Here is a 113,529-nt window from a genome sequence, read left to right as displayed (position 1 = left end):
CCATCGATGAGAAGTGTCCGGGCTCCTTGGTTTGAAAGGAGTTGTGCGAAATTGATGGCGAGCGTTGATTTCCCTTCGGACGGCAAGCAGGAGACCACACCGATGATCTTTGTCTGCCGCATGGGATTCTCGATATCCGCCGCCACCTTTGCATTGCGAAGCGTTTCAGCAAAAGCGGACAAAGGATGTTCAACGACATATTCATGGAGCCCGCTGATCTTTCGAACGTGTTGAGCGGACTGCTCCGAAGAAACCTTGAATTCTTCGGCAACCACCTTCGGAACATGCCCCAGATACTCAAGCCCCAGAATCTCTCGCACTTGGTCGCCTGTGCGGAAGAAGCGATCACGGAATTCGCGAAGGGCCCCAATTGTGCTTCCCGCAGCAAGCCCAAGGAAAATTGCCACTGCTAAAACCAGTGGTTTTTTTGGTGCGCTTGGTTTGTCTGGGGTTTGCGCTCGGGTAATTACCCTGGCATCGGTTATGGGAAATGACTGTTGTTGTACCGCCTCTTGGAAACGGGTCAGGAAACTTTGGTATAGGTTTCGATACGAGTCCGCCTTGCGCTCGAGTTCGCGCAATTCGACCTGTGTTTCTCCAGCGGCAGCGCTAACCTGAGTTGCTTTTGTGACACTGTTCTCTAGTGATTTCTGCCTCGTCTGCGCGACGTCTAAATCGCTTTTATAGCTCTCAGCGATACGATTAAGTTCGTCGAACATCTGACGCTTATATTCTTCCATTTCGGCTTTAAGCCGAACCACCTGTTCATGGTTCGGCCCAAGACGGGCTGAAATCTCTGCCGCGAGCTTCGAATCTTCGAGATACTTCTTGCGAATGTCGTTCGACGGGGAATTGTCGAGTACATCGGTCACGATTGCGTCCATCTGACCGGAATCGATGATTTTACGGATGCGGTCAAACTTCGCCTGAGCGCGCGCAGTGTCTGCCTGCGCTTTAATGAGATTGCTGCTGAGCTCAGAAAGTTGCTGATCCGTCAGCAAATTTCCGTCCGTTGCAACAAGACCGTTGTCGGCCCTGAATTTTTGTACGGCCAAATCGGATTCAAGAGCTTTTTGCTTGAGCTCATCAATACGCTCCTGCAGCCAACCGCTTGCACGGCTCGTCGCTTCAAATTTTGAATTTAGCTTATCTACCAAATATGCATCAGCAATAGCATTCGCTATATCCGCTGCCTGGTCTGGCGAGCGCGACGTATACCCGATCGACAGCGCATATGATTTTCCAACGCGCTCGACGTCCATATTGTCGTTCAGCCGGCTGGCCGCAGCTTGTCGCCGATCTTCCGCAGCCGTCACCAGGTCCGCGCTGGCAAACCAAGAGTTGAAATTCAAAAGTGATTTTAAGAGATGCGTGAACGAAAAATCCGAAGCCATGAAGTCCGGATCATCGGCAAGCTTAAGGTTGTCAACGACCGCAAGCGCGATTGTGTCAGATTGAAAAAGCTGAATTTCGCTCAGCAACGCGGTTTCGTCGTCTATCGGCGCACCCAGCGACGATAGTTGATTTATCAGCTCCGAATTGCCCCGATCGATCAAAACGCTGGTCGACGCAGTAAAATATGGAGCAGTAGTCAAAAGATAGACGACCGCTAATATGGCAAAAAATGCAACACAAATCCCAACGACACGCCATTGGCGGCGCGCTATCGCGAAAAGCTTCTCAAAATCGATCCTTTCGGATTGATCATCCATTTGAGATACCGCCAACACGGTAGGTGAATTCGGCGAAAGCATCCAGCCTCCTGTACAGCAATGTCGGTGACAAACTTAGCGTGGGCTCATTTCAAGGCAGCGGCATGTACGGCGTACGACAAATCTCGCGAACAACCAATGACTTTTCGTATTCCTTCCGCCGTTATTGAACGATCTCGCTCGCCGGACCACTACCCAATAACGGATCGAAGATAGTCTACAAGTTTCGCCGCTGGCGCGGTGGTCAGGCCTAATTCCATCGTTTCAGTTGGAGGGCCAGTAATGAGCTCACCCAATTCTGTTTCCGTATAGGCGACACGTATTCCCGGTCTCCCGTCAAGTTGACCAGCGGTCGCCAATTGGTGGTCATTCCTGTGTTCACCAAATGCGGCGCGCCGGGGAAACAAAATGATCGGCTTCTTGAACCTCTTGGCTGCAAGAACTGTCCCGGTTCCCGCATGAGACACAATCAATGATGTCCTCGCAAATACGCCGTCCATTTCCAGTGGTGCGATCGTCTCCACCCACTCGAAATTGCGGGGCTTGTATTCACCTTTCCCAATCTGAGCGAACATGGGAGTAGAAATGTTCGGAGCCATTTCATCCAACGCCCTAACAAGGCGATCGAACGGCAATTGCGTGCCGACCGTAACCAAGATCAAAGTACCGCTCCCGCAAAATGAGGTCCGGATGGGCGAGCCAGATGTTGCCATTGGGTAAGCCACGTTGTTGCTACAAAACCGGCCAACTTTCCGGACATCGACAGCTCTTCGGCGTTGGCGATGCTATCTATCCAGATTGTTTTCTTGCCCATGATCCGCGCGGCCAGCAAGCAGAACAAGCCGGGAGCCGCGCCCGTCGAAATGACGACATCTGCCCTAGATCGAAAAACTAGGCTAAACGCTGAAAAAAAACAGCGGACAGACATCCAGACATCATTCCTGTTGCAATCAGGAAGGCAATAGCCGTCCGTGATGGAATATTTTTGCAAGAGCTCGGGAATGGTCGTCGCGAATACGACGTCCGCCTCATCGAATGCCCCGCGTAGAGCAATAAGCTCATCCCAATGGCCGCCGCCTGATGACACGGCAAGAATTTTGCGATTTTGGTTCGACTCGTATGTGCTTGCGCTCATCGTTATCGCCTTTTCGTTTTCAGGATGATTGGAGAGCAAGTTAGTGGCAGAGAGGCAACCATAATCGGCCATACCAGCGAAGGAGAAAGCATCATTGCGGCCTCAGTGAGACCGCCAATAGCAATAAGAAACAGGATCACAGCCTCCTTCGATTGCGCCGCTCTCATCTGAATGGTGCTTTGCGTCATAACTGTCTTTAGGTACACGCGCGACAACACATAAACTGTCCACAACACTGTCGCCGGAACCCCAATACTCAGAGCAAGTTCCAGGTATGAATTGTGAGTAGACTTCGCTTCAAAGGTAACGTGGACATACTCTTTCACAATATCCGGCTGGCGAAACGTGGAAAATCCATACCCCAGAAAAGGACGCTCGTAGACGAGCGGTAACAGCTGATCCCAGATATTCGAGCGGCCCGAAAACGTCAGATCCTTGCCAAAAGCACTTGCGATAGCTTCGGCAACGCCGAGATAGGCCAGAGACCCCAACAAGCCAAGCAAGATGCAAAAAAGAAGGACGAAAAGAGATTTTACCGTGATGTTTCCGACCGCGCTAATTGCTCTCAAGCCAACGAGCATCGATGTGCCAACGCCAATCATCACAATGGCCGTCGACGATCGCGCTAAAACAACGAGGAGGACCGTCAGCAGAAGAGCTGCGTTACGAATTAGCATCTCGTAACTCAACCTCCTAAGCGGCGATTTCATATCCAGTATGATTATAAATGCGATAGCGCAGAACTGCCCCAACTCGTTCTTGTGATAAAAAAGCCCCTTGACCATACCGTCGTAGTCATTTCCCGACATTATCGCGAACTGAGGAAACGCGAAGGTGTAAAGGACGTTGGCGAAGATCGCGACAATGCAAAAATTTCTGGCCAATCTGAGTGTTTCAACGCTGCCGTATCTTAGACGAAACAGCAGAGGTGGCAGAGTAAGGACGGTTACGGCTACCATCCCTTTCAAAGAGGCGGATAGTTGAACAGACTGAGCTGCTGATGCAAGGCACAGCACAATGATTATCGTTAACAACGGCGGAATGCGCCGGAGGTAGGCAATAAACCGGTGCGGTTCAATGAGAGAATAAACAGCTATCAGTGGGATCAAGCTATAAAGAATGATCTGGTGGGGCAGAATATTTCCCGTACTGCCGTCGTTAAAGTTCGCAGGCAGGCCATACCACATGCCTGTACCTCGCCATAAAGCGATGTAGAACATTGCCGACAGAAGGATATAAACAAAAAGCTCCTTTCTGATCGCAAACCGCGAGATGGCGGCACCTCGTCGGGCGATCATCTGCGAGCTGTTATGGTATGGCGTATCTATACTCATTACATTGTCGCCTAGCTAGCGGCCGAAGATTGAGCCTCTTTTGGTGGCTGATATTCCTGATAGAAATGACCAAACAGACCGGTCACAACGCCAGCCCCCCGCAGCAAATGCGTGAGCGCTCGCATACCGAGATAGGGCGATACCGCCAGTGTCGGCAACATGGCCACACCTAACCCGGTCCGAGTGATGCCGTATATCAGCCGGTAGAGCCGCTGTTTGCGATTTCCGTGCAACACCTCGCTCACCGCAAAGGTATTGCCAAGCCGGTACTGTCGCTGAAGCACCCACTTCCACGTCATCCGTTTCAGCGGAATAATATCATAGACCATCGCGCGCTCGGTCCAAACGATTTTCATCCCGAGTTTTACTGCCTGATTGAAGAAAAGGTAGTCTGTGCCCCCGGTATTCAGCATCTTTTCTTCAAAGCGAAGGTTCCACGATTGCACCAACTTGTAGTCGAACATGACATTGTTGGAAGCGGCATAATCAATGCGTCCGCCTTCCTGGTTCCGAGCGCTTTCAAATACGCGCGCCTTGACCCAGTATTCCGGTGCATTTTCCGGATAGACCGGCACGACGTAACCGTAAACGCAATCAGCTTTCTGCCTGAGGCAGGTATCCAGCATCGCATCCATCCAGCCCTCGGTTGCCCATTCGTCATCATCCAGAAAACAAAAATAGTCAGGATCCAGCAACTCGCCGGTTTCCGGCGAGGGTTGCGGCGCCTTATCCATGGCGTGATTGCGCGCGACGGGAATACCTTGGCGGGGTTCGACTGCATAAACGATATCGAAGACCCCTTTCGTGTCGAAACCTTCCACGATGTCGCGGCTGCTTTCGGTCGCATCGTTATCAACGACCAAAACCGTCATATGGTAAGGTCGGGCGGGGTGCCGCTCCTGGCGTGTCAACGAATCCAGAAGCTTTACGATGCCTTCCGGCCGCCGATATGTCAGCACAGCAACGGTTATACGCCAGACCTTGTTGTCAGCTGACTGCTTTGCGTCCATCTCATGTCCGGTTATCATTGCGGTAGCCTTTCAGTTTTCTGATCAGACGTTTGCGGGCGGCAGCCATCGCGATCTGCGATACTGCAGATTGCCCAAACGGACTATCGGCCAGAGCGCGCTGGGCCTCTGTTCGGAGCTGCGTGAATGGCGTGCCGGCCTCGGCAATACCTCCGGCTATCAGGCCTTTACCAAGGGCATGAAGCCCGGTGTAACGACGGGCCAATTCCAGGCCCGTGGCAATCATGATCTTGGGACGCAGGCTGCTCGCCCTGGATGTGCCAGTATACCGATTTGCCTGATGAATTCTCTGAAAGGTGAGCGGCGTCGAGACAATGGCACCCCGGCCGAGATAGACCGCCGCAAATTTCAGATAATTATCGCTTAACACGACATCCTTGGCCGTCTTCATCGGCAGGATCTGTTCAATAAGACCTCGTCGAAAGCTCAAACCGGACGTCGGTACCGGGATTGATGGATAATGTCCTCGACGGATCGCGTCACGCTGATCGTACATCTGGATCTCCAGGTCTTCTGACGGCCCCTCCCCCTCTATTGTCGTCACCCGATCGAAACACCAGTCCAGAGAGTCACGATCATACAGCCGGGCAATCTGACGAAGCTTTCCAGAGAGAAATGCATCATCGGAATCGAGCAAAAAGATAATCTCTCCACTCGCAGTGGCAAAGCCTGCATTGAAGCTCGAGGCTTGGCCGCCATTCTCTTTCAATACCGGCACAATTTGCGAGCCGTACGACGAAATGATGTCACGCGAATCGTCTGTCGAACCATCATCAACCACGACGACTTCAAATTCGGGATAGTCCTGTGCGAGGACGCTATCAATGCACGCCCGCAAGAACTGGGCGTAATTGTAGTTGTTGATAAGCACCGACACCCTGGGACGCGTCCCTTCCATAGATCCACCGCTCATGACTGAGAAACCGGCGCTGGCGCAAACCTTCGAATACCGGCTCTATATCCGCGCATGTAGTAATATTTCCAGATCGCCCAAAACCGCCACTTGGAGCGCGGCAGGTAGTAAAGCAATGCTGCCCTTAGGGACCAGTGGATGCTCTCAAGCCAAGTCGACAAAGGAATGCCCTTTATCTTGGGTCCTGCTGGGATCTCTTCGGGAAAAAGTGCAGGAACTCCATATCCCAATCGTTCGCCACGTCGCTGCACCCACTCCTCTTTGACATTGGATGCGGGAATCCAATGGTGCACAATTGCTTCGGCGCAATAGTATGATTTCAAACTATATTTCGCTAAGCGCATAATGAATTCCTGGTCCTGTCCCATAGGATAGAGACCACCGGCCAATGGCCCGATATCTTCCCGAAAGCGGGTATCGGATGGGATCGATTGGCGTCGGATCATTGTGTTTGGCCCCCAAACCATATTTGCCTCGCATGGTTTGCTTTGGAGCTCATCGATAATCGCGAAGGTGGACCCCATCGGGATCCAATCCATCAAAGGGTCGCCCTGAGGATACGTTTCCCATTCAGGAATGATCCGCCCGCCAAAGATTGAGTAATCCGGATTAAGCTCAGCGCACTGGCGGAAGGTACTCAGCCAATTGCTCTCAGCACGCACATCGTCGTCGGTCAGCACTAGAAATTTTCCGCGAACTCGCGCGAGACCAGCATTTAAGGCGCGAGACTTGCCTGGAGCGGAATGCTGCATTGGAACAATCGGCAATCGATCGCGGTATTCCTCAAAAATCGCAAAAGTCTTGTCGTTGCTATTATTATCGACAGCAATAAGCTCCCACTGATCGACCGGAAGATCCTGAGCCGCAAAGGAATCAAGGGTGCGCCGCAACCTCTTCTCGCCATTATGGCATGCGAAAAGCACGGAAATAACAATTTCACTCGTCATGCATCGCCTCGTTCCGTTAAAGCGGTCAAGCAAATTTCCCGCGACGACTTTGAATAACCTGAAGCATTCGCTTCAAAATTTTCACGACTTCGGTTTCAATTCCTATTGGCGATTTTCCGGTTATTACCCACAGGCCAGCGTGCACTGCACAATAAACGGCAGCCCCGAGAACAGACAAGAGCACCAGCGCAATCGATGCATGTGCCGTACTGTTTATTGGGCTTGTGAAATTGCCAGACAATAAGACGATCACGACCATTGCCGCCCCGCTCGCCCATGAACGCCACGTCACAGTCAATTGCTGCCACGTGCTCAACCCGGTCAGTGAGCGAATGAGATAAAAATTAGTTATGGACAGAAATAGGCCACCAGAAATTGTCCGGGCGACAAGAAGGCCTGTGAGGCCGTAGAAGTAAAGTCCCAATATCACCACCGGCACGCGCAGCAACAGAAGGATCATCCCACGATTGAATAGTTGTCGCGTAGCACCGACCGCATATGCAAGCGCATTCGCTGGGCCAAAAACGATCTGAATACCGAGAACGGGCGCGATAAACCTGATCACCTCAACCGCAACGGTCCAGTTGGGACCGAGCATCAGATAAACGAATGGATCCGCAACAAGCGCGAGACCAACACCGAGAGGCATTCCAATGGCAAAGAGAGACGCCTGACTCTTTTGATAGGCTTCGGCAAGACGCGCTTTGTCATTGGTCATCTTAGCAAAGCTAGGAAACAAAACCCGCTCCAGCGGCTGGGTCGCAGATTGAGTGATCATCTGAGAAATATTGTTTCCAACGGAATAAGCACCAAAGGTTGCTACTCCAAGAACCCCGCCTGCAAGGAAATTGTCGAACCGGTTGCCAACGATGGAGACAAATTGGTTAAAGGTCAGCCAGATCGAAAAGCCGATTATTTTGCGCCAGGACGCAAGAGAAAAACCAGGCTTGTACGGAGAATAATAATAAGACGTTATGATGCCTGATACCGACGCCGCAACAGCTCCGGCGACAATGGCCCAATAACTTTCAGTAATAAACGCAACTGCAACTGATACGATGAGTTGGGCCGTGTATTCCAGTGCTTCCGATATCGAAATGGTCTTGAAGTCCAGGTCGATAGCGTAGCGAACGAAGTTCGGGCTGCGCAGGCCATTCAGTAAAGGCCTTATAGACAGGCCCACGCATACACCGATCAGCCGTGGATCGTGGTATATGTCGGCCATTACAAAGCCGCTGACAACCATGATCAGGGCGAGGATTGCTCCGCGAATACCACTTAACGTGAAAGCCGTGTCAAAATCCGCCGTTACCGGTTCCTTATGGTGAATTAGAGCGTTTGATAGTGCCAGATCAGTCACGGCCAGAAGGATCGTCAGCAGCGTAGTACCCAGCGCAACGAGCCCAAAATCGGCCGGCACCAGTATGCGCGCAAGGATGATGATCATCGCCAGATTGGCGAGGCGGCTGTAAAAAACCCCCGTCAAGAGCCAGATCGATGCCTTGACGGTCTTTTTTCCGACAGCGCCAGAATTTGCTTCTAAAGGCTCGCTCATCACATTGCGGACCTTGCTTGTTCGGCGACTTTTTGTGATGCGCTGATGCTGGCAGCAATCAGAGGGCCGGCCGACCGGGCAGAACGGGATTGTTCGATTATGTAAGGTGCAACCTTTGCATAGAAATCCGCCAGACTGCCACTGAAGCGACGTGCAAGCGCCACGAAAGATTCCCGGTCGATATGAGATATGTCTGTCACCCACTCCCCCTGCGAGAGCGAATTATAGAGCTCGGTGGTCTTGAATTCGTAAGCGATCGGCAGAACGGGAACCCCGGCGCAAAGCGACAGGATCGCCATGTGCATCCGGGTCGAGATAACGAAATCGAAGCCTTTCAGTTGGGCGAGCAAATCTTCAGGCTCATGGAAAGCGCGGTCAACACTGACGGATTTGCGCGTTTCCTCATCCAATCGTTCAAAAATGCGCTGGCCGACGGCGGAATCATCGTATCGATATTCGGGAATGCCTTGGCACGTCGAAAGAAATACGACTTCGGCATTGTCATCACGCACCAGCGCAGTCACTGCTCCGGCTACCGCGTCAAGATAACGCTCCATACCGTCCGCGGGGCTTCGTCCTTCAAAATGCGCCCAATCGCGAACAGAAACCGCCACTCGCAACCTTTCACCAACCCGCGCGCGCAATGGCGCGGACAGGCGCTCGATATCCGCGAGCGCGAAAACGCTGTCGGCCACGACCTGCAGCCGGTCGTGCGTGATATCGCTGTCGCGCAGATACTGCTGTGACCGGGCGTCGCGAAGAAGGACAAGGTGCGCCTGGTCCAGGACCTTTTTGACAGCAGCCTTGTTCTTTGGCTGCTTAAACGGACCAAGTGATTGTGTAAACAGCACAAGCGGCTTTTTGAGAGCCAGGTCCTTTTCAAACTCTTCGATACGCTCATCGAGACCGTAGCGCTCGACAAGATAAGTGCCGCCCGTCGAGATCACCATATCGGCTTTAGAATAGATCTCGATATTGCGAGCGATTTGAGGATCCAGCAAAAGACCTCCGCCCGCCCTACGTCCGCTGGACATGGCGGCAAGCATACGTCGAAACTCGCGACGCTTGATCCGGTCGATATTGCGGCGAAGCCTTATGCTCCACTGCTGGCCGAGGAACGTCAGCACCGGCTTCGTTGCCAGGAGAGATGTCGTCAGAGGATAGAAATCGATTCCGGAATAGTATCGCCGCGCGATCTCGGGATCGCTATCAAACACCGAAAACTGAACGTCATCCCCAAAAGTCTCGCGTATTATCCGCATAATCGCGATCAGGATCGCAGCGTCGCCTGCGTTCAGACATACGGTATTTTCTATAACCACATGCATCAATCGACCTATTCTTTTGATGAGATCTTGGAAAGCGCGCTCATTAGAACGCGAGCTTGTGTACGCTCATTATATTCGCGCTCAATGACGGCACGGCCTGCCTTGCCCATTGCCAACTGAAGCTCAGGCTCAGATCCGAGCCTTTCCATTGCTGCCGACAGGGCGTCAACATCGCGTTCGTCAACGAGGATGCCTGACAAGTCGTCCTCTACGAGCTCTGGGATGCCGCTATGACGCGTGCTGATCACAGGTAATCCCATCGCCATTGCCTCCATGATAGAAACAGGAATACCCTCCATGTCCCCATTGGCAGCAACCACACTGGGCAGCACAAAGATATGCGATTGATCTAACATTGCCCTGACATCTTGATGCGCAAGCGCACCATGCAAAGTGATCTTGGCATTGGATTGCCATCCGGTCGTGATCGCTCGAATCTCCTGAAGATCCGGCCCGTCTCCGATGACGTCGAGACAAATATTGAGGTCAGGCCGACGCTCGGCCAAAGCCTTGAAAGCCTCAATCGTGTAACGATGGCCTTTCTTCTCCGTCATTCGACCGATCGTGATGAATCGCGTTGTTTCGCCGGGGACCGCAACGCGGCGCTTATATTCGAAAGCATTGCAATCGACGCCAAGACGGATAGTGCGAATCTTGTCGGAGGGAGCGCCAAGCTCTGTAAGGCGGCGACGCCAGAAATCGCTGATCGGAATTAGCAGGTCCGCCTCAGAGAACAAAGTCTTATACGCATCTGTCGCTTCAACGATATATTGCGTAATGTCATAACCATGAAACACGGTCGTCATGGGCGACTTGACTAGACCGTGTTTTTTCAAGTCAGCGATGACTTTGCCGGCAGGCCCGAAATGACAATGAATTATGCTGTCGGGGTGCGACTGCAGTCTGACCGCAATGGCAAGCTTCATGGAGAAAGGCACCACGGTATCGCCACTCCATGCCGCCAACAGAACATTCGGAAGCAATGCAGGGTTCCTGATCAGCAGCTTTGACGCAGCTTTCGCTGCCGCCAACAATCGTCGCGCCCGACTGGACCTTGTAGTCCCATCGAAAATGGTATCGATCCGGTCCTCGTAGCCATAAGCGTTCGGTAGATTCGAGCGATTCTCTGAGGGTGATTTGCAGGAAAGAACCCGAATATCACCGCCAAGTTCGGCAATGCTGCGGATCTCGTTAAATACGAATGTCTGGCTGAGTTCAGGAAAAGACAGGGAGAAATAGACAACAGGAAAAGGCTCGAACTCCCATGTCGCTTCTTTCACATTAATTCTCTGTGGATAGTTCATATTTTTTCGCTCACCCTGCTTCGTCTCCGACGTCAATTGCCAGAAGTTTTGGACGAAATCATTCCGCAGGTTCGTCGACAGCCATGCGTCCGTAACGTGAAATAATCTTGATATCGCTTCTAATAATTTTGGCGGGATTGCCGACCACGAGCGACCGCGGAGGAACGCTCTTCGTTACAACAGCGCCGGAGCCGATAACACACTCGTCACCGATCTCAACTCCCGGCAAAATGATGCTTCTCGCACCGATGAAGCACCTCTTGCCGATCCGTGTGTCAAGAAAAAGACCACGTGTAAGATCGTGGGTCAGTATTGCGGCTTCAAACGCAACGTAAGTCTCTTCTCCAATATGCATGCCCTTCGGATTCGTCTTGTCGAAACGCACACTTAAGGAAAAGCTGGCGGTTGGATGGATATCCATGCCCCAGAATTTTGTGTAGTAGAGCCACTTCAATTTGACGATCGCATTGCGCCATCGACGAAATGAATAGAGGCCCCACTTAGGCTGTTTTCCATTCTTACCCATTTACACGCGCCTCGCTGTCGCAAACTCATCAAGAACCGCGTCATAATGGTCTTCGAGCAGCCGGGTCTGATGGAGAATGTCGAATTTTTCCGAGACCATAACCGAAGCTCGGGCGCTAAAAGCGCCCCACATATCCGCATCGCTCAAGAGGCGCCCTATCGCATTCGACATGCCGGTAGTGTCTCGTTCTGCAACAAGAAAACCTGTTGCGCCATCTTCGACAGCCTCGCCGACCCCCCCTGAACGAAAGGCGACGACCGGCGTCCCGACAGCTTGAGCTTCCAAATTTGCGAGACCGAAAGCCTCTGCATGACCATTTTCCAAAGTCACACTCCCATGTAGATAGAGTTCGGCTTCGGCAAGCAGATTTCTTATGTGCAACTGCGAAAGGTTTTCATAAATCGTCACCTTTGGCAAGCTTTTGCGCGCCAAAGCCTCGATTTCCCCCCTTAATGGGCCGTCTCCAACCATGACGAATTCGATCGGATTACCTTGCGCTGCAGCATGAGACAGCGCCTCAATCATGTAGCGGTGCCCCTTGTACTCAATGAAGCGCGCAACCGAGACAACCAAGCCCTTGCGCCGTTTCGTGGGCGAGCCTTTGAACATCGTCAGGTCCAAGCCGATGTAGTGGCGCAATATTCGTTGTTCCGGAAAGCCGATCTCCAGCAGCCGCTCGCGAATGAAGTCAGACACTGCGATATTCCAGCCGTTCCAACCCGCCATCTGTTTGCGGCCATGCGAGAAGAAACGCACCTGGTTGAAGCCACCCGGTCCTTTAGGATCACCGGTGTATGTCGCATCAAAGCCATGAAAAGTCGTGATGAGTGGTAGTCTGGCAGCTTGTGCCAACGGCCCGATCACGTAACCATTCTTACCGAAATGGGCGTGGATGAGGTCCGCTTTTTTCGTGACCGGAAAAAGTGCTGGGATACCAATCCGAGGAATTTTCAAGAACAGTTCCCCGGCACGCATGCGGGGCGAACTTCTGATATCTTGGACCTCTACTTTCGCCTGCTGGGTATGGGCAGAGCTAACCCTTTCTCCTGCGAGAATTGTCGCATTATAGTTCCTGAAGGATTGCGCTTGATTGATAATGAACGACTGACTTGGAGGCAAAAAAGTTTCGATGTAGATGGCGACATTTTTCACGATAAACTTCCGGATGTTGCTGCTGGACGGGTTTATAGACTGTTCAGGGCAGCCGTGAGACCCTCTACTGTACTTCTAGGTTCGTTATTGTCGTCATAGAGGTTAATGTACTTGCGGCATGCACCGACTGGCTTCGGCTCCAGCTCTCCGTACCTCTCGGCCAGGCCCCAGACGGTTACACCCTTCAAGTTGCCGCTTTCCGCTACAGTCGTGACGAAAGACTCGAAGATTTTGCCGTAATCGGCTTCGTTGAACTTCTTGTCTGCATAGGTGAAGCGGCAAGAAGCATCGAGTTCCGTGATGAATACGGAAAGGCCCATATCCTTCAGTTCTCCACAGAACCGTGCAACAGCTGCCTCATCGAGCTTATCGATGCCCGGGCGAAAGTGCCCCTGGAGTCCAACTGCGTGAATCGGCGCACCCTTTGCGAGTTGCGCCTCTATCAGTTTCAGCAGCAAAATACGTCGTTGTTCAAAATTCGAGCCTACCTTTTCCAGATGAGCTTCATTGAGAACAAGGACCGCGTCTGGATCGGCCTCATGGGCGGCCAAGAAACTCTCTGTTACGTAGTCGTCTCCCAGCAGATTTTGAATTGTCCAAGAGCGCATCTCCGCCGTATCATATTCCATCGGCTCATTGACGACGTCCCAGGCATCGACTCGACCCTTGAAATGACCGACGACGGCGCGGACATGGCGCAACATAACTTTGCGGGCTTCCGCTGCATCTTTAATCTTCGATACCCAAGAGGGAACGTTCTTCCACACGAGCGTGTGACCATAGCTCTTCATGCCTTCAGCTTCCGCAAAGGCGACAATGGCATCCGCTTGACCGAAGGTAAATTTGCCGGGGGAGCGTTCAGTCCCTACCCATTTCATTGAATTTCGGGCGGTCAGTGAATTGCAATGTGTCCTATAGAGATCTTTGAGCCATTCGTCCTGTAGGTTCTGGTAGTCGATGGCACTGCCGAATCGAAAGCCTTTCCTGTCCGCCAGGTTTCTCAGAGAATCTTCAACTTGCGCGGATGCCTCATTGAGATATCCGTAGCTCATCAGGCCGACAGTTGCGCCAGCAGCAGCTTTCAGAAGCTCGCGTCTATACATTTGCAAAATCTCCGATGACTGCAATTCTGCTTCAAATTGCCATTGAATGAAGGAGTTCACGTCTCCGACAAGCGATAGTTCGAACGATGGCGACTACTGTTTGCACACTGAGTCCGAAATGCGATCGACGAGCTCGGGAATGATGATCCGCGCTGCAGCCTCCGGCTTTGGATGCGCACCGTCCGGTATTGCCTGCCCGCGCTCCGCAGGCGAAAGCTGCATCCAGAGACCACGAAAATCTACAAACTCCAGGTGTCTATTTTGCGCCTCCTGCTTGTGTGCCTCGATATAATCATCAACGAAAGGTCGGACGACTCCGCGAATCCCGGAAAAGGGGTTCATGGCCATGGCAATGATCCGGGCGTCGGGAAGCCTCTTGTGCAGTTCATCGAGAATATACGCCATGTTCTTTCGGCTGGCGGCCACGGAGACGAAACGATGGAGCGTCGCATCATTCGCATAAAACTCGATCAAAACGATGTCTGGCTTCTCCCTCACGACGCTGTCCAGATGCGCTTTCGCCCAATATGACGTGGCGCCGCTCATTGCGACTTTCGTCACCTTGACCTCTCGGTTCAGACAGGACGATAGCTGTTTCTGCAGGGCGGGTTGCCAACCGCCGATGTCCGTCAAAGACGTTCCGAAGCTTACGATCTTTAGTTCCGAAGCGGACGCCATCACGTCATGAGCACCGAACATAATTGCGACACCTAACAATATGCTGCGCATCTGATCCGCCGCTCCTGTTGCTCAATCATCGGTTTTTATCTGCGACCAAGCTGGGCGAGCTATGCGTTTTCTCCTCGGCCTAGCGGCTACGGCTACCCATTTCACTGTTCATCAGGTTAACGTGTCAGAAACGCGAAACAATGGCAGCGCTGGATTTTTTTGCACTGCACACAGGCAAATCGCCGTCGGCGGCGAAATATTCCGCCGCCTCGTAGGTGGCGGCTTACTCAAGCAACCGTTTGATTTTTTGGAAAATTTGACGAAGGGGCACCAGATTTGCTGCGACCAGAAGAGCCCGAATTTAATAAATCGCCCGGAAAAGGCCGTTTCCGGTGGTATATTGAAAATCTAAAGTGTGTCGTGTAGCTGTTGCGCTGCACGACGAATTTTTTCCTCAAACGGGCGATACGGTTTGAAATAGTGCCATGGTTGCTCAGATGGAGGTAAGATTGCTCTCGCCCGAAAAAGCGATTCCGAACAGCGATTACGAACCGACCGGCGACACTCAGGAAGAGTTTATCGATTTCGAAAAACTGTTCTCGATCGCACGGCGGCAATGGCTGGTTGTGGCGGTTTCGGTATTCGTCTTCCTGCTATTTGGCATCGCCTATCTTCTCACCGCCGTCCCGCAATTTACTGCGACGACAAGCGTGCTGATCGATCGCGGTAACAGCGAGATTTTGAATCAACTGGCGAATATGGGCGTTCAAGTTGATGATGATGGCGCTATTCTGAGCGAAGTCGAGCTTTTTAAATCTGACACGGTTGGACTAGCCGTCGTTGATAAACTCAACTTGCTCGATAACCCGGTTTTCATGTCGGCCCCACCGTCGCTTTCACGCATGATAAGATCAGCGGTCGATTTTCGACGATGGTTTTCGGACGACGGCGGCGGCGCCGTTGATCAAGACCTGCGACGCATAAAAGCTGCCACCAACGTCGCAAACAACATGGATGTTGAAAGGACGGGCAAATCCTACGCCCTGTCGATCAGTTATACATCAACTTCACCAGAACTCGCAGCCAATATCGCTGATTCGATTGCGAATGCGTATCTTCTGGATAAGCTGAATTCAAAGTACGATGCGACCAGAAGAGCCAGTGATTGGTTGCAGAAACGAATTGATGAACTCAGACAAAAAGCGCTGGATTCAGATCTGGCCGTTCAGAAATTCCGGTCCGAGCATGGGCTTGTCGCTGTTTCGACAAATGGCAGTTCATTGCTGCTCAGCGATCAACAGTTAACCGAACTCAACAGTGCCCTCATAACGGCGCAGTCGGATACTGCGAAGGCGCAGGCAAGATATGACCGCGTGAAGGCAATCATTGACTCTGGCAAAACGGACGCAATCGTCACTGATGTGCTGGATAGTTCCATCTCGAACGACCTTCGCAAAAAGTATCTCGAAGCTTCCAAGTTCGAATCGGAACTGGAGGCGCGCCTTGGCCCAGACCATATACAGGCGGTAAGATTGCGCGGTGAGATGGCGGAATACAAACGGCTGATGTTCGAAGAGCTGAATCGCATCGCCGAGAGTTACCAGAGCGAACTGGAAGTAGCCCAAACACGCGAGAAATCGTTAGCAGACAGCGTGGCGCATGCGACAGGCATTTCCAGTGCAGCGAACGAAACACAGGTGCAGCTACGCGAACTGGAGCGCAACGCGGATACATATAAGAACCTCTACCAGACGTTCTTGACACGTTTCCAGGAAGCAACTCAGCAGCAGTCATTCCCAATCACTGAATCTCGCATCATCACGAAGGCCCAAATTCCCACGCGTCCAAGCTCTCCGAAGAAGCCTTTGATAATCGCACTGGCGATCTTCGCTGGGGCAGCGTTTGGAGGCGGCATCGGGGCCTATCGAGAATTCCGTGACAGGTTCTTCCGCACGGGTGAGCAGGTCAGAGATGAGCTGGGTATGGAGTATATAGGCCATGTTCCGCTCATGTCTGAGACAGAGCTCGCCCCCCCGCCTGCCACTTCCGGCTCTCCACGCGACTTGAGCGATGTGAGTTTAGCGACGCGGTATGTAGTCAATCATCCACTTTCGGCCTTCGCCGAAACGCTCAGAAGCGCCAAGCTTGCTGTCGATATGGCCAACCCCGGGAAGAGGTGCAAAATCATCGGCATCATTTCGAGCTTGCCCGGCGAGGGAAAATCGACCGTTTCGATCAATTTCGCGCAACTGTTGGCGATGCAGGGATCTCGGACGCTTCTAGTAGATGGCGACCTGCGCAACCCCGGCGCAACCCGCGCAATAGGCAGGCATGCCGAAAACGGGATTATCGAAACGCTTCTCGATAAAAAACCAATCAGAGATTCAGTCCTTGTCGACAGCAAGACGAAGCTCGCCTTTGTTGCAGCGGTTGTCAAACGCCGCATTCCTCACTCATCTGACTTGCTGTCGTCGCCACTGATGGCAGACCTCCTAGAGGAGATGAGCGGCTTTTTCGATTATATCGTGATCGACCTGCCACCGCTTGGCCCTGTGGTGGATGCCAAGGCTGTTGGGCCGATGCTTGACGCGTCGCTCGCCGTCATCGAATGGGGCCATACGTCCCGACGGGTCGTTCGATCGACGTTCGGCAGCCACCCGGAATTGATACAGAAATGCCTTGGCGTAATACTGAACAAAGTTGATACGGCCAAACTGAAACTCTACCATTCATATGGCTCAGGCGAGTACTACTACAGCCGTTACTCGGCCTACTACCACGAAGCGTAAGACCGCTTTCCAACTGGACTCTGAAATGCATTATGCGGCGAAATTCGCCGCATAATTTTTGATCAGGCGTATTCCGCAAAGAAATTACCGATCGCCTCTATTTCATTCGGCCGGATATCGTGACCGCCCGAATGCCATTCCAACAGCACTTCCGCCTGCTGGGCCTCGAAATAGTCAGAAAGCGCTTCGGTCAACGCGACCGGGGAGATCGGATCGCGCTGGCCTGCCGTGATCAAGACCCTTCGACCGCCGAGATCGGGATTGGTGCGCGGCCGAAAAGGGATGAGCGGATGGAGCAGTGCTGCTGCGTCGAACAGGCCCTTTTCGATCAATATGTTCGCCAGAATGTTGGCGCCGTTCGAGAAGCCGAGCCCGAGAATTTCGGAGGCGCCGTGTGTCGCCGCCAGATCCTGGACATAGTCAGTCATCTTCGCAGTCGCCCGCGCGAGGTCGGCCATGTCATAGACCCCTTCCCCCGTGCGCTTGAAAAAACGGGCTGCCCCATATTCGGAAACATCGCCGCGCGGCGAAACGATTGTTGCTTCCGGCAGCAGTCGCCTGCCGAAGTCGAAGAACTGGTTCTCGTCGCCGCCGGTTCCGTGAAGCACGAAAAGGATGGGTTTGCCGGGCGCACCAGCATGCAGCCGGTGCACATAACCATTGTCAGTCATTGTCCTGCCTCCGCTTAGGCTTCAAGTGGCTGCAGATGCTGCTCGATAAGGGCGCGCAGATGAGCATGCTGTTGCGGCAGCTTCAACGCCTCGCCGAGATGAGCCGTATCCTCGTCGCGGTCGAAACCTGGTTCGTTGGTTGCGATCTCGAACAACACGCCGCCGGGCGTGCGGAAATAGATCGCCCAGAAGTAATCGCGATCAATGACCGGGGTGACCTGATAGCCCGTATCCATCAGCGCCTTGCGCACCTCGAGCTGCTTTTCGCGATTTTCGACGGCGAAGGCGACATGGTGGACAGAACCGGCGCCCGGGAGCGCACGAGCGATATTGGGCATGGTTTCGAGATCGACGAGATGCGCACCGTTGCCGCCGGGAATGACGAACCGCTTGACCCCGTCTTGTTCCTCCTGAACCACATAACCCATGAACTTCAGGAGTTCGGCGGTGGCGCCATCATCCCTCAGCCGCATGGCGACCGAGTGGAAGCCTCTGATAGCCTGATCCTCGCTGATGCCGCCATGTGTCCAGGGAGCGCGGGTATCGTCCTTGACCTCGACGAGCGCGAAACCATCCCCGTCAGGGCCAGCAAAATTCAGGCGCTTTTCACCGAAGGTTTCCTCGGCTTTCAAACCGCCGACATTGAGTTTCGTCAGCCGATCGCTCCAGAACCCGAGCGAGCCCTGCGGAACCGAGTAGACCGTAGTGCCGACTTCACCGGTACCCGGGCGCCCCTGCGGCATCTTCGGGAACGGGAAGTAGGTCATGATCGTGCCCGGAGAACCGGTCTCGTCGCCGTAATAGAGGTGATAGACGTCGGGAGCGTCGAAATTGACGGTCTTCTTGACGCGGCGCAGGCCCAGCGCATTGGTGAAGAACTGGTTGTTGGTGCGGGCGTCCTCCGCCATCGATGTGACGTGGTGCAGACCCTTGATTTGATCGAGCATTTGAGACCTCTTTCTGCCCGCATCGGGCGGGCTTTCGATGGGTCATAAATGAGCTCTTCCACCCGTTTCTCATAGACCGGCAAGCCGACACGCATTGTCTTCATTTTGTGAACGACAATGCGGAAGCGTTCATGGATTGGTGGGAAGCTGCCAGTCGATCGGCTCCCGACCGTGCGATTGCAGAAATGCATTCGCCTTGGAGAAATGCCGAGATCCGAAAAAACCGTTATGGGCCGAAAGCGGCGACGGATGCGGCGCCTTCAGCACCAAATGCCGCCTTGCATCGACAAAAGCCGCCTTCTTTTGAGCGTAAGAACCCCAGAGCATGAAAACGGCAGCGTCGCACTCATCGTTCACCTTGCGAATAACGGCGTCGGTAAACCGCTCCCAGCCCTTGCCCTGATGCGAGGCAGCCTGCGCCTCCTCCACAGTCAGCACGCTGTTGAGCAGCAGCACTCCCTGCTGAGCCCAATGTTCCAGGAAGCCGTGCCGCGCCGGCAGAATGCCGAGATCCGTCTCCATTTCCTTATAGATGTTGACGAGCGACGGTGGAATGCGCACGCCAGGCCGCACACTGAAACACAGCCCATGTGCCTGCCCCACACCATGATACGGATCCTGTCCAAGGATCACGACCTTGACCTTCGCAAGCGGGGTCAGGTCGAGCGCGCGGAAATATTCACTGCCCTTGGGGAAAATCCGCCGTCCGAGTTCCTTCTGCTCCAGCAGGAAGGTCTTAAGCTGCTGCATATAAGGACTTGCGAACTCACCGGCGAGAGCCGCCTTCCAGCTCTCTTCTAGAGTAACCGACGTCTCGTTCACGACGCAAACCTCCGGGATCAACGCTCTTGATGTAGGACAGCGGTTCTAGCAAAAGTGTCTATACCCGCAATACGCAACGCTTGCAGCGGAATATTTTCAGTCTCGCAAAGGCGAGCAATCGTCATAAATCTGAAATTCAATAACATTAGCAAAAGCTCTGGTAACGACGCGTAAATGATGGCAATACTTCGCTTATGCCGCCCGCCGGTTTAACTATGTCCTAATTTTGCTGTTTACCCAAGCAAATCAGCACAGTAGAAACGGTTGTTCACAACGCGAGGGTGTTTCGCATGAAGTTTGGGACAAGCGGCCTTCGCGGTCTGTCAGCGGATCTCAAAGGACGCTCATCGGCGCTCTATGCCACGGCTTTCGGCAAATATTTGCTACAGAGCAAGAAAGCAGAACAGGGCGATGTCATCCTGATCGGGCGTGACTACCGCGACTCCAGCCCGGAGATCGCCGGCAATTGCGCCGGTGCACTGTCAAGCCTCGGATTCAAGATTCTCGACTGCGGTACCGTTCCGACGCCGGCACTTGCACTTTATGGCATCGAGAGAAAGGCCGCATGCCTGATGATAACGGGTTCGCACATTCCAGCGGACCGCAACGGCATCAAGTTCTACCGTCCTGACGGCGAGATAGACAAAGCAGACGAAGCTGCCATTACCCGGTTTGCTGCCGAAATCGAAGCCTCCGGCGAAGCTGTCGTCAGCGCGCCCGCCACCTGCGAGGATCACTCTGCGCCGTGCCTGCAGTTCTTCTTCGAGCGCAATACGGCCCTCTTGCCTGAAGCCGCACTAGCCGGCATGAAGATCGGCGTCTATCAGCACAGCACCGTCGCCCGAGACCTGATGGTCGATATCCTCGCCTATTACGGTGCCGAGGTCGTCGCCCTTGGTCGGTCCGAAACCTTCATTCCCGTCGACACCGAAGCCGTTTCCGAAGAGACGATCGCCCTCCTGAAGGGCTGGGCTTTAACGCATGGCCTTGATGCGATAGTTTCCACCGATGGCGATGGCGATCGTCCACTGGTTGCCGACGAGACCGGAATGCCGTTGCGCGGCGATCTTCTCGGGTTGATCGCGGCGAACTTCCTGGGCGCCGGGATCGTCGTCACGCCAGTCACCTCCAATTCCGGCATTGAGGCGGCCGGGCCTTTCACCGTCATCCGCACCCGCGTTGGCTCCCCTTTCGTGATTGCCGGCATGGAAGAAGCGGTTGCCGCTGGCAAGGATCTCGTCATGGGCTTCGAGGCGAATGGTGGGATGCTGACGGCAACGCCTTTCGATATTAACGGCCGTAACGTGCGGGCATTGCCGACACGTGATTGTTTCCTGCCGATGCTGGCGACGCTTTCGCTTGCTGCGATCCGCAGGGAGCCGCTTTCGGCCGTTGCAGCCTCCTATAAGCTGCCCTTCGCCGCGGCCGACCGCCTTGAGAATTTCCCGGTCGAAACCAGCGCAGCCTTGATGAACTACCTGCGCGCATCCGATGCCAATCTTGCGGAGTTCCTGCAGCCTATCGGGGAAGTTGGCTCGAAAAGCGATATTGACGGTTTGCGCGTGACGCTGCGTGATGGCCGCATCATACATTTCCGTCCGTCCGGCAACGCGCCGGAAATGCGGTGTTACGTAGAAGCCGAGGGCGAGACAGCCGCCTCAGACCTATTAAACGCCGGACTAACCCGAATTAAGCGCTGGGCAGAAGCCGGTTAAGCATGCGACAAACTTGGCCATACATTTCGAGGAAGAACATCCTATGACACAGAAAATCGTCCCCGTGATCATGGCTGGTGGCAAGGGCACGCGCCTTTGGCCGCTCTCGCGTGCAACCGCGCCGAAGCAATTCATCCAATTCGTCGGGGACAGGACGCTGTTTCAGGAGACTTTGGTCCGCGTTGCCGATCCGGCCCTTTACGAGGCGCCCATCGTCGTGACGAATGAGGATTTTCGCTTCCTCGTTGCAGAACAGGCCCGCGAACTCGATATTAAGCTTGCCGCCGTCTTGTTGGAACCTGTTGCCCGCAACACTGCTGCGGCAGTCGCAGCAGCAGCAACTCTTGCCTCCGAGCATTTCGGCAAAGACGCCATTATCCAGATGCTGGCATCCGATCACGAGATTCTTGCTGATGAAACCTATTTCGACGCCATCGGCGCGGCACGGGATGCAGCAGCCAAGGGCAAGCTTGTTACCTTCGGCATCACGCCGACCGAACCGGCGACCGGTTATGGCTATATAGAGGCCGGCAAACAACTTTCGGCCGGCACGCACGAGGTCAAGCGCTTTGTTGAAAAGCCAGTTCGCGAAAAAGCCGAGGAAATGTTGGCCGCCGGTGGTTTCTACTGGAATTCCGGCATCTTCATGTTCCCGGTCACTGAGCTGCTTTCCGAAATGCAGGACTATGCACCGGATGTTCTGAAGGCAGCCAGCAAGGCTGTTTCCGGAGCGACACGTGACCTGGACTTTACACGTCTCGACGCAGAGGAATTCGCGAAAAGTCCTGACATCTCCATCGATTACGCAATCATGGAAAAGACGTCCAAGGCTGTGGTCGTGCCGTCCGCCTTCAAATGGTCGGATCTGGGCAGTTGGGATGCGATATGGAAGACCGGCGTTCAGGACGAAAACGGGAACATTGCGGCTGCCAACACGACTGTTGTCAACACCCGCAACTCGCTCGTCATGACCCATGGCGTGCATCTCGCCGTTCAGGGCATGGACGATGTCGCAGTCATTGCCAGCGAGGATGCGGTCTATGTCGGTCCGCTGAAGGAAAGCCAGCAAGTCGGCAACCTCGTCAAGCTGCTTGCCGGCCAGAAGAAGACGTCGAAGCTGACGGAGACGCACCCCACCTCCTATCGTCCCTGGGGTGGCTACACGTCAATCTTCAACGGCGACCGCTTCCAAGTGAAGCGCATCTTCGTGACACCCGGCAAAAAACTGTCGCTACAAAGGCACCACCACCGCTCCGAGCACTGGGTTGTCGTGAAGGGAACGGCAGAAGTTACGATCGGAGAGAACGTGCAGATGCTGCGCGAAAACGAATCAGTCTATATCCCGCTCGGCGAGGTCCATCGTCTCGCGAATCCCGGCAAAATTGTCCTGGAACTCATCGAAGTCCAGACCGGCTCCTACCTCGGCGAAGACGACATTATTCGCATTGTCGACGAATTTGGTCGCTCTTAACATTTCCTTAAAACGCCATTTAGGCTTGATTTGTTGCGTTGCAGCATATAGCCCAAGTGGCGTTATTAACTTGGAGATAGCTTCATGCGTATCGTTATGATTGGTTCCGGCTATGTCGGCCTCGTTTCTGGCGCCTGCTTTGCCGACTTTGGTCACCACGTGACTTGCGTCGACAAGTCCGAAGCAAAAATTGCAGCGTTGGAAGCCGGTGACGTGCCGATTTTTGAGCCTGGTCTCGAAGCCATTATTCAGCAGAACCGCGAAGCTGGACGCCTTGATTTCTCACAAAATCTTGCCCCCTCGGTCGGCGAAGCCGACGTCGTATTCATCGCTGTTGGCACCCCGTCGCGGCGCGGCGATGGCCATGCCGACTTGAGCTATGTCTATGCTGCGGCGCGCGAAATCGCTGCCGCCGTCAAGGGATTTACGGTCGTTGTAACAAAATCCACCGTCCCGGTCGGTACCGGTGACGAAATCGAACGCATCTTCCGTGAAGAGTTTCCGGAAAAGGATATTGCTGTCGTTTCCAATCCGGAGTTCCTGCGCGAAGGCGCGGCTATCACCGACTTCAAGCGTCCCGATCGGATCGTCATCGGTACCGAGGATGCGCGCGCCATCGAGGTCATGCGCGAGGTATACCGCCCGCTCTATCTCAATGAAGCGCCTCTCTACTTCTGCGAACGCCGGACGTCGGAGCTCATCAAATACGCCGCCAACGCCTTCCTTGCGATGAAGATCACCTTCATCAACGAGATCGCTGACCTCTCCGAAAAGATCGGTGCGGACGTCCAGAAGGTTGCCAAGGGCATCGGCATGGATAAGCGCATCGGCGATAAGTTCCTGCATGCAGGCCCTGGTTACGGTGGCTCCTGCTTCCCGAAGGATACGCTCGCGCTCGTCAAGACCGCACAGGACTTCGACAGCCCGATACGCCTCATCGAAACGACGGTTGCGATTAATGACAACCGTAAGCGCGCTATGGGCCGCAAGGTCATCGCCGCCTGCAACGGCGATGTGCGCGGCAAGAAGATCGCCATCCTTGGCCTGACCTTCAAGCCAAACACCGACGACATGCGCGATGCGCCATCGATCACCATCGTTCAGGCTTTGCTCGATGGCGGCGCAGCAGTTCATGCTTTCGATCCGGAGGGCATGGAGGCCGCAAAGAGCGTGCTCGGCCCGATCACTTACGGGAAGGATCCCTATGAGATCGCCGTTGATGCCGATGCAATCGTCATCGTCACCGAGTGGGAAGAGTTCCGTGCGCTTGATCTGAAGCGCCTTAAAACTATCATGAAGACTCCTGTGATCGTTGATCTGAGGAACATCTATTCGCTGAGCGACGTGACCAAACACGGCTTCGAATATTTTGCCATCGGCAAGAAGCCGGAGAAGAAGTAGGAATACGTTCCTCCAATAGCGGAGACGGCGGGGCTCATTGTCCCCACAGGCCCGCCGCCCGTTACACGACCGATATCGGCCGACCGGCTTTGCGTCTGAACCGTTGCAATGTCAGGCGGAAGAAGGCGCACGGTCCGGCGCTGGCCAAGTTTTCGCGTCTCCTTGCTGAAAGACAAGGCGTATCGGAAGCTGCTATTTTCTTCGCGGGCCAGATGTCTCATGCATTCGGCCTGCGAAAAAAGGACCGGCATCGAAATCCGCGCCCCGTATACGTTCGATCCACGGTGCCGATATGCCGGTCTCCACTGCGACTTCATTGCTCTGACCACTATCTGACACTATTACCTTCCAGATATTCCCCGCATTCGAATTGCCGATCGAGAAGTCGGGACGGTTCGAACAGTTGGTAGTGAGTTAATGTAAGATTTACATCTACCTGTGGTAGAATATTACCTCCGCAGCAGTAACCGCACGAGATAAATCCAGCGTTACTTCTTTCTTACTGCCCCGGCCCTTTACTTTCATTAATTTCCATATATCTAATACATAATGTAGTCGAGATATGCGGGGTAGTCTCCTTGCGTAGCGCAGATGATAATGCTGACGATTACATCCACGAAAACCCGAATTTGGCGCAGGATTATATCTATCCCGCCGTCGTTCAAGAGTTAGAACGCAACACATCCATTCGCACGATTTTCGAGATCGGAGTTGGCACCGGCGATGTACTACAGCGTCTATCCGATAGTGGCTTCAAGGTCTTTGGTATCGATCCGTCGATAAACGGCATCAGCCAGGCAAGAGCGAAGTACCCGATGCTTCCGGTGGAAAACGCATCTGCTTATGATCGGCTTGCCGACAAGTATGGTACATGGGATGCGGTTTTGTCGCTCGAAGTAATTGAACATCTCTATCGTCCTCATACCTTTGCCAGGACCGCGTTCGACCTCCTCCGTCCCGGAGGTCTATTTGCCTTATCGACCCCGTTTCACGGCTATTGGAAGAACCTTGCTCTCGCAGCAACCGGAATGATGGACCAGCATTTCATGGCTCTTCGGGAGCATGGACACATAAAGTTCTGGTCCGCAAAGACGATCAACGAACTCCTTGCAGATACAGGCTTCAAGCAGATAAAGATCGTTCGGACGGGCCGCGTGCCGGCATTTGCAAAGTCAATGGTGGTATTCGCGACCAAGCCTGACGAATGACAAACTTTCTGATCACAGGGCCGGAAACGGCCACCTTCACAATCCTCCTGGCTCATGGCGCCGGCGGGGCGATGGATTCCACGTCGATGACGGATCTATCGAAAGCACTCACAGACGGCGGCTTCCGGGTAGCGCGCTTCGAGTTCGCCTATATGGCGCAGCGTCGCCTGACCAGAGCGGTCAAGCCTCCCCCGCGTGCCGACCACCTGCTCGATGAATATCGCACGGCGATCAGCGAACTAAACGCCGGCAAACTCATCATCGGTGGCAAGTCGATGGGAGGCCGCGTTGCAAGCATGATCGCTGATGAGAGTTTTGCGGCGAAGAAAGCCCGGGGCCTGCTTTGCCTCGGATATCCGTTTCACCCACCGGGAAAGCCGGACCAGCTTCGCACCGCGCATCTGGAAGGCCTGCACATGCCCACACTGATCTGCCAGGGAACGCGTGATCCCTTCGGATCGAGGGAAGAGGTCGCATCCTATACGCTCTCAGGTGAGATTGATCTGCTCTGGCTGGAAGATGGCGACCACGATCTCAAGCCGCGAAAGAAGATTTCCGGATATTCCGCTGGCGACCATTTGCGGCGACTGTCCGACTATACGGTAGCTTGGGCAAGACGACTGTAGCGAACGGACCAACGCTCGCCGCACGCGACATTTCTCCCCATATCGGCCGCTTCTCAAAATTTGATCTTATTCAGTAAACACTTTTAAAAGTTTGCTTGGTCGAATGCCGCCGCGCGCATCAGCGCAGAAATCAGTTCTGAACAAAGCGGTTTCAATTGAACACACGCTTTGTCATCCGGCGGGAAATCAGTCATGAGCGCGATCGAAGGCAGGAAGATTGATGGCAATCTTTCCATCTATCTTGACCTGCTGCGACTAAGCGCAGCCGTCGTCGTATTTCTCTCCCATGCGCATGTTTTCCTGCTCCCCACGATCAAGATCGGACCTCTGGGTTGGGGACGGGAGGCTGTGGCGGTCTTCTTCGTTCTCTCGGGATTCGTCATCAGCTATGTCGGACAGGTGAGCGAAAAGGAATGGCGCGCATACCTCGTCGCCCGCCTTGCTCGAATAATGCCTGTTGCTCTGCTGGCAATAGTGGTGATCTTCGCGGCCGACAACATCGGAATGCACGTCAATGCCTCCTATTATGATGTCATCAACACCGGATTTTTCACTCCGGTATCAGTCGAAGCGGCACTGGCTTATGTGACCTTCACCAACCAATTGTGGTTCTCACATGCCGTTTTTGGCAGCGGCGAGCCATACTGGTCGTTGGGTTTCGAAGTTCAATACTACCTGTTTTTCGGGCTGTTTGCCTTTTCGCCGCGGCACGCGAAAATACCATTGCTGTGCCTCTGGGCCGCGGTCGCCGGGCCGAAAATTCTGATGTATATGCCGCTGTGGCTCATGGGCTGGTTGGCGATGAAATGCGTCATCGAACGTCCGCCATTTCGACGCCCCATCTCCATCGCGATGATCGTCGCATCGCTTTTGCTGTTCTTCAGCCTGAAATTTTTCGCCGATCGCACTGCGACCAACATGTACGAGACCTGGTCACTGTCTCAGGAAGTGATCAATTTCGTGTACTTCAACCTCATCGGCGTTGCCGTGGTCCTGCACCTCGTCGGCGCAGCATCGCTGCTCCACCAGGCTCCGGTATTGTTCGAGAAGACAGGCCCGGCGATCAGATGGCTGGCTGGCGGCAGTTTCACGCTCTATCTTGTCCACCAGCCGCTCATCCTCATGTTTGCGTCCTTCCTGCATCCAGTGGAGGAGCGCGTTCCGCTGGCCGCTACGCTGCTCGTCGCCTGCTTCATTCTTTGCTTCCTGCTGGCGGAAGTCGCCGAACGCCGAAAGAAGTTCTTCGCCTCACTCATCGTGAGCCTGCTACCGGTGCCATCGCGCACAGGCCAGAAAACACGCGTCAATATTGCTTCCGACGCCGCCTCCTCGGACGATACAGCGCCGGCGACCTCACAGCTCATTCGAGTTCTCGAGGAAATGCAAAACGCTCTCGATGGAGAGGAAAAAGTAGGCGGCGTTCATGATGCACAACCTAGCGAACGCGCATCGCGGGCTTGAGCGATCGAACCTTCAGCGCCTCTCGGATCTGGCTGATCTGATGCACTTGCAACCATCTTCCCCCTCAGTGAACGCTCGGAAGCTTCACCGCGGAGGCGAAGTCCTCCGCCACCAGTTCGCTGATCGCGATCAATGTTTCCTCGATCGTAAAACCGGAGGCGACAGTCGCCTCGATCAGATCCTGCAGATCCGGTCCGATAGCCTCGCGGCAATCGTCAACCCGATCATCGGAAACTGTCAGACTACGCAACTCTTCCATGATGTCCCTTTCCAAAATAGTGGGCCGGAATAGCCGCCGACATCTTGCGGCGGCGCTGTTATTTATCAGTGTGCGGACACGCGCGGCGTCTTTCGGCTGGCAGAAGCTCTTCGCTTCGGCTGGCATCTTTCGACATTCGTTCTGCGCGAATGACGTAATCGAAGGCACCTTGGGTGAAACGATCAGAGGATCGCTTGCGACCGCACTGCGCCAGCGCGGCGACATGCCGAACCAGTCAGTGGCAGAGGTTTGTGAAAGTCCTGGCCGACCGCGCACCCTCAAGAGGAGATCCTGTCGTCCTGTGGGTCCCTGCCCAGCCGATACGGACGATCTTAGGTAAGTAAGAGCGATATGGTGGTCATGCAAGGCAGCGCGGTCCGCTTCAACCGCAGGCCAAAGGGAACTTTCTGAAGCTACGCACATTCCAGTCGCCGAGTGCGGTCCGTGTCAACCGGACGCGACTGGGATGGTGAACATGGCGATTTTTCCGGTTTCCCGCCATGGCTAACGAAATGGCAGACGAGCACCCAACCTGTCCGGTCCGCCTCGCCGTCTGGAGGTCTATTGAAAATAGCCACCTATAATATCAACGGAATCATCGGCCGCCTTCCGATACTCCTGCGATGGCTGGAAGAAGATGCTCCAGACGTCGTCTGTCTTCAGGAACTGAAGACTTCCGATGATAAATTTCCGCAACGGGAGATCGAACGTTCAGGCTATCGCGCCGTGTGGCATGGCCAAAAAAGCTGGAATGGTGTGGCGATCCTTGCGAGAGACGTTTTGCCGGTGCTCACGCGGCAAGGTCTGCCTGGAGATCCGGACGACAGCCACAGCCGTTACATCGAGGCTGCCATAAATGGCCTGTTGATCTGCTGCCTCTACCTTCCAAACGGCAACCCTGCACCCGGCCCCAAGTTCGACTACAAGCTGCGCTGGTTTGATCGACTGCATCAGTATGCCGGAGAGCTCCTAGACCTCAAAGTTCCGACCCTGCTCATCGGCGACTTCAATGTCATGCCGACAGACATGGATGTCTATTCCCCGGAACGATGGCGCGATGATGCCTTGTTCAGACCCGAGGTCAGAAAAGCCTATGCCAGGCTGGTTCAACAGGGATGGACGGATGCGCTTCGCCACCTTCACCCGAACAAGCGGATCTACACCTTCTGGAAGTACTGGAGAAACTCATTCGAACGGGACGCGGGACTGCGGATCGACCATATTCTTCTCAGTCCCGACGTCGCTGGACATCTTCGCTCTGCCAGCGTCCGGCGCAATCCGCGGAGCTGGGACCATACGAGCGATCATGCGCCCGTCATGATTGAGCTCGACCTGCCTTACGCGACTGGCGGGAATCGGTAAATCCACAAGTATAGAGCGCCGGCGAAACCTCTTCGTCCGCACGATCGGGAAAGAGTTGGCGGCGCATGCGATCGAGGGCCTCTGCTTCCTTGCGCGTTCTTGCAAGCAGATCAGTGGTGACATCACCGTAACGTAAGCCATCCGCCGGAGCGACGCCGACCGTACCGCCGCTCGACAGGAAGTCGCAGAAGGATCGCACCGATCGAAGACGCGTGGTGATCTCGATATAGTAGCTATCGTGTCCGGCCATGCTCCTCTCCCTTCGCTCTCAAAGGTTAACGCGCACTGCGTCAATATGATGGCACTATTCGCGCCTTTCAGCGGCACCATTCAGAAAGCACCGCGTCATGATCGCGGCCATTGGTTATCGCGCCCGCACAGGACGTTATTCTCTTTCGGCAGGAACATTCACCCGCCGACCGTCTTTGTCCCCTCAAGGAGAATTGCCATGGCCAACGCTCGCACCACCTTCCATGAAGTCATCTCGGAAATCGAGGCGCTCGCGACTTCGAATGCAACAGACCATTCCGGTCACTGGACGGTCGAATATCTCACTCGACGCGAGATCTTCTATCAGTTCTCGGGTAATCGCAGTCTCGAAGGCGGGGATGCGACCGGGCACCGGTTTGACGGTACACGCGATACACTAACGGCCCTACCAGCGAACCTGCTTGTTCCTGCCATCGCCGACTTCGCCAACAATACGATCATGGCCTTCTACATCGGAGCAAGCACGTCGGTGGCGGCAATCGCGCGGGAAGCAGTCGATTGCTCCGTGCGGGCGCCAGAGGTGCTCCTAGTGGACATCACCATCGATGACGAAGATCTGCTTGCCGACACCAGATCCCTGACAAGATTGGCATTCGTCGGGCTCGATGCCAATGAAGGATGGTCGCCGCTTGTTCCATGTGCAGACGTCCTGAGCACCAGCGACATGCTCCATCCGTTCTGGTGCCACGGCAGACAGGTGGCGCGAAGGGGTCTACTGCAGATCAGAATCTGACGAGCGATCTCGCGCCAACGGTTCAAGATCCTGCCGCTGGTCCTGTTTTCAGCGCCCGCCGGATCGTCGCTCAGTCAAATAATTCACCCCGTCCAATCTGTCCTTGCTTCGCATCTATATCGCTGATTGCCGGATCGTCAGCGGGATCCGGGTCACTGGTGTTTGCATCTTTGAGAGACCGCGCCGCTTCAATGAGCGCCACGGCCATTTCATCCGTGCCCCAACCCGCGGCATTGGCATCGGCGATAAGCGCCTCCAGGGCAATGCGGGCAGCATCGGTCGCTTCCTGAAAACGACGGGTGGGATCATTGCTTGTCGGGACTGGAAAATTCATATCCGTTCCTTTCGGTGTTCGAACAAGATGTGGTGCTTGAAGTGAACGCAGCGGAGCGCAAATAGATGCGTCGATCGTCTCCATGCGGGGACGCCAGGCCACAGCTGTGTCGACCACTGCTCTTCAGGTAGGCATATGTTCTTCGGCAGATGCCGGCAGAGCGAAGTCCGGAGTAAACCATCTGGTAAGGCGACAGTACAGAACCGAAGGAGGCGAGGTTCCGGAACCAATCGCCAGCATATCGGTTGATACACTGATTTCCATGCCACGAGAGAAGCGAAACCAGCAGATGGCCGGAGGAAGGTTTCGATGCATCTAAACGGAGCGAAGGTGACGCATCGGCAGAAGGCCTGGCATGTCGATTTCTTCGGCAACGGCGGTGAGCAGCTGACGGTGCGCCTTCCCGAGGCGGCGGCGCTGAGTGAAGAAGACGCAATCGATCGCGCCAGGGAAATGATGTTGCAACTCACGCCCTTCGGCACCCGAGGCGGCGAACCAAGCCTCAATCGCTACGACCGTTTGAGCAACGGCAATTTCGACGACGATCAACCGCCTTTCGGGGTGACACATTGAGGGAGGACTTGGATGACCATACGTCATGGGAGCTGCAATTGCGGCAAGGTGCGCTATCAGGTGGAGGGCGAACCGAAGCGCGTCGGGCTTTGCCATTGCACTGACTGCCGGCAGGAGAGCGGCGCAGCCTTTACCTATTACGCGATCTGGCCGACGACCGCCTTCAAGACAACGGGAGAAACCGCTGATCATCAAGGCCGCCGCTTCTGCCCGACGTGCGGGTCGCGGGTTTTTGCCGACGACGAAGGCGAGGCCGAGATCAAACTCGGAACCCTGCAGGATGCGCCGACCAGCCTCAAGCCCACCTATGAGCTCTGGATCAAGCGGCGCGAACCTTGGCTGCGGCCGGTCGAGGGTGCGGAACAGTTCGTGGAGGATCGAATTTGATAGGTGTCCGATGTCGAAGTTCGGCAATCCAGGACACCAGCTGTGTCAGCGGAAGACCAAGGGATCTCGATGTCGGATAATGAGCTGCAGCATCCTCTTTGGCACAAAGATGCAATCATTTATCAATTGCACGTCAAATCTTTTTTCGATGCCAATGGCGACGGGGTCGGCGATTTCAAGGGATTGACGCAGAAGCTGGATTATCTGGCGCAACTCGGCATCAACACCATCTGGCTACAGCCATTTTACCCCTCACCGGACAAGGACGACGGGTATGATATTTCCGACTATACGGGCATCCGGCCGGAATTTGGGACAGTCGATGACTTCAGCCGTTTTGTCGGGGAAGCCCACGCGCGGTCGATCCGGGTCATCGCCGAGCTTGTCATCAACCACACGTCCGATCAGCACCCTTGGTTTCAGCGGGCAAGACAGGCGCCTCCCGATTCGCCCGAGCGCGCGTTCTACGTCTGGTCGGATACTGATCAGAAATTCAAAGACACCCGCATCATTTTCGTCGATGCCGAGAGGTCGAACTGGACTTGGGATCCAGTGGCGAAATCCTATTTCTGGCATCGCTTTTACAGCCATCAGCCGGATCTCAACTATCGAAACCCGGCGGTTGTCGAAGCCCTCTTGAACACCATGCGCTTCTGGCTGGATCTCGGCGTCGATGGTTTCCGGCTCGATGCCATTCCGCATCTTGTTGAGCGGGACGAGACGCGCAACGAAAACCTGCCCGAAACCCATGCTCTTCTGAAGCATATTCGAAAGACGTTGGATGCCAGCTATCCCGGCAAAGTGCTGCTTGCCGAGGCAAATCAATGGCCGGAAGAAGCGCGCCAATATTTCGGCAAGGGCGACGAATGCCATATGGCTTTTCATTTTCCGCTGATGCCGCGGATATTCACGGCAATTGCCAAAGCTGACAAGCAACCGATCATCACCATCATCGGTCAGACATATGACATTCCGAAGAGCTGCCAATGGGCGATCTTCCTGAGAAATCACGATGAACTGTCGCTGGAGATGGTCAGCGAAGAGGAACGCAATTTCCTCTGGGACACCTATGCCGCAGACAAACGGGCGAGGCTCAATCTCGGCATTCGCCGCAGGCTAGCGCCGTTGATGAGCCAGGACCGCAGGCGCATAGAGCTCCTGCACATCCTGCTCTTGTCGTTGCCGGGCAGCCCGGTGCTCTATTACGGCGACGAACTGGGGATGGGTGACAATATCGACCTCGGAGACAGGAACGGGGTGCGCACGCCGATGCAATGGGCGCCAGACAGGAACGCCGGCTTTTCGACCGCGCCTGAAGAGAAGCTCGCGCTGCCGCCGATCGACGATCCGCAATATGGCTTCAGGGCGATCAATGTCAGGGGACAGGACAGCGACCCGCATTCGCTGCTCAACTGGCTTCGCCGCATTCTGCGGCTGCGCACCGTGCACCAGGCCTTTGGGCGGGGAGCGATCCGCTTCCTCGAAAGCGATAACCCGGCGGTCATCGCCTATTTGAGAGAACATGGTGAGGAGAAATTGCTTTGCGCCGCCAACCTGTCGGATGCGTCCGTCGCCGCCGATGTGCAGCTCGTCGGGTTAAGCGGCTGCACTCCCGTCGAACTCATCAATGGCGAGGCGTTTCCCGAGATTTCCGAGACCGACTACGGGCTGAGCTTTCAGCCCTACGGTTACTATTGGCTACGCCTCGATTGAACTTTTGGCTCAAAATGCCTGATCACGCTTAGTCGAAACGAAAAAGGCCGAGAGGCATCCTCGTCATTCTCGAAGGACGCAGCGACCGCAATCGTCTAGCGATCAGGAGCGTTACGGCAATGACGCCGGCGAGCTTGAGCCAGGGATAGTTTCCAGGCTGCTCACGAGCGCTCGTATCCGCCCGTTGGGCGCGTGCCAAAATGGAGGCCTGCTCGCGGAGGAGAGCGAGGTGCCTGCGCAGCAATGTTAGATCGTCCTGTAATCTTGCGAGCTCGCCGGTCTCCTTCTCCGCCGCAAAATCGACCGGAAGCAAGTTGGCCTCTTCCGTTTCAGTGGCCGCTTCAATGTCGGCAAGATGTTCGTCAAGTTCGGTCTTCGTCTTGAATCCGCGCGTCCTTATATCCGTCATAGGCACCTCCCATCCGGCGGGTCGATTATCGCAAGATGAGAACGCGCTCAGCCGTCATAAGTTCGAAGCTTGCCTCCTTATCCCATGCTGCGCCTGGTCTCACGGCAATAGCCGGTCGAGTGGGGCTATTTCAGCCACCATTTGGGAGTGAAATAAGCCTCACGGACATGGCTGTGTGGTGGCACGGCTTTCGAGCCAGTGGCTGACAGCGGATAACGAAACTCGGCTCCAACAGGCACCCGCATCCAGGTCTTTATCGTGCACCCGTCACATGATTGAGCTCCGCCATCAAGGCGCGACCGCTGGACCAGGCAATGACGGCATAGGCAAGCCCCCCCACCGCAACTCCCATAAACAAATCCACAAACGGAAGATGCAGGCTGTCGCTTACCATATGGAGTGCCAAACCGACGACCCCGACCATGACACAGGCGCCCAGACCAGCGGGAAAGATCCTCCGCAACAGCGATGGCCAGCGAAATCCCGTGCCGCGCTGCAGAAAATACAGGGATACTGCAGTCGTCAATGCCGCAGCCACCAATTGCGCGACGGCGATATTGAGCAGTTGCGGCCCGATCCAGCCCGCGACCGCGAGGCAGGCGAGGCTGGTCGCCGTAAACAGCATGTTCAGGCGCGGCAGCAGCGCAACGCGGCCGATGATGCTGAGCACAGGCTCGTTGAGCATCTGGATGACGGCAATGCCGCGCGCGGCGGCCAGCAGGATGAGGACGGGCGCTGCTGCGAGCCATTGCGCGCCGAGCAGCACGCTGACGAGCTGTTTCGATATCACGGCAAGACCCATGAAGACCGGAAGCGCTGCGAAAGCCGTCGCAGCCATGATCAATCCCGTCAGACGGCTGAGACCTTCCTCACCGCCCCCTGCCTCACCCTGCTGGCGGGAGAAGTAGCTCCATGCCAGCATCCGCACGGGTTCGGAAATCAGCTCTGTGACGGCGCCGACGATGCGGCTTGCCATTCTGTAGAGACCGACTTCCGTCGCGCCGATGAAGAAGACGATCAGGAACTCCGCACCGTAGCTTTGCGCAAATTGCATCAGGCGCGATGCCAGCAACCGTGTGGAGTAGGCCAGCGCCGCGCGGGCAGTCGTGAGCTGGAATTCGAAGCGCGGAAGCCAGCGCGCAAAGCCCGTGGACATCAGGAGTGCGACAAGCACGACGCAACAGCGCCCTGCCGCGAGCGCGACGATGCCCCAGCCGAGCAACAGTCCTCCTGTCGTTACCAGAAGGCCCGAAAATTCCGACGCTGCCTGATAACATGCAAGTTCGCGCAGGCGTCGTCCCCTGACCAATACGCCGCTCTGGCAGATGATGAAGGTGCCGGGCACGATAGTCGCCATCAGCAGCAGGAGAGTGACGAAGATCGATCCGGTAGGCGCCAGCCAGACGAGGGAAACGCCAAGCCCAATCAGGCCCAGGATGGTGAAGGCGAGACCGCTTGCAAGCGCGCAATAAAGGACCGTACCGGGCAGTTCTCTGTCGTGCGGCGCAGCAATCAGGTATTCGCTCCATCCGGCCTCGGCAATCTTCGATTGCAGCAGTACGGTCGAGGAGACCATGGCAAAGACGCCAACGTCGGCCGGTGAGAGGACGCGAGCTGCCACCAGCAATGTACCGATACCGCAGAGTTGGCTCACCAGCCGAGCGCCCGAAACCCATAGCGCATCCCGTGATGTAGAGACACTACGTGGCTCCTGGTCTTGATCTGCGCCGCGTAGTGATGCCGTACTAGATGTGCCCATGGTCACATGTTCGTTCGAGTTTAGCTCAAGTTTATATTTGTATCATTAGGCGTACTGCACGTGTTACCAAAGTAACAACTTTGATGTATATTTGATATTGACGATCAATACTCACTTCTGCATAGTCAATATGAAATTACAATCCCGCATGTGAAGATTGGTCGGCACATGCATGGATTTAATCCGCCCTTTGTGACGACACAAAATCGTTTGCTGGCCGATTGGGCCGGAGGGACATGATCATGATGATACTCGCACATCGTGGCTGGTGGCTTGCACCCCATGAGCGGAACACTCTAGGGGCATTCGAGAAGGCATTTGCAGCCGGACACGGCGTTGAACTGGATGTTCGCGATCTGAATGGCGAACTGGTTATTTCACACGATCCTCCCACATCCGGCGCGCTGCCTTTCGAGCGCGTTCTTGAGTGCTATGCGGCAAATGGCGCCCCCGGACGGCTGGCCATCAACATCAAGGCAGACGGTCTCTGCCCGGTTCTCGTGCCAATGCTGGAACAATATCGGGTGACGAAACGCTCCTTCGTTTTCGATGCGTCGGTTCCCGATCTCAGGCCTTATCTCGACAGCGATATCCCTGTCTTCACCCGCTTTAGCGAGGTCGAGCTATACCCGTCCTTCTACGAACGCTGCCAGGGTGTCTGGGTGGATTCCTTCACCGAGAAGCCGGCCTCGATCGAACGGGCGGTCGACGATCTCAGACACGGCAAATATGTCGCGATGGTCTCGCCGGAACTGCACAAACGTGCACATCAAGCAGCCTGGGCCGTCTGGTCTGCCGAATTGCGGCAGGCTGCAAAGAGTGGTCTTCCGCTCGAGCGGCTGATGATCTGCACCGATCTACCCGACGCAGCCGAGCAAAGCTTTGCCTGGATGGTTGAGGAGGAAGTCACATGATCCGTGCTGTTTTGTTCGACATGGATGGCGTGCTGATCGACGCCAAGGAATGGCACTACGAGGCGCTGAACCGGGCGCTCGATCTTTTCGGCATGCCAATTGACCGCCAGGCACATCTGACCACGTTCGATGGCCTGCCGACACGCCGCAAACTGGAGATCCTCTCCCGTTCCAATGGCCTGCCGAAGGGGCTGAACGAGCTGATCCACGAGCTGAAGCAGGACTATACGATGGAGCTGATCTATACCCGCTGCAAGCCGGTGTTTGCTCATCAGTACGCGTTGAGCCGCCTCAAGCATGACGGCTACAAGATCGCCGTCTGCTCGAATTCGATCCGTGTCACCATCGAATCCATGATGCGGCGCGCCGGACTGATGGAATATATCGACCTGATCGTCTCCAACGAGGACGTCACTCGTGCCAAGCCGGATCCGGAGATGTATGTGACGACGATGGAGCGCTTCGGCCTGAGGCCGGATGAGTGCCTGATTCTCGAGGACAATGAATACGGCCTGAGAGCCGCACGCGACAGCGGGGCTTACGTCATGCAGATCGGCACACCGGCCGACGTCATCCACGGCCGGATCGTATCGGAGATCAAGCGTGTATCGGAGGTGATGGCATGATCGTCCTGTTCCCCACCACGGGCGCATCCCCCCATTTCAGCCCGGAAGACTATGCTTATCCACGCCCGCTCATCGAAGTCGCCGGAAAGCCGATGATCCTGTGGGCCATCGAGAACTTGAAGTCGCTTGGCGGCGACACGCATTTCCTTTTTGTCGTCGATCAGCAGGATGCCGTCAAATATTCCTACGAGCGGATCTTCGATCTCAGCACAAACGGTCGCTCCGAGGTGGTGATGTTGAAAGGCCCGACGGCCGGCGCGCTCTGCACTTGCCTGATGGCGGTCGACAAGATCGATCCCACCGAGCCGCTGGTCATCGCCAACAGCGACCAGATTATCGACACCCGCCTTGCATCGGTGATTGCGGAATTCGAGGCAGCCGATGCAGATGCCGGTGTCATCACCTTCGAGACGATCCACCCGCGTTGGTCCTACGCGACGCTCGGCGACGATGGTCTCGTAAACCGCACCTCCGAGAAGGAGGTGATCAGCAACAAGGCGATCGCCGGTTTCTACTATTTCCGCGAGGCCCAGATCTTCTTCAAGGCCGCGACTGCCGCGCTGCGACATGGCGTCACCGTTGAAGGCCGTTATTTTGTGAGTTCCGCGCTGAACGAGGTGATCCTCGATGGCGGTCGCGTTGTCTCCGAAAGCATCGCTGCCGACCGCTATCATAGCTTCTACAATCCGAAAATGATTGAGAATTTCGAGGTTAACGGCGTACGCCGCCTGTCTTCTGCACAGGCCGCACGGCCCGTGCAACTGGTGGTGCCGGCCGCCGGCCGGGGCAGCCGCTTTGCCAAGGTCGGCTTCGTCCGCCCAAAGCCCTTCATCGATGTGCTTGGCCGGCCGATGATCCAGCATGTGCTGGAAAATACCCTGCCGCCTGGCGGACAGCCGACAGTGTTGCTGCTGCGCGAACATCTGGAGAGCCAGGCGGACGCGGTGGCGAACCTGCGCTCGCAGGGTGTCGGCATCGTCTCGGTCGACCAGTTGACCGAGGGCACGGCCTGCACCGTTCTTCTGGCGCGCCAGCAACTCGACGAGGAAGCACCCCTTCTCATCGCCAATTCCGACCAGGTCGTGGATATGCGGATCGTCGATTTCATCGACGACTGCATGTCGCGCGACCTCGACGGATCGATCCTCGTTTTCCGCGATCCGAAGCGCGATCCGAAATGGTCCTTCGCGGAAACCGATGCGGCAGGCTTTGTGCTCAGGGTTGCCGAAAAGCAGCCGATCTCCGAACTGGCGACGGTCGGCATCTACTTCTTCCGCCGCGCCGGCGATTTCATGAAGGGCGCTCTCGACATGATGGTGCACAACGACCGCACCAACAACGAGTTCTATGTCTGCCCCGCCTATAACTACGCCATCCGCAACGGCGCACGCATCGGTGTTTACGAAATCGACGTCAGAAACATGCACGGGCTTGGTACGCCCGAGGATCTGACCGAATATCTGCGAGGCCGCGAGCCTGCCTATGCGTGAGGTCAGCATCAGACCGGGCGCGACAGCGCCGCTGAACATCATCATTCCCATGGCCGGGAATGATTTTGAACGGCCTGACGGCTCGGTGAAGGCGGAAATACCGGTTGGAGAGAGGACACTGCTTGGCGCCACGCTGGAAGCGCGCTCGTGGTGGACCACAGCAGCAGTTCCTGTTTTCGTGCTGCGGGATCACCCCGGATCGCGGCGCTTTGCGCGGGAAACATTACTGACGCGCTATCCGACCGCGCGGATCGTATGGCTATCCGAAGCGAGTGGGGGTGCTGCCTGGAGCGCTGCGGCCGGTACAGCACTCGCCGCTTTTCCGGATGCACCCGTCGTCGTCGATCTCTGCGATATCATCTTCGACAGCGATGCGGACATTGCTGCAATCTTTGCCGCCGATCCCAATCTCGGCGGCTTGGCGCTCACATTTGGCTCCCGACATCCGCAATACAGCTATATCAGGCTTGGAGATGATGGCCGTATGCTGGAAGCGAGGGAGAAGATCGTTATTTCCGCCAATGCATCGGCAGGCGTCTATGCCTTCCGCAACGTCGCCGTTTTTCATCTGGCTCTGGCACATAGCCTGCAGAACTGCGCGAGCCTCGCGCATAACGGCCTACTTTTTGTGTGCCCGATGCTGAACGGCATTGTCGCACACGGTTTCGATGTCCGGACGCTACCGGCGCGTGACGTGTTCGATGTCAAGATCGCAGACGCGGCCCTTGCCGGCTAGCGTCAAAGATGAGGGAAATACTGGCGCCGGTCCGCTTCGAAGGGTCACGGAGCCTTGCCAACGATCCGCTCGACACGCCTTCGCGGGGATCAGGGGACCTAGCAAACCGGATGGGAGTTCATCATGACAGCCGGGACATCGAGCAAATTACCCTCTCTCGCCGTTATCATACCCTGCTTCAACAATGCTGAGACACTTGCCGAAGCACTCGACAGCGCTCTGGCGCAGGATTATCCGGATTTCGAGGTGCATGTCTGTGACAACGGCTCCACGGACGGCAGTCGGGAAATGATCGCATCCTACTCATCTCCACGGCTGAAGCCGGCCCTGCACCGGAACACCGTGCCGCGCACGGACAATTGGAATCGCGCCTATACTGCCGGCGCGAAGGCGGATTACCTCGTCACCTTGCATGCCGACGACCGTCTCGCGCCGGGGGCGTTGCGCGCAATCGGGCGCGCGGCAATGCGCCACCCTGCCCTGATCCACGGCCGTTTCCGGCAGATTACCTATGGGGGCGATCCCATTCCCGGCCGTCGCTTCGGGTGGAGTTACAGCAACAGCGGCGAGGCGTTTCGGGAACTGCTTCTGCTCAACAATATGGTCGCGATGCCGGGTGCGACCATCCGCACGGACGTGTTCTTCAGAGCCGGCCGCTGGGACCCGGCCTGGCAGTATCTGCAGGATATGGAGCTCTGGTGGCGCTGCGGCGAACTCGGAGAAGTGGCATTCGTCGCCGACATGCTTGGCGACCACAGAGCCTACAAGCATCCGCAGGCGCTGCACAGGCATGCCGAAGAACATCTTCGCTGGACGACGCGCAAGCTTCGAACCGCCCCAACACGCCGGCTGCGGCAGGCCGCTGCGGATGGACTGAATGCCTATCTCGAACGCCTCGAAGCGGAAGTGGATGCCTTGCCGGAGATTGCTGCCAGCCTAGTGGACCCTGTCAGGGCTGCCCGTGCGGCTCTGACGAAAGCGCCGGGCACACGTGTCGATGCCCTCCGGCGGCAAAGACTGCTGCGCATACGCGCTGCCTCGCTATCTGCTATCGCTAATGTCTTTGGAAAACTTTCGCCCTGGCAAGCCTCGTCACGGTGATAACCATGCGGTGCTATAGGCGCGCCTGGATGTTGCCAGGTCGCGCACCAATTGATGCTGGCATTTGGTAGCCGTTGTCGGAGACATTCACGTCGCCTTGCGGAGGACCCCATATTCGAGCGGTATGATGGTCGTCCCGATTGTCCAGGACCACGAGCGCCGTAATAAGTCCTGCCATCGCAAACAAGATCGCGATGACACGCATTGCAAAGCCGCTGGATCTTTCCTGGGGTAGATCATTGATAACTTCCCTCAACCCGGCGACGATGTCGCCGCCGGGATGGCCAACGGTCAGGCCGAGATGATGTAGACGATCGTGTAGCTATTCGGATCGACGATGACGATCCGGCCATCCGCCAGAACGAAGAAGCGGTAGGCCTCATATTGCGGCACAATCTCCACGATCCGCGGCGGAAGCGGCTCAAGCCTGATCTTCTTCGGAATGGTTGTTCCCACCGAGACGGTAAAGTCGGTCTCGCGGACCGGCTCGATATGGACTTCCTTGACCACCTGGTGGATCTCGGTCTGCTGCTCGACCGAGATGTTCACATTGGCGGTGTTGTTTGTTTCGGCCTTGGTGGTGCTATCGGCATTGCTGTTGACCGTCGTTTTGTCGTTCGACTTGGTATCTGCCGAACCATCGGTCGGTGTTGTGCCGCTGCCGGACTTTTGCGAAGCATTTGTGTTCGAAGAACCGGAAGGCTGATTGCCACTTGAGTTTCGCGTATCCGTCGGAGACTGGCCCGTTTTTGGGGCCTTCGCGCCGTTCGAGCTTTGTCCGCCTGAGGCATCCGCGCCGCTCGAATTCTTCGCATTGCCAGTCTGCGAAGCGCCCTCAGACGTACCCGATTGTGGCTTAACCTGCGGCTCAGCGGTCGATTGACCCGGGGTTCCGCCGGTTGACGGTCCAGCACCGCTGGAAGGCTGCTGACCGGTCGTTGCACCACCACCCGTATCCGAACCGGAAGAACTGCCGCCGGTTGTCGCATCCGAATCTGGCTGTTGCTGTGTTTCGCCACCGGATGGGGCGCCATTCTGCGCCGCACCCTTCTTGGGCAGGATCGGTGCATCCTGAGCCGAAGCGGAAATGATGCCGACGGGCGAAACGCCAATCGACAATGCCGTCATCAGGACGGCAATCGTCTTGGTTTTCATGACAATCTCTCTGTGGTTGCAAGTCGCACAAGACCATCGCCGCCATTTGGGCGGCGACTTTAACGCCTGTGCCTGGATTGAATGGGACGCGGCATTTGCCGCGCCCGGTGCCTGGTCAGTTGAGAACCTGGATCACCTTACGGGAAGACGGCTCGACGATGACACGTTCATCGTTGACGACCGCATAGGCATATTTCGGATTATCGGGAACGGGTGTTACGACAACGGTTTGCGGAAGGGGCTGACCGACAACGATCTTTTCCTTGACAACCACGCGGGCCTCCGGAGTCGGAGCCTCGCGAACATAGGTCACAACTTTCTGCGGCGGCGGATCGATGGCCGTGCCGATAATAGCACCGGTTACACCACCAACTGCGGCGCCGACCGGGCCGCCAACGATCGCGCCGGTAACGGCGCCACCAGCGGCTCCATTGACGGTCGAAGATTGGGCAAGTGCCGCGCCCGACATGAGAGACGCGGCCATTGCCGTGCCTATGAAAAGCTTCGAGAGCATTTTTTCCTCCTTTGGTGTCAAAGCGGCCTGCTTGACCGCTGCCAGACGAACGACCTGCATTCCTCACTGTTCCGGATCTCGGACTTCAGTCGGAACCGCTTCGGACCTTTGTCCGATGACACTCGGACTGAAGTCCGAGATCCGGAACGCACCGTCTCCCCACCCGTTCGGCATCGAAACAGGAGTTCAATCATGGACGACAGGAATGAGATTCCAGAAATTTCCAGTGCCTGGAACGCATCCTTGCTAGCGCTCGTCATCTTCCTTGCCGCCATGCTCTATGTCTTCGGCATGGCTATGTCGGGCGAGCCGAGCCAGTTGACCACCACAGTCCAGGGCACCGACCTCATCGAGGTCAGGTGAACTGGAAAAGTCCGGCCAATGCGGTAGTTTGAATGGACCATCGCAATTCAGGTTGGAAATGAACTGGCCCATACGCTGGAATGCCCGCTCCCTCGCCTCCCAATTCCTCATCATGGGAGGGCTTGTTGCCCTTGGCGCAATGTTCGTCATCGGGCTCATCGTCACCCATCTCATCGAGGACGCCGTCATTCACAATTCGGGCGCGGCGACAGCGCTCTACGTCGATAGCGTCGTCGCGCCCTTACTTCCGGACATGCAGAAGGAATCGCTGCTTGATGAGGCAAGCGCCCGAGCACTCGACGAAACGCTCGGACAGGGCGCGCTTGGCCGCCGTCTCGTATCGTTCAAGCTGTGGCGCAGTGACGGCACGATCCTTTACTCCAATCAAAAGGAACTCGTGGGGAAGACGTTTCCGGTCAATGCCAAGCTCGCTCAGGCGTTTGCGGGCTCGCTGGTCGCACGTTACGAAGTCCCAAGCGACCCCGAAAGCGCCGAGGAGCGCAATCTCGGCAAAGCGCTCATGGAAATTTACAATCCTGTTTTGCAGCCTTGGTCGGGGGAGGCTGTCGCCGTCCTTGAATTCTACGAGACGGCCGAAGGGCTAGAAGACAGCCTCGCACGGGCGCGGCTCCGGAGCTGGCTGGCCGTGGCCGGCTTGACTACGATCTTCTTCCTCGCTCTTTCCATTGTCGTCTTTCGCGGCAGCCATACGATCGAGGTTCAGCGCGAAGCGCTAAAGGCCCGAGTGGATCAACTTTCCGCACTCCTCGCCGAAAATCGCGGCCTGCAACGCCGGCTTCAACTGTCCTCGCAGCGCGCTGCGGCCTTGAACGAAACATATTTGCGCAGCATAGGCGCCGATCTGCATGACGGGCCTGCCCAGCACATCGCTTATGCTTCGTTGCGTCTCGACAGTGACCTGCTGGTCGATGCCGGCACCGCGCCGGAGGTACGCGAGGAGGAACTTGCCTGGATCCGCTCGAGCCTTGCCGAGGCGATGAAGGAAATCCGGGATATCTGCAAGGGACTGGTGCTGCCGCAAATCGAAAAGGCTTCGATTACGGAAATCGTAAAACGGGTTGTCGAGGCCCATCAGCAGAAGACCAACACGACCGTCGATACAACAATCGATGAGGACGATCCGGAACTTGCTCCCGCTCTCAAGATTTGTATTTACCGTTTCATTCAAGAGGCGCTCAACAATGCCTATCGACATGGCGGGGGTGTCGAGCAGGCCGTCAGGGCAACATCGAAAGGCGGCGCCGTCCGCGTCGAAGTCAGCGATCGCGGCGAGGGTTTTGATCCAACGCAGGTGAGGCCGGCGAGCCTCGGCCTTGCGGGGCTCAAGGAACGGATCGATAGCCTTGGCGGGGAATTCGACATAAAGACCGGCGAAGGCGGAACGACTGTCATCATGACTTTCGCGCCTATGGAAGTGGAGGAATAGGATGACATCCATCAAGGTCGCCGTCGTAGACGATCATCCCCTGTTTCGCGAGGGGGTGACCCGCAGTCTCTCCGAGGTCAGTGATTTTGCCGTTGTCGGAGAAGGCGCCAATACATCCGACGCCGCAATGATCGCTGCCGATGCCCATCCGGACGTGCTGCTCCTCGATGTGTCGATGCCCGGAGACGGGCTTTCGGTGATCGAGGAGATCCTTTCCATAAGCCCGGATACCAAAATCCTCATGCTGACGGCCTCCGAGGAAGTCGATACGCTCGTCGAAGCGCTCCAACGCGGAGCGAAGGGTTACATTCTCAAGGGTGTTGGTTCCCGCGGTCTGGCGGAAGCGATCCGCACCGTCTTCAAGGGAGCCCGCTACGTCTCTCCGGCGATGTCGGCGAAGGTCATGGAATATTCATTGAGCGGGCAGGCATCCGACAGAGACACGCTCACCCCTCGGGAGCGCGAGGTGATGGACCTTGTTGCCCAAGGTCTCTCAAACAAACACATCGGCCTGCGTCTCGATCTACAGGAGAAAACGGTCAAGCATCATATGACCCAGATCCTGACGAAGCTCGGCGTCACCAACAGGACGGAAGCCGCCTTGCGGTGGCGTGAAAAACGCTAACGCAGCAGGCGCGCAAGCCGCGTGCTGTCAGCCGATGTCGCCCGCCTATTGATGATCGTGCGGCCTTTCGAGTCCTTCATGATGTAGCGTCCTGCACGAAGAGTTTCGGTTATTCCATTCGAATGCCGGACATCGATCGAGCCATCCGTATCTTCGGTCGCGCGTGCGCCGGATGTTGAGGGCGCACGGTCCGTACTACCGGCTCCATTTGAGCTAGATCGGCTGTTCCCGCTGCCGTTGCCGCCCGAATTTCCGTTACCATTACCCCCGCCGCTGCCGCCATTACCATTTCCATTCCCCCCGCCATTGCCGTTCCCATTTCCCCCACCATTCCCGCCATTGCCGTTTCCATTTCCCCCGCCATTCCCGCCGTTGCCGTTTCCATTTCCCCCGCCGTTGCCGTTTTCGTTCTTAGCGAATGCCGTCAGACTGGCCAACGACGGAAACGAACCCGCCACATCGACCTTCAGCGGCACAACGGCAAGAACGCTCGCGCCGCAGCCTTTCAGGAAATTGCGCTTGGAGATCACCATAGTCCCTAGCCTTGTCGTTCTTCCTTGAGTGTCAGCTTGAAAACAGGAATGAGATTGACCGCTTGCTTCGAAATTGCAAGACGGTCGGACATAGGTACCAAGGCGGCTAGGACTTTGGTCCCGGCTCTCTGATCAAGACGGGAGACGGTCGCTGCAAAAGAAGGCGGCCTTATCATATATGTCCGTCAAACAACGTGAGAAAAGTACTGGCGTCTCGGCCCGCTGAACGGCCGATAGGTATTGTCCGAAGCGCGATAGGAATCATAGCGGGCGGCGCACGATGAAATATGTGAGTCGGAGCTCGTATCGGCTTCCGGCAGCCCTGGAAAGCTTCCTTTCGTCCGTCACGCAGGGTTTTCGGGGGCCACCGTCAAAAGGCTGGTACGTATTGTCGGCGACGTTGTAGGACCGATAGCGCTGCCGGCATAGACTGAGATGGTGGCTATCGGCTGTCCATTCCTGCTTCGGCGGCTCAATCGCCCCTGTCACTGTTGCGTCAGGTGGCGCAATGGCCAATACGCCAACCAAATTCGCAGGTTTTAAGGATTGGTTATTGTCGACAACGGCCTGCTGCGGCGGAAGGCGCTCGTAATTTTGAGCCTTGGGGTCAACGCGCATCGGTGTCGTCGTCCAGAGCGGCGCGTCGAGATTGGCGAAGTGATGTGGTTCCGAATCACGCAAGGCATAGGAAGCAAAGCCGCCAATCAGAATGGCACCAAGCACCGCCAGACCAATGGATGATGCAACAAGCGACTTCATCACGCGATCTCACATTCCTGCCCCACATAAAAATCGGCAATGCCGGCTCGGGTTCCGTGACGGGCTCAAAAAAATGCGCTTTTTTGCGCTTGTTTTGCGACGGTGGGACGTTCCTGCCCGTGCGACGCGATCCCCTCGGCCGCAATTTCCGGAAGGCACCCGCAACGGATAGGAATTTATTGCCATCGCCCCGATTTTGACGGATAGCTGTTTTATCGGGTGATCGGATCCGTCGTACAAGATCGCCTGCAGAAAGAGGAAGCATGTCGCAAAGAGCGGGCAGCGCCGACCTCCCCCTTCACGGAGGCCGCGTGCCACCATGGCTGGGCAACCGCATGACCACGCTTGGTGCGCTGATTACCGAGGCGATCGTTCACCATTATGGGCGTGACGAGTTTCTGCAACGGCTCGCCCATCCCTTCTGGTTCCAGTCCTTCGGCGCCGTCATGGGCATGGACTGGCATTCCTCCGGCATCACGACCAGCGTGCTCGGCGCGCTGAAGCGCGGGCTGAAGCCGCTATCGAAAGAACTCGGCCTGCACGTCTGCGGCGGGCGCGGTGCGCAATCGCGCAAGACGCCGGACGAACTGATGGCGATCGGCGATCGCACCGGCCTTGACGGTGCCGGCCTTGCAAAGACAAGTCGCCTGGTCGCCAAGGTGGACAGCGCGGCGGTGCAGGATGGTTTCGATCTCTATCTGCACGGCTTCATCGTTGCCGATGACGGGCATTGGGTGATCGTCCAGCAGGGCATGAACGGCGACAAGCGTCAGGCGCGGCGCTATCACTGGTTTTCCGAAGGACTGGAGAGCTTCGTCAATTCCCCGCATGCGGCCATCGAAGGCCGCTCGCAAGGCAAGATCATTAATCTGGCCGACCGACGCGCGGAAAAATCCCGCCACGATCAGCTCGATCTTCTCGTAGCGCTTGGGCCAGACCGCATTGTCCGCGAGGCGGCAGCCCTTGCCCTGGCCGCCGATCCTGCGCCCGCGCCGGAGCCAGTCGAACAGCCGATGCTGCCCCATCTCATCATGCCCGCCCATCACGACGTGCGCGAAAGCGACGTCAATATGCGGCGTCTGCACGGCAACCTTGCCGCAGCTGCCGATCGCGGACCGGTCGATTTCGAGGACCTGCTTCTCGTACCAGGCGTTGGTGCCCGTACGGTCAAGGCGCTGGCCCTCGTGGCCGAAGTTGTGCATGGCGCGCCCTGCCGCTTTTCCGATCCCGCCCGTTTTTCCATCGCCCACGGCGGCAAGGACAGGCATCCCTTCCCCGTACCGCTCAAGGTCTATGACGAGACGATCAACGTCATGAAATCAGCCGTGATGAAGGGAAAGCTCGGCCGCGAAGAGGAATTACAGGCGCTACGCCGGCTCGACGATCAGTCACGCAACATAGAGCGTTACGCCACCGGTCCCGATCTCAAGGAAATTGTCGCCGGCGAATTCCAGCAATCCTCCACCTTCGGCGGACGTAGCGTCTTCGGTTGGGAACTGCCGCCGGAGAACGCAAGAGCGGACGCAGGAATACGGCCCCGTACAAACAAGCGCTGAGCGCGTAGGCTCGCAATCTCAATGCGGCCAACAGCCATCCGTTCAGGCATGAGGTGGCGCCACCGGCTCATCGGCAAAACCGGCAGCATCCAGCGCGCTGCGCACGAGACCGGATGCCTTCGCCCGTTCCATGAATTCGCTCAGCAAGGCCAACCCCGCCGGTTTGTCCTTGCCTGTCGCGATGGCGATGCCTGTCTGTTGAAAGCCGCCATCGAGGACCCGTGCCCCCGGCAGTTGCGGCAGCAGCGAGCGGAAGGCGTCGCGTGAAAGCGCCAGAGCATCCGCTTTGCCCTCCAGCAAACGATTGACGCCTTCGGCGACCGTTTCCACTGGTTCCGGCCTGATCACCGTCAGCGAACGGGCAGCACTTCGGATCGTCGTAGTGTTGGCGATGCCGACGACGCGCATACCGACGCGGTCGATCTCGGCCAGGCTCGCGATGCCGGATGCAGCGGTGACGAGATAGGTGCTCTCGATGATGTAATAGGCCGGACCGAAGGCAACACGTTTGCGCCTCTCGTCGTCGACCGGCATGAAGCTGACATCGATTGCACCGGCTTCGAGCGCCTCGGTGCAGGCGCCGGAGTTCGGGAAAGCGACAATCTCCGCGTCAAGGCCGAGCGTTGCGGCAAGCGCCCAACCGATATCGACGGTCACGCCGCGATGACTGCCATTCTCCATCACGGCAAAGAAGGCCGACGCAGCAGGGGCAACGACGATGCCGAGACGCAACCGACCCGTTGGGACAAGCTCCTGGATGATGTCTGCTGCTGCGATCTCCGTCAGAGGCGTATTCAGATTCTCTTGAACGAAACTCATGCCGGCGTGCCGACACCAAGCAAGGCTTCCTTCTCGTTTACTGACAGGCTCGTCAGCCGATAAAGGATGAAGCCCGTCTTCTCGGAGTGGATGCTCGCCAGCGCCTCGCCGAAAACACTCTTGATCTCGCCCAGCAATTCGCCAACTGCCACAGGCTCACCGAGATCCTTTTTTGGATACCAGAGCCCGGTTACCGGCGCAGTGGGAACCCACATGGTGACGACATCAAGCGATGTTACCGGCGCTTTACCCGGCAGCATGCCGATATGCTGCATGACACGTCGAATGCCGTCTGTCATCTGTGCCACGCTCGCCTCGCCCCACAGGCCGTTACCGCTGACCTCGGGCAGGATGCTTGGAATGCCGAGCTTGTGGGATGCATCGACCGTATAGCCGGAGCCGCCGGCTGCAACAGCAACCTTGATGCCGAAGGCAGCCGCAAGCGCTTTCGACTTCTCGCAAGCGGCGGGGAAAATGGTGAATGGTGCAAGGCTCTCGTCCAGGTCGCCGCCATGGCAATCGATATAGGCATCGGCCTTTGGAAACACTTCCGTCACCAGCCAATGCGCCAGCTGTTCGCTGGTCGTTCCATCAGGCTTGCCAGGAAACATGCGGTTCAGGTTTTTGCCGTCCTGCGGCATGATATAGATGTTGCGCCGGTGGAAGGCTTCAACGTTCAGGATCGGCAGGACGACAAGTGTGCCCTTGATCTCTTCCGGCCGCGTCTTCATCAGCCGGACAGCCGCCTCGATGGAGCAGAATTCCGAACCATGCACGCCGGCGGTGACGAGCAGGCACGGTCCCTCCTCTGCTCCCTCGATGATCGCGAAGGGAATTTCGAGCTCTTTCGTCGCGCGGACATGGCCGAATTCCGAGCGGGGCTTTCCGGTGCGCAGGGCGGGCAAGGCGGTCATCGAGCATTCCTCCATGAAAAGCGCCGTTTGCGCCGGCGTCGTTGTGCTTCTTCTCAGGACGAGGCGGCTAGCCGCCTCAGCAACATTGTCCAGGCCCGCATGCCGAGCTTGAAATTCCCGAGCCGCAAGAATTCGTTGGGCGCGTGATAATCCTCGTCTGCCGTGGAAAAGGAGAAGAAGATCGAAGCGCAGCCGAGATGCCGGCGAAAGGCACTACCGATCGGGATCGTCGCGCCCATGGCGACCCGCAGCGGCTTTTCACCGAGCAAGTCGCCGAGGACCTCTTCGGAAATTCTCAAGGCCGGCAGATCGGGATCGACGAAATCCGACTCGCTGCCCGGCCCGTGACGATGAACCTCAAGCTGAAAGCCCTTTGGCAAACGCTGCTGCAAATGGCGAACAATCGCCGCAATCACGGTATCCGGTTTTTGCCCGGCGACGAGGCGACAGGTGATCTTGGCGCTCGCCATATTCGGAATCACCGTCTTGGTGCCCCTGCCCTGGTAGCCACCCCAGATACCGTTGAATTCAAGCGTAGGCTCCAGCCATTGCCGGATCAGCAATTCACGGCCGCTATCGATCGGATCGCCGCCGGACACACCAATCTCCCGGTAATAGGCAGCGCTGTCGAATTGCGATACCTCGATTGCCGTGATGATCTTCGGATCGGGAGGTGTCGTGCCATCCAGAAAACCCTCGACGCTGACGCGACCATCCGGGCCGTGCATGGAAGCGAGCAGGCCTGCAAGCGCTGCGATCGGGTTGGGCGCACTGCCGCCGTGGCGACCGGAATGCAGGTCCTTGGCGGCACCGGTTATGGTGACATCGAGGGCCACGAGGCCACGGCTCGCCACCGTGATCGACGGTTTGTCCGGACGCCACATGGCACCATCGGCCGAAAGCACGAGGTCGCAGCGGAGCTTGTCACGGTATTTTTCGAGCGTCGGCGCAAAATGCGGACTGCCGGATTCCTCTTCGCCCTCAATCAGCACCTTCAGATTGACGGGCAGCCGGCCTTCGACGCGCATGAAGGCTTCGGCGACAAGAATCGGGATCAGCAGCGGCCCCTTGTCGTCGGACACGCCGCGGGCATAGAGCCTGCCATCGCGTTCATCGGGCTCGAAAGGCGGCGTCTTCCACTTCTCTAGCGGATCGGGCGGCTGGACGTCGTAATGGCCATAAACGAGATAGGTCGGCAGTGTAGGATCGGAGAGAATTTCGCCATAGATGGCAGGGTGCCCGCCGGTATCAAGCGTTTCAACGGGAGCAAAACCAGCCCTGCGCAGACGATCCGCCACGAAGGCCGCGGCCTGGCGGATGCCCTCGGCAAAGGCCGGGTCGGTGCTGACGCTCGGTATCCGGCAAAAAGCCTTGAGATCATCAAGCGCCGCCGGATAATTCTCCTCCAGATAGGTCTCGACGCTCATTTACCGCCGTCCACGCTGATCACCTGGCCGGAGATCCAGCCGGCATAATCGGAAGCGAAGAACATGACCATGGCGGCGATATCGTCAGGCAAGCCGAGACGTTTCAATGCGATGTTCTGCAGAAGCCGCGCCTGTCCTTCCTCTCCCATCGCATCCCACTGGCGCTCGGTGGTCGGGTTGGAGCGAACGAAACCGGGAGCGACATTGTTGACCGTGATGCCCCAGGGCCCGAGCTCATGGGCGAGCTGGCGCGTCAGCCCGATCTGGCCGGCCTTGGCGCTGGCATAGGCCTGGATGCCGGTCAGCGAGATGCCGAGGCCGGCGCCGCTCGAGATATTGACGATGCGCCCGGTCTTGCGTTTCTTCATGACGGGGGCAACCGCCTGTGCCATGAAGAAGGCGCCGGACAGATTGACATCGAAGATCGTCTGCCAGTCGCTTTCTGAAATCTCCTCGATCGGCCGCCCAACCTGACCGCGCACGCCGCCGGCATTGTTGACGAGGATATCGACCTCGCCGAAGGTCGGCACCAGCGCCAGCACATCGGTGCGGTTGCCGACATCGAGTACGTGGGCCGTGGTCTTTGCTCCACAGAGCTTCACCGTTTCCTCGAGCCCAGCCACATTGACATCGCAGGCATGAACCCGCGCGCCGCGGCTTGCAAAAGCCTCTGATATCGCCCGACCAAAGCCGTGGGCAGCGCCAGTGACGACGACGACCTTTCCGTCAAAGGAGATGTTCATGCGACCCTCGCAAGCTCTTCGATATTGGCCATGGCGAGAGGGCGCTTACCGTCTTCGATCTCGTGGATCATGGTGATGACGCGGGCGGCAAGTGGCGTCGGAACGCGCGATTCCTTGCCGATCTCCACGACTGGCAGCACCTGCGCGTCGACCTCTGTCTTGCGTTTGCGGACCGCGAGATCGCGCCAGATGCCGGAATGCGACTTGACCGATTTGCGATTGTGGACGGACATGTCGTCGAAGGACTTGGTCGTCTGCTCCGGCGTCGCCAGCGGTCCAAAGGCTGCCGGATCGAAGCCGTCGAAAGCCTCCGGCTTGATATTGTTGATGGCAGCGACAGTCGCGACTTCCAATGCCAGCTTGCGCAAAACCGGCCGCGCGGTTGGATTGTCGAGAACGTCGGCAATGCTGTCATTGGTAAGTGCAGTTCCGAAGAGCAGTGCGCCATAGATGAGCTTGCCCCAGAGGAAGCCCCAGATGTTGTTGGTGATCAGAGCTTTCGGCTCGAACTGCTTCATCAGGTCGTAAATTCCCTCGGCGCGATCTGTAAACCGCCCGTCCAGTTCGCCGATAACGACGGCGCCGTGGCCGCTATATTGCACGACGCCCGGTTCGAGATAGTCGGCTCCAAAATTCACGAAGCAGCCAATCACGCGGTTCTCGCCGACAATGCGGGAGATGACGCGCTCATTGAGACCGTTCTGCGCCGAGACGACATATCCGTCCGAGGCGAGATGCTCGACGAGCATATGTGTTGCGGCTTCCGTATGATGCGCCTTCACGCAGAGGAAGGTGCGCGCATAGGTGCCTTCGAGGTCTTCCGGCAGATAGGCCCTGGCCTTGACGACATCCTCGAAGATCGGACCGACGATCTGCAGGCCCTTCTCGTTGATGGCATCGACATGTTCCTTAACGTTATCGACGAAGATCACCTCGTTGCCGGCCCGGATGAAGGCAGCACCCAGCGTACCGCCGATCGCACCAGTACCCCAGATCAGGATCGGTTCGCTCATGCCCAGCCTCCCTCGAGCAGCGCACGGGTTTCGTCGACCGCCACATCCCAGATTGCCTGCATTTCCTCATCGGGTCGCTCGTAGTAGCCGCCGAAATTGCCGTCTCCGAGATAGGCTTTGACGGCATCCGGCGACATGACGCGCATGCGAGCAAGATCGATCATCGGCTTCTGCTGGGTCGGCTGTTTGACACCCTCAAGACGTGTCCAGGGGAAGTTCTCCATCCAAGAGGCGTGCGAGGCAATGGTGTCGATCTCCTGGACCTTGGCGAGGGTCTTCGGCGCATTCCACCAATTGTGGAACTTCACTGCCGTGTCGGGGTTATCCGCCATCCATTCGATCGCCATGCTGCCGGCTGGCTGGTTGCCGCCATGGCCGTTGACGATGAGGATGCGGCGGAAGCCCTGCCGCCTCAAGCCGTCGAGGATATCGCGAATCAAGCTGATATAGGTCTCCTGGCGGATGCTGATCGTGCCGGGGTAGGAGAGGAAATAGGGCGTGATGCCATAGGCAACGACCGGAAAGACCGGAATGCCGAGCGGCGCGGCGGCGTCGGCGGCGACCTTCTCCGACAGGATGGAGTCGACCGAAAGCGACAGGCCGGCATGCTGCTCGGTGCTGCCGAGGGGCAGGATCGCCCGGTCATCGGTTTTCAGATAGGTTTCGATCTGCTGCCAGTTTGAGCCAGATACTCTCATCTCGTCTGCCTTTCCTAGACCTTTGCGTCGATAGCGTCTCGTTTGGATGTGTCGTCTGCCTGCGAAACAACGCCGGCAGCACGAATGATCGGTACGATCACTCTTTCGATGTCGGCTGTATCTGGCGCATGGCGGTATTCGATTGCCTGCATGCCCTCGGGAAGAAGATCGGTCACGCTTTCCGCGCCCGATGCGTAGATCACCACGGAGACATTGGCGAGGAGTGTCTCCAGCCCCGGCGCCTCGAGCGTGGTTGCGGTAATTTCGCTGACATGCGGCGCAAAGCGCTGCACGCCGCTCTTCATGATCGGCAGGAAATCCGGAAAGCGCGAGACGACGGCGATCGAGGCCAGCGAGTCGAGCGAGGCAAGTGCCCTGCGCGTCTCCTCCGATGGCGTGAAGCTGATTGTCACCACCTTGGTATTCGGCACAAGGGTTGCGACCTCGCGGTGGCGATTGGCGAAGGTGATGGCAAGATCGGCGGAATTGGCGCGCGCCATGGCGGCAGGGTTGCGCTCGATCGAGGAGACCGTCATCGGTTCGACCGTCACATCGCGACCGAGGCGGGCCGCGATGAACTTGGCATAGCTGGCAGTCGCATCCTGAAAGATGCCGATCATAACGATGCGCAGCCGTGGACCGACACTGTCACGATAAAAGGCCCGAGCATTGACGAGGGAGACAAGGTCTGACGAACGAATACCCAAGCGGCGGCTCTCATCGATCAGGTGGTCGATCTGCCGATGCAACTCGCTCACATCTGCCCGCCCTGCGAGCCGCGCCTGATGGCTGTCGCTGACGAACGTGCCGGAGCCCGGACGCGTGTCGATCAGGCCAGCCGCCTTCAAGTCGGAATAGACCTGGCTGACCGTCATCGGGGCCACACCCACCTTCTCCGCCAGTTCCCGTACCGACGGAAGGGCTTCCCCAGGCGCCAACTCGCCGCAGGCGATGCCATATTCGATAAGGCCCTGAAGCTGCGTGCGCAAAGGCACCGGCAACTCCCGGTCGACGAAGAAATCCATGAAACCCGTTCAGCGCTATCTGTTATAGATGGATATAACGGTTATCGCGAAAATGGCGCATAGACAAGTCAAGCGTCTCGGTTGGCTTGGACAAAAATCAGTTGACAGGCTTTTTCCTGCGTGAAATCGTTATAGTCAATAATAACACTTAATATGCATAAAAAGGGGAATGATATGAGAACGATCGCTCGTGCGGCCGTGGCCGCTGCAGTTTTACTCGGCACCAGTGTTTCAGCATTCGCCCTGGAGCGGGGGGGCACGCTGGTCTACGGCCGCTATGCCGACAGCCTTTTCCTGGATCCCGTGCTGAACGACGCCAACGTCGATATCTGGATCCTGTCCAATCTCTACGACACTCTGCTCCTGCCGACCGATGATGGCAAGGGCGTACAGCCTGGCCTCGCCAGCAACTACAAGGTGGCTGACGACGGCAAAAGCGTAACGCTGACGCTGCGCGACGGCATCAAATTCTCCGATGGTTCACCGATCACCCCCGGCGACGTCGCCTGGTCGCTGAAGCGCGCCTCCAAGAAGGACAACGGCATCTGGGGCTTCATGATCGAATCCATCGACGACGTGACGACGGAAGGCGACAAGACCGTTACGATCAAGCTCAAGCATCCGGATCCGGCCATTCTTGCGGCCTTGACCGTCTTCAATACCGGCATCCTGCCGGAAAAGGCCTTTGAAGCATCGCCGGGCGCGACCGACGAGGAAAAAGCCAAGGCTTTTGCGGAACATCCTGTTGGTTCCGGCCCCTTCGTGCTGAAATCCTGGGACCGCGGCTCCAGCATGAAGCTGGTGCGCAACGAATATTACTGGGGCAAGGGCGAGGACGCCAAACCGCTACCCTACCTCGACGGCCTAGACTTCGAGCTGATCCCCGACGATGCGACCCGCATCCTGAAGCTCACATCCGGTGAGATCGATGGCGCCGAGTTCATTCCCTATGCCCGTGTCGACGAACTGAAGTCGTCCGGTAGTCTCAATATGGAACTCTACCCATCGACACGCGTCGAATATATTACTCTGAATGTCCGTCCACAGCTTGGCGGCAAGGACAATCCTCTGTCCAACGCCAAGGTCCGCCAGGCGATGAACTATGCCGTCAACAAGGATGCGATCATCCAGATCGTCACCCACGGCGTCGGCACACCGCAGACGTCCTACATGTCGTCGGCAACGCCGCTGCATGTCGGCGACAAGCCGCTCTATCCCTACGACCTGGAAAAGGCGAAGAGCCTGATGAAGGAAGCCGGATTCGAGAACGGATTCTCGACCAGCATCCTCGTGCTCGCCGGCAATCAGGACGAGGTCGGCATCTCGACCGCCCTGCAGCAGATGTGGGCGCAGATCGGCATCAAGCTCGAGCTGCAGCAGGTCGATAACCCGACCCGCACCCAGCAATATCGCGACGGCACCTTCGTGATGCGCAACGCCGCCTGGACCGACGATATCGCCGATCCGAACGAGATCACCTCCTATTTCGTCTATTCCAAGACGATCGATGCGCTGCACAGCGGCTGGAAGAACGACGAGGCAGACAAGCTCTTCGAAGACTCCCAGAAGGAAATGGATCCAAAGAAGCGCGCTGAGCAATATGCGAAGATGCAGGAAATCTATAACACCGAAGGCCCGACCGTGCCGCTCTATGAGACGCCCTACCCGGTTGCTCTCAGCAAGAAGGTCCACGGCTTTCTGCAGATCCCGCTTGGCAACAACATTTTCGCCAAGACCTGGAAAGACAAGTAATACGTGACCCAGCCTGCTGCGCGGGCCTCTTACCAAGGCCCGCGGCCTTTTTCGACTACAGCATCGGCCCGAAATTCGGGACCGATTTTCGGAAAGCCTGATGCGTAGATTCAAAAGAGTTAGTGCGTCCTTAGTGCGACCAAATGGACGCACGGCGCGCTGGAGGAAGATCGGGAGCGGCTGTTGCCCCTTTTCAATTTCATAATCCGCCGCGTGCTGCAGATGATCCCGACGGTGATCTTCATCCTCATCGTCACCTTCGTTCTCGTGCGCCTGCTGCCCGGCGATCCCGCCAGCGCCATGCTTGGCGACCGCGCCATCGATGCCGATGTCGAGCGCATGAATCACCAGCTTGGCCTCGATCGGCCTGTCCCCGTGCAATTCCTCTATTATGTCGAGCGTATCCTGACCGGCGACCTCGGCAATTCCATCGGCCTCAAAGTGCCTGTCATGTCGCTGATCCTGCAGCGCCTGCCGGTCACGCTGATGTTGACGGTCATGTCAGCGCTTATTGCTTTGGTTCTTGCCGTGCCGCTCGCCTTCGTCGCTGCGCTGAAACGTGAGCAGCTTCCTGACAGCATCATTCGCGGTACGTTCCAGGTCGGGCTGTCGATGCCGGTCTTCTATGTCGGCATCGTGCTACTGACCGTTTTTGCGGCGCAGCTGAAGATCTTCCCCGTCGGCGGTTATGGCGATACGTTTGGTGACCGCATCTACCATCTTTTTCTGCCGGCGCTGACCCTGGCACTGAGCTTTGCCGCCGTGCTGATGCGCAATCTCCGCTCCTCCATCATTGGCGTCATGAATGCCGAATATGTGGATTTCGCCATCGCCAAGGGCCTGCGCTCGCGCGTCATCCTCATGCGCCACATCCTGCGCAACGCCCTGATTTCGACCGTCACATTGTTCGGCCTGCAGACGGGCACGCTCTTCGGTGGCGCCGTCATCACCGAAACCGTCTTTGCCGTCCCCGGCGCCGGCCGCCTGTTGATCGATAGCATTTATGGCCGCGACTATCCGGTTCTCCAGGGGCTGACCATCGCGCTTGCTGTCCTCGTTTCGCTGACCTTTCTGGTCACCGATATCGTGCAGGCCTGGCTTGATCCGAGGATTGCCCGATGACCGGTCTCGCCAACAGGGCCGCGCGTCACGCGTCGCGTTGGCGCATGCTGCCACGTTCGCTGATTTCGGGCGGCATTATTCTCGGCCTCAGCCTCATCGTCGCGATCTGGCCGTCGCTCTTTGCCCCCTATGATCCGACAGCCTTCGACTACAATGCACTGCTGAAGCCACCGAACTGGGCGCATCCCTTCGGCACCGACAGTTTCGGCCGCGATGTGCTCTCGCGCGTCATCCATGCCTATACGATCGACATGCAGATCGCGATCTTCGCGACGATCGGCCCCTTCATCTTCGGTACGCTAGTCGGCGCCTTCGTCGGCTATGTCGGCGGATTCTGGGAGGCGATCTTCGGCCGTATCGTCGATGCGACGATCACCTTCCCCTTCCTGGTGCTGGTCATCGCCATCGTCTCCGTGCTCGGCCCCGGCCTCGGCAACATGTATGTCGCCGTCAGCGTCGTCGGCTGGGTCTTCTATGCGCGGCTGGTTGCTGCCGAAATCAAGGTGCAAAAGCGGCTCGATTATGCCGATGCCGGCAAGGTGATGGGTTATGCGCCGCTGCGCATCATCTTCCGTCACCTGCTGCCGAATGCGATCACGCCGGCGATCGTCTACTGGATGACCGATATGGCGCTCGCCATTCTGCTCGGTTCCAGCCTCGGTTATCTCGGTCTCGGCGCCCAGCCGCCGGCCGCCGAATGGGGCGTGCAGATCGCCGACGGCAAGAATTTCATGAATACCGCCTGGTGGATCTCGGTCTTTCCGGGTGTCGCAATCGTCATCACCGGCCTCGGCTTCAGCCTGGCAGGTGACGGTGTTGCCGAATTGTTGAGGGTCAGACGATGACGGGCATGCCAAGCGAAAATGGCGGGCTGATCGTGCGCGGCCTGACGACAACCTTCGATACGCCCCACGGGCAGGCAATTGCAGCTGCCGACGTCGATTTCGACGTTGCGCCGGGCGAAGTCGTCGGCCTTGTCGGCGAATCCGGCTCCGGCAAGAGTGTGACGCTGCGCTCCATCATGCGGTTGGTCCGCGAACCAGGACATGTCAGCGGCCGTGTCGAATGGCGCGGTCGCGATCTCGTCGTCATGACGGCGGAAGAACTCCGCAGGGTTCGCGGCCGCGAGATCGCGATGATCTTCCAGGAACCGATGACGGCGCTGAACCCTGTCCTGCCGGTCGGCGTGCAGATCGAGGAGAACCTCGTCGCCCATACGACGCTGAATGCCAGGGAGCGCAAGGCGCGCGCCTTGGAACTGATGAACATCGTCGGCATTCCGGCCGCCGAGAGACGACTGCAGGAATATCCGCACCAGTTTTCCGGCGGCATGCGCCAGCGCGCGATGATCGCCATCGCGCTCGCCTGTTCGCCGAAACTCCTGCTTGCCGACGAGCCGACGACCGCACTCGACGTCACGATCCAGGATCAGATCCTGAAATTGCTGCTCGACCTGCGCGACCGGCTGTCGATGAGCGTTGTGCTCGTGACCCACGATCTCGGCGTGGTCGCCGCCACCTGTGATCGCATGGCGGTCATGTATGCCGGCCGCATCGTCGAGACCGGAAAGGTGACCGATGTCTTCAGCAAGCCGCGCCATCCTTATACGCGGGGCTTGCTCGGTTCGGTGCCGCGCTCAGGCGCATCCCGCACTGTGCTGCAATCGATCGAGGGCACACCGCCGAGCCTCACCAATCTGCCGGTGGGATGCGCCTTCCACCCGCGCTGCAAATTTGCAACCGAACACTGTCTGGGAGAGCGTCCGCCGCTAGAGTCCATCACCTCCGAGGCGCGGATGGTTGCTTGTTTCCACCATGAGCTCGTGGCCAAGGCGGAGGCGATCATTTGAACGCGAATATTCCCATTCTTTCGATCGACGGCATCTCGAAACGCTTTGCCGGCCCGCACTCCCTGACGCGACGACTGCAGGGAAAACCGCAGCTCGCCGTGCATGCGCTTCGCGACGTGACGCTCGAAATTCATCGCGGCGAAACGCTTGGCATCGTCGGCGAATCCGGCTGCGGCAAGTCCACCCTCGCGCGGTGCCTGGTGCGCCTGCACGAGCCGGATGGCGGGGCAATCCGCTTCGAAGGCAAGGATATCGGCCGGTTTCGCGGCGGCGAGCGGCGCGCCTTCAACAGGCGGGTGCAGATGATCTTCCAGGATCCCTACGGCTCGCTCAACCCGCGCATGACCGTTTCGCAGATTCTCGGCGAGGCGCTCTCCGTTCACAAAATGCGGGCCAAGGTCGAAATCCCCCATCGGATTGCGGAACTCTTAGAGCTCGTTCGCCTGCCGCAGGATGCGGCAGGCCGCTATCCGCATGAATTCTCCGGTGGCCAGCGCCAACGCATCGGCATTGCGAGAGCGCTCGCCGTCGAGCCCAATGTCATCGTCGCTGACGAACTGGTCTCGGCGCTCGATGTTTCGGTGCAGGCCCAGGTCGTCAATCTACTCCTGCAACTGCAGGAACAATTGCATCTGACCGTCATTTTCGTCGCCCACGACCTGCGGCTGGTTCGCCATATCTCGCATCGAGTCGCGGTCATGTATCTCGGCCAGGTGGTTGAGGTGAACACGTCGGAAGGCCTCTTCACCGCCCCGCGTCACCCCTATTCCAAGGCGCTGCTCGACGCGGCACCGGAGCTCGATCCGTCTCGCCGCAGCCGAACGATCGCAGCGCGCGGCGAATTGCCGAGCCCGCTCGAAGTTCCGCCGGGATGCGCCTTTGCCAGCCGCTGCCCGCATGCCTTCGATCGTTGCAGGATAGAGCGGCCGCTTCTGACGCCGCGTGGCCATGGCCAGCTCGCGGCCTGCCACCTTGAGGATTTCGGGGCACCTGTGCGCTAAGAGGATCAGAGAACCATGAGTTTTGCCGCTTTTGAAAACGAGATCGCCAGGATCAACGACATCCTCTGCGCCGTAAACCTGCTTACCTGGGATGCGCGCACCATGATGCCGCCAGGCGGTGTCGATGCACGCGGCAAGCAGATTGCCACACTCGCCGGGCTCGCGCGCGATCTTGCGACGAGTGACAAACTTCAACGCGCCATCGAGGGCGCGCGGTCGGAACTATCAGGGATCGATGTCGGTGACCGCCGTAAGCTCGCGCTCGAAAAGGCAGCAGAGGCGATCGACACCCTCTCACGCATTCCCGCCTCCCTCGTCAGCGCTGCGGCGGAGCTGAAAACCGTCGCCCAGGCGGCCTGGAGCAGCGCGCGCGCCGCCAATGATTTTGCCGCTTTCGCGCCGTTCCTCGAACGCACGATGGAAATGCAGCGCGAGATCGCCGCTGCCATCGGCTATAGGGAGCATCCCTACGACGCGCTGGTTGCAACCTACGAACCGGGCATGAACTGGTCGCGGCTGCGCAGGCTCTATGGTGAGCTGCGCGACGGCCTGCTGCCGTTGCTCGCCCAGGCGAAAGAAGCCAATGTCCGCGCGGAAATTCTCGATCGGGCTTACCCGGTCGACAAGCAGCGGGCATTTTCAAGCCTGATCTCCGCCCGTTTCGGCTATGATTTCAACCGCGGCCGTCTCGACGACACGGTTCATCCCTTCGAGATTTCCTTCACACGATCCGATGTGCGCATCACCGGCCGGTTCCGCGAAACCTGGCTGCCCGGCGGCCTCTTCGCCGTGTGGCATGAAGCGGGCCACGGCATCTACGAGCAGGGCATTTCCGAAGCTTTCAGCCGTTCGACATTCACCACGGATTTCGTCAATCTGTATGCCGTCGGCGGCACGAGCTTCGGCACGCATGAATCCCAATCGCGCCTTTGGGAAAACCGCGTCGGCCGCTCCCGCCGCTTTTGGGAGCTGAATTTCGCCGATCTGCAAAAGACCTTCCCCGACCAGCTTAGCGATGTCACGCCGGAGGATTTCTGGCGGGCCGTCAATGCCGCCCGGCCCGGCTTCATTCGTGTGGAAGCCGACGAGTTGACCTATGATCTGCACATCATGCTGCGTTCGGAGATCGAAGCGGGTCTGATATCAGGCGAAATCCGGGTTGCCGATCTGCCTGGCATCTGGCGCGACAAGGTGAAGGCGTATCTTGGGCTCGATGTGCCGAACGATACGCTCGGCGTCCTGCAGGATGTCCACTGGTCATCCGGCATGGTCGGCTCTTTCCCGACTTATACGATCGGCAACATCATGTCGTCGCAGTTCTTCGCAGCGGCCTGCAAGGAGACGGCCATCGAACGCGGGTTGGAGAATGGCGATTACCTGCCGCTGAAAACCTGGCTCAATGACCATGTTCATCAATACGGACGCTCGAAGAGCGCCAGCCAATTGCTGGCGGATGCGACAGGCGAAGACCTTTCCGCCTCCGCCTATGTCAACGATCTCAAGCGCAAGGTCGTAGACCTCACCGCCTGAGGCAGGAATCAGCCGACCAGCAGCTTGACCCAGGCTTCAACCTCGTCGCCACTGCTCATGTCTGGCCGCACCAGCCCGTCGATCATGAATGTCGGCGAGACATGAATGCCGTTCTGACGCGCATATTTGCAGTGCCATTTGATCTCGCGGTCGAGATCAGGCATCGCGAAAGCGTCTTTCAGCTCGACATCGCTGTAGCGTTCCAGGCGTTCGATGATCTGGTTCGGCGTGACATCCATATTGGCACCGCCGGCATGCCTCTCGAACTCGAATTCTTCGCGATGGGCAGCGACGGCCGCCATGACCTTCTTTGCGGTTTCCTTGCCACCGCTCAAGGTCGACGCGGCGAGGATGCAGCGCACGAGCACGCCGGAATACATATGCCAGGGCTGCGACTGCAGGCGGATTTTCACTGTGATCCTGTTCTCGCCGGCTTGCTCCAGAAGCCTGTCCAGCTTGTTGAACGTCCTGACGGAATAGGGGCAGGTCGGCTCCAGGAATGCCTCGAAAACGCGCTGTCCGGAACCCCAAACGAGTGGAGCTGCCTGCCAGGAAGTGGTCGTCATGTTCGTGTCCTTTGTTCTGCATCTTTCTATTGCCGGCCACCATAGTCACCGACGCAGCCTGCGTCGCGTGTGATATCACTGTTTGCCGTTCCAATTATCCACGAACTCATGAGGCCCATAAGACCGTTCGGCCTCGCATGCCCCTTTCACAAACGCGCCGAGCCGCTATGCTGTCATCGCAGACTGAAGGATGGATAATTCAATGATGCAGGCACGGCAGGGGGAGTTGCGCGAGCGGATGACGATCCTTGGCGATGTCAATTCTGCCTCATTCGTCCCGTGGATCCGTCGCCATGCTGACAAGCTCGGACTGTCCCAGGATTTCTTTTACACCGGGGCCGACCGAATCGAGCTCGAGGTCGCGGGACCTGTCGAACTGATCGACATGCTGGAAATGGGATGTTCGCTCGGCCCGATCGATGTCTGGGTGGACGAGATTCAGCGCAAGATTGTAGATCCGGCCGATGCACCGTAATGCGGCAACATTGATCTGTTGCCTTTAATTTAATCATTGTTGCTAATGCGATTTTTTTATGCAAGCCTCAGACAACTGAGGTCGCGAGCTCGGCAACAGTGCGCGGCCAGCGGCGCTAAAGTATTGGTAAAATTGAGGAACTGAAAGTTATGCCATCTGATACGGCCGGCTCCTGGACGCCTGTCGCCCTTTCTGCTGATCTGCCGCCGGCAACCGTTATACCAGCATGGACGCCAGCAGGATCGATCGCTCTCTGGCGCAGTCAATCGGGGCGCGCATCGGCATCGTCGGATCGCTGTCCGCATCGCGGGATGCGATTGTCCCACGGCTTCGTGCGTGGCGAGACGCTCTCCTGCATCTATCATGGCTGGAGCTACTCTCCGTCGGGAGGATGCGTTCGCATCCCGGCCCATCCCGACCTCGTGCCGCCGGAAACGATCCGCGTCGCGGTCCAGACAGTCGAAGAATTGGATGGCGTCATCTGGGTCGCTGCTGGCGAGCCGACATCGCAGCCGCCGCGCCTTGGCGATCTCATTCCATTGCGCTCGCTGACGGCCGAGGCCGGCATCGCGGAAATCGAAGCTGTGGCCGGCGCAAAGGCGAATGCAGACGGACTTATCAGCGTCGCGGAATATCCATGGGTCCGGCTGTGGCCGACGCCACAGGGGGATCGCACGCTGGTTCATGTCCTGATCGAACAAAGTCGCAGCATTGAGGATCGGGTTGCCGCGTCCCGCATTGCCGAAGCTTTGCGCCGCCGGGCGGAAGCACGCCAGAAGGAAGCTGCATGATGAAGGCCGGCGCGATGATCGACGAATGGTATCCGGTCGGACTTCTCAGCCGGCTCACCGAGACGGGAAACAAGACCGCGCTGATGGGCGAACCGATCGAGGTGGCACGCGCGCAGGACGGATCGGCGCGGGTAACATCCGGCGACGGACGCCCACTCCCTGTCCGTGTTCGCTACGGCCATGTCTGGTCTTCCCTCGGCAATCCCGTCAAGGAGCTTTTTGCTATTCCCGAGGCGGATCGGCCCGGCCGCCGTTTTGTCGATGTCGGCGTGGTGCGGGTGCGCTGCTCGCCGCTACGGGCGGTGGAGAACTTCCTCGACATTGCCCATTTCCCCTTCGTCCATACCGACATCCTCGGCGCCGAGCCGCATACGGAGGTCGAAAACTACAAGGTAGAAATCCGCGAAGATGAGGATGAGGTCTGGGCAACGCAGGTGAAATTCTACCAGCCGCAGGCAGCCAAGTCGGCAACCGGCGGCATTACCACCGAATATATGTACCGCGTACCGGCACCCACCTGCTCAGTGCTCTACAAGACCTGCCCTCCCCGGCCCGGCGAATGGGATGTCATTACCCTCTTCGTCCAGCCGCTTGCGGAGGACCTCTGTGATGTATGGCCATGGATGGCCCTTTTCGATGACGAAACGCCCATGACAGACCTCATCCATTTTCAACAGATGATTTTCCTGCAGGATCGCTCGATCCTTGAAAACCAGATCCCAGCCCTGCTGCCGCTCGATCCCGGCATGGAAATCCCAACCCGAGCCGATCTCACATCGGTTGCCTACCGGCGCTGGCTGAAGCGTCACAACTATACTTACGGGGCACAGTTGGTCGCGCAATGAAGCTCTACGACTACATTCTCTCGCCGAGCTGTTACAAGATCCGCCTGATGGCGGCGATCCTCGGCATCAAGCTGGATATCCGACCGGTCGATTTTCACCCCGGCGCCGAACATCGCGGACCAGAACTCCTGGCGCTCAATCCGGCAGGCTCTATCCCGATCCTTGAAGACGGCGATCTCGTCCTGACGGAATCCTCCGCCATCCTCGCCTATCTAGCCGCCGGGCGCGCGCCGGAATGGCTGGGCACCGGCACGCCTGAAGAGACGGCGCGGGTGCAGCAATGGCTCTCCTTCTCGCACCGGCTGACGGCCAATCTCGGCGGTGCGCGGCTGCATGAAATGCTTCTGCGCCCCGGCAATATCGAGACGCTGCAGGCACAGGGGATTGCAGCGCTGCGCGAACTGGAGGCTGGCCTTTTCGAACAGGGTCTGCGCGGCATGCGCTTCCTGGCGTCGAACCGCGCCACGATCGCCGATATCGCCTGCTTCCCCTATGTGGCGCTCGCGCCCGATGGCGGCATCTCGCTCGATCCATACCCAACGATCCGGCTTTGGCTGCGTGCCATCCGCAGCATCGACGGTTTTGTCGAAATGCCGGGCATTCACAGGTTGCACGAGCTGAAACCCGATCCTCATCCCGCAAAGGAGGAGAGGTGAGATGGCCGGCTACCTGCTGAAAAATTGCGCAGCCGTCATCGTCGACGAGGGCAGTGGCCCGGCCGTACGCCGGAATGTCGATCTGCTCACGGATGGTCCGGCGATCCAGGCGATCGGAGAAAACCTGCCGGCAGAAACACTGCCCGCCGGCACGATCGTCCAGGACGCGACCGGCTGGTTCGTCTATCCGGGGCTCGTCAACACGCACCATCACTTCTTCCAGTGCTTCGTGCGCAACCGGGCCGATCTCGACTGGACGAAGCTGTCGGTCATCGAATGGCTTGATCGGATCTACCCGATCTTCTCGCGGCTGACCGAGGATTGCTTCTACCATTCGTCAGTCACGGCCATGGCCGAGATGATCAAGCATGGCTGCACCACGGCCTTCGATCATCAATATTGCTTTCCTCGGCACGCCGGCAAGCGCCTGATCGATCGCCAGTTCGAGGCAGCCGAGCTTCTTGGCATGCGTTTCCACGCGGGGCGTGGCGGCAATACGCTGCCGAAATCCGAGGGCTCGACGATCCCGGATGCCATGCTGGAATCGACCGATGAGTTCATCGCGGATTGTGCCCGGCTGATCGACAGCTACCACGATGCCGGTCCCTTCAGCATGCGGCAGGTGGTCGTCGCGCCTTGCCAGCCAGTCAATTGTTATCGCGAAACCTTCGTTGAATCAGTCGCGCTGGCCCGCGATCGCGCCGTGCAGATGCACACGCATGTCGGCGAGGGCGAAAGCCCCGTGATCGAGGCACGGCACGGCATGCGCACGGTCGACTATTGCACCGAACTCGGTTTTGCCGGCCCCGACACGTTCTATGCCCATTGCTGGGAGCTGACACGCGACGAATTGCGAAAGATGGCGGCAAGCGGTACAGGTGTCTCCCATTGCCCCGAGCCGGTCTATCTTGTCGGCGCAGAGGTCACCGATATTCCGGCAATGTCCGCCTTTGGCCTGCGTATCGGGCTTGGCTGCGATGGCGCTGCCTCGAACGACAATTCGAACCTCATGCACTGCATCCATTCCGCCTACATGCTGCAATGCCTGACAGCATCGACGCGTGCTCATCCGGTCCCGGCACCCGTCGACTTTCTGCGCTATGCGACGGCGGGCGGCGCAAGCCTGCTGGGCCGCAGCGATATCGGGCGCCTTGCCCCCGGCATGGCCGCCGACCTCTTTGCAATCGATACGCGGCGGATGGACTATGTCGGCACGCGGCATGACCCGCTTAGCCTGATCGCCAAGGTCGGGATCGGCATGCCGACCGATCTCACCATGATCAATGGACGGATCGTCTGGCAGGCCGGTGAATTCGCCGGGCTGGACGAATTCAAGCTTTTCGCGGATGCCGAAGCCGCGCTCGCGACTGTGGAATTCTGAACAACCAAAAGAGGGGAACTGACATGTCCAACAATCTGACCCGCAGAACACTGATGAAGAATGCGGCTGCCGCCGGCCTTGCCACGGCCTTTGCCGGCCGCTCCGCACTTGCGGCCGACGAACCGCTCGGCATCGCCCTCGTCGTTCCCTCGCCAATCGGCGACGTCGGCTGGGGCCATGCCCTTGCCGCCGGCCTGGATCCCATCAAGGCCGCCTACGGCGACAAGGTGAAGGTCACCATCCTCGAGAACATCGCCGAAGGACCGGATGCGGACCGCATCATGAACAAGACGGTTGCCGACGGAAACCATTTCCTGATCGCCGGCTCCTTCGGCTATCAGAACGGTGCGCTGCAGATCGCCCGTCGCAATCCGAAGGTAACGGTCCTGCATGCCTCCGGCTTCCAGGTCGCGCCGAACTTCTCGCCCTTCGCCGCCAAATATTTCCAGGGAACCTATCTGCTCGGCATGGCGGCAGCAGCCTTGTCCAAGAGCGGCAAGCTCGGCTCGGTTTCGGCCTTCGCCATTCCCGAACTGATTACCTCAATCAACGCCTTCACGCTCGGCGCACAGTCCGTCAAGCCTGACATCGAAGTGTCGGTCGTCTGGGTTAATTCCTGGTTCGATCCGGCAAAGGAGCAGGAAGCCGCCAAAGCCTTGATTGCGCAGGGTTGCGATGTGATCTTCTCGAACGCGCAGGATACGCCTTCGGTGATTTCCGCCTGCGAGGAGGCCGGTATCTATGCCTTCAACCTCAACTCCTCGATGAAGAAATATGCCGAAAAGACCTATCTCGGCTGCGTTGCCACCGACTGGTCGCCCTTCTTCAAGGCTTCGGTCGATGCCCATCTCGCCGGCACTTTCAAGGGCGCCAACACATTCCTCGGCGTTGCCGACAAGGTGGTCGAAGTCGTCGATTGGAACCCGGCCATCCCGGCCGATACGATGACGAAGATCAAGGAAGTGGAAGCCAAGATCGCCGATGGCAGCTTCTCGCCCTTCACCGGCCCAATCACCAAGGCCGACGGCAGCGAAGGTGCTGCTTCGGGTGCGACGTTGACGGACGCCCAGATCGTCGCGATGGATTGGCACGTCAAGGGTGTCACGACGGCGTTGCCGAAGTAAACCATGGTGAGCCCGCTCCTGTCGCTGCGCGGCATTTCCAAGAGCTACGGCCAGGTCCATGCCAATCAGCAGATCGACCTCGACGTCGCTCCCCGCTCGATCCATGCCATCCTCGGAGAAAACGGGGCCGGCAAATCGACCCTGATGAAGCTGATCTACGGCGTCGAACAGCCGGACAGCGGAACCGTCGCCTGGAACGGGCAGAACCTCAGCCTTGCCTCTCCCGCAGAGGCAAGGCGTGCCGGCATCGGTATGGTCTTTCAGCACTTCTCGCTGTTCGAAAGCCTGACGGTTGTCGAGAACATCCGGCTCATCGTGTCCGGCAACAAGCGCGAGCTTGCGGAGCGCATTCGCAAGCTCGGGAATGAATTCGGCCTCGAAGTTGATCCGCTCGCAGATGTGCATTCGCTTTCAGTCGGCGAACGGCAACGGGTGGAGATCATCCGATGCCTGATGACCGACCCGAAACTGCTGATCCTCGACGAGCCGACATCGGTGCTGCCGCCGCAGGCCGTGGAGAAGCTGTTCGAGACCTTACGCCGGCTGCGTGACGGCGGCGTCTCGATCCTCTTCATCTCTCACAAGCTAGAGGAAATCCAGTCGCTTTGCGACCGCGCGACGATCCTGCGCGGCGGGCGCGTGACCGGCCATGTCGATCCGCGCGAACATAACGCTCACGAGCTTGCACGCATGATGATCGGCCGTGACATGCCAGAGCCCATGGCGGCACTGCCATTGATCGAAGGAGAGAAGCGTCTGGAGCTTATCGGCCTCAATTATAGGCCGGACGATCCTTTCGCCGTGCCGCTCGCCAATGTCAGCTTGACCGTGCGCGCCGGCGAGATCCTCGGCATTGCTGGAATTTCGGGAAATGGTCAGAGCGAACTCGCGGGGCTGATTTCGGGCGAAACCATCCTGCCGCGAGTTCAGCGCGACCAGATTTTCATGATGGGCAAGGATGTTGGCACGCTCGATTCTGCCGCGCGTCGTCAACTGGGCTTCGCCTTCGTTCCGGAGGATCGGCTCGGGCACGGTGCGGTTCCCGAAATGTCGCTCACCCTCAACAGCCTGCTGACGGCCCACCCCTTGAACCTCGTCAAGCGCGGCCTTCTCGATAAGGCGCAGGCGACCGACTTCACCAATAACTGTATCCGGGATTATGACGTGCGCACGCGCGGTCCCGAAGCGGAAGCCGGTTCGCTTTCCGGCGGCAACCTGCAGAAATTCATCGTCGGGCGCGAAATCATGCTGGCGCCAAAGCTTCTTTTCCTCGCCCAGCCCACCTGGGGCGTCGATATTGGTGCGGCCTCGGCGATCCGCAAGCGGCTCATCACCCTTCGTAATGAAGGCATGGCGATCCTCGTCGTTTCCGAGGAGCTCGAGGAACTGTTCGAGCTCAGCGATTTCATACAGGTCCTGCATCACGGCACGCTGAGCCCGCCGCTCGTCACGCGCGACACCAAACCCGAGGAGATCGGTCGATACATGATCGGAGCACAGCTACAGCGCGAGAAGGCCACCGCATGAGCAGACCCTTTTTCGCTGCCCTGCCCATACTGGTGCGCCGCGAGCGCGCCTCGCTTGCCGCTACCCTGCTTGCCCCGCCGATCGCGCTGATCGTTACTATCACTCTCAATCTCGGCCTCTATATGGTCATGGGGCGCGATCCAGCCGCGGTCATCTACGCGATGCTGATCGAGCCCTTCTTCTCCTGGGCGTCCTTCTCCGAAGTGCTTTTGAAGACCGGACCGCTGCTGCTCATCGCGCAGGGACTGGCGATCGGCTTCCGCGCCAAGGTCTTCAATATCGGCGCCGAAGGGCAATTCGTCCTCGGGGCGATCTTCGCCTCCGCCATTCCGATCTGGTGGCCTGACGCCACCGGACAGTGGATCTGGCCGGCAATGCTGCTGCTCGGCACCATTGGCGGCGCCGTTTGGGCATCTCTTACCGCCTTCTGGCGCGTCCGGCTCAATGCCAACGAAATCCTCGTCTCGCTGATGCTAAGCTTCGTCGCGACGCAGCTTCTCAACTATCTGTTGCTCGGCCCGTGGAAGGATCCGAACGGATTCAATTTCCCGCAGTCGGTCATGTTCCAATACGATGCCATGGTGCCGATCCTAATCGAGGGAACGCGCGTCAACGTCTCGCTGATCCTTGCCGTTCTCCTGTCGATCGCCGCATGGATCTTCATGCAGAAGAGCTTCAGCGGCTATAAATTGCAGGTCGGTGGGCTGGCGCCGCGTGCGGCAAGCTATGCCGGCTTCAAAGAGGGTTGGGCGATCTGGCTTTCGCTGCTGATCGGTGGCGCGGCCGCTGGTCTTGCGGGTGCTGCCGAAGTCGCCGGCCCGCTCGGCCAGCTGCAGCGCTCGATCTCGACCGGTTACGGCTATGCGGCGATCATCGTCGCCTATCTCGGCGGATTGCATCCGATCGGCATCGTCATCTCCTCGGTCGTCATGGCCGCCCTTTACATTGGCGGTGACAATGCCATGGTGTCCGCCAACCTGCCGATCGCCGCCGTCCGCGTTTTCCAGGGCAGCCTGCTTCTCATTTACCTCATCGCCATTGCCTTCGTGCGCTACCGCCTTGCGTGGCGGCCGACCGCCATCAGGAGCCCGACATGAACGCCATCGAGTTCATCCTGGCCGGCATGCTGGCAGCCGCGACACCCTTTCTGCTGGCAGCACTCGGCGAATTGGTGGTCGAACGCGCCGGGGTGCTTAATCTCGGTGTCGAGGGCTTGATGGCATTCGGCGCCGTCATCGCCTTCATCATCGTATATCATGGCGGCGGCCACATTCTCGCGTTCCTCGCGGCCGGGCTCGGTGGCATCCTGCTGTCGCTGATCTTTGCGGGGATCATCCTTGGCTTCAACGCAAACCAGGTCGCGACAGGGCTTGCGATCGGCATTCTCGGCCAGGGCCTGTCGGCGCTGTTCGGCAAGAGCTATGAAAGCCTGACGGTCAAGGCATTGCCGAAGATAACCATCCCCGGCCTTTCGGACATTCCCGTCATCGGCGGCCTCTTCACCCAGGATATCGTCGTCTGGCTTTCGCTCTTGGTGACCGTCGCGATCTGGGCGAGTTTTGCCTATAGCAAGGTTGGACTGGTCATTCGCGCCGTCGGCGAAAACCCGAAAGCAGCGCACGCCATCGGTTATCCTGTTATCAGCGTGCGTTTCGCCGCGGTAGCATTCGGCGGCATGATGGCGGGCTTTGCCGGCGCCTATGCTTCGACGATCTATACGCCGCTCTGGGCGGATGGAATGATCGCAGGCCGCGGCTGGATCGCCATTGCGCTCGTCGTCTTCGGAACCTGGCTGACCGGCCGGATCTTCCTCGGAGCCTGCCTCTTCGGTGCCGTATCGCTAATGGGGCTTGCTGCCCAGGCAACCGGGCTTGATGTGCCCTCGCAACTGCTGGCCTGCCTGCCCTACCTGGTAACGATCATCGTGCTCGGCATCATCTCGGCAGACCGCCGGCTGCTGAAGCTCAACGGCGTCGCCTCACTCGGCGAGCCGTTCGAGCGATGACGGAACAGTAGCTTTCAGCGTTGTCGGTGCAATATTTTCCGCGGATAAACTTCTGTCCTTTTGCATTTAACCGTAAGACTCTGCCCACAAGAGTTTTGACGTGCCCCAATAATTTAGGCCATCTGGAACTGGAATTTTCCACTTATGATCCCTGATGGGAAGAAGAGGAGAATTCGATGAAGGCCTCGAAGTTTTCGAAATCGGAGATCGCATTCGTGTTGAAGCAAGCCGAGGACGGGACCCCAATCGGTGAGGTCTTCGGACGCGACGTTTTACAACTGGGGCAAAAAGTATGCCGGCCTGATGCCCTCGGAGACGAAGCGTCTGCGGCAGCTCGAAGAGGAAAATGCCAAGCTCAAGCGGATCACCCGAAGTTTGCGAGGTCGATAGGCCGGCCCTGACTCAAGCCTCATCGCGCTTTCAACGACAACACCAAGGTCATCGGATTCGCCGGCGAGGCCGTAAATCCATAGTGCTCATAGAACGCTTTGGCTTCGTCGGAGATCGCGTGAACCAGAAGGCCGCGAATTCCCATGATATGGGCCGCCTGCCCGGTGCGCAGCACGGCGTCCTGCAACAGCGCGGCTCCGATACCCTTTCCCTGCCAATTGCGGTCAATGGCCAGACGGCCGAGCACCGCCATCGGGACGGGGTCGGGCATGTTGCGCCGGATGGCTCCCGGCGCTTCCGTGACCGCGAGCGCTCCCGACGACAGGCAAAAATAACCGATAACGCGCTTATCCTCGCACACCACATAGGTTCGCGAGACGCCGCTGACCTGATTGGCCCGCGCCCGGCGGCGCAACCATTCATCGAGGCTGTCGTGCCCGCTGTCGAAGAGCTGGAGATCGTGCGCTTCGCTTAGAAGCGCCGGCGCTGACAACATTAAGGCTGCCAGGGTTTGGGAGCGTTCATCAGGCGTTCGAGGCCTTCGCCGCTTGGCGGCAGGTCGAGGACGGCGAGATAATGTTTATAGCTGTCGGGATCGACCTGCACCAAGGTCTGGTCGAGAAGCGCGTCTTCGGCGGCGCGGCGGGCGGCGTCGATCATGAAATCCGAGCGGGTTTTCCCGTGGGCCTTGGCGGCTCGATCGATCAGGACGCGGACGTCCTCGCGAACCTTCAAATTGACAGGCCGTTTATGGGTATCAGTGGCGTTTTTGCTGGTCATGATATTTTTCCTTCAAAGCCAGCATACCATAAACGCATACACAAAGTGTATCTATTTCTCGCGATATTGCGGGCCTTCTCGCGATATTGCGGGCCGATGGCCCGAAGCCGGCCTTTTAACCCCTTTTGAACATGAGCGTTGATGACTTTCGAAGCGAAAGTATCCGGCGTCAGTTCGAGGACAAGCTCGGGCTGCACGCCCATGAAGCTGCGATAGCCGGTTTCGGAGAGGAAAGGTCTGTGGCCGCGAGCATTCTCTGCTGCCGTTCGGAAAAAAGGAAATCGATGGCCGACACCTCGAACCTCTTATTGGACTGATCGAACCAGTAAATGGCTTGAGGTGAAACATCAAACATCAGGAGGATATTCAGCTCCTGAAGCCGTCGATGCTCCCCGGCGCTCTCGGTCCGCTGCCCGTCTGTATGCGGGGAAGGAGCTAAAAATTCTAAGTGTCTGGAAAGATTGGTTGCGGGGGCAGGATTTGAACCTGCGGCCTTCAGATTATGAGGTTGAGAAAGGACTTGAGACGCTGCTTTTTCCTGAGCCGTAGGAACCGGTGAGCGCAGTGTTGAGCACTTCGTCATTGTTCGTGGCGAATTCCAGCGTCTCGTAGTATATACCAGTCTGAGCGGCGTTACGAGTTGGAGCCAGATCAACAAATTTACTGACAGGAAGCTTTTGAGGGGACTTCCGGAGAAGGCTTTTCCACATGCTTAGGAAAGAATTCACTGAAAGAACTCCGTGCGTCGAATTGCATTTCATCTCAGCCGGCGAACGCGGCAGCCTTTATAAAAATCTTTATCGGAAGTCGGTGAACTGACAACGTCTCAATAAGTGAAGATTTCAATTTTCCCGCGATATTTAGGGGCTCTACGGCAGTGCCAAACAGCAACTTCGGTCATTCTTCATCTATCGCCGTACACCGAATGCAGCACGAACCGTTGCCTAGTGGTTGAGAAAATAAACACTTCCATCAAAGATTGCATAAACTTTCTTCATGCGTTAGAAAGTTCGGATGCGAAGGATGGATGAACCGTTACGATGGATACGAATCCCACCGAAGGCTTTGATGCGGCTTTGACCCTGACCGACGCGCTTGATCATCTCCCGGCAAACAAACGGCGCGAGCTTGCCCGCGTGCTCGAGATCATCTTTGCCGAGGTCGAGCAATACCGCTCAACCAAGCTGTCAACCAGGAAGGCCGGCGGCAAGATCCTCAAGGTAATCCTCTATGGCTCCTATGCCCGTGGCGACTGGGTGGAAGACCGCTTGAGTGGCTATCGCTCCGATTACGATCTCCTGATCGTCGTCAATTCTCAGAGCTTCGCCGAGGAGCAGGATCTGTGGCTTTTACTCGACGAACGCTTCCTGCAGGAGCAGATCGCCCACCGGATCGAAACACCGGTGATCCCGATTGTCCACAGCCTGCATGACGTCAATGACCAGCTCTCACGCGGCCGGCCCTTTTTCGCCGACATCGCCAAGGACGGCAAGATCCTCTATGAAGAGGAAGGCCATCCCCTCGCCCATCCCAAGCCGCTGAGCCAGGAAGAGGCGAAGGAAGAGGCGCAGCGGTATTTCGAGCAATGGTTTCCGCTATCTCGACACAATGTCAAGCTCGCGGAAACCAGCATCGCAGATGACGTTCCGCGGCATGCAGCATTCAATCTCCATCAGGCAACTGAGACGGCCTACCACTGCCTTTTGCTGACGCTGACGCTCTACAGCCCGAAGTCTCACCGCATCAAGGTCCTTCGCTCCAAGGCGGAGGACATCGACAAACGCCTAGTGGAAGCCTGGCCCAGCGACAACCGGATAGCGCGGCGGCGTTTCGAATTGCTGTCACGAGCCTATGTCGAGGCACGCTATTCTTCAAATTTTGTAATCAGCAGCGAAGAGATGCAGTGGCTTGTTGAACGCGTGCAGGTTCTGCAGCAGCTCGTTGAGGCAATCTGTCGGGAACGTCTCGCGTTAGGTCACTTCTCGAATTGAATCCAGAGATATGATTGATGGCAATATAGGTACGGCGACGACTGCGTTTCAGAGATCAAGGCACATCGCGCCTACCAAATACCAAGACTTGGCATGGTCGTTGATGGGTTAGGAAGGTCCTGTCGCGGTCAGGCGCCTCAATCATGTCTGGTGAGAAAGGCCGAGACGACGTCGAGGCAAAGTTCCTTTTCCTCGACATGCGGCATGTGGCTGGATTGCTCGAAGAGCACCCATTCGCAACCTTTGACGCGATCGACATAGGGTTTGACGACCAGCGGCGTCGCCTCATCATATTTGCCGGAGATCAAAAGCGTTGGCGCCTCGATGAGCGGCAGGCGATCCTCGATCGTCCAGTCCTTCATCGTGCCGATGACGTGGAATTCGGTCGGACCGTTCATGTTGCGGTAGACGGTATTGTCTTCGTCCATGATGGCGAAGGTGCGCGCCACTTCCGGCGGCCAGGGCGATACGCGGCAGACATGCCGATCGTAGAAGAAACGCGAGGCGGCGACATAGTCGGGGTCGGTGATGGTGCCGGCTTCCTCATGCTTCAGCAGCGTATGCTGCACTTCCTGCGGCAGCTCCTCGCGCAGGCGGTTTGCCTCCGCCACCCAGGTGTGCATGTTGGCTGGCGAATTGGCGATGACGAGCGCCTTCAGGCCTTTCGGCTGGCGCACGGCGTGTTCGGCACCGAGCATGCCACCCCAGGACTGGCCGAGGAAGGCGTAGCGATCCTGAATACCGAGATGTTTCAGCAGCGCGTCGAGCTCTTCGAGAAAGAGCGCCGGCGTCCAGAAATCCGGTCCCTTTTCAGGCAGCCGCGTGGAGTTGCCGTTGCCGAGCTGATCGTAGTGAATGACCGCGCGGCCATCGAGCTCGGCGATACCCTTGAAGGAATCGACGTAATCATGCGTGCAGCCGGGGCCGCCATGGGCGACGACAAGCGGTAGTTTTTGAGAATCCAGTGAACCGGTAATGCGATACCATGTCTGGTATTCGCGAAATGGCAGATAGGCTTCCTTCGTCGGAACTGCGGCCACAAGTCTCTCCATCCTAGGTGCAGCGATGAAAGACCATAGCGTCGCCGCAACGGTGACGGCAGCTATCAGAAGTTATAGGATGGTCGATCCTCCAGCAGGCGGTAGTGCGTGGCGCGCACCACGGCCTGTGTGCGATTGCGGGCGCCGAGCTTCTTGGCTGCAGCATTGAGATGCATGACGACCGTCGGCACCGACCGATCGATGATGCGGGAAATCTCCTTGGCCGAAAGGCCATCGGCGGAATGGCGCAGACACTCGCGCTCCCGCTCCGTCAGGCGGACCTTCCCGACACTCAGCGCCTTGGCGTCGAAAAGCGAATACGCAGCCTCGTGGAAGATATGGGCCAGCAGGTTGAAATCGGCAATGTAGCGAAGCGCATGACGCTCGAAATCGCTGTTGGCGCCGAAGCGAATGCCGGTCACGGTCGCGTAGTCGCCGCGAGGCATATGGACGGGAACAGTCACACCCGTCGACATGTCGCGCTCGCTGAGATAGCGCGTCACCGGCACCGTATCGTCGCTCATGAAACGGTTGATGAGGGTGTCTGCATCCCTGTCGTAATTCCAGAAGAAGGGGGCTGAGGTGCGCAACGCCACCTGCTGTACGGGATCAATGCGGAAATAGCCGCGATCGAACCAGTATTCCCGCATGTCCTCGGAAATATTGCGCAACTTCAAGAGCGAAGGGATCATGATCGCACCGTCGAGGTCGTAAGGCACCGGCGTGTAGTCGTAGATCAGAGCCTCGAAGCCGATCTCTTTCATCGCCTCGAAAACCTGATCGATACGACCATCAAGGGTCTGATGGATGGCGAATTGCCGTCTGATCGTTCCGATTTCGTCAAGCATGGCAGGCTCCCGGTCGGTGGTTCCCCACCCTATCACTTCTTATAGCTGGCGAAGACTGAGGTTTGAGGTAAAAATTTAGCCATGCCCAATTATTGAGCAAGCGAAATCTTCTGCCGGAGCGGTGAATGTGGCGTGAAATCGAGCCCGAGGCACGACATGAAATCGAAGTCGACGGCTATAAGGTGGTCGCCTACAGCTTTGGAAGCGGCGGCGAGACCGTTTTATGCCTGAATGGCGGACCCGGCCTGCCCTGCGACTACCTGCGTGAGGCTCATTCCTGCCTCATCGACAAGGGCTACCGCGTGGTGGCTTTCGATCAGCTCGGCACCGGCGCCTCCGACCGGCCGACGGATCGATCGCTTTGGACCATCGGCCGCTATGTCGAGGAGACGGAGACGGTACGCAAGGCGCTCGGCCTCGGCAAAGTGCATATGCTTGGTCATTCCTGGGGCGGATGGCTGGCGATCGACTATGCGCTGACCTATCCGGAGAACCTGCAGACGCTGATCCTCGAAGACACTGTCGCCGACATGCCGCATCTGATTTCCGAGCTGGAGCGGCTGCGCGCGGCCCTCGGTCCGGAGACGGTGGCGATGATGCAGAAACACGAGGCGCAGGGCACCTACAATCATCCGGAATATCTGGCGGCGGTGACGATTCTCAATTACCGCCATGTCTGCCGTTTGCCGGAATGGCCGGCCCCCGTGCGTCGCTCGCTGGACGACTGGAACATGGGTCCATACGAGACCATGCAGGGGCCGAACGAGTTCCTCTATATCGGCAATCTGAAGGACTGGAACCGGATTCCCGACCTGCCGCGTGTGACGATGCCGGTGCTGATCACGACTGGCGAGCATGACGAACTGACACCAGCCTGCGCGCTGCGGATGAAGCTTGCCTTGCCGAACGTCGAACTCAAGGTCTTCGCCAATGCCAGCCACATGCCCTTCTATGAAAATCCGCATGATTATTATCCGGCGCTGGTCGATTTTCTATCGCGGCATAGGGCAAGCTGATGCAGGGTAAGGTGATCGGTACCCGACGAAGACAAGGGGGCGAGCGCCGCCATGCATCGTTATAAGTTCATACTGACCCGGCCGGTTCAGTTTCTGCCCGTTATCTTCGGCATCAGTGTCATCACCTTCATTCTGGTGCGACTGATCCCCGGTGATCCCGCCCGCAACATTCTCGGCACGCGCGCCACGCCGACCGCACTTGCCAATATCCGAGCCCAATATGGCCTCGATCAGCCGATGTGGCTGCAATATTTCTACTTCCTCAAAAACCTCGTAAATGGCGAGATGGGCAAGTCGATCCTCTACAAGATCGATGTGCTGCCGCTGATCGCAACCCGCATCGAGCCGACGATCGCGCTGGTGCTGACCAGCGTCATTCTGTCGATCCTGATCGCCGTGCCGATGGCGGCGATTGCCGCTCGCAATTCCGGCCAGGCGCCGGATCATGCGGTGCGTATCGTCTCCACCTTCGGGATTGGCTTTCCGCCCTTCTGGCTCGGCCTGATGCTGATCATTCTCTTCAGCGTAGAACTCGGCATCCTGCCGGTCTCCGGCTACGGCACGACACTGGGCGACAAGCTCTCCCATCTCATGCTGCCAAGCCTGACAGTGGCATTGTCGCTGTCGACGGTTCTCACCCGCAGCCTGCGCTCCGCCATGATCGAATCCTTGAAATCCGATGTGGCGACGGCTGCGCGTGCACGCGGCATGCCTGAGAGCATTGTTTTCTGGCGTCACGTGCTGCCGAATTCGCTCGTACCGACCATCAATCTTCTCGCCGTCAACATCGGCTGGCTGATCGGCGGCACGGTCGTCGTTGAAAGCGTCTTTGCCCTGCCCGGCATGGGGCAGTTGCTGGTACGCGCCATCTTCTCGCGGGATTACATGGTCGTGCAGGGCGTTGCCATGACATTTGCCTGCGCCACCGTACTCGTCAATTTCATCGCCGACATCGTCACCGTCGCTGTTGATCCGAGGGTGAAGCTATGAGTGTCGAAGCCATTACTCCCAAGCCGGTCGCCTGGCGCCGTTTCCTCGGCCGCCGGCTGACGCTCGTGTTCGGCTCGGCCATTCTGCTGTTCTTCCTGCTTCTGGCGATAGCGGCTCCACTGGTGGCTCCCTATGATCCGATCCTGCAGAATGCCGATGTCCGACTGCAGGGACCGTCACTCGCCCATCTCTTCGGCACGGATAATTTCGGCCGTGACATCCTGTCCCGCGTCATCTGGGGCGCCCGCATCGATCTGCAGATCGCCGTCATCGGCGTCCTCTTCCCTTTCCTGATCGGCACGACCGTCGGCACGATCGCCGGCTTCTTCGGCGGTCTCGTCGATGCGATTTTCATGCGCCTCGTCGATATCATTCTCGCCTTCCCGTTCCTCGTGCTGATGCTGTCGATCATCGCCATTCTCGGCCCGGGCCTCGGCAGCTTTTATATCGCCATCGCTTTGGTCGGCTGGGTCTCCTATGCGCGTCTCATCCGCGCGCAGATGCTGGTTCTGAAAAGCAGCGACTACGCGGTCGCAGCCGTCAGTCTCGGCTTCAGCCGCACCCGCATCATGTTCCGCCATCTGCTGCCGAATGCAATTGCCGGCTCCATCGTCTTTTCCATGTCGGACGCCACACTGGTGCTGCTCAGCGGCGCAGCGGTCAGCTATCTCGGCCTCGGTGTGCAGCCGCCGCTTGCCGAATGGGGCGTCATGGTCGCGGAAGGGCAGAGCTTCATCACCACGGCCTGGTGGATCACGCTTTTCCCCGGCCTTTCGATAGTCTGCCTTGCCTTCGGTTTCAGCATGCTGGGTGATGCGCTCGGCGAACTTTTCGGAGTTCGAGAATGAGTGCATCAGTGCTTTCCGTCCGCGATCTGACGGTCAAGGTTCATCTCGACGGCGGCACGCGAACGCTGATCGATCATGTTTCCTTGGATCTCGCCAAGGGCGAAGTCCTCGGCCTCGTTGGCGAAAGCGGCTCGGGCAAGAGCCTGCTCTGCCGTTCGCTTGTCCGGCTGCTGCCCTCCTCGCTGATCAAGATCGAGGGCGGCACCGTCCTGCTTGAAGGACGCGACCTGACGACGGCAAGCGATGCCGACATGCTCGATGTCCGTGGCGGCGAGATCGGCATGATCTTCCAGAACCCGACAAGCCATCTCGACCCGGTCATGCGCATCGGCGACCAGATTTCCGAGGGCATCCGCTATCACCAGGACCTGGGAGCGAAGGAAGCGCGGGCCGCCGCCATCGAGATCCTGACGCAGGTCGGCTTTCCCGATCCCATGCGCCAGTATGACAGCTATCCGCACGAATTTTCGGGCGGCATGCGCCAACGCGCGATGATCGGCGTGGCCCTCTCCTGCAATCCGAAAATCCTGATTGCCGACGAGCCGACAACGGCGCTCGACGTGACCATCCAGGCACAGATCCTGAAGCTCTTGCTGGAGATCCGCGACAAGCGCGGGCTGTCGATCATCCTCATCACCCATGACCTCGGCATCGTCGCGCAGACCTGCGACCGTATTGCTGTCATGCGCAACGGCAGGCTGCTCGAACAGGGGCCGAAGCGCGCGATCCTCTCGCGGCCTCAGGACCCCTATACGATCAATCTGATCAACAGCCATCCTTCCATGCCGGATGAGATGACTGTACCCACTGCGGAAGTCGCATCCCCCGCGGCATCGACCAAACCTCTCCTCGAAATCGACGACCTCCATGTGCGGTTCAAGGCCGGTGGCAGTCTCTTTAAGGGCAGCACGAAGACGGTAAGTGCGGTTTCGGGCGTCAGCCTTCAGGTCATGCCGGGTGAGACCATCGGCATTGTCGGCGAATCCGGCAGCGGCAAGAGCACGCTCGCACGCGCCGTCCTCGGCCTGACCCCGATTTCCTCTGGCCATGTCTCTTTCGGCGGCATCGATCTTGCACAGCAACGGGCAGCCGGCCTCGCAAAGCTGCGGCGCGAGACGGCCATGGTCTTCCAGGATCCCTATAATGCACTCAATCCGCGGCTCACCATCGGCCAGATGCTTGCCGAAGTGCTGAAGGTGCAAGGCAAGGTTCCAATATCTGCCATTCCGGCGCGCATCGGCGAACTGCTCGATCTCGTCGGGCTGGAGCGGGAATTCGCCAACCGCAGGCCTCGCAGCATGAGCGGCGGCCAGTGTCAGCGTGCCGGCATCGCCAGGGCGCTCGCCGTCGATCCGAAGCTCATCATTGCAGACGAATGCGTCGCAGCCCTCGACGTGACCATCCAGGCACAGATCATCGCGCTTTTCCGCGAACTGACCGCGAAGATGAACCTGACGCTGATGTTCATCGCCCATGACCTGGCGATCGTGCGCAATCTCTGCGAACGCGTCGTCGTCATGTATCGCGGCGAGATCGTCGAGGAAGGCCGTTCGGATGAGGTTTTCGCTCGACCGAAGCACCCCTATACCGCGGCGCTGATTGCCGCCATCCCCGACATCGATCCGGACAAGCCGCTTCTCGCAGGAGCGGGCCCGGAAGACGAACTGCAGTCAATGTCGGCTCTACCCGTTAAACGCATGCCATAACAACGAAGGGAACGAACATGATCACCAGATGGAAATCAATCGGGCTTGCAGCGCTTCTTGCAGGCCTGACACTCAGCGCATCTTACGCCGAGGCCGCCGGCGTGCTTACCATCGGCCGCCGCGAGGATTCGACCACATTCGATCCGATCAAGACGGCGCAGAACATCGACAACTGGGTGTTCTCCAACGTCTATGACGTACTGATCCGCGTCGACAAGACCGGAACCAAGCTGGAGCCCGGCCTTGCCGAAAGCTGGACGGTCTCCGACGACGGCCTGACCTATGTCTTCAAGATCCGCGACGCAAAATTCTCCGACGGTTCGCCGCTGACGGCCGAAGACGCCGCCTATAGCCTGCTGCGCATCCGCAATGACGAGGGCTCGCTCTGGAGTGATTCCTACAAGGTGATCGATACGGCTGTCGCCACTGACCCGCATACGCTGACAATCAAGCTCAAGAACCCTTCCGCGCCCTTCCTGTCGACGCTGGCACTGCCGAATGCCTCCGTCATCTCCAAGGCCGGCATGGAATCCATGGGCGCGGATGCCTATGGCGAAAAACCGGTCGCGTCGGGTGCCTTTACCGTCGAGGAATGGCGTCGCGGCGACCGTATCATCCTGAAGAAGAACCCGAATTTCTGGCAGGCGGACCGGGTGAAGCTCGACGGGGTCGAGTGGATCTCGGTGCCTGACGACAATACCCGCATGCTGAACGTGCAGGCTGGCCAGCTCGATGCGGCCATCTTCGTGCCCTTCTCGCGCGTCGAGGAGCTGAAGAAGGATGCAAACCTCAACGTGCTGATCGATCCTTCGACGCGTGAAGATCATCTGCTGATCAACCATGCGCATGGCGATCTCGGCAAGAAGGAAGTGCGCCAGGCCCTCGACCTGGCGATCGACAAGAAGGCAATCGTCGAGGCCGTCACCTTCGGCCAGGGCACGGTCGCCAATTCCTACATTCCGAAGGGTGCCCTCTACCACTACGCCGACAATCTGCAGCGCCCCTATGATCCGGAAAAGGCCAAGCAGATGCTGGCTGATGCCGGCGTTTCCAATCTAACATTAAACTACCTGATCCGCGCCGGTGACGAGGTGGATGAGCAGACGGCCGTGCTGGTGCAGCAGCAGCTCGCCAAGGCCGGCATCACTGCCAATTTGCAGAAGGTCGACCCCAGCCAGGAATGGGACATGACCGTTGCCGGCGACTACGACATCTCCGTCAACTACTGGACGAACGACATTCTCGACCCGGACCAGAAGACGACCTTCGTGCTCGGCCATGACTCCAACAACAACTACTCGACCAACTACAAGAACGAGGCGGTGAAAGAGCTGGTCGCCAAGGCCCGCCTGGAACTCGATCCGAAGAAGCGCGAGCAAATGTACATCGACCTGCAGAAGACGGCGAAGGACGACGTCAACTGGATCGATCTCTACTATAGCCCCTATATCAATGTGGCTCGCAAGAACATCGACAACTTCTACCAGAACCCGCTTGGCCGCTTCTTCCTGGAAGACACGGTCAAGAACTGACAAATTGCGGATTTGCGATCATACTCCGCCGCTCGACGTGCGGCGGAGTATTCCGATAACGGAGGCGGTGATGACGGCGGACGAAATCGCATTCATGAGCGTAGCCGAGCTTGGGCGAGCCTATAGAAACGGTTCGCTTTCCCCTGTCGATGTCGTACGTGCCAGCATTCAACGGCTGGAGAGGCTGGAGCCTGCCCTGAATGCCGTCGCGCAGAGACTGGATGAGATGGCGCTTGCAGACGCCGAACAGGCAACCGAGGAGCTGCGGTCCGGCAGGGATCGCGGACCGTTGCACGGCATTCCGGTCGCCATCAAGGATCTGATCGAGGTCAAGGGCGCTCCAACCGGCTACGGCAGCAAGGTGCGGCCACCTGCCATGGCAAGCGAGGACGGCCTGCTGGTGCAGTGGCTGCGGGAGGCCGGTGCGATCTTCCTCTGCAAGTCCAACCTGCTCGAATATGCCTATGGCATTGCCCATCCTGACGTCGGCCAGACGAACAATCCCCATGATGTCGGGCGCACGTCCGGCGGCTCCAGCGGTGGCTCGGCCGCTCTCGTTGCCGCCGGCATCCTGCCGCTTGCGATCGGCACAGATACGGGCGGCTCGATCCGCATCCCGGCCTCCTATTGCGGCATCGTCGGACTGAAGCCGACATTCGGACTGGTGCCTCTTAACGGTGTCTTCCCGCTCTCCTGGAGCCTCGATCATGCTGGCCCTCTGGCGCGCAACGTTACGGATACGGCGCTGTTGCTCGAAGTGCTGGCCGGCAAGGCATTTCCACTTTCGGCGCCTTCGCTGCAAGGCGTCAGGATCGGCGCGGTGCAATTCCATTGCGACAGTCCCGAGTTGACGCCGGCAGCTGCCGCCAATCTCGCCGAAGCACTCAAGCGGCTTGAGGCAGCGGGTGCAATCGTCAAGCGCATCGACATTCCGGAGCTTACGCTCGCCAATTCGGAACTGCGCCGGATCATCCTGCCCGAGGCCTCCGTCATCCACGCTCCGCTCCATGCCGAAAATCCTGCGGGGTATGCGCTGCGCACGCGATCGCAGGTGGAGGCTGGTTTCGAAGCGAAGGCGGTGGATTACATCAGAGCACAGGAATTCCGCGTCAAGCTTCGCAATGCCGTCGAAGCGGTATTCAGCGACATCGACGTGCTTCTCGGACCGAGCGTACCCTTCCCAGCGCCGATTACGGATCCGGAATTCACCGAGGACGGCGAGGAAGGCGAAATGCTCTCCAGCGGCTTCGCCAACATGACCGGTCAGCCATCCCTCAGCCTGCCATCAGGCATGGACGGTCATCTGCCGCTTGGACTGCAATTGACCGGCCCGATCGGTAGCGACGGGAAGCTGCTGCAGATCGCGCTCGGTATCGAGGCCGCACTCGATGCTTACCGCAGGCCATCCCCTGCGGCAGTTCTCTAGACCACTCCGCTTCCCGTCACACCGACGGAAAATCGCTGTTGGCCGCCAATCGGCGATAGACCTCAACGGCATAGAGCACGGTGCGGGTCTGCACCTCGTGGCAATCGACGAAGACCTGCTCGTAAACCGTCTCGTCGGTCGCTTCGGTGATGATTGTTACCGGAGCCTGATAGAGCGAACTGACTTGCTTGAGAACCGGAATGCCGTAGCGCACTTCGAAGGGAGCATTCGGCATGTGGAGGCGGACGCAATCGATCTGCCTTGCATTGAATTCGACGAGGCTCTTGTCCTCGGCGAGACGTTTGGCCACCTCTTCAAGGATCGTCTCGCCGATCGCCTCCCAGCCCGGATGAGTGCAGACAATCAGGAAGAAGCCTTTCGGAATGGTCCAGAGTTCGAAGCCGCGCGGCAGGTAGCCCGACATAGGCCGGGTCCACTCATGGGAGGGATAGCCGTGCAGATTGAGATGCAGCTTGGCGCATGACAGCTCGAGGGCCTTGCCGCGTGCCTCGCGCTCGTAGATCGGCGGCGGAACGGTGAACGAGAGGTCATCGCCGAAGGCCGTATAGCGAGCGGCGTGATGCATATGGAAGGGGTTCTCGACAATCAGTCGCTGATGAAGCTCATATCCATCGACATTCTCCACCGGAACGATGGCAAAGTGCTGGCTGGGATCGGCAGCGAGCATCTGTGCGGCGCGCAACGCCCCGACCGGACCGCTGGTCTCATTGGCATGCTGGCCCGAGGAGATGAGCACGGCCGGCCCTGGCCCCTTGTGGTAGCGGCCGAGCACTTCGCGCCCCTCGCGCGAAATGGCCTTGATCGGTTCACCCTCGATCTTTGCGAGTTCGCGGCGGATCTGACCAATCTTAAGGGGCCTCGTTGCCGTGGCGATATCGATATCCTCGCCTGTGGTCTCCTCGTGTTCGCCGAAGTCCTCGACGGTCATGACGATGCGTGGATTGCCATCGGTGCCGCTGATATCGGGAACGATCTGGCCTGGTCTTGCGCCGCCCCGCCCCGCCATCGCGCCCATTTCGGCATCCAGGCATTCGCGCAGACTGAAGAACAGGTCTTCATGCATGGCTTCGCGCAGGCTGATGCTCTCGCTGCAGAAATCGAGATCGAGATCCCTGGCCGGTAAGTCGACTGCAATGCGCAACCGGTCGAAATAGGGCTGCTTGCGACCCCATGTCTGCTGTTTGACGGCATCGACGGCCGCCAGGAACATCATCTCGAAATCGGTCTTCAACCGTGCACCCTTGTGCCAGCCGCAGCAGCGCAGCACCGGCATGCCGACGTGGTCATCCTCCACCACGTTGGGGGCAAAGACCGTATAGGCCTTCGTTTCTCCCGCCTTGGTGGTCAGCGTGACATCGTAAGTGAGATCGAGCGTGTTGGCGTGAAAGGCGATTTCGGCATCGCCAACGAGAGCCGCCAGCGGGTAGGCCTCGATCAGAAAGCGTTGCGGATCGGCGGCAGAATGAAGAGGATATCCGATCTCCACCTTGGCAAGGGACGCAATATGCAGTTCCTCAAGGAAAAAATAGACGAGCGGCTTGTAGGAGCTGCGGATGCGCGCTGTGATGCCGACGGCGGCCAGCTTTTCTTCTGCAGCCTGCCGCGAGGGCGCATCGTCGAAGACCCACGCTTCAACCGGAATGCCCGGCGGATTGGCGATCAGCTCGGAAACAAGCACGTCGAGCGTGCGCGGAACGTCGAGATTGAGGATGGTGCTCATTTTTCCCTCGTCGGATCGAGATAGTCACGAAGCCAGTCACCGAGCAGATTGAGCCCGAGGACGGTGAACATGATGGCAAAGCCCGGAAAGACGCTGACCCACCATGCCGACTGCACATAGGTGCGGCCGTCGGCAAGCATGCCGCCCCAGCTCGGAATGGAGGCGTCGACGCCGAGGCCGACAAAGGTCAGGCTGCTTTCGAGCAGGATGTTGTTGGCGACATTCAGCGTCATCAGCACGATGATCGGGCCGATGATGTTCGGCAGGATATGTACGAGAATGATCCGCATGCGACCGACGCCTATCGCTCGCGCCGCCTGGACGAATTCGCGATCGCGCAGGGAGAGCACGAGGCCGCGCACCAGACGGGCATATTGCACCCACTGGGCGATGATCATCAGCGAAATGAGGATCGGCAGGCCCGGCCCGACGATGGCGATGAAGGTCAGCGCCATCAGCATGAAAGGCATGGCCAGCTGCACATCGGCAATGCGCATGAGGATCATGTCGGCAACGCCGCGAAAATAGCCGGCAATCAGCCCGGCGATCGTGCCGACGATGGTCGCGCCGGTGACCGACAGCAAGCCGACGATCAGAGAAATCTTGCCGCCGGCGGCAATGCGTGCCAGCACGTCGCGGCCGAGGGGATCGGTTCCGAAAATATGGTTGAGGCTGACGAATGGCGGCAACAGTCGGGCACGAAGATCCATCATGTCCGCCTTGGTTCCGAATATCACATCGGAGAAGACGACAAGCAGAACCATTCCGGCGGTGAGGAGGATGCCGAGGATGAGCTCCAGCGGCGTATGACGGAAGAAGGATCGGGACATTGTCTGAGAGGATGCCACGGCTCACTTCCTCCCGATGCGCGGATCGATGATGCCATAGGCGATGTCGATCACCAGGTTGGTCAGCACGATCAGCAGCGCCAGCACGGTGATCGTGCCTTGCAGCACGGGATAGTCACGCGACGAGATGGCATCGAAGGCAAGGCTGCCCATGCCCGGCCAGTTGAAGACACGCTCGACGATAACCACCCCGCCGAGCAGATCACCGAATTGCAGACCGACGAAGGTGAGCAGCGGAATGAGGCAGTTGCGCAGTGCGTGCTTGTAGAGCACGACCCTGTCCTTGAGCCCCTTGGCGCGGGAGACGAGAATGAATTGTGCCGACAGGGTCTCGAGCATGGCCGAGCGCACGATGCGCACATTGACCGCCGAGAGGATGAGCGCCAGCGTCAGGCAGGGCAGAACCAGACCCGAATAGGCCAGGAAGCCGCTGGACGGCAGCCATCCCAGCTTGATGGAGAAGATCAGCACCAGCATGATCGCCAGCCAGAAATTCGGGAATGATAGCCCGACAAGTGACAGGATGCGGACGATCTGATCCCCCCAAGAGCCCGACTTGACCGCGGCATGAATGCCGAGCGGGATGGAAATGACGAAGGACAGGATGAGCGACAGGAAGGACAAGAGCAGGGTTGCCGGCAAGGCCTGAGCGATCAGGCTCCAGACCGGCGTGCCGCCAAAGAAGCTCTTGCCGAAGTCGCCTTTGACGACGCCGGAGATGAAATTCAAATATTGCATGTGGAACGGTTGGTCGAGACCAAGGCCGACACGAATATTCTGCAGATCCTGCTCGGTGACGGCAGCGCCGCCGCTGACGAGCATGGCTGTCGGATCACCGGACAGCCGGATCGCATAGGAAACGAGTAGCGTGACGACGATCACGACGAAAAGTGCCTGCAAGAGGCGTTTGGCAATATAGGCTGGCATGGCGTGACCCTGCGGAGGAAATGACTGCCTGCCGCAAGACAGGCAGTCGAGCGGGGTTGGTTAGTCGACCGATACGTCTACGAAGCGGAAACGCACGTCCGGGGTCGGCGCCAGGTTCTTCACGCGCTTGTTGATCGCGTAGAGCGTATTGCCGTTGTAGAGGGGCATCTCGAAGGCCTGGTCGGCTGCATAAGCTGCGACCTCGCCCAGGATCTTCTTGCGCTCATCGACATTATAGGTCGAGCGCTGCGCTTCGAGCAGTTGATCCAGCTTGGCGTCCTTGATGTAGGGATTCCAGAACTGGCCGCTGTGATAGAGCAGATAGGCCGTATTGTCGAAGTCGAAGGTCCAGCCGCCCCACTGGAACTGGTAGAGTGAACCGGTTTTGCCGTGCGCGATGATGTCGGTGTAATAGACATTGGTCTCATAGGACTTCAGCGAGGCATTGATGCCGACGGCCTGAAGATAGGCGGCGACCGTCTGGGACACTTCGCGGAAGGTCGCGTCGGTGCCGACGAAGGAAAGCTCCAGGCTGGTGCCGGGTTTCACGCCAGCCTTGTCGAGGGCTGCCTTTGCGGCTGCGGGGTCAAAGGGTATCGGCTTCAGATTGGGATCATAGCCAAGCGACAGCGAGCTCTGAAGGCTTGCAATCGGGTTGCCGTTACCCTGCAGGATCTGCTCGATGATAGCCTCGCGGTCGACCGCCTGGATCAGCGCCCTGCGCACCGCCGGATCCTTGGTGATGCCGTCGGTATTGTTGAAGCGCAGCATGGCGACGTCAGGACCGGTGATGCTTTCCACTTCCAGCTTGGGATCACCCTTGATCGTATCGATCAGGCTGATCGGCACGAGCGTTGCAATATCGATGCCACCCGACTGCAGCTCGGAGACCTGGGTCGCGGCTTCGGAAATGAAGCGGTAGACGAGGCCGGACAGCTTCGGTGCGCCGCCCCAGTAATCGGGGTTGGCTTCCAGCGTCAGGCTGATCTTCGGCTTGTAGTCGGCGAATTTGAACGGGCCGGTGCCGACCGGATGCAGGTTGAAATATTCGTCACCCTTCTCCTGGATATATTTCGGCGGCACGATCATGCCGCCATAACCGGCAAGCTTGGTGATCAGTACCGGATCGGGGCTCTTCAGGATGAAATCGACGGTGTAATCGTCGATGACCTTGACCTCGCCGATCGAGGTGTAATTGGCCTGCTGTGGCCCCTTGGCACCTTCCGGCCCGAGGAGACGGTCGAAGGTGAACTTGACGGCTGCGGCGTTGAAGTCCTCACCGTCGTGGAATTTCACGCCCTTGCGCAGCGTGAAACGGATGCGCTTGTTGTCGTCAAGGAATTCCCAGGCTGTGGCGAGGCCGGGCTGCAGCTTCAGGTCCGTGCTGCGCTGGACGAGACCGTCAAAAATATTGCTGCCGATACGGCCCCAGGTCAGCGTGAACGTATCGATCGGATCCCAGCTGCCGTCATCGCGTTCGAGCGCGACGGTCAGTGTTCCGGCAGCGTGGGCGGCATTGATGGTTGCAGCAAGCGGCAGGACCGACATTGCGGCGGCAAGAAAGAGATTTTTATATCGCATTTTCAGTTCCCCATTTTTCTTTTTCGGTGACTGTGCTGGTGCGGCCTGTCCTATGGGAGGGTTTCGGACAGCTTCTGCGGCTCGGCCGCAACGAAGTGGGAGGAGGAGAATCGGCTGTATTGCAGAAGCGCCGGTTCATCGCCGATCTTGCGGACCGGGCTCGGTATCGCGCCGGTCAGAAGCGTGGTGTCGATGTTGCGATCGGGATTGGGGACAGGAATGGCCGACAGCAGCTTGCGCGTATAGGGATGCTGCGGGTTCTCGAAGATTTCCTGCCGGGAGCCGATCTCGACGATCTGGCCGAGATACATGACCGCGACGCGGTGGCTGATTTTCTCGACCACAGCCATGTCATGGGTGATGAAGAGATAGGAAAGTCCACGCTCCCGCTGCAGCTCCAGAAGCAGATCGAGGATCTGTGCCTGGATCGAAACGTCGAGCGCGGAGACCGATTCATCCGCTATGATCAGTTCCGGATCGCTGGCGAGCGCACGGGCGATGCAGACACGTTGGCGCTGGCCACCAGAGAGTTCATGCGGAAAACGCGTTCTGTATTCGCGCGGCAGGCCGACGCGATCGAGCAGGGCGAGCGTGCGAGCCTCGACCGCCGCCTTGTCCGGCTGCAATTTGTGCACGATCATAGGCTCTGCGATGCTGGCAGCTACCCGCTGGCGTGGATCAAGTGCCGCATAAGGATCCTGGAAAATATACTGGATCTTCTGCAGCAGGGAACGCTTCTCGCGCGGATCCATTTCGGCGACATCGCGGCCACGGAAACGGATCTTGCCGCCAGTCGGCTCCATGATCTGCTGCAGCATGCGGCCGGTCGTCGATTTGCCGCTGCCGGATTCGCCGACAAGTGCCAGCGTCTCACCGGCGGCAATCTCGAAGGAAATGCCTTCAACCGCATGGATGCGATGCGTCAGGCGGCCGAACAGGCTTCTGCGCGCAGCAAAGCGCGCCGTCAGACCATCGACCTGCAGCAGCGGCAACTTGCTGTCGAAGCGGGCCGCTTCCAGTGCCTCACTATTCGGCGGCGCCTTGCCCGACATGCTGCCGAGACGCGGCACAGCCGCAAGCAAGGCTTGCGTGTAAGGATGCTGCGGATTGGAAAACAGCGCCCGGACCGGGGCATCCTCCAGCTTTTCGCCGTGGCGAAGCACGATCACGTCATCAGCCATCTCGGCAACAACACCCATGTCATGGGTGATGAAGATCACAGCCATGCCAAGCTCACGCTGCAGTTCGCGGATCGTATTGAGGATCTGTGCCTGGATCGTCACGTCGAGTGCAGTCGTCGGCTCGTCGGCGATCAGCAGTTTGGGACGGCAGGACAGCGCCATGGCAATCATCACGCGCTGGCGCATGCCGCCAGAGAGCTGATGCGGATAACGCTTCATCATCGCGTCGGCATCGGGAATACGAACCTTTTCCAGCATGTCCCGCGCGATACGGTTGGCCTCAGCGCGCGTGGTCTTCTGATGCAGGAGGATGGCTTCGACAATCTGGTCGCCGATCGAAAAAACCGGATCGAGCGAGGTCATCGGCTCCTGGAAGATCATGGCGATCTCCCCTCCCCGGATCTGCCGGATGCGGTCGGGGCTCGCGGTCACCAGATCGACCGGCCCGTTGCGGCTCTGGAAGAGGATCTCGCCGCCGCTGATGCGGCCGCCGGAAAAATCGGTGAGGCGCATGATGGCCCTCGACGTTACCGACTTCCCCGAGCCGGATTCACCGACAATGGCGAGCGTCTTGCCTGGCCTGACATCGAAACTCAGCGATTTGACGGCCCGAAACTGGCCGGACCTGAAGTCGACGGACAGTGAGCGAACCGAGAGAATGGCGGAAGCGGAAGCGCTGTTGCTCTCGGTCGATCTACTCATAAGGTTGCCGCTGACCTCGCTGCCTGCTCGTAATATCCCGACAGGGCTCTCAGATGGGAGGCAATGTCGGAGAGTTCATCCTGTGAAAGGCCTGAGAGCTTGGTCGCCTCCACCAGCAGACGCTCGCGGATTTCGGAATAGCGTGTCAGCGCCTCCAGGCCCTTGTCGGTGACCTGGATCACCTTTTCCTTTCCTGATTTTCCGGTCTTGACGAGCCCAGCCGCATCGAGCTTCTTCACCGCGTAATTGGCGATATGCGTATCCTCGATATCGAGCACGAGACAGAGATCGGAAAGCGTCTTCGGCCGGCCGCGATGACGGACGGAATGGATGATGAGGATTTCCACCGGCGACAGGCTCGGCACCCCGGCTGCAGCCATGCATCGCACCATCCAGCGATTGAAAGCGTGAGAAAAAAGGATGGATCCGTATTCAAGTTCGGAGAGGGCCGGAGAACTGCCGAGCGCCAGATGGGCGGACGACACGATCAATTCGCGGGGGGCTTTTCGTTCCTTCGGTTTATCCAATGAACTCTCTCATCTCAGAACTGAAGTACGTTAAGCAGGTTAGCCGGAAGCGATAATTTGTCAACAAATTATCGCTAAGATTCCTCTATTCTGCCGTCGTTTCTCTTGCCCCGTTCCTACATGCGTTCGACATTTAGGAACGCGGCTCTATTGCATTGATTCTAAATCATTTTAACTGATCACGCTTCAGGCATCGGGTGGCCCGTATCCGCCGCCTGTCGGGGTCACGACCGTAAAGGCTTCGCCCGCTTCCAGCACTGTATGAGCAGCACCGCTCAGTTCATCGATCGTACCGTCGTTGCGACGAACATAGTTGCGACCGGTCTGTCCGGGCTCGCCGCCCTTCAAGCCGAAAGGTGCGACACGGCGATGGCCGGAGAGAACGGCAAATTCGAGCTTCTCGAGCGTGCGGATCGTGCGCTGCGTGCCGTTGCCGGCATGCCACTGGCCGCGACCACCGGAATTCGGACGGATGTGGAAATCTTCGAGCACGACCGGGAAACGGCTCTCCAGGATTTCAGGATCGGTCAGACGCGAATTGGTCATATGCGTGTGCACCGCGTCCGCACCATTGAAGCCGGGGCCGGCGGGGGCACCAGAGCAGATGGTCTCGTAATATTGGTAGATGTCGTTGCCGAAGGTCAGGTTGTTCATCGTCCCTTGCGCCGCGGCCATGGCGCCTACCGCACCGATCAGGCAGTTTGTAACGGCCTGACTGACCTCGACATTGCCGGCGACGACCGCTGCGGGATAGGCCGGCGTCAGCATCGTACCTTCGGGGATAACGATACGGATCGGCCGCAGGCAGCCGGCATTCATCGGAATATCCGCCTCGACCAGCACGCGGAAGACATAGAGTACGGCAGCCCGCGTGACCGGTGCCGGCGCATTGAAATTGTCGGGTCGCTGCGCCGACGTGCCGGTAAAGTCAACCGTTGCCTCGCGCTTCTTGCGATCGATGGCGATCTTGACGACGATCTTGCAGCCCTGATCCATCTCATAGGAAAACTCGCCATCCGGCAGCCGGTCGAGCACGCGGCGCACGCTCTCGGCGGCGTTATCCTGCACATGGCCCATGTAGGCATCGACCACATTCTCGCCGAAGTACCCGATCATCTTTTTAAGCTCGGCCACGCCTTTTTCGTTGGCAGCCACCTGCGCCTTCAGATCATTGACATTCTGCGCCAGCGTACGCACCGGATAGCGTGCGCCGGTGAGGAGATCGGCAAGGGCGCCTTCCCGGAAACGACCACGATCGAGCAGCTTGAAATTGTCGATATAGACGCCTTCTTCCTCGATATGGGTCGCAAGCGGTGACATCGAGCCGGGCGAAATACCGCCGATATCGGCGTGATGGCCACGGCTCGCCACCCAGAAGCGGATGCGTGCACCGGCATCGTCAAAGACAGGCGTGCAGACGGTGAGGTCAGGCAGATGCGTTCCGCCATTATAGGGCGCATTGATCAGGAAAACATCGCCCGGATGAATGACCGGGTTTTCACGGATGGCAGTCGCGACCGACGCATCCATGGAGCCGAGATGCACCGGCATATGCGGTGCATTGGCGACGAGATTGCCGTCCGCATCGAAGACCGCGCAGGAGAAATCGAGCCGCTCCTTGATGTTGACGGAATAGGCCGTGTTCTGCAGCGTCACACCCATCTGCTCGGCAATCGACATGAAGAGATTGTTGAAGATCTCGAGCATGACCGGATCGGCCTTGGTGCCGATCGCCGTGCGCTCCGGCAGGGCCTTGATACGCGTCAGCACGATATGATCACGTGCCGTCAACTTCGCCTGCCAGCCATCTTCCACGACGGTCGTCTGGTTCGGCTCGATGATGATCGCGGGGCCTGTCACCGTCTGGCCGGGGATAATGCTATCGCGCAGAACGACTGCCGCATTATGGCTCTCGCCCTGCGAATGGAAGCGGGTATGGCGGATGGCCGAGGCTTCGCCACGGCCCGCCTCGCCACGGTCGACATCGATCTCAGCGGCCGCACCGCCGATGCATTCGACCTCGGCCGCTTCAACGACCAGCGGTTTATCCTCCGCAACGAAACCGAAGCGGCGCTTGTGCAGCACCTCGAATTCCTGACGAAGCCGGGCCGCATCGTCCCCTTGTGGAAACAGCGCCTCGACCGCGAGCAGCGTATCGGTGCCGGCATAACGGATATGGGCGCGAACCACCGTCTTGATCTTCTCGGCATCCACGCCCTGCGCCACCAGTTCCGGCAGGCATTCGCCCTGCAACTCACGTCCGAGTGCAACGATCGCCGCTGGCGCCGCCTCATCAAGCGGCACGCCGAGCGCCTTCTGGCGGGTGGAGCGGATATCAGCAAGCCCCATGCCATAGGCTGACAGCAGCCCCGACATCGGGTGCAGCAGAATGCTCTTCATGCCGAGCGCATCTGCCACAAGGCAGGCATGCTGGCCGCCAGCGCCGCCAAAACAGTTTAATGCGTAACGCGTGACGTCATAACCGCGCTGGACGGAAATCTTCTTGATCGCCTCGACCATATTGGCAACGGCAATGCGGATGAAACCATCCGCCACCTCTTCGGGGCTGCGCCCATCGCCGATCTCGGTGGCCAGTTCGGCAAATTTCTGCCGCACCGTCTCGGCATCGAGAGGCTGGTCCTGGTTCGGGCCGAAGATCGCCGGGAAAAACTCCGGCAACAGTTTGCCCGCCATGACATTGGCATCGGTAACCGCAAGCGATCCGCCGTTGCGATAACAGGCCGGTCCCGGATAGGCGCCGGCGGAATCCGGTCCGACACGGAAGCGGCCGCCGTCGAAATGCAGGATCGAACCGCCACCTGCCGCGACCGTATGAATAAGCATCATCGGCGCGCGAACGCGCACGCCGGCGACTTCCGTTTCGAAAGCGCGCTCATATTCGCCATCGAAATGTGCAACGTCCGTCGAAGTGCCGCCCATATCAAAGCCGATGACATGGCCGAAACCTGCCTGCTCACCGGTTTTGGCAAGACCAACGACACCGCCGGCCGGGCCGGACAGGATAGCGTCCTTGCCCTGAAACATGTCGGCCGCCGTCAGACCGCCGGAGGACATCATGAACATGACGCGCGCGCCGGTGCGCGCTACATCGAGCTCATCCGAAACCTGGCGCACATAACGACCGAGCACTGGAGAAAGATAGGCATCGACAACGGTCGTATCGCCCCGGCCGACAAGCTTGATCAGCGGCGAAACCTCATGACTGACGGAAACCTGCTCGAAACCGATGGCGCGGGCAATGCGCGCCGCTGCTGCCTCATGCTCCGGATATTTATAGGCATGCATGAAAACGATGGCGACAGCGCGATAGCCCTTGGTGCGCAGATCGCGCAGTGCCGCTTCCGTCGATGCTTCATCGAGATGAAGCTCGACCGTACCGTCCGCCAGCACGCGTTCGTCGAGCTCGACCACATCCTGATAAAGCGCTTCCGGCTTTATGATCTCCGTCGCGAAGATGTTCTTGCGCTCCTGGTAGCCGATGCGCAGCGCGTCGCGGAAACCCTTTGTGGTGATCAGCGCGAGGCGTTCACCCTTGCGCTCCAAGAGCGCATTGGTGGCGACCGTGGTTCCCATGCGCACCTCGCCGATCAGTCCGGCCGGTATCGCTTCGCCGGCCGTGAGACCCAGATGCTGCCTGATGCCGTGGACGGCGGCATCACGATAGGCTTCGAGGTTTTCGGAGAGCACTTTTCGAGCGTGAAGCGCGCCCGATGGGTCACGCCCAACGACATCCGTGAAGGTGCCGCCACGATCGATCCAGAAGTCCCAACTACCAGCCGCAATGCCCGACAAAATCGCCTCCACCAATCGTTTCCGACATCACTAAGAAATTATCGATAAATCGTCAACGTTTTCGCTGGCAGAGATATGCAACACAGCCCGGAATTGTTGTGCACCAAAACGAACGCCGCGACCTGGGAGGCCGCGGCGATAAGATTGGGATTATCGTGACCGGCGCTCCAAGACGCCGCCATTGGCCGGAACAGGCATTTTATTGCGTCACCGCGCTAGCCAGCCACCGTCGACCGGCAGCACGGCGCCATGCACGTAGTCGGATGCTGACGAAGCCAGGAACACAGATGCACCGCCGATATCGCTTGGCTTACCCCATCGGCCGGCCGGAATGCGGGCGAGGATGCTCGTATTGCGATCGGCATCTTCGCGTAGCGCCGTCGTGTTGTTGGTGACAAAATAGCCGGGCGCGATGGCGTTGACGTTGACACCCTTGCCGGCCCATTCGCAGGCGAGCAGCCGCGTCAGCCCCGCCAGGCCGCTCTTCGAGGCCGTGTAGGATGGAATGCGGATGCCGCCCTGGAAGGAGAGCAGCGAAGCAATGTTGATGATCTTGCCTCGACCCTTTTCGAGCATGTGGCGGGCCGCCGCCTGAGACAGAAAGAAGGCCGTCTTCAGGTTGACATTCATCACCGCATCCCAATCTTCCTCGGTGAAATCGATTGCGTCGGCGCGGCGGATGATGCCGGCATTGTTGACGAGGATATCGAGACCACCAAAGCGCTCCAGCGCCTCCGCGACGATCAGCTTGACCGGTTCGATCGTGCCGAGATCGGCCTTGATCACGTGGAATTTCGTGCCGGCGCCTGCCACCAGTGCTTCCGTCTCATCCATCGACGAACGGCCGACGGCGACGATCGACGCACCGGCCTCAGCCAATGCGACGGCGATCCCCTGCCCGATCCCGGTATTGGCGCCGGTGACCACGGCGATCTTGCCAGAGAGATCGAAAAGAGCCTGCATCGCCATCACCTCAGATCGCCGATTGCGATATGGTCCATGTCGGTGAAGCTCTTGTTGTCGCCGGCCATCGCCCAGATGAAGCTGTAGTTCTTGGTGCCCGCACCCGAATGGATCGACCAGGGCGGCGAGATGATCGCCTGCTCGTTGGCAACGAGCATGTGGCGCGTCTGACGCGGTTCGCCCATGAAATGGAAGACACGCTGGTCGGCATCGAGGTCGAAATAGAGATAGGCCTCCATGCGCCGGTCATGCGTATGGCTCGGCATCGTATTCCAGATGCTGCCGGTCTCCAGGCTGGTGAAGCCCATCGTGAGCTGGCACGACTGGCAGACTTCCGGATGAATATACTGATAGATCGAACGCTTGTTGGCGGTCGCCGCCTCGCCCGGCGTCAGATGCCGCGCCTTGTCGCGCGTCAGGAGCACGGTCGGGTGGCTTGCATGTGCGGGCGTCGACACGAGGTAGAATTTCGAGCAATTGCCGGCATCAACACTTTCGAAGCTGACATCGACGGCGCCCCTGCCGATATAGAGGCAATCATATTTCGCCAGTTCGTAGGCCCTGCCGTCAACGACGACACGGCCCGCATGACCGACGTTCAGTACGCCAAGTTCGCGCTCGGCCAGAAACGTCTCCTGGCCGATGGCCTTCGGCGCCGTCAGCGCCAGGGCCGCGCCGAGCGGCGCTGCACCACCGATGACCATACGGTCATAATGTGAATAGGTGAGCCTGATCTCGCCTGATATAAACACCGTCTCGACCAGGAAGTGACGCCGGAGCGTTTCCGTATCGAAACCGCGCACCGCTTCGGGATGGGAGGCGTGCCGTACGTCAATCTGCATTGGAATGATCCTTCTCTCCTCCGGATGCCGCCATCGACGGGGCATCCTCAATGAAATAAGCGGGGTCGAGCATCTCGGCCTTTTCGACTTCGCGCAGGAGCTTGCCGAGATGGAATTCCATGGCAGCCTTCGCGCCGTCCTTGTCGCCCGCTCGCATGCAATCGATGACGGCGGCATGTTCCTCGATGACGCGCCTCAGACGGCCCTGCTGCGGCAGCGTCAGCAGGCGATAGCGATCACTGTGAACCTTGACTTGCTGGATGATCGCCCAGATGCCGGGAAAGCCGGCGATATTGCTGATGAGCTGGTGGAAATCATTGTCGACGACATGGAAGGCCGCGACATCACCTTCGCGGTGACAGGCGTCGAGATCGGCAAGATTGCGTTCCAGCGCCCTGAGACCCGCCGGCGTCATTTTCTCGACCGCGATCGAAACCGTTGTATCCTCCAGCGCCTTGCGCACGAGCATCGCTTCGTAAAGCGTCCGGCGCGGAATACGGGAAACGAACGTGCCCGACTGCGGGAAGACGTCAACCAGACCGTCATCGGAAAGGCGGATGATCGCCTCGCGGATCGGTGTGCGGCTGACGCCGAACTGCGCTTCGAGCTCCTTCTCGTTCAACAACTCCATCGGCTTGCGGCGCAACGACACGATGTCATCGAGAAGCGCATTGTAGACCAGCGTGGCCGCTCGCGGTGCGGCTGCGCGCTGATGCGAAAGCACGGTGACGCCTTGAAGAGAGCGCTTTTTGCGCATGATTCCGGTTGGCGAACTCATCGCGTTCCTTCACCGGCAAGATTCGAAAATCGAGCATCCGAAACCACCGACAACCGCCTCCCTGCAGCCTGACGAAAGAACTAATATATTAGTATCCAACTTCTGACAAGCGCATCCTTCGTTCCTGGAAATCATTGAAAATCGCCTTGTGATAAGTTGACCCGTGAATGGGGACAGCGATTGATGCGCTCGTTTTCGACGATCGATAGGCGCGACCCGCCGTTCAACCGAATGACATGACGCCGCCGCGGAAACAACCAAAGCGCGATTACGTCGGTCCGCCGTGCCGTCAGCGACGCCGTATTTAAGACAGCATTGAAAGAAGGCTCTAATGCGCCATTTTTTGGCGTAAACAGAATGGCCGTTGCAGCCCTAAAGCAGGCTCAATGCAGGGGTCGGCGCGCGGTGCCGCCGGCGCCCGGGTTCAGGATGCACCGCGACCAGAGGGAACAAAAAAATGAAAGTACTTTTGGCATCCACCATTCTCACAGCTGGCGCCATGCTCGCGGGCGGCAGCGCTTCTGCCGCCGATTGCGGCAATATCACCATCGCAAGCATGAACTGGCAGTCGGCAGAAGTGGCTGCGAGCCTCGATAAGTTAATCCTCGAGGAAGGTTATGGCTGCACGGCGGAAATCGTCAGCGGCGATACCGTCCCGACGCTGACCTCCATGGCGGAAAAGGGAGAGCCGGACGTTGCACCGGAAGCCTGGGTCAGCCTGCAGCCGGAACTGGTCAAGCGCGGCCTTGAAGGCGGCAAGGTCGTCGAGGGCGCCAAGATCCTCTCGGACGGCGCAATACAGGGCTGGTGGATCCCCAAATACATCGCCGACGCCCATCCAGACATCAAGACCATTCCTGATCTCCTGAAACATCCCGAACTCTTCCCGGCGCCGGAAGACAAGAGCAAGGGCGCCGTCTTCAACGGCCCGCAGGGCTGGGGTGGTACTGTCGTCACCGCACAGCTCTTCAAGGCCTATGATGCTGAGAAAGCCGGCTTTACGCTCGTTGATACCGGTTCTGCCGCGGGTCTCGATGGCTCGATCGCCAAGGCCTACGAGGGCAAGCAGGCTTGGGTCGGCTATTATTGGGCACCGACCTCGCTGCTCGGCAAATACGAAATGGTCAAGCTAGGATATGGAACGGAATACGACGCGGCCGAATGGAAGCGCTGCACTTCGGTTGCCGATTGCGCCGATCCCAAGCCGAATGCCTGGCCGTCCGACGATGTGCAGACGTTGATCAGCAAGAGTTTTGCCGATCGCGGCGGCCCGGCCATTGATTACCTCAAGAAGCGCGCCTGGACCAATGACACCGTCAACAAGCTGATCGCCTGGATGACCGACAACCAAGCAACCGGTGAAGACGGCGCCAAATACTTCCTGAAGAACAACGAGCCCCTCTGGAAGGACTGGGTCTCGCCGGAAGCCGCCGAAAAAATCAAGGCTTCGCTCTAATCACACAGACATGACATGGGCAGCCTCGCCGCTGCCAAGACAATCCTTCGGCGCGACGGCCAAAACAACAATCGGCCGCCGCCACTATCTATTTTGGGGAACCGGTATGGATTGGCTCTGGAAGTTTCCGACCATGAACGACGAGACGCTGCGCGCGCTGAAGAAGAGCGTCGACGAAGGGTTTCGCGCTTTCACCCGCGCCTACGGCGACAGCATCGAGGCTGCCTTCAGCCCGCTGCAAAGTTTTCTTATCTGGGCAGAACGGTTGCTGACCGGCACGCCCTGGCCAATCGTGCTGATCGTCTTTGGTGCCATTGCCTGGTTTGCCAGCCGCAACTGGAAGGTGGTCATCGGCTGTGTGCTGACGCTTCTTGTCATCGGCTATTTCGACATGTGGCAGGATACGATGAAGACCGTGTCGATGATCTTCGTCTGCACTGTGCTCTCTATCGTGATCGGCCTGCCCCTCGGCATCCTGATGGCGCGGTCGAATACGATGCAGAGGATCGTCAACCCCATTCTCGACGTCATGCAGACGATGCCGAGCTTCGTCTACCTGATCCCCGTCGTCATGCTTCTGGGTATCGGCCGAGTGCCCGGCGTCATTGCCGTCGTCATTTATGCCTTGCCACCGATGATCCGTCTCACCAATCTTGGTATCCGCATGGTCGATGAGAATGTGCTGGAGGCGGCCGATGCCTTCGGTTCATCGAGCTGGCAGAAACTTCGCAACGTCCAGCTGCCACTGGCGCTGCCGACCATCATGGCCGGCATCAACCAGACGATCATGATGGCGCTCGCCATGGTGGTCATCGCCTCGATGATCGGCGTTCAGGGGCTCGGCCAACCGGTTCTCAAGGCTATCTCCAACCAGTACTTCACCCTCGGCGTCTTCAACGGTCTCGCCATCGTCGGCATTGCCATCATCTTTGACCGCATCAGTCAGGCCTATGGGCTGCGGCTCCAGAAGCACCGGGAGATCGTGCATGGCTAGCAATTCGATTGAAATCCGGAGCCTCTTCAAGATCTTCGGCCCGCGCGGCGGCGACTATGTGGAAGCGGTCAGCAACGGCATGTCGAAGACCGAGCTCAACAGAGAACATGGCCATGTTGTGGGTCTGAAAGATATCAACATCACCATCCCCGGCGGCAGGATCACCGTCATCATGGGCCTTTCCGGCTCCGGCAAGTCAACGCTGATCCGCCATATCAACCGGCTGATCGACCCGACGTCGGGGGAAGTGCTCTATGGCGGCGAGGATGTCTGTCGCATGGATGCCCTGCAGCTTCGCGAATTCCGCCGCCGGAAGACTGCCATGGTCTTCCAGCGCTTCGGCCTGCTGCCGCATCGCAACGTTCTGCAGAACACCGTCTATGGTCTGGAAATCCAGGGCGTCGCAAAGGCGGAGCGTGAGGAACGGGCCAATGCCTGGATCAAGCGTGTTGGTCTGGAGGGCTTTGATGGGCACTATCCGAACCAGCTTTCCGGTGGCATGCAGCAGCGCGTCGGCCTGGCGCGGGCGCTCACCAATGATGCCGAAATCCTGCTGATGGACGAGGCCTATTCGGCGCTCGATCCGCTGATCCGTGTCGACATGCAGACCGTCCTCCTCGATCTACAGAAGGACCTGAAGAAAACGGTCGTCTTCATCACCCACGATCTCGACGAAGCTCTCCGGCTCGGGGAGAAAATCGCCATCCTGCGCGACGGCGAGGTCATCCAGCAGGGTTCGGCGGCTGAGATCGTCCTCAACCCGGCCAACGATTACATCGCTGCCTTCGTCAAGGAGGTCAATCGCGGTCGGGTCATCAAGATCGGTGCCGTCGCGAAACAGATCTCGGTCGAAAGCCAGCTGCGACTTGCCGAAGATATGGATCTCGAAGGAGCATTGCGGGAAATGTCGCGCGGCAACGTCTCCTCCGCCACAGTCATATCGCAGGAGGGCCGGCCGCTGGGCGGCGTTTCACTGCAACAATTGCTGGCGCTGCTTTTACATCAAGCATGAAAATCTTAAGCAATCAGGTGGCATGCGCCCAAACATATGCCGTTTGTTTAAACATGGTTAATTTTTTCATTATAATCATTTGAGAGAAGGAACAGAACGACACGTCCGAGTGTTGAAGACACGCTGTGGAGGACCCTGAAGATGTTCAAATTTTTCTCGATCAAGCGGTCGAATGAAGACTTCGACGCCGATACCGGCACCTATGCCGATGGCATGACCGACCGCTACCATCGTGATCTGACGGGGCGCAAGGAAAGCCGTTTCCGCTCCGCCCATGAGCGCGATTACGGCGCGATCCGCGAGATCAGCGAACTTGCGCCTCATGGCGCAGTCGGCAATTAATTAACTGACTTCCTGCTTGCAGGCATCAGGCGCGCAGCGTTTCCTGCGCCGGCCTGCTAAGGCTGCTTGCCAGCACCGTTCGATTACGGCCTTTGGCCTTGGCATCCAAAAGAGCCGCATCGGCGCGGCTTACCAATGTATCGACAGTACCTTCCCCAGGTGACACTGCCACACCGATCGACACCGACACGGCGCCGAGAATGTGACCTGAGTGGGAGAGCGCGGCTGCGCCGATCTGCGCACGCAGCATCTCGGCGAATCGGAATCCGTCCTCTTCGCTGTGGTCAGGCAGCAGGATCGTGAATTCCTCACCGCCGAAACGAAATGCGTTGCCGTATTCGGCCGCGGCACTTCGCAAGATTTGCCCGACATATTGCATGACCAAGTCACCGGCATCGTGGCCGAACTGGTCGTTGAAGCGCTTGAAATGATCGATATCGATCATCAGGCAGGCCAGTGGCTCTTCGGCATTATCACGGCCACGCCGATTCAGCGCGTCGTCGAGAAAGCGGCGGTTGAAGAGCCCGGTCAGCGGATCTCGGACGGCAAGATCTGTCAGCTTTTCACGAAGCTGCAGGTTGGCGACCGCCAGCCCGACATTCTCGGCAATCAGTTCCAGGTAGAGGCGGGCATCTTCCAGTACCGGCACCTGTCCGTTGCGTTCCTCGAGATAGAGAAGGCCAATCATATCACCTTGCGCAGTCAGAGGAAGACAGGAGGTCGCAACACCGCTGCCCTCGACATGATGGCAGGGCACATCGCCGTAGCCCGTGCCGCTCATATGCGGGCGTCCGCGCCGCAGACCCCAGCAGGCATTGGCCGGAAAGGCCTCCTGTGCATTGACGGGCTCCAGCCATGCACCGGCTTGTGCGAGCGCGGACTTGTCCTCGTTCAGGATATAAAGGCTTCCGGCAATGCCCGGAAAGATCTGCGGCGCGAAGCGTGCGACAACATCGGCCAATTCGTGCTGGTTCTCACAGGCCTGAAGGCGATGCATCATCTGCAGGATGAGATCCTTGGTGTGCTGGTCGGCCCGCCGTTCGGCATCCAGACGCTCGCGTTCGAGCCCGTTTTCACGAAAGATCTGGATGGCATCGTTCATCTCGCCTATTTCGTCACGACGGCGGTCGACAGGGACTTCGACCGCATAATCCTGCTTGGCCAGCCGGTTAACGATACCCGTCATGCGCACCAGAGGCATGGCCACACGACGCCGCAGGATAAAATAGAGCACGGCAAGGAAGAGCAGACCGGTAATGGCCAGCATGACCTTGGCGACAAGGCTCCACTGATCACTGCGCCGACGCGCATCATCGAGTGCGGCTCCTGTGCGTGTCGCGGTGATATCACGCAGATGCCCGGCCGACTCCAGGAGCGCCGTCTGCAACCTCTCGTGCTCCGGCCCGAAGAGCGCCTGCTGTGCCGCTTGTTTGTCACCTTTCTGGAAGGCATCGATAGCGGCGGCCTCCAGAACGTCAAGCGCCTCAGCCTGCTTATCTATGTCCTCAATAATAGTCCGCTCCACGACAGATATATCTCTGGCCGCGATCTGCTCGGCCGCCGTTTCGCGCCGCCGTTCGGTTTCCTCATCCGCCTTGAAGGCATCGAGGTGGCGCTGTTCGCCGCGCATGACGTAGAACCGTGCTTCATCGCTGGAAAATTCCGCGCCCATCTCGAGCTGTTCAGTCAGCGTATCGAGAGCGAGATGCTCCTCAACCGCACGCCTCTCGTCCTCGGCGCTGCGCGATGACATGATAAAGGCGCCGGCCGAAAGCGCCGTGAGGATCATGGTTATGCCATAGGCCCAGTTGGTGATCGTTCTTATTCTCATGAGGCCATGATAGCGAAATCGGATTGAAGGAGAATTAAAGGGACCTCTAACGTAACATTGTCGCGACACACCGTTTGCGAAAACTTATGACGGTCTGCAGCAAATATCTGCCTATAGACATTGCGTTGCAAACGGCCCTTGGCAATCGCAAGGGCGGTACGACCAATACCGAATGGCTGAATGAATCTTCAGAGCACGTGGCTGTGCCGATTGCAGTCGTCGTGGCTGCACGAGAAAAATCGAGCGCGCAATACCGAACAGAGAATGCTCGATCGCTCAAACGTGTGGACGCGACGGCGATACCGCCGCGTCCAGACAGGGCTTTTCAATCAGACGAGATCGAAGCGATCGGCGTTCATGACCTTGTTCCAGGCGGCGACGAAGTCCTTGACGAACTTCGCCTTGGCATCCGACTGGCCGTAGACTTCCGCAAGAGCGCGAAGCTGCGAGTGCGAGCCGAAGATCAGGTCGACGCGGGTGCCGGTCCACCTGAGTTCCTTCGTCTTGCGGTCGCGTCCTTCGTAGACGCCGTCCTTGCCGGCAACCGGTGCCCAGACGGTGCCCATGTCGAGCAGGTTGACGAAGAAGTCGTTTGTCAGCACTTCCGGACGGGCGGTGAAGACGCCGTGCTCCGGCTTGCCGGCCGTCAGCACCCGCAGGCCGCCGATAAGCACGGTCATTTCCGGTGCGGTCAGCGTCAGGAGCTGGGCGCGGTCGACGAGCGCTTCCTCCGGCTTCATGAACTGCTGGCGCTTGCCGTTCACATAGTTGCGGAAACCGTCGATGCGCGGCTCCAGAACAGCGAAGGACGCAACGTCGGTCTGCTCGGCGGTTGCATCCATGCGGCCCGGCGTGAACGGTACGACGACATCGTGACCGCCGGCCTTGGCCGCCTTTTCGACACCGGCTGCACCGGCCAGCACGATCAGGTCGGCGAGCGAGATCTTCTTGCCGCCGGTCTGGGCCGCGTTGAAGTCCGTCTGGATGCCTTCCAGGACGCCCAGAACCTTGGCAAGCTGTGCCGGCTCGTTGACCTCCCAGTCTTTCTGCGGCGCAAGACGGATGCGTGCTCCGTTGGCGCCGCCGCGCTTGTCGGAGCCGCGGAAGGTCGAAGCCGACGCCCAGGCGGTCGAGACCAGTTCCTGCACTGTCAGGCCGGAAGCAGCGACCTTGGCCTTGAGACCGGCAATATCCTGGTCGTCAACGAGCGGATGGTCGACGGCCGGGATGACATCCTGCCAGATCAGGTCTTCGGCCGGCACTTCCTTGCCGAGGTAGCGGACCTTCGGTCCCATGTCGCGGTGGGTCAGCTTGAACCAGGCGCGGGCAAACGCGTCGGCGAATTGATCCGGGTTTTCGAGGAAGCGGCGCGAGATCGCCTCGTAGATCGGGTCGAAGCGCAGTGCAAGGTCGGAGGTGAGCATTCGCGGCAGATGTTTCTTCGAGGCATCGAAGGCATCCGGGATGGTGGCGCCAGCGCCCTTTGCCACCCACTGATGGGCGCCCGCCGGGCTCTTTTCCAACTCCCATTCATAGCCGAACAAGTTCCAGAAGAAATTGTTGCTCCACTTGGTAGGAGTGGTCGTCCAGGTGACTTCAAGGCCGCTGCCGATCGCATCGCGGCCGACGCCGCTGTTGAACGTGCTCGCCCAGCCGAGGCCCTGGGCCTCGAGCGCACCGCCCTCTGGATCGACGCCGACGAATGACGGGTCGCCGGCGCCATGGGTCTTGCCGAACGTGTGGCCACCGGCGATCAGCGCCACCGTCTCTTCGTCATTCATCGCCATGCGGGCGAAGGTCTCGCGGATGTCGCGGGCGGATGCGAGCGGATCGGGCGTGCCGTTCGGGCCCTCCGGGTTGACGTAGATCAGGCCCATCTGCACGGCGCCGAGCGGCTCTGCCAGCTGGCGTTCGCCGCTATAGCGCTCGTCGCCGAGCCAGGTGCCTTCCGGACCCCAGTAGAGTTCTTCCGGCTCCCAGACGTCGGCGCGGCCGCCGGCAAAACCGAAGGTCTTGAAGCCCATGGATTCGAGCGCGACGTTGCCGGTGAGGATCAAGAGGTCAGCCCAGGAGATGCTGTTGCCGTATTTCTGCTTAATCGGCCAGAGCAGGCGGCGGGCCTTGTCGAGGTTGACGTTGTCAGGCCAGGAGTTGAGCGGCGCAAAACGCTGCTGGCCCTGACCGGCGCCGCCGCGGCCGTCGGTGATGCGGTAGGTGCCGGCGCTGTGCCAGGCCATGCGGATGAAGAGACCGCCGTAATGACCGAAATCGGCCGGCCACCAGTCCTGCGAATCCGTCATCAGCGCATGAAGATCCTGCTTCACCGCATCGAGATCGAGCGCCTTGAACGCTTCGGCATAATCGAAATCCTTGCCCATCGGATCCGAAAGGTCGGAATGATGGTGCAGCACCTGCAGGTCGAGCTGGTTCGGCCACCAGTCGCGATTGCCCCTGCCACGTGCTCCCGAATGGTCAACGGGACATTTGCCCGCGCTCTCTGGTTTCTGGTCCATAGTTTTCTCCTGTTGCTTCAGACGACCGTTCTGCAGCCGCCTTGTCCGTCAAACTATTGGGGCCTGATCGCGTACCCACACCTCGTCCCGGCTCGATCGGGGTCGGCACGCATCCTCCCTGTTCTTCCTTTTTATCGGAAGCATGTGATAATTTTAAGTTGGATTTACTGATGGCTGCGATAAGTTGGTCTTATGACCAATGTTACCCTCAAGCAGCTTCGCTATTTCGAAGCCCTGGCACGTCACGGCCGTTTCCGGCATGCGGCCGATGCCTGTGCGATCTCGCAACCCGCTCTGTCCATGCAGATCAAGGAGCTTGAGGAAGAGCTCGGCGGAAATCTCTTCGAACGCGGTGCGCGCGAAGTGAAATTGAGCGCATTCGGACAGCTCTTTGCGCTGAGGGTTCGCGATATTCTACGGGCCGTGGACGAACTCGGCGACCTTGCCCGCGCCTCGCAGGACAGGCTGTTGACGCGGCTGAGGATCGGCATCATTCCAACCATCGCCCCCTATCTGCTCCCGGCGATCATCGGCGACCTGAACAGGACCTTCGAGAATATCGAAATTCAGGTGCGCGAAACGCTGACGGCCAGGCTGGTTCATGAAGTGGCGCAGGGTGAGCTCGATCTGGCGGTGGTCGCATTGCCGGTATCGAAACCATCGCTGACCGAAATCAGGCTGTTCGACGAGGAGTTCCTGCTGGTCCGACGGCGCGAAGACGAAGGAAAGCCGGTGCCGGAACCCGAGGCTCTGCGCGAAATGCGCCTGCTTCTTCTGGAGGAAGGGCACTGTTTTCGAGATCAGGCCCTGTCCTTCTGCGGAATAGAATCGACGCGTCCCCGCGAAATCATGGAGGGAAGCTCGCTCTCGACGCTGGTGCAGATGGTCAGCGCCGGTATCGGCGTCACCCTCATCCCCGAAATGGCGGTGCCGGTGGAAACGCGCTCGGCGGATGTCTCCATCTCCCGGTTTCGCACACCCCAACCCTTGCGAACGATCGGAATCATCTGGCGCAATTCGACGCCTCTGGCCAAGCAGCTGCTCCAGATTTCCGAGGTCATTCGCGATTCGGCCGCAAGCCTGCGCCATCGGTCTTCGCAGAATGAACCCGATCCTGCACCTGCCGATTCCGTGACGGATTTTACTGTCCCACTGGCCGGCTTGCCACCCGCGCTCTAGCTTCCCGCACTAAACGATTGGCAGCGATCCCGCGTTCTGGGCGCTGATTTGCGACAAGGGGAGCATGAAATTGGATTTGATCGACCTGATGCCGATCACGCCGAGCTGGACGGACATCGCAATCCGTCTGGCGGCAACGATTATCGCCGGCGCATTCATCGGCCTCGACAGGGAACGCGGGGGACATGTCGCGGGATTGCGCACGACCATCCTCGTAGGGCTAGCGGCCTGTCTTTCGATGATCCAGGCGAATATCCTCTTGGCAACGAGCCAGAGCGTAAACGGATCAATGGACATATTGCGCTTCCCACTCGGCGTCCTGACTGGCGTGGGCTTTATCGGTGGCGGGGCGATCCTGAGGAGGGGCGACATTACAACCGGCGTGACTACGGCGGCCACGCTGTGGCTGATCACGGCAATCGGCCTGTGTTTCGGCGGCGGGCAGATCGTGATCGGCGCTATCGTGACCATTCTCGCCGTCCTGATCCTTTCCCCGCTGAAGCAGGTAGACCGGTGGATATCAGGTCAACAGAAAGGCATGGTCGCAATCAGACTGCCGGTCGAGGCCGGCATTCCTGATCTGAAGAAGACGGCTATCGAGCTTTCAGAAGCGACCTTCACAGAGCTCAGGGACAGCGATGAGGCGTACCGAGAGCTAATCTACGAGATCAGATGGACATCCGTTCAAGGCATTCCAGGTGCTGACCAAATTGCTGCATCTTTGGAAACGAACTTTCGCGTTACCCGCTTCGAGCATCGCACGACCGGAGCTTAACAGCGAATGTCATCACGATCATGACGAAGCGTCACTGAAGAGCTCTGACGGTTCCGCGCCGTAACTATCTCTGCTCCCACTGACGAAGCGATGCCGCGGAAGCATTTTTTATCGCCCGGCTGCCGCCCCTGCCCGCAACCCGACATCATGCAGACAGGCTTCCAATGCAGCCACTTCGTCTTGTGAGGTGATCGCGCCGACATAGTCATCCGGACGGATAAGAATCCGGTCACCTGGTGCGCCCTTTTCCCTCTGCTGGTAGGCATTGAAAGATTGGGGGCCGATCGGCGTGGTCGATCTGCCGGCCGTGCCGGCCGGGACAACGGACCGCCGCGTCAGCGAAGCGGTCGTCACCGCGAAGGGCAAAGCGATGACGGACCGCGTCGATGCGGCTCTTGAGAGGATAGGGATCGAGATATTCAAGACATGGGATCCCGATGATCTGGACAATCTGGTCCGCCTGATGCGGAAATTTGCCGATGCCGTGAAGGATGATCCGGTCAAAAGCTGACGAACCCCCGTGCAGGTGGGCAGGTGGGCAGGTTGGCGGAAGAAAGCGAAGCGTCGGCAGAATCGCCGGCGCCTCGAAGACTCTCCCCGACCCGGTCTACCAGCAGGTGAATCCCGCATCGACATTGACGATTGCTCCCGTCATCAAGCTTGCCGCACCGGATGCGAGAAAGAGAACCGCGCTTGCGACCTCTTCCGGCGTGCCCATTCGTCCCATCGGCGTATCGGCAAGCCAGATCGGAATCCGCTCGCGATTGGCTTCGACTGCAGCCACCATCGGGGTTTCGATGTAGGTCGGCGCAACCGCATTGATCCTGACACCATGCTGAGCCCATTCGGCGGCCATGGAACGGGTGAGGTGGTGAACGGCAGCCTTGGAGACGTTATAGGCCGTCTGCGGCTGCGGCCGGTTGCAGATGATGCCGGACATCGAGCCGAGATTGACGATCGCCCCGCGTTTCATTGTCACCATATGGCGGCCGAAGGAACGCGAACACCAGAAGACGCCATTGACATTGACATTCATCATGCGCAGCCAGTCGGCGTCCGTGACATCTTCTGCGGCAATCCCGTTCTGCCCTATCCCTGCATTGTTCACCAGGATCGTTGCCGGGCGACCGCTGCCGGCGAGTTCATTGGCGATCGCCTCCATGCGGGCGGAATCGGTCACATCGCCGAGACGCAACTCGACGTCGTATCCCTGGTCTTTGAGCGCCAGAGCCTGCTCGGCGTCGGATTCATTGCGCTCGATGACGACGACGGCTGCGCCGGCTTCGGCGAGTGCGTGAGCGCAGCAAAGCCCGATGGCCCGCCCGCCGCCGGTGACGACGGCGCGCTCGCCGTCAAGGCGGAATTTTTCCTGATAGCTCATGGTCAAGCTCCTCAGATGTCGAATGCGCTTGGAAGAACCACGATGTCGCGGATCGTCACGTTGCGCGGACGCGTCAGCATGAACATGATCGCATCCGCCACCTCCTTGGGTTCGATCAGGGCGCCGGCCTCTTTCGCCTTGCGCAGGTTCTCTTCCGGCCAGTCGGCAAGCAATGCGCTGATGACCGGTCCCGGAGAAACCGAGCCGACACGAATACCACTTTTCAGCAGTTGCCTGCGCATCGTCTGGACAAAGCAGTGCATCGCCCATTTCGACGGCGAATAGACCGGCTCCCAGGGAACTGGCGCATGGCCCGCGACCGAGCTCGTGACGATGATGTCGCCTGTGCCGCGCTCGATCATGTGCGGAATGACGGTCCGGACATTCTTGATCACCACATTGACGTTGAGGTTCAGCATCCGGTCGATGGCGTCGAGATTGGCATCCGCAAGGTCGCCGCCGATATAGGTACCCGCATTGGCATGCAGAATGTCGAGCTGCCCCACCTTTGATAGAACGCGGTCAAGAAGCTGAGCACATGCTTCCGGGTCGAGCAGGTCCAGGGCGAGAGGTATCGCCTGTTTACCCAGACGCTCGCAGGCTGCTTTCAGCGCCTTCTCGTCGCGATCAACAAGAACGACCGTGGCGCCCGCCGCGACCATCGCCTCCGTCGACGCCATTCCGATACCCGACGCCGCGCCGGTGATTGCGGCGACCTTCCCTTTCAACTCGTTCATTCTTTCCTCCTCGGTTGAGCAGCGCTATCTGCCTGCGCCGCAAGCTGCATGATAGTCGGCAAGGCTCTTCGTCACCCGCCAGATCAGAACCTCCTCAGGATCCAGCGGCATGTCACAAAACTGCTGGGCGGCCGGCATGTGCTGCCGGAACAACGGAAACGGCACGGATTTTCCGGCAAGCGAGTCGCAAAGGCGTGCGACGGCGGATTGAGCCTCTTTCGACGTCCAATAGTATCGGATGCGATCGGACAGCGAATAATGCCGAAGCCAGCGCTGCTCATTCTCCGTGCCGTGATAGTGCCGGCTCCAGTTTTCCCGATGCGCCAGCATGAGCGCCTCCATCGCGGCATAAAGCGGACGCTCGCCATAATGAGGCACGAGATCAGAGGCGATCAGATCCAGCCCATAGAGCGCCTCGCGCAGCACGAAGGTCAACTCCGGCCCGACCTTGAGAAGGGGAAACCCATCTTCGACCAGCGCGGTCAGCGGATCGGTGCCCTGATAATCGGTGGAATGCGCTTCGAACACGAATTGCGGCTCGTCTCCGAGCACCTGTCTCAATGCGTCGATCCTGCTGCGGTCGTAGCGGATGACGTTATGGTTGCCGAACTCGACGCCCGGCTGCACCACCAGGCCGATAGCGCGCGTAAACGCCTCCGCAAGGCCGGCCTCAGCGAAGACATGACGATGGACATCGATGGTTCGCCTGGCGGCGGAAGCCGCGGTCGGCTCGATCGTGGTCAGCGCATGATCCGCACCGCCGGGAGGAGGAACCTCCGTGCCGATCACATAAACCGGCATGGCTCCCCCTGCCTGCCTTGCCGAGGTCTCCGCGACAGCGGCAAGGCGTGCAGCGCGATGGGCGGTCGTGTCGTCATCCAACGCGGCGGGTTCACCCATGCAGCCCATCGACGCGTCCAGATGGATCTTGCGAAATCCGGCATCGACATAGGCCGCCACCATCCTTTCGGCTTCCGCCATGGCCTCTTCGGCCGCACGATCCCGCCAGGGATTCGGCCCGAGGTGGTCGCCCCCAAGCGTGATGAGGGTTTCCGGGCAGCCCTCCTCTTTGGCGATGCGCAGCACAAGGGCGGCAAAGTCCGCAGGGGTCATCCCGGTATAGCCGCCTAAATGGTTGACCTGATTGCAGGTGGCTTCGATCAGGACCGTGCTCGCATGGTCACGCCCATGACGCAACGCTGCCCGCAGGACGATTGGGTGGGCCGAGCAGACAGAGACGATACCGGCGGGACGCCCCTGGACCCTGAGTGCAGCCAGCTCGTTGAGTGCTATCTGCATCAGGGGCGCCTTTCCGTCGAGGCGATGAACGCGTCGAGCTCCTGACGGGTGCCGGCACCTTCCATCGGACCGCGAACCGTCACATTGCGCGCACCGGCGGCCGAACCATAGGCAAGAGCTTCGCCTGGGGACATTCCGAGCCGCCGGCAGGTGAGATAGGCGCCGCCGAAGCAATCGCCGGCACCGGTCGGATCGACCTCCTCGACGAGGAATGCAGGTGCATCGATCCGGTATCCGTCCCTGCCGAAATAAGTCGCTCCCTCCGCTCCGCGCTTCAGTACGATCTCCTTCACGCCGATGTCGAACAGGCGGCGGATCGCCGCGGCTTCGCCCGCAATGCCTGCAGCACGCTCGAGCTCCTCCCCTGACGGCAAAAGAAGATCGGCGGCGGCGACAAGCCGCAAAAATCGGCGCTCGGTATCCTCATCGAGCTGCAATTCCTTGCGGATGTTCGGATCGACCGAGAGCGTGCCGCCTCGCGTCTTCACAATATCGACCGCCTTGTCGATTACTTCCCGAGCGCTCGGAACGGAGAGAGCCGAACCCATCACATGGAGATGTCCGCTGCGGTTGATGAGATCGGCGACATCCTGAGACCAGCCGAAGCGGGCGGCCGCGGATTTCGCGATATTGTAGACGAAGTCACGCGAGCCGTCCTTGCGGTAACGGACGAAGGCGCTTCCAGTCGGATAGTCAGGATCGACGGCAATGGTCGACACATCGACGCCATCGCGCCTGAGGCGGTCGATATTGACGCGACCAAAATCGTCATTGCCGACCGCGCCCACCATTGCTGCCGCTCCGCCGAGCCGGCCGCATTGTGAGATGAAGATCGCCGGCGCCCCGCTGGCAAACGGCCCGACGAGCGGCTGGGCTTCGAGAAATCCCTCTCCGATCGTCATGGCAACGATCTCCACGAGGATCTCGCCGACGCAAACCGTGGGACCGAGATGGTCCGGAGCCAGCACTGAAGCCATTGCCATCCTGCTTTCGATAGATGTCGCTAAATCGCTGTTGACCGTTGTATTGCACCGTCTTCGCCACCGAACTCCTCGTTTTCGAGAGAAAGGAAGCGCCGGTGCAGCATGCATGCCGCTCCGAAGGCGGAACCGAACTCCGCATCGCCATCGACGACGATCTCGGGTGTCGGAAAAGGAATATTCTGGCCCTCCGACATGTGGACCGCCACGCGGGCAGCCACCATCGGATAGAGCGAGGCCACCGAGCCGCCCAGCACGATCCTATCAGGATCGAGCAGACGACAGGCCTGCAGCAGCGCATAGGCAAGATGCCGCGACCAGATCTCCGCTATGTTGACCGCATCGGGAACACGATCGCGAACGTCGGTGAGGAACTCCTGCAGGTCGGCGTCGGTGCGGCCGGTCGCTTCCCGGTACTGCCGGATCAGCACTTCGCGGCCGATCAGTTGCTCGAACTTCTGTCCGCCGCTTCCCGGCACCAGGGTATGGCCGATTTCGCCCGCAAGGCCGTGACCGCCGCGAAACAGCTTTCCGTCGATCATGATCCCGCCGCCGACACCGGTCTCCATGAGCAGGAAGAGCGTCACACCGGCAACGCCGTGACGATAGCTGTCACCAATCGCGAAGGCATTGGCATCGTTTTCGACCGCGATCGGCACCTCGGCCGGAAAGGCGCTGCGGCCGATCTCCTTCAATGGCACCTCCCGCCAGCCGATGATCGGCGCAAGCGTGACAATCCCCTCCGGCCGGATATGCGCCGGCACGGATATGCCGAGCCCCCGACAGCGCTCAATCATCTCTTTCGACATCGCGTCCACAACGAGCTCGACGCCGCACGCCACCGCTTCCTCCACGGTCAAGGATTGCGCGTGGAAGACCAGCCTGCGACAGGCCCGGACATCCGCCGAAAAATCCACGACGACAGCAGATATATGCTCCACGCCAAGTTCGATCCCGGCGAAGAACGCGGCATCCGGAACCAGTTCGAGCATGATCCCCGGACGGCCGGCGCGCGATTGCTCCGGGCGCTGTTTGCTGCTCTCCTCCGACTCCTGAACAAAGCCGCTCTCTGTCAGTTCGGCAACGATCTCGCCTGACGACGAACGGTTCATTCCGAGCTTCCGCGCCAGATCGGCCCGGCTCAGGCGGCGATGACTGTAGATCGTCTGCAGGGCTGCGACGATGTTGTTCTGCCTGATCCTGCGCGGCGAGCTTCCGATGGAGACGGTGTCGTTCATGTTCATTTCTCTTCAAATCGACTGCTCCAGCCTACACTTGCGAAGCAGATCGGCAGAAGGATTATCAGGGGCGCGCGTTCGTGACGCGGCGGCGTCTGGCTTCCTCGTATTTCAGTTCGATATAGCGTTTGGCATGGGCCGCCAACGGGTCGTTATCGGTCCACGTGTCGCGCCAGATTGCACAGGCGAGCGAGAGACCCTCATCGACGACGGCGGTCGAAAAGCTCTCGAAGACGATGTCGCGCTTGTAGTCGATATCGAGCAACGCATCGAAGATGAGATCGAAGTTGATGACGCCGTCCCCAAGATAGCCGCGATTGCTTTCGCCGATGTGGAAGTAGCCGATCTTGTCGCCGGCAAGCCGGATCGCGGCAGCCGGATTTGCTTCCTCGATATTCATGTGAAAGGTGTCTAGATGCAGTCGGACATGGTCCGATCCGGTCTCGGAGATGAACTTCAATCCCTGGGCCGCCGTGTTCAGAAGGTTCGTTTCGAAGCGATTGACGATCTCCAGGACGAGATCGACCCTTGCTTCCTTCGCGACATCAGCGGTCGCAGCGATCGTAGCGACGCTGTTGTCCCAGCCCTTCTTCGTCGGCTGGCGGTTGTACTTGGTGTGCGCGG

General features: G+C 58.5%; 107 protein-coding genes and 2 pseudogenes (2 of these 109 running past the window's edge). 51 read left to right on the top strand and 58 right to left on the bottom strand.

What is annotated here, in order from left to right:
* From ACK9YZ_RS26065 to ACK9YZ_RS26000, 14 genes are all read right to left on the bottom strand, one after another.
* A protein-coding gene (locus ACK9YZ_RS26065) for a polysaccharide biosynthesis tyrosine autokinase (RefSeq protein ID WP_416068169.1) crosses the window boundary here: on the bottom strand, positions 1-1,754 show its 5' portion. It extends 499 nt beyond the left edge of the window; the window shows 1,754 of its 2,253 coding nt (coding positions 1-1,754); it begins with the start codon at positions 1,752-1,754; its stop codon lies beyond the left edge, outside the window.
* Between the two features lie 149 nt (positions 1,755-1,903).
* On the bottom strand, positions 1,904-2,374 hold the full coding sequence (locus ACK9YZ_RS26060) for a glycosyltransferase (RefSeq protein ID WP_416068168.1): 471 nt from the start codon (positions 2,372-2,374) through the stop codon (positions 1,904-1,906).
* The gene (locus ACK9YZ_RS26055; RefSeq protein ID WP_416068167.1) at positions 2,371-2,847 is read right to left on the bottom strand and encodes a glucuronosyltransferase; all 477 of its coding nucleotides are present in this window, start codon (positions 2,845-2,847) and stop codon (positions 2,371-2,373) included. The genes ACK9YZ_RS26060 and ACK9YZ_RS26055 overlap by 4 nt, the downstream gene beginning before the upstream one ends.
* A 2-nt stretch (positions 2,848-2,849) precedes the next feature.
* Complete coding sequence (locus tag ACK9YZ_RS26050) at positions 2,850-4,181, bottom strand: O-antigen ligase family protein (protein WP_253958416.1); 1,332 nt, start codon at positions 4,179-4,181, stop codon at positions 2,850-2,852.
* Between the two features lie 11 nt (positions 4,182-4,192).
* Positions 4,193-5,191, bottom strand: coding sequence for a glycosyltransferase family 2 protein (locus ACK9YZ_RS26045; protein ID WP_416068166.1), 999 nt, complete (start codon positions 5,189-5,191; stop codon positions 4,193-4,195).
* A gap of 1 nt (position 5,192) precedes the next feature.
* Positions 5,193-6,107 (bottom strand): glycosyltransferase family 2 protein, encoded by a 915-nt coding sequence (locus ACK9YZ_RS26040; protein ID WP_416068430.1) that lies wholly within the window; start codon positions 6,105-6,107, stop codon positions 5,193-5,195.
* A gap of 11 nt (positions 6,108-6,118) precedes the next feature.
* The gene (locus ACK9YZ_RS26035; RefSeq protein WP_416068165.1) at positions 6,119-7,069 is read right to left on the bottom strand and encodes a glycosyltransferase; all 951 of its coding nucleotides are present in this window, start codon (positions 7,067-7,069) and stop codon (positions 6,119-6,121) included.
* A 25-nt stretch (positions 7,070-7,094) separates the two neighbouring features.
* Positions 7,095-8,624 carry a lipopolysaccharide biosynthesis protein gene (locus tag ACK9YZ_RS26030; protein ID WP_416068164.1) on the bottom strand — a complete coding sequence of 510 codons (1,530 nt, stop codon included), beginning with the start codon at positions 8,622-8,624 and terminating at the stop codon, positions 7,095-7,097.
* Entirely contained in the window at positions 8,624-9,952 is a 1,329-nt protein-coding gene (locus ACK9YZ_RS26025) for a polysaccharide pyruvyl transferase family protein (protein WP_416068429.1), read from the bottom strand. The genes ACK9YZ_RS26030 and ACK9YZ_RS26025 overlap by 1 nt, the downstream gene beginning before the upstream one ends.
* 8 nt (positions 9,953-9,960) lie before the next feature.
* On the bottom strand, positions 9,961-11,256 hold the full coding sequence (locus ACK9YZ_RS26020) for a glycosyltransferase (RefSeq protein ID WP_416068163.1): 1,296 nt from the start codon (positions 11,254-11,256) through the stop codon (positions 9,961-9,963).
* A gap of 58 nt (positions 11,257-11,314) precedes the next feature.
* Positions 11,315-11,782, bottom strand: coding sequence for an acyltransferase (locus ACK9YZ_RS26015; RefSeq protein WP_416068162.1), 468 nt, complete (start codon positions 11,780-11,782; stop codon positions 11,315-11,317).
* The gene (locus ACK9YZ_RS26010; protein WP_416068161.1) at positions 11,783-12,934 is read right to left on the bottom strand and encodes a glycosyltransferase; all 1,152 of its coding nucleotides are present in this window, start codon (positions 12,932-12,934) and stop codon (positions 11,783-11,785) included.
* A gap of 32 nt (positions 12,935-12,966) precedes the next feature.
* Positions 12,967-14,037, bottom strand: a complete 1,071-nt coding sequence (locus tag ACK9YZ_RS26005) for an endo-1,4-beta-xylanase (protein ID WP_416068428.1) — start codon at positions 14,035-14,037, stop codon at positions 12,967-12,969.
* Between the two features lie 93 nt (positions 14,038-14,130).
* Positions 14,131-14,766, bottom strand: coding sequence for an SGNH/GDSL hydrolase family protein (locus ACK9YZ_RS26000; RefSeq protein WP_216760525.1), 636 nt, complete (start codon positions 14,764-14,766; stop codon positions 14,131-14,133).
* A 449-nt stretch (positions 14,767-15,215) separates the two neighbouring features.
* On the opposite strand from ACK9YZ_RS26000, the gene ACK9YZ_RS25995 reads away from it, so the two are divergent.
* Positions 15,216-17,495 (top strand): polysaccharide biosynthesis tyrosine autokinase, encoded by a 2,280-nt coding sequence (locus ACK9YZ_RS25995; RefSeq protein WP_416068160.1) that lies wholly within the window; start codon positions 15,216-15,218, stop codon positions 17,493-17,495.
* Positions 17,496-17,557: 62 nt separating this feature from the next.
* On the opposite strand, the gene ACK9YZ_RS25990 is transcribed toward ACK9YZ_RS25995, so the two are convergent.
* The 3 genes from ACK9YZ_RS25990 to ung form a co-directional block, all read right to left on the bottom strand.
* Entirely contained in the window at positions 17,558-18,166 is a 609-nt protein-coding gene (locus tag ACK9YZ_RS25990; protein WP_416068159.1) for an alpha/beta hydrolase, read from the bottom strand.
* Between the two features lie 14 nt (positions 18,167-18,180).
* Positions 18,181-19,113: a VOC family protein gene (locus ACK9YZ_RS25985; protein ID WP_416068158.1), complete on the bottom strand. Its 933-nt coding sequence runs from the start codon at positions 19,111-19,113 to the stop codon at positions 18,181-18,183.
* 129 nt (positions 19,114-19,242) lie between these two features.
* Positions 19,243-19,935, bottom strand: coding sequence for a uracil-DNA glycosylase (ung, locus tag ACK9YZ_RS25980; protein ID WP_216760521.1), 693 nt, complete (start codon positions 19,933-19,935; stop codon positions 19,243-19,245).
* A gap of 290 nt (positions 19,936-20,225) precedes the next feature.
* On the opposite strand from ung, the gene ACK9YZ_RS25975 reads away from it, so the two are divergent.
* The 6 genes from ACK9YZ_RS25975 (at position 20,226) to ACK9YZ_RS25950 (ending at position 27,817) form a co-directional block, all read left to right on the top strand.
* Positions 20,226-21,650 (top strand): phosphomannomutase, encoded by a 1,425-nt coding sequence (locus ACK9YZ_RS25975; protein ID WP_416068157.1) that lies wholly within the window; start codon positions 20,226-20,228, stop codon positions 21,648-21,650.
* A gap of 43 nt (positions 21,651-21,693) precedes the next feature.
* Positions 21,694-23,121 (top strand): mannose-1-phosphate guanylyltransferase/mannose-6-phosphate isomerase, encoded by a 1,428-nt coding sequence (locus ACK9YZ_RS25970; protein WP_416068156.1) that lies wholly within the window; start codon positions 21,694-21,696, stop codon positions 23,119-23,121.
* An 84-nt stretch (positions 23,122-23,205) separates the two neighbouring features.
* Positions 23,206-24,522 (top strand): UDP-glucose dehydrogenase family protein, encoded by a 1,317-nt coding sequence (locus tag ACK9YZ_RS25965; protein ID WP_416068155.1) that lies wholly within the window; start codon positions 23,206-23,208, stop codon positions 24,520-24,522.
* A 578-nt stretch (positions 24,523-25,100) separates the two neighbouring features.
* On the top strand, positions 25,101-25,730 hold the full coding sequence (locus ACK9YZ_RS25960; RefSeq protein ID WP_416068154.1) for a methyltransferase domain-containing protein: 630 nt from the start codon (positions 25,101-25,103) through the stop codon (positions 25,728-25,730).
* Complete coding sequence (locus ACK9YZ_RS25955) at positions 25,727-26,356, top strand: alpha/beta family hydrolase (protein ID WP_416068153.1); 630 nt, start codon at positions 25,727-25,729, stop codon at positions 26,354-26,356. The genes ACK9YZ_RS25960 and ACK9YZ_RS25955 overlap by 4 nt, the downstream gene beginning before the upstream one ends.
* 192 nt (positions 26,357-26,548) lie before the next feature.
* A complete protein-coding gene (locus ACK9YZ_RS25950) occupies positions 26,549-27,817 on the top strand; it encodes an acyltransferase family protein (protein ID WP_416068152.1) in 1,269 nt (422 codons plus the stop codon).
* Positions 27,818-27,881: 64 nt separating this feature from the next.
* On the opposite strand, the gene ACK9YZ_RS25945 is transcribed toward ACK9YZ_RS25950, so the two are convergent.
* Entirely contained in the window at positions 27,882-28,076 is a 195-nt protein-coding gene (locus ACK9YZ_RS25945) for a hypothetical protein (RefSeq protein ID WP_216760800.1), read from the bottom strand.
* A 564-nt stretch (positions 28,077-28,640) separates the two neighbouring features.
* Here ACK9YZ_RS25945 and xth point away from each other — a divergent pair.
* Complete coding sequence (gene xth, locus ACK9YZ_RS25940) at positions 28,641-29,438, top strand: exodeoxyribonuclease III (RefSeq protein ID WP_416068151.1); 798 nt, start codon at positions 28,641-28,643, stop codon at positions 29,436-29,438.
* Here the strand turns inward: xth and ACK9YZ_RS25935 are convergent.
* The gene (locus ACK9YZ_RS25935) at positions 29,392-29,688 is read right to left on the bottom strand and encodes a hypothetical protein (protein ID WP_416068150.1); all 297 of its coding nucleotides are present in this window, start codon (positions 29,686-29,688) and stop codon (positions 29,392-29,394) included. The genes xth and ACK9YZ_RS25935 overlap by 47 nt on opposite strands.
* A gap of 198 nt (positions 29,689-29,886) precedes the next feature.
* Between ACK9YZ_RS25935 and ACK9YZ_RS25930 the strand changes: the two genes are divergently transcribed.
* Positions 29,887-30,441 carry a hypothetical protein gene (locus tag ACK9YZ_RS25930; protein ID WP_416068149.1) on the top strand — a complete coding sequence of 185 codons (555 nt, stop codon included), beginning with the start codon at positions 29,887-29,889 and terminating at the stop codon, positions 30,439-30,441.
* A 70-nt stretch (positions 30,442-30,511) separates the two neighbouring features.
* Here the strand turns inward: ACK9YZ_RS25930 and ACK9YZ_RS25925 are convergent, their stop codons facing one another.
* Entirely contained in the window at positions 30,512-30,859 is a 348-nt protein-coding gene (locus ACK9YZ_RS25925) for a hypothetical protein (RefSeq protein WP_416068148.1), read from the bottom strand.
* A gap of 225 nt (positions 30,860-31,084) precedes the next feature.
* Here ACK9YZ_RS25925 and ACK9YZ_RS25920 point away from each other — a divergent pair, with 225 nt between their 5' ends.
* The 3 genes from ACK9YZ_RS25920 to treS all read left to right on the top strand — a co-directional run bounded on the left by ACK9YZ_RS25920 (position 31,085) and on the right by treS (position 33,448).
* Complete coding sequence (locus tag ACK9YZ_RS25920; RefSeq protein WP_416068147.1) at positions 31,085-31,348, top strand: hypothetical protein; 264 nt, start codon at positions 31,085-31,087, stop codon at positions 31,346-31,348.
* Between the two features lie 12 nt (positions 31,349-31,360).
* On the top strand, positions 31,361-31,735 hold the full coding sequence (locus ACK9YZ_RS25915; protein WP_416068146.1) for a GFA family protein: 375 nt from the start codon (positions 31,361-31,363) through the stop codon (positions 31,733-31,735).
* 69 nt (positions 31,736-31,804) lie between these two features.
* The gene (treS, locus tag ACK9YZ_RS25910) at positions 31,805-33,448 is read left to right on the top strand and encodes a maltose alpha-D-glucosyltransferase (RefSeq protein WP_416068145.1); all 1,644 of its coding nucleotides are present in this window, start codon (positions 31,805-31,807) and stop codon (positions 33,446-33,448) included.
* A gap of 28 nt (positions 33,449-33,476) precedes the next feature.
* Here the strand turns inward: treS and ACK9YZ_RS25905 are convergent, their stop codons facing one another.
* Together ACK9YZ_RS25905 and ACK9YZ_RS25900 are read right to left on the bottom strand one after the other, a co-directional pair.
* A complete protein-coding gene (locus tag ACK9YZ_RS25905; RefSeq protein WP_416068144.1) occupies positions 33,477-33,857 on the bottom strand; it encodes a hypothetical protein in 381 nt (126 codons plus the stop codon).
* Between the two features lie 253 nt (positions 33,858-34,110).
* The gene (locus tag ACK9YZ_RS25900) at positions 34,111-35,616 is read right to left on the bottom strand and encodes an oligosaccharide flippase family protein (RefSeq protein WP_416068143.1); all 1,506 of its coding nucleotides are present in this window, start codon (positions 35,614-35,616) and stop codon (positions 34,111-34,113) included.
* Between the two features lie 242 nt (positions 35,617-35,858).
* On the opposite strand from ACK9YZ_RS25900, the gene ACK9YZ_RS25895 reads away from it, so the two are divergent.
* The 5 genes from ACK9YZ_RS25895 to ACK9YZ_RS25875 all read left to right on the top strand — a co-directional run bounded on the left by ACK9YZ_RS25895 (position 35,859) and on the right by ACK9YZ_RS25875 (position 40,483).
* Positions 35,859-36,530 (top strand): hypothetical protein, encoded by a 672-nt coding sequence (locus ACK9YZ_RS25895; protein WP_416068142.1) that lies wholly within the window; start codon positions 35,859-35,861, stop codon positions 36,528-36,530.
* Positions 36,527-37,156, top strand: coding sequence for an HAD family hydrolase (locus ACK9YZ_RS25890; protein ID WP_416068141.1), 630 nt, complete (start codon positions 36,527-36,529; stop codon positions 37,154-37,156). Before ACK9YZ_RS25895 ends, ACK9YZ_RS25890 begins: the two co-directional genes overlap by 4 nt.
* Positions 37,153-38,646 carry a glycosyltransferase family 2 protein gene (locus ACK9YZ_RS25885; RefSeq protein ID WP_416068140.1) on the top strand — a complete coding sequence of 498 codons (1,494 nt, stop codon included), beginning with the start codon at positions 37,153-37,155 and terminating at the stop codon, positions 38,644-38,646. Before ACK9YZ_RS25890 ends, ACK9YZ_RS25885 begins: the two co-directional genes overlap by 4 nt.
* Positions 38,639-39,382, top strand: a complete 744-nt coding sequence (locus tag ACK9YZ_RS25880; RefSeq protein ID WP_416068139.1) for a hypothetical protein — start codon at positions 38,639-38,641, stop codon at positions 39,380-39,382. Before ACK9YZ_RS25885 ends, ACK9YZ_RS25880 begins: the two co-directional genes overlap by 8 nt.
* A gap of 123 nt (positions 39,383-39,505) precedes the next feature.
* Positions 39,506-40,483: a glycosyltransferase gene (locus tag ACK9YZ_RS25875; protein WP_416068138.1), complete on the top strand. Its 978-nt coding sequence runs from the start codon at positions 39,506-39,508 to the stop codon at positions 40,481-40,483.
* Between the two features lie 291 nt (positions 40,484-40,774).
* Here the strand turns inward: ACK9YZ_RS25875 and ACK9YZ_RS25870 are convergent, their stop codons facing one another.
* Together ACK9YZ_RS25870 and ACK9YZ_RS25865 are read right to left on the bottom strand one after the other, a co-directional pair.
* Positions 40,775-41,638 carry a DUF1236 domain-containing protein gene (locus ACK9YZ_RS25870; RefSeq protein ID WP_416068137.1) on the bottom strand — a complete coding sequence of 288 codons (864 nt, stop codon included), beginning with the start codon at positions 41,636-41,638 and terminating at the stop codon, positions 40,775-40,777.
* Positions 41,639-41,753: 115 nt separating this feature from the next.
* On the bottom strand, positions 41,754-42,152 hold the full coding sequence (locus tag ACK9YZ_RS25865) for a DUF1236 domain-containing protein (protein ID WP_416068136.1): 399 nt from the start codon (positions 42,150-42,152) through the stop codon (positions 41,754-41,756).
* Positions 42,153-42,344: 192 nt separating this feature from the next.
* Here ACK9YZ_RS25865 and ACK9YZ_RS25860 point away from each other — a divergent pair, with 192 nt between their 5' ends.
* Genes ACK9YZ_RS25860 through ACK9YZ_RS25850 form a run of 3 tightly spaced genes read left to right on the top strand, consistent with a single transcriptional unit; the run spans position 42,345 to position 44,587 of the window.
* Entirely contained in the window at positions 42,345-42,515 is a 171-nt protein-coding gene (locus ACK9YZ_RS25860; protein WP_216758986.1) for a hypothetical protein, read from the top strand.
* Positions 42,516-42,573: 58 nt separating this feature from the next.
* Positions 42,574-43,962: a sensor histidine kinase gene (locus ACK9YZ_RS25855; protein WP_416068135.1), complete on the top strand. Its 1,389-nt coding sequence runs from the start codon at positions 42,574-42,576 to the stop codon at positions 43,960-43,962.
* Position 43,963: 1 nt separating this feature from the next.
* Positions 43,964-44,587, top strand: a complete 624-nt coding sequence (locus ACK9YZ_RS25850; protein ID WP_216758988.1) for a response regulator — start codon at positions 43,964-43,966, stop codon at positions 44,585-44,587.
* Here ACK9YZ_RS25850 and ACK9YZ_RS25845 read toward each other — a convergent pair.
* From ACK9YZ_RS25845 to ACK9YZ_RS25835, 3 genes are all read right to left on the bottom strand, one after another.
* A complete protein-coding gene (locus tag ACK9YZ_RS25845; protein ID WP_416068134.1) occupies positions 44,584-45,120 on the bottom strand; it encodes a hypothetical protein in 537 nt (178 codons plus the stop codon). The two genes, ACK9YZ_RS25850 and ACK9YZ_RS25845, sit on opposite strands and share 4 nt — an antisense overlap.
* 185 nt (positions 45,121-45,305) lie before the next feature.
* Positions 45,306-45,407 (bottom strand): BA14K family protein, encoded by a 102-nt coding sequence (locus ACK9YZ_RS25840; RefSeq protein ID WP_416068427.1) that lies wholly within the window; start codon positions 45,405-45,407, stop codon positions 45,306-45,308.
* A complete protein-coding gene (locus ACK9YZ_RS25835) occupies positions 45,382-45,879 on the bottom strand; it encodes a BA14K family protein (RefSeq protein ID WP_416068133.1) in 498 nt (165 codons plus the stop codon). Before ACK9YZ_RS25835 ends, ACK9YZ_RS25840 begins: the two co-directional genes overlap by 26 nt.
* Before the next feature lie 263 nt (positions 45,880-46,142).
* Between ACK9YZ_RS25835 and ACK9YZ_RS25830 the strand changes: the two genes are divergently transcribed.
* Positions 46,143-47,435, top strand: coding sequence for a DUF763 domain-containing protein (locus ACK9YZ_RS25830; RefSeq protein WP_416068132.1), 1,293 nt, complete (start codon positions 46,143-46,145; stop codon positions 47,433-47,435).
* A gap of 42 nt (positions 47,436-47,477) precedes the next feature.
* Here ACK9YZ_RS25830 and ACK9YZ_RS25825 read toward each other — a convergent pair whose 3' ends face one another.
* From ACK9YZ_RS25825 to ACK9YZ_RS25795, 7 genes are read right to left on the bottom strand one after another with little or no spacing between them, the layout of a single operon-like run.
* The gene (locus ACK9YZ_RS25825; protein WP_416068131.1) at positions 47,478-48,254 is read right to left on the bottom strand and encodes a transporter substrate-binding domain-containing protein; all 777 of its coding nucleotides are present in this window, start codon (positions 48,252-48,254) and stop codon (positions 47,478-47,480) included.
* The gene (locus tag ACK9YZ_RS25820; RefSeq protein WP_416068130.1) at positions 48,251-49,168 is read right to left on the bottom strand and encodes a succinylglutamate desuccinylase/aspartoacylase family protein; all 918 of its coding nucleotides are present in this window, start codon (positions 49,166-49,168) and stop codon (positions 48,251-48,253) included. Before ACK9YZ_RS25820 ends, ACK9YZ_RS25825 begins: the two co-directional genes overlap by 4 nt.
* Before the next feature lie 53 nt (positions 49,169-49,221).
* Complete coding sequence (locus ACK9YZ_RS25815; RefSeq protein WP_416068129.1) at positions 49,222-50,595, bottom strand: dipeptidase; 1,374 nt, start codon at positions 50,593-50,595, stop codon at positions 49,222-49,224.
* Positions 50,592-51,338 (bottom strand): SDR family NAD(P)-dependent oxidoreductase, encoded by a 747-nt coding sequence (locus ACK9YZ_RS25810; protein WP_416068128.1) that lies wholly within the window; start codon positions 51,336-51,338, stop codon positions 50,592-50,594. Before ACK9YZ_RS25810 ends, ACK9YZ_RS25815 begins: the two co-directional genes overlap by 4 nt.
* Positions 51,335-52,351 carry a ketopantoate reductase family protein gene (locus tag ACK9YZ_RS25805; RefSeq protein WP_416068127.1) on the bottom strand — a complete coding sequence of 339 codons (1,017 nt, stop codon included), beginning with the start codon at positions 52,349-52,351 and terminating at the stop codon, positions 51,335-51,337. Before ACK9YZ_RS25805 ends, ACK9YZ_RS25810 begins: the two co-directional genes overlap by 4 nt.
* Positions 52,348-53,049, bottom strand: coding sequence for a creatininase family protein (locus ACK9YZ_RS25800; RefSeq protein ID WP_416068126.1), 702 nt, complete (start codon positions 53,047-53,049; stop codon positions 52,348-52,350). The genes ACK9YZ_RS25805 and ACK9YZ_RS25800 overlap by 4 nt, the downstream gene beginning before the upstream one ends.
* 14 nt (positions 53,050-53,063) lie before the next feature.
* A complete protein-coding gene (locus ACK9YZ_RS25795; protein WP_416068125.1) occupies positions 53,064-54,074 on the bottom strand; it encodes a GntR family transcriptional regulator in 1,011 nt (336 codons plus the stop codon).
* A gap of 174 nt (positions 54,075-54,248) precedes the next feature.
* Here ACK9YZ_RS25795 and ACK9YZ_RS25790 point away from each other — a divergent pair, with 174 nt between their 5' ends.
* The 6 genes from ACK9YZ_RS25790 (at position 54,249) to ACK9YZ_RS25765 (ending at position 61,328) form a co-directional block, all read left to right on the top strand.
* Positions 54,249-55,826, top strand: coding sequence for an ABC transporter substrate-binding protein (locus tag ACK9YZ_RS25790; protein WP_416068124.1), 1,578 nt, complete (start codon positions 54,249-54,251; stop codon positions 55,824-55,826).
* A gap of 183 nt (positions 55,827-56,009) precedes the next feature.
* Positions 56,010-56,948 (top strand): ABC transporter permease, encoded by a 939-nt coding sequence (locus tag ACK9YZ_RS25785; RefSeq protein ID WP_416068123.1) that lies wholly within the window; start codon positions 56,010-56,012, stop codon positions 56,946-56,948.
* The gene (locus tag ACK9YZ_RS25780) at positions 56,945-57,793 is read left to right on the top strand and encodes an ABC transporter permease (RefSeq protein WP_416068122.1); all 849 of its coding nucleotides are present in this window, start codon (positions 56,945-56,947) and stop codon (positions 57,791-57,793) included. Before ACK9YZ_RS25785 ends, ACK9YZ_RS25780 begins: the two co-directional genes overlap by 4 nt.
* Positions 57,790-58,797, top strand: coding sequence for an ABC transporter ATP-binding protein (locus ACK9YZ_RS25775; protein ID WP_416068121.1), 1,008 nt, complete (start codon positions 57,790-57,792; stop codon positions 58,795-58,797). The genes ACK9YZ_RS25780 and ACK9YZ_RS25775 overlap by 4 nt, the downstream gene beginning before the upstream one ends.
* Positions 58,794-59,798 carry an ABC transporter ATP-binding protein gene (locus ACK9YZ_RS25770; RefSeq protein WP_416068120.1) on the top strand — a complete coding sequence of 335 codons (1,005 nt, stop codon included), beginning with the start codon at positions 58,794-58,796 and terminating at the stop codon, positions 59,796-59,798. The genes ACK9YZ_RS25775 and ACK9YZ_RS25770 overlap by 4 nt, the downstream gene beginning before the upstream one ends.
* A 15-nt stretch (positions 59,799-59,813) precedes the next feature.
* The gene (locus tag ACK9YZ_RS25765; RefSeq protein ID WP_416068119.1) at positions 59,814-61,328 is read left to right on the top strand and encodes a carboxypeptidase M32; all 1,515 of its coding nucleotides are present in this window, start codon (positions 59,814-59,816) and stop codon (positions 61,326-61,328) included.
* Positions 61,329-61,336: 8 nt separating this feature from the next.
* Here the strand turns inward: ACK9YZ_RS25765 and ACK9YZ_RS25760 are convergent, their stop codons facing one another.
* Positions 61,337-61,894, bottom strand: a complete 558-nt coding sequence (locus ACK9YZ_RS25760; protein ID WP_416068118.1) for a DsbA family protein — start codon at positions 61,892-61,894, stop codon at positions 61,337-61,339.
* 202 nt (positions 61,895-62,096) lie between these two features.
* Between ACK9YZ_RS25760 and ACK9YZ_RS25755 the strand changes: the two genes are divergently transcribed.
* From ACK9YZ_RS25755 to ACK9YZ_RS25710, 10 genes and pseudogenes are all read left to right on the top strand, one after another.
* The gene (locus ACK9YZ_RS25755) at positions 62,097-62,369 is read left to right on the top strand and encodes an acylphosphatase (protein WP_216759005.1); all 273 of its coding nucleotides are present in this window, start codon (positions 62,097-62,099) and stop codon (positions 62,367-62,369) included.
* A 149-nt stretch (positions 62,370-62,518) separates the two neighbouring features.
* Positions 62,519-63,160, top strand: coding sequence for a Rieske 2Fe-2S domain-containing protein (locus tag ACK9YZ_RS25750; RefSeq protein ID WP_416068117.1), 642 nt, complete (start codon positions 62,519-62,521; stop codon positions 63,158-63,160).
* Complete coding sequence (locus ACK9YZ_RS25745; RefSeq protein WP_416068426.1) at positions 63,160-64,005, top strand: aromatic ring-hydroxylating dioxygenase subunit alpha; 846 nt, start codon at positions 63,160-63,162, stop codon at positions 64,003-64,005. Before ACK9YZ_RS25750 ends, ACK9YZ_RS25745 begins: the two co-directional genes overlap by 1 nt.
* Positions 64,002-64,661 carry a glutathione S-transferase family protein gene (locus ACK9YZ_RS25740; protein WP_416068116.1) on the top strand — a complete coding sequence of 220 codons (660 nt, stop codon included), beginning with the start codon at positions 64,002-64,004 and terminating at the stop codon, positions 64,659-64,661. Before ACK9YZ_RS25745 ends, ACK9YZ_RS25740 begins: the two co-directional genes overlap by 4 nt.
* Before the next feature lies 1 nt (position 64,662).
* Positions 64,663-66,042: an amidohydrolase gene (locus ACK9YZ_RS25735; RefSeq protein WP_416068115.1), complete on the top strand. Its 1,380-nt coding sequence runs from the start codon at positions 64,663-64,665 to the stop codon at positions 66,040-66,042.
* Positions 66,043-66,065: 23 nt separating this feature from the next.
* Positions 66,066-67,166 (top strand): BMP family ABC transporter substrate-binding protein, encoded by a 1,101-nt coding sequence (locus ACK9YZ_RS25730; RefSeq protein WP_416068114.1) that lies wholly within the window; start codon positions 66,066-66,068, stop codon positions 67,164-67,166.
* 3 nt (positions 67,167-67,169) lie between these two features.
* Complete coding sequence (locus ACK9YZ_RS25725) at positions 67,170-68,693, top strand: ABC transporter ATP-binding protein (RefSeq protein WP_416068113.1); 1,524 nt, start codon at positions 67,170-67,172, stop codon at positions 68,691-68,693.
* Positions 68,690-69,790 carry an ABC transporter permease gene (locus ACK9YZ_RS25720; RefSeq protein WP_416068112.1) on the top strand — a complete coding sequence of 367 codons (1,101 nt, stop codon included), beginning with the start codon at positions 68,690-68,692 and terminating at the stop codon, positions 69,788-69,790. The genes ACK9YZ_RS25725 and ACK9YZ_RS25720 overlap by 4 nt, the downstream gene beginning before the upstream one ends.
* Positions 69,787-70,698 (top strand): ABC transporter permease, encoded by a 912-nt coding sequence (locus tag ACK9YZ_RS25715; protein WP_416068111.1) that lies wholly within the window; start codon positions 69,787-69,789, stop codon positions 70,696-70,698. The genes ACK9YZ_RS25720 and ACK9YZ_RS25715 overlap by 4 nt, the downstream gene beginning before the upstream one ends.
* 176 nt (positions 70,699-70,874) lie before the next feature.
* Positions 70,875-71,076, top strand: a pseudogene (locus ACK9YZ_RS25710) (transposase); the annotation flags it as partial.
* 31 nt (positions 71,077-71,107) lie between these two features.
* On the opposite strand, the gene ACK9YZ_RS25705 reads toward ACK9YZ_RS25710, so the two are convergent.
* The 3 genes from ACK9YZ_RS25705 to ACK9YZ_RS25695 all read right to left on the bottom strand — a co-directional run bounded on the left by ACK9YZ_RS25705 (position 71,108) and on the right by ACK9YZ_RS25695 (position 72,578).
* Positions 71,108-71,584 carry a GNAT family N-acetyltransferase gene (locus ACK9YZ_RS25705; protein WP_416068110.1) on the bottom strand — a complete coding sequence of 159 codons (477 nt, stop codon included), beginning with the start codon at positions 71,582-71,584 and terminating at the stop codon, positions 71,108-71,110.
* Positions 71,584-71,868 (bottom strand): DUF1778 domain-containing protein, encoded by a 285-nt coding sequence (locus ACK9YZ_RS25700; RefSeq protein ID WP_416068109.1) that lies wholly within the window; start codon positions 71,866-71,868, stop codon positions 71,584-71,586. Before ACK9YZ_RS25700 ends, ACK9YZ_RS25705 begins: the two co-directional genes overlap by 1 nt.
* Before the next feature lie 500 nt (positions 71,869-72,368).
* Complete coding sequence (locus tag ACK9YZ_RS25695; RefSeq protein ID WP_416068425.1) at positions 72,369-72,578, bottom strand: hypothetical protein; 210 nt, start codon at positions 72,576-72,578, stop codon at positions 72,369-72,371.
* A gap of 330 nt (positions 72,579-72,908) precedes the next feature.
* On the opposite strand from ACK9YZ_RS25695, the gene ACK9YZ_RS25690 reads away from it, so the two are divergent.
* A complete protein-coding gene (locus ACK9YZ_RS25690; protein WP_416068108.1) occupies positions 72,909-73,859 on the top strand; it encodes a HEPN domain-containing protein in 951 nt (316 codons plus the stop codon).
* A 137-nt stretch (positions 73,860-73,996) separates the two neighbouring features.
* Here the strand turns inward: ACK9YZ_RS25690 and ACK9YZ_RS25685 are convergent, their stop codons facing one another.
* A complete protein-coding gene (locus ACK9YZ_RS25685; protein ID WP_416068107.1) occupies positions 73,997-74,911 on the bottom strand; it encodes a proline iminopeptidase-family hydrolase in 915 nt (304 codons plus the stop codon).
* A gap of 53 nt (positions 74,912-74,964) precedes the next feature.
* The gene (locus ACK9YZ_RS25680; protein WP_416068106.1) at positions 74,965-75,747 is read right to left on the bottom strand and encodes a LuxR family transcriptional regulator; all 783 of its coding nucleotides are present in this window, start codon (positions 75,745-75,747) and stop codon (positions 74,965-74,967) included.
* Between the two features lie 125 nt (positions 75,748-75,872).
* Between ACK9YZ_RS25680 and ACK9YZ_RS25675 the strand changes: the two genes are divergently transcribed.
* From ACK9YZ_RS25675 to ACK9YZ_RS25650, 6 genes are all read left to right on the top strand, one after another.
* The gene (locus tag ACK9YZ_RS25675) at positions 75,873-76,763 is read left to right on the top strand and encodes a proline iminopeptidase-family hydrolase (RefSeq protein ID WP_416068105.1); all 891 of its coding nucleotides are present in this window, start codon (positions 75,873-75,875) and stop codon (positions 76,761-76,763) included.
* A 51-nt stretch (positions 76,764-76,814) separates the two neighbouring features.
* On the top strand, positions 76,815-77,753 hold the full coding sequence (locus ACK9YZ_RS25670) for an ABC transporter permease (protein ID WP_416068104.1): 939 nt from the start codon (positions 76,815-76,817) through the stop codon (positions 77,751-77,753).
* A complete protein-coding gene (locus ACK9YZ_RS25665) occupies positions 77,750-78,601 on the top strand; it encodes an ABC transporter permease (RefSeq protein ID WP_416068103.1) in 852 nt (283 codons plus the stop codon). Before ACK9YZ_RS25670 ends, ACK9YZ_RS25665 begins: the two co-directional genes overlap by 4 nt.
* Positions 78,598-80,307, top strand: coding sequence for a dipeptide ABC transporter ATP-binding protein (locus ACK9YZ_RS25660; RefSeq protein WP_416068102.1), 1,710 nt, complete (start codon positions 78,598-78,600; stop codon positions 80,305-80,307). The genes ACK9YZ_RS25665 and ACK9YZ_RS25660 overlap by 4 nt, the downstream gene beginning before the upstream one ends.
* 17 nt (positions 80,308-80,324) lie before the next feature.
* Complete coding sequence (locus ACK9YZ_RS25655) at positions 80,325-81,839, top strand: ABC transporter substrate-binding protein (RefSeq protein WP_416068101.1); 1,515 nt, start codon at positions 80,325-80,327, stop codon at positions 81,837-81,839.
* Between the two features lie 70 nt (positions 81,840-81,909).
* A complete protein-coding gene (locus ACK9YZ_RS25650) occupies positions 81,910-83,265 on the top strand; it encodes an amidase (RefSeq protein WP_416068100.1) in 1,356 nt (451 codons plus the stop codon).
* A gap of 16 nt (positions 83,266-83,281) precedes the next feature.
* Here ACK9YZ_RS25650 and ACK9YZ_RS25645 read toward each other — a convergent pair whose 3' ends face one another.
* From ACK9YZ_RS25645 to ACK9YZ_RS25600, 10 genes are all read right to left on the bottom strand, one after another.
* On the bottom strand, positions 83,282-85,006 hold the full coding sequence (locus tag ACK9YZ_RS25645) for a M14 family zinc carboxypeptidase (protein WP_416068099.1): 1,725 nt from the start codon (positions 85,004-85,006) through the stop codon (positions 83,282-83,284).
* Positions 85,003-85,836 (bottom strand): ABC transporter permease, encoded by an 834-nt coding sequence (locus ACK9YZ_RS25640; protein ID WP_416068424.1) that lies wholly within the window; start codon positions 85,834-85,836, stop codon positions 85,003-85,005. The genes ACK9YZ_RS25645 and ACK9YZ_RS25640 overlap by 4 nt, the downstream gene beginning before the upstream one ends.
* A gap of 21 nt (positions 85,837-85,857) precedes the next feature.
* Positions 85,858-86,781 carry an ABC transporter permease gene (locus ACK9YZ_RS25635; RefSeq protein WP_416068098.1) on the bottom strand — a complete coding sequence of 308 codons (924 nt, stop codon included), beginning with the start codon at positions 86,779-86,781 and terminating at the stop codon, positions 85,858-85,860.
* Positions 86,782-86,841: 60 nt separating this feature from the next.
* Positions 86,842-88,362, bottom strand: coding sequence for an ABC transporter substrate-binding protein (locus ACK9YZ_RS25630; protein ID WP_416068097.1), 1,521 nt, complete (start codon positions 88,360-88,362; stop codon positions 86,842-86,844).
* Positions 88,363-88,412: 50 nt separating this feature from the next.
* Complete coding sequence (locus tag ACK9YZ_RS25625) at positions 88,413-90,245, bottom strand: ABC transporter ATP-binding protein (RefSeq protein WP_416068096.1); 1,833 nt, start codon at positions 90,243-90,245, stop codon at positions 88,413-88,415.
* Complete coding sequence (locus ACK9YZ_RS25620) at positions 90,242-90,772, bottom strand: winged helix DNA-binding protein (RefSeq protein ID WP_183725502.1); 531 nt, start codon at positions 90,770-90,772, stop codon at positions 90,242-90,244. Before ACK9YZ_RS25620 ends, ACK9YZ_RS25625 begins: the two co-directional genes overlap by 4 nt.
* A gap of 186 nt (positions 90,773-90,958) precedes the next feature.
* Positions 90,959-94,597 (bottom strand): hydantoinase B/oxoprolinase family protein, encoded by a 3,639-nt coding sequence (locus ACK9YZ_RS25615; protein ID WP_416068095.1) that lies wholly within the window; start codon positions 94,595-94,597, stop codon positions 90,959-90,961.
* Between the two features lie 195 nt (positions 94,598-94,792).
* Positions 94,793-95,548, bottom strand: coding sequence for a 2-dehydro-3-deoxy-D-gluconate 5-dehydrogenase KduD (gene kduD, locus ACK9YZ_RS25610; protein ID WP_416068094.1), 756 nt, complete (start codon positions 95,546-95,548; stop codon positions 94,793-94,795).
* 5 nt (positions 95,549-95,553) lie between these two features.
* On the bottom strand, positions 95,554-96,390 hold the full coding sequence (gene kduI, locus ACK9YZ_RS25605) for a 5-dehydro-4-deoxy-D-glucuronate isomerase (RefSeq protein WP_416068093.1): 837 nt from the start codon (positions 96,388-96,390) through the stop codon (positions 95,554-95,556).
* On the bottom strand, positions 96,380-97,168 hold the full coding sequence (locus tag ACK9YZ_RS25600; protein WP_416068092.1) for a GntR family transcriptional regulator: 789 nt from the start codon (positions 97,166-97,168) through the stop codon (positions 96,380-96,382). Before ACK9YZ_RS25600 ends, kduI begins: the two co-directional genes overlap by 11 nt.
* A gap of 457 nt (positions 97,169-97,625) precedes the next feature.
* Here ACK9YZ_RS25600 and ACK9YZ_RS25595 point away from each other — a divergent pair, with 457 nt between their 5' ends.
* The 4 genes from ACK9YZ_RS25595 to ACK9YZ_RS25580 all read left to right on the top strand — a co-directional run bounded on the left by ACK9YZ_RS25595 (position 97,626) and on the right by ACK9YZ_RS25580 (position 100,972).
* Positions 97,626-98,624 carry an ABC transporter substrate-binding protein gene (locus ACK9YZ_RS25595; RefSeq protein ID WP_416068091.1) on the top strand — a complete coding sequence of 333 codons (999 nt, stop codon included), beginning with the start codon at positions 97,626-97,628 and terminating at the stop codon, positions 98,622-98,624.
* A 106-nt stretch (positions 98,625-98,730) separates the two neighbouring features.
* Positions 98,731-99,618 carry an ABC transporter permease gene (locus ACK9YZ_RS25590; RefSeq protein WP_416068090.1) on the top strand — a complete coding sequence of 296 codons (888 nt, stop codon included), beginning with the start codon at positions 98,731-98,733 and terminating at the stop codon, positions 99,616-99,618.
* Positions 99,611-100,630 (top strand): quaternary amine ABC transporter ATP-binding protein, encoded by a 1,020-nt coding sequence (locus ACK9YZ_RS25585; protein ID WP_416068089.1) that lies wholly within the window; start codon positions 99,611-99,613, stop codon positions 100,628-100,630. The genes ACK9YZ_RS25590 and ACK9YZ_RS25585 overlap by 8 nt, the downstream gene beginning before the upstream one ends.
* Positions 100,631-100,771: 141 nt before the next feature.
* Positions 100,772-100,972 (top strand): hypothetical protein, encoded by a 201-nt coding sequence (locus ACK9YZ_RS25580; RefSeq protein ID WP_216759034.1) that lies wholly within the window; start codon positions 100,772-100,774, stop codon positions 100,970-100,972.
* A gap of 25 nt (positions 100,973-100,997) precedes the next feature.
* Here ACK9YZ_RS25580 and ACK9YZ_RS25575 read toward each other — a convergent pair whose 3' ends face one another.
* On the bottom strand, positions 100,998-102,803 hold the full coding sequence (locus tag ACK9YZ_RS25575; protein WP_416068088.1) for a diguanylate cyclase: 1,806 nt from the start codon (positions 102,801-102,803) through the stop codon (positions 100,998-101,000).
* Positions 102,804-103,132: 329 nt separating this feature from the next.
* Positions 103,133-105,316 (bottom strand): catalase/peroxidase HPI, encoded by a 2,184-nt coding sequence (gene katG / locus ACK9YZ_RS25570; RefSeq protein ID WP_416068087.1) that lies wholly within the window; start codon positions 105,314-105,316, stop codon positions 103,133-103,135.
* Positions 105,317-105,508: 192 nt separating this feature from the next.
* Here katG and ACK9YZ_RS25565 point away from each other — a divergent pair, with 192 nt between their 5' ends.
* The 3 genes and pseudogenes from ACK9YZ_RS25565 to ACK9YZ_RS25555 form a co-directional block, all read left to right on the top strand.
* On the top strand, positions 105,509-106,495 hold the full coding sequence (locus ACK9YZ_RS25565; protein ID WP_416068086.1) for a LysR substrate-binding domain-containing protein: 987 nt from the start codon (positions 105,509-105,511) through the stop codon (positions 106,493-106,495).
* 64 nt (positions 106,496-106,559) lie between these two features.
* The gene (locus tag ACK9YZ_RS25560) at positions 106,560-107,270 is read left to right on the top strand and encodes an MgtC/SapB family protein (protein WP_216759037.1); all 711 of its coding nucleotides are present in this window, start codon (positions 106,560-106,562) and stop codon (positions 107,268-107,270) included.
* Positions 107,271-107,510: 240 nt separating this feature from the next.
* Positions 107,511-107,781: pseudogene (locus ACK9YZ_RS25555) on the top strand (MarR family winged helix-turn-helix transcriptional regulator); the annotation flags it as partial.
* Between the two features lie 96 nt (positions 107,782-107,877).
* Here the strand turns inward: ACK9YZ_RS25555 and ACK9YZ_RS25550 are convergent.
* From ACK9YZ_RS25550 to ACK9YZ_RS25525, 6 genes are all read right to left on the bottom strand, one after another.
* Positions 107,878-108,651, bottom strand: a complete 774-nt coding sequence (locus ACK9YZ_RS25550; protein WP_216759038.1) for an SDR family NAD(P)-dependent oxidoreductase — start codon at positions 108,649-108,651, stop codon at positions 107,878-107,880.
* A gap of 11 nt (positions 108,652-108,662) precedes the next feature.
* On the bottom strand, positions 108,663-109,388 hold the full coding sequence (locus ACK9YZ_RS25545; protein WP_216759039.1) for an SDR family oxidoreductase: 726 nt from the start codon (positions 109,386-109,388) through the stop codon (positions 108,663-108,665).
* A gap of 24 nt (positions 109,389-109,412) precedes the next feature.
* Positions 109,413-110,687 carry a D-tagatose-bisphosphate aldolase, class II, non-catalytic subunit gene (locus tag ACK9YZ_RS25540; RefSeq protein ID WP_416068085.1) on the bottom strand — a complete coding sequence of 425 codons (1,275 nt, stop codon included), beginning with the start codon at positions 110,685-110,687 and terminating at the stop codon, positions 109,413-109,415.
* Positions 110,687-111,664 carry a sugar kinase gene (locus ACK9YZ_RS25535; RefSeq protein ID WP_416068084.1) on the bottom strand — a complete coding sequence of 326 codons (978 nt, stop codon included), beginning with the start codon at positions 111,662-111,664 and terminating at the stop codon, positions 110,687-110,689. Before ACK9YZ_RS25535 ends, ACK9YZ_RS25540 begins: the two co-directional genes overlap by 1 nt.
* A 26-nt stretch (positions 111,665-111,690) precedes the next feature.
* Positions 111,691-112,905: an ROK family protein gene (locus ACK9YZ_RS25530; protein ID WP_416068083.1), complete on the bottom strand. Its 1,215-nt coding sequence runs from the start codon at positions 112,903-112,905 to the stop codon at positions 111,691-111,693.
* A gap of 64 nt (positions 112,906-112,969) precedes the next feature.
* On the bottom strand, positions 112,970-113,529 hold the 3' portion of the coding sequence (locus ACK9YZ_RS25525; protein ID WP_416068082.1) for a sugar phosphate isomerase/epimerase family protein. 325 nt of this gene lie beyond the right edge of the window; 560 of the gene's 885 nt are visible here — the last part of the coding sequence; the start codon falls outside the window, past its right edge; it ends in the stop codon at positions 112,970-112,972.

This window comes from Rhizobium sp. ZK1 (genome assembly GCF_047782645.1).
Taxonomy (GTDB): Bacteria; Pseudomonadota; Alphaproteobacteria; order Rhizobiales; family Rhizobiaceae; genus Rhizobium.
This window is presented reverse-complemented; position numbering and strand designations above follow the sequence as displayed.

What these genes read in the sequence shown, in the direction of transcription:
- ACK9YZ_RS26055 (WP_416068167.1), bottom strand. Translation starts at nt 2,847, where the DNA reads ATGAGCGCAAGCACATACGAGTCGAACCAAAATCGCAAAATTCTTGCC.
- ACK9YZ_RS26050 (WP_253958416.1), bottom strand. Translation starts at nt 4,181, where the DNA reads ATGAGTATAGATACGCCATACCATAACAGCTCGCAGATGATCGCCCGA.
- ACK9YZ_RS26045 (WP_416068166.1), bottom strand. Translation starts at nt 5,191, where the DNA reads ATGGACGCAAAGCAGTCAGCTGACAACAAGGTCTGGCGTATAACCGTT.
- ACK9YZ_RS26040 (WP_416068430.1), bottom strand. Translation starts at nt 6,107, where the DNA reads ATGGAAGGGACGCGTCCCAGGGTGTCGGTGCTTATCAACAACTACAAT.
- ACK9YZ_RS26035 (WP_416068165.1), bottom strand. Translation starts at nt 7,069, where the DNA reads ATGACGAGTGAAATTGTTATTTCCGTGCTTTTCGCATGCCATAATGGC.
- ACK9YZ_RS26030 (WP_416068164.1), bottom strand. Translation starts at nt 8,624, where the DNA reads ATGAGCGAGCCTTTAGAAGCAAATTCTGGCGCTGTCGGAAAAAAGACC.
- ACK9YZ_RS26025 (WP_416068429.1), bottom strand. Translation starts at nt 9,952, where the DNA reads ATGCATGTGGTTATAGAAAATACCGTATGTCTGAACGCAGGCGACGCT.
- ACK9YZ_RS26020 (WP_416068163.1), bottom strand. Translation starts at nt 11,256, where the DNA reads ATGAACTATCCACAGAGAATTAATGTGAAAGAAGCGACATGGGAGTTC.
- ACK9YZ_RS26015 (WP_416068162.1), bottom strand. Translation starts at nt 11,782, where the DNA reads ATGGGTAAGAATGGAAAACAGCCTAAGTGGGGCCTCTATTCATTTCGT.
- ACK9YZ_RS26005 (WP_416068428.1), bottom strand. Translation starts at nt 14,037, where the DNA reads ATGTATAGACGCGAGCTTCTGAAAGCTGCTGCTGGCGCAACTGTCGGC.
- ACK9YZ_RS26000 (WP_216760525.1), bottom strand. Translation starts at nt 14,766, where the DNA reads ATGCGCAGCATATTGTTAGGTGTCGCAATTATGTTCGGTGCTCATGAC.
- ACK9YZ_RS25990 (WP_416068159.1), bottom strand. Translation starts at nt 18,166, where the DNA reads ATGACTGACAATGGTTATGTGCACCGGCTGCATGCTGGTGCGCCCGGC.
- ACK9YZ_RS25985 (WP_416068158.1), bottom strand. Translation starts at nt 19,113, where the DNA reads ATGCTCGATCAAATCAAGGGTCTGCACCACGTCACATCGATGGCGGAG.
- ACK9YZ_RS25975 (WP_416068157.1), top strand. Translation starts at nt 20,226, where the DNA reads ATGAAGTTTGGGACAAGCGGCCTTCGCGGTCTGTCAGCGGATCTCAAA.
- ACK9YZ_RS25970 (WP_416068156.1), top strand. Translation starts at nt 21,694, where the DNA reads ATGACACAGAAAATCGTCCCCGTGATCATGGCTGGTGGCAAGGGCACG.
- ACK9YZ_RS25965 (WP_416068155.1), top strand. Translation starts at nt 23,206, where the DNA reads ATGCGTATCGTTATGATTGGTTCCGGCTATGTCGGCCTCGTTTCTGGC.
- ACK9YZ_RS25955 (WP_416068153.1), top strand. Translation starts at nt 25,727, where the DNA reads ATGACAAACTTTCTGATCACAGGGCCGGAAACGGCCACCTTCACAATC.
- ACK9YZ_RS25950 (WP_416068152.1), top strand. Translation starts at nt 26,549, where the DNA reads ATGAGCGCGATCGAAGGCAGGAAGATTGATGGCAATCTTTCCATCTAT.
- ACK9YZ_RS25945 (WP_216760800.1), bottom strand. Translation starts at nt 28,076, where the DNA reads ATGGAAGAGTTGCGTAGTCTGACAGTTTCCGATGATCGGGTTGACGAT.
- ACK9YZ_RS25935 (WP_416068150.1), bottom strand. Translation starts at nt 29,688, where the DNA reads ATGGCCGGACACGATAGCTACTATATCGAGATCACCACGCGTCTTCGA.
- ACK9YZ_RS25930 (WP_416068149.1), top strand. Translation starts at nt 29,887, where the DNA reads ATGGCCAACGCTCGCACCACCTTCCATGAAGTCATCTCGGAAATCGAG.
- ACK9YZ_RS25925 (WP_416068148.1), bottom strand. Translation starts at nt 30,859, where the DNA reads ATGGAGACGATCGACGCATCTATTTGCGCTCCGCTGCGTTCACTTCAA.
- ACK9YZ_RS25920 (WP_416068147.1), top strand. Translation starts at nt 31,085, where the DNA reads ATGCATCTAAACGGAGCGAAGGTGACGCATCGGCAGAAGGCCTGGCAT.
- ACK9YZ_RS25915 (WP_416068146.1), top strand. Translation starts at nt 31,361, where the DNA reads ATGACCATACGTCATGGGAGCTGCAATTGCGGCAAGGTGCGCTATCAG.
- treS (WP_416068145.1), top strand. Translation starts at nt 31,805, where the DNA reads ATGTCGGATAATGAGCTGCAGCATCCTCTTTGGCACAAAGATGCAATC.
- ACK9YZ_RS25905 (WP_416068144.1), bottom strand. Translation starts at nt 33,857, where the DNA reads ATGACGGATATAAGGACGCGCGGATTCAAGACGAAGACCGAACTTGAC.
- ACK9YZ_RS25900 (WP_416068143.1), bottom strand. Translation starts at nt 35,616, where the DNA reads ATGGGCACATCTAGTACGGCATCACTACGCGGCGCAGATCAAGACCAG.
- ACK9YZ_RS25895 (WP_416068142.1), top strand. Translation starts at nt 35,859, where the DNA reads ATGATGATACTCGCACATCGTGGCTGGTGGCTTGCACCCCATGAGCGG.
- ACK9YZ_RS25890 (WP_416068141.1), top strand. Translation starts at nt 36,527, where the DNA reads ATGATCCGTGCTGTTTTGTTCGACATGGATGGCGTGCTGATCGACGCC.
- ACK9YZ_RS25885 (WP_416068140.1), top strand. Translation starts at nt 37,153, where the DNA reads ATGATCGTCCTGTTCCCCACCACGGGCGCATCCCCCCATTTCAGCCCG.
- ACK9YZ_RS25880 (WP_416068139.1), top strand. Translation starts at nt 38,639, where the DNA reads ATGCGTGAGGTCAGCATCAGACCGGGCGCGACAGCGCCGCTGAACATC.
- ACK9YZ_RS25875 (WP_416068138.1), top strand. Translation starts at nt 39,506, where the DNA reads ATGACAGCCGGGACATCGAGCAAATTACCCTCTCTCGCCGTTATCATA.
- ACK9YZ_RS25870 (WP_416068137.1), bottom strand. Translation starts at nt 41,638, where the DNA reads ATGAAAACCAAGACGATTGCCGTCCTGATGACGGCATTGTCGATTGGC.
- ACK9YZ_RS25865 (WP_416068136.1), bottom strand. Translation starts at nt 42,152, where the DNA reads ATGCTCTCGAAGCTTTTCATAGGCACGGCAATGGCCGCGTCTCTCATG.
- ACK9YZ_RS25860 (WP_216758986.1), top strand. Translation starts at nt 42,345, where the DNA reads ATGGACGACAGGAATGAGATTCCAGAAATTTCCAGTGCCTGGAACGCA.
- ACK9YZ_RS25855 (WP_416068135.1), top strand. Translation starts at nt 42,574, where the DNA reads ATGAACTGGCCCATACGCTGGAATGCCCGCTCCCTCGCCTCCCAATTC.
- ACK9YZ_RS25850 (WP_216758988.1), top strand. Translation starts at nt 43,964, where the DNA reads ATGACATCCATCAAGGTCGCCGTCGTAGACGATCATCCCCTGTTTCGC.
- ACK9YZ_RS25845 (WP_416068134.1), bottom strand. Translation starts at nt 45,120, where the DNA reads ATGGTGATCTCCAAGCGCAATTTCCTGAAAGGCTGCGGCGCGAGCGTT.
- ACK9YZ_RS25835 (WP_416068133.1), bottom strand. Translation starts at nt 45,879, where the DNA reads ATGAAGTCGCTTGTTGCATCATCCATTGGTCTGGCGGTGCTTGGTGCC.
- ACK9YZ_RS25830 (WP_416068132.1), top strand. Translation starts at nt 46,143, where the DNA reads ATGTCGCAAAGAGCGGGCAGCGCCGACCTCCCCCTTCACGGAGGCCGC.
- ACK9YZ_RS25825 (WP_416068131.1), bottom strand. Translation starts at nt 48,254, where the DNA reads ATGAGTTTCGTTCAAGAGAATCTGAATACGCCTCTGACGGAGATCGCA.
- ACK9YZ_RS25820 (WP_416068130.1), bottom strand. Translation starts at nt 49,168, where the DNA reads ATGACCGCCTTGCCCGCCCTGCGCACCGGAAAGCCCCGCTCGGAATTC.
- ACK9YZ_RS25815 (WP_416068129.1), bottom strand. Translation starts at nt 50,595, where the DNA reads ATGAGCGTCGAGACCTATCTGGAGGAGAATTATCCGGCGGCGCTTGAT.
- ACK9YZ_RS25810 (WP_416068128.1), bottom strand. Translation starts at nt 51,338, where the DNA reads ATGAACATCTCCTTTGACGGAAAGGTCGTCGTCGTCACTGGCGCTGCC.
- ACK9YZ_RS25805 (WP_416068127.1), bottom strand. Translation starts at nt 52,351, where the DNA reads ATGAGCGAACCGATCCTGATCTGGGGTACTGGTGCGATCGGCGGTACG.
- ACK9YZ_RS25800 (WP_416068126.1), bottom strand. Translation starts at nt 53,049, where the DNA reads ATGAGAGTATCTGGCTCAAACTGGCAGCAGATCGAAACCTATCTGAAA.
- ACK9YZ_RS25795 (WP_416068125.1), bottom strand. Translation starts at nt 54,074, where the DNA reads ATGGATTTCTTCGTCGACCGGGAGTTGCCGGTGCCTTTGCGCACGCAG.
- ACK9YZ_RS25790 (WP_416068124.1), top strand. Translation starts at nt 54,249, where the DNA reads ATGAGAACGATCGCTCGTGCGGCCGTGGCCGCTGCAGTTTTACTCGGC.
- ACK9YZ_RS25780 (WP_416068122.1), top strand. Translation starts at nt 56,945, where the DNA reads ATGACCGGTCTCGCCAACAGGGCCGCGCGTCACGCGTCGCGTTGGCGC.
- ACK9YZ_RS25775 (WP_416068121.1), top strand. Translation starts at nt 57,790, where the DNA reads ATGACGGGCATGCCAAGCGAAAATGGCGGGCTGATCGTGCGCGGCCTG.
- ACK9YZ_RS25765 (WP_416068119.1), top strand. Translation starts at nt 59,814, where the DNA reads ATGAGTTTTGCCGCTTTTGAAAACGAGATCGCCAGGATCAACGACATC.
- ACK9YZ_RS25760 (WP_416068118.1), bottom strand. Translation starts at nt 61,894, where the DNA reads ATGACGACCACTTCCTGGCAGGCAGCTCCACTCGTTTGGGGTTCCGGA.
- ACK9YZ_RS25755 (WP_216759005.1), top strand. Translation starts at nt 62,097, where the DNA reads ATGATGCAGGCACGGCAGGGGGAGTTGCGCGAGCGGATGACGATCCTT.
- ACK9YZ_RS25750 (WP_416068117.1), top strand. Translation starts at nt 62,519, where the DNA reads ATGCCATCTGATACGGCCGGCTCCTGGACGCCTGTCGCCCTTTCTGCT.
- ACK9YZ_RS25745 (WP_416068426.1), top strand. Translation starts at nt 63,160, where the DNA reads ATGAAGGCCGGCGCGATGATCGACGAATGGTATCCGGTCGGACTTCTC.
- ACK9YZ_RS25740 (WP_416068116.1), top strand. Translation starts at nt 64,002, where the DNA reads ATGAAGCTCTACGACTACATTCTCTCGCCGAGCTGTTACAAGATCCGC.
- ACK9YZ_RS25735 (WP_416068115.1), top strand. Translation starts at nt 64,663, where the DNA reads ATGGCCGGCTACCTGCTGAAAAATTGCGCAGCCGTCATCGTCGACGAG.
- ACK9YZ_RS25730 (WP_416068114.1), top strand. Translation starts at nt 66,066, where the DNA reads ATGTCCAACAATCTGACCCGCAGAACACTGATGAAGAATGCGGCTGCC.
- ACK9YZ_RS25725 (WP_416068113.1), top strand. Translation starts at nt 67,170, where the DNA reads ATGGTGAGCCCGCTCCTGTCGCTGCGCGGCATTTCCAAGAGCTACGGC.
- ACK9YZ_RS25720 (WP_416068112.1), top strand. Translation starts at nt 68,690, where the DNA reads ATGAGCAGACCCTTTTTCGCTGCCCTGCCCATACTGGTGCGCCGCGAG.
- ACK9YZ_RS25715 (WP_416068111.1), top strand. Translation starts at nt 69,787, where the DNA reads ATGAACGCCATCGAGTTCATCCTGGCCGGCATGCTGGCAGCCGCGACA.
- ACK9YZ_RS25705 (WP_416068110.1), bottom strand. Translation starts at nt 71,584, where the DNA reads ATGTTGTCAGCGCCGGCGCTTCTAAGCGAAGCGCACGATCTCCAGCTC.
- ACK9YZ_RS25700 (WP_416068109.1), bottom strand. Translation starts at nt 71,868, where the DNA reads ATGACCAGCAAAAACGCCACTGATACCCATAAACGGCCTGTCAATTTG.
- ACK9YZ_RS25695 (WP_416068425.1), bottom strand. Translation starts at nt 72,578, where the DNA reads ATGTGGAAAAGCCTTCTCCGGAAGTCCCCTCAAAAGCTTCCTGTCAGT.
- ACK9YZ_RS25690 (WP_416068108.1), top strand. Translation starts at nt 72,909, where the DNA reads ATGGATACGAATCCCACCGAAGGCTTTGATGCGGCTTTGACCCTGACC.
- ACK9YZ_RS25685 (WP_416068107.1), bottom strand. Translation starts at nt 74,911, where the DNA reads ATGGAGAGACTTGTGGCCGCAGTTCCGACGAAGGAAGCCTATCTGCCA.
- ACK9YZ_RS25680 (WP_416068106.1), bottom strand. Translation starts at nt 75,747, where the DNA reads ATGCTTGACGAAATCGGAACGATCAGACGGCAATTCGCCATCCATCAG.
- ACK9YZ_RS25675 (WP_416068105.1), top strand. Translation starts at nt 75,873, where the DNA reads ATGTGGCGTGAAATCGAGCCCGAGGCACGACATGAAATCGAAGTCGAC.
- ACK9YZ_RS25670 (WP_416068104.1), top strand. Translation starts at nt 76,815, where the DNA reads ATGCATCGTTATAAGTTCATACTGACCCGGCCGGTTCAGTTTCTGCCC.
- ACK9YZ_RS25665 (WP_416068103.1), top strand. Translation starts at nt 77,750, where the DNA reads ATGAGTGTCGAAGCCATTACTCCCAAGCCGGTCGCCTGGCGCCGTTTC.
- ACK9YZ_RS25660 (WP_416068102.1), top strand. Translation starts at nt 78,598, where the DNA reads ATGAGTGCATCAGTGCTTTCCGTCCGCGATCTGACGGTCAAGGTTCAT.
- ACK9YZ_RS25655 (WP_416068101.1), top strand. Translation starts at nt 80,325, where the DNA reads ATGATCACCAGATGGAAATCAATCGGGCTTGCAGCGCTTCTTGCAGGC.
- ACK9YZ_RS25650 (WP_416068100.1), top strand. Translation starts at nt 81,910, where the DNA reads ATGACGGCGGACGAAATCGCATTCATGAGCGTAGCCGAGCTTGGGCGA.
- ACK9YZ_RS25645 (WP_416068099.1), bottom strand. Translation starts at nt 85,006, where the DNA reads ATGAGCACCATCCTCAATCTCGACGTTCCGCGCACGCTCGACGTGCTT.
- ACK9YZ_RS25640 (WP_416068424.1), bottom strand. Translation starts at nt 85,836, where the DNA reads ATGTCCCGATCCTTCTTCCGTCATACGCCGCTGGAGCTCATCCTCGGC.
- ACK9YZ_RS25635 (WP_416068098.1), bottom strand. Translation starts at nt 86,781, where the DNA reads ATGCCAGCCTATATTGCCAAACGCCTCTTGCAGGCACTTTTCGTCGTG.
- ACK9YZ_RS25630 (WP_416068097.1), bottom strand. Translation starts at nt 88,362, where the DNA reads ATGCGATATAAAAATCTCTTTCTTGCCGCCGCAATGTCGGTCCTGCCG.
- ACK9YZ_RS25625 (WP_416068096.1), bottom strand. Translation starts at nt 90,245, where the DNA reads ATGAGTAGATCGACCGAGAGCAACAGCGCTTCCGCTTCCGCCATTCTC.
- kduD (WP_416068094.1), bottom strand. Translation starts at nt 95,548, where the DNA reads ATGCAGGCTCTTTTCGATCTCTCTGGCAAGATCGCCGTGGTCACCGGC.
- kduI (WP_416068093.1), bottom strand. Translation starts at nt 96,390, where the DNA reads ATGCAGATTGACGTACGGCACGCCTCCCATCCCGAAGCGGTGCGCGGT.
- ACK9YZ_RS25600 (WP_416068092.1), bottom strand. Translation starts at nt 97,168, where the DNA reads ATGAGTTCGCCAACCGGAATCATGCGCAAAAAGCGCTCTCTTCAAGGC.
- ACK9YZ_RS25595 (WP_416068091.1), top strand. Translation starts at nt 97,626, where the DNA reads ATGAAAGTACTTTTGGCATCCACCATTCTCACAGCTGGCGCCATGCTC.
- ACK9YZ_RS25590 (WP_416068090.1), top strand. Translation starts at nt 98,731, where the DNA reads ATGGATTGGCTCTGGAAGTTTCCGACCATGAACGACGAGACGCTGCGC.
- ACK9YZ_RS25585 (WP_416068089.1), top strand. Translation starts at nt 99,611, where the DNA reads ATGGCTAGCAATTCGATTGAAATCCGGAGCCTCTTCAAGATCTTCGGC.
- ACK9YZ_RS25580 (WP_216759034.1), top strand. Translation starts at nt 100,772, where the DNA reads ATGTTCAAATTTTTCTCGATCAAGCGGTCGAATGAAGACTTCGACGCC.
- ACK9YZ_RS25575 (WP_416068088.1), bottom strand. Translation starts at nt 102,803, where the DNA reads ATGAGAATAAGAACGATCACCAACTGGGCCTATGGCATAACCATGATC.
- katG (WP_416068087.1), bottom strand. Translation starts at nt 105,316, where the DNA reads ATGGACCAGAAACCAGAGAGCGCGGGCAAATGTCCCGTTGACCATTCG.
- ACK9YZ_RS25565 (WP_416068086.1), top strand. Translation starts at nt 105,509, where the DNA reads ATGACCAATGTTACCCTCAAGCAGCTTCGCTATTTCGAAGCCCTGGCA.
- ACK9YZ_RS25560 (WP_216759037.1), top strand. Translation starts at nt 106,560, where the DNA reads ATGAAATTGGATTTGATCGACCTGATGCCGATCACGCCGAGCTGGACG.
- ACK9YZ_RS25550 (WP_216759038.1), bottom strand. Translation starts at nt 108,651, where the DNA reads ATGAGCTATCAGGAAAAATTCCGCCTTGACGGCGAGCGCGCCGTCGTC.
- ACK9YZ_RS25545 (WP_216759039.1), bottom strand. Translation starts at nt 109,388, where the DNA reads ATGAACGAGTTGAAAGGGAAGGTCGCCGCAATCACCGGCGCGGCGTCG.
- ACK9YZ_RS25540 (WP_416068085.1), bottom strand. Translation starts at nt 110,687, where the DNA reads ATGCAGATAGCACTCAACGAGCTGGCTGCACTCAGGGTCCAGGGGCGT.
- ACK9YZ_RS25535 (WP_416068084.1), bottom strand. Translation starts at nt 111,664, where the DNA reads ATGGCTTCAGTGCTGGCTCCGGACCATCTCGGTCCCACGGTTTGCGTC.
- ACK9YZ_RS25530 (WP_416068083.1), bottom strand. Translation starts at nt 112,905, where the DNA reads ATGAACGACACCGTCTCCATCGGAAGCTCGCCGCGCAGGATCAGGCAG.